This is a genomic window from Bacteroidota bacterium, from assembly GCA_013360915.1.
Taxonomy (GTDB): domain Bacteria; phylum Bacteroidota; class JABWAT01; order JABWAT01; family JABWAT01; genus JABWAT01.
Genome location: JABWAT010000002.1, coordinates 519,044 through 620,008, shown reverse-complemented (window position 1 = coordinate 620,008; position 100,965 = coordinate 519,044). Strand labels below are relative to the sequence as shown.

Annotated in this window: 71 protein-coding genes and 4 tRNA genes (1 of these 75 running past the window's edge); 25 read left to right on the top strand and 50 right to left on the bottom strand. The window is 49.2% G+C overall.

Translation table 11 applies throughout. The features are described from left to right. The 3 genes from HUU10_06310 to HUU10_06300 form a co-directional block, all read right to left on the bottom strand. A partial coding sequence (locus HUU10_06310) for a hypothetical protein (protein ID NUQ81206.1) occupies nt 1–11,448 on the bottom strand: 11,448 nt, incomplete at its 3' end. A 160-nt stretch (nt 11,449–11,608) separates the two neighbouring features. Further along, the gene (locus HUU10_06305; GenBank protein NUQ81205.1) at nt 11,609–19,645 is read right to left on the bottom strand and encodes a T9SS type A sorting domain-containing protein; all 8,037 of its coding nucleotides are present in this window, start codon (nt 19,643–19,645) and stop codon (nt 11,609–11,611) included. Further along, a complete protein-coding gene (locus tag HUU10_06300) occupies nt 19,642–20,640 on the bottom strand; it encodes a hypothetical protein (protein ID NUQ81204.1) in 999 nt (332 codons plus the stop codon). The genes HUU10_06305 and HUU10_06300 overlap by 4 nt, the downstream gene beginning before the upstream one ends. 188 nt (nt 20,641–20,828) lie before the next feature. Between HUU10_06300 and HUU10_06295 the strand changes: the two genes are divergently transcribed. After that, a complete protein-coding gene (locus HUU10_06295; GenBank protein ID NUQ81203.1) occupies nt 20,829–22,193 on the top strand; it encodes a M20/M25/M40 family metallo-hydrolase in 1,365 nt (454 codons plus the stop codon). A gap of 109 nt (nt 22,194–22,302) precedes the next feature. On the opposite strand, the gene lpdA is transcribed toward HUU10_06295, so the two are convergent. From lpdA to HUU10_06250, 9 genes are all read right to left on the bottom strand, one after another. Next, on the bottom strand, nt 22,303–23,724 hold the full coding sequence (gene lpdA, locus HUU10_06290; protein ID NUQ81202.1) for a dihydrolipoyl dehydrogenase: 1,422 nt from the start codon (nt 23,722–23,724) through the stop codon (nt 22,303–22,305). Nucleotides 23,725–23,762: 38 nt separating this feature from the next. Continuing rightward, a complete protein-coding gene (locus tag HUU10_06285) occupies nt 23,763–24,977 on the bottom strand; it encodes a 2-oxo acid dehydrogenase subunit E2 (GenBank protein NUQ81201.1) in 1,215 nt (404 codons plus the stop codon). A 9-nt stretch (nt 24,978–24,986) separates the two neighbouring features. Next, a complete protein-coding gene (locus HUU10_06280; GenBank protein NUQ81200.1) occupies nt 24,987–25,961 on the bottom strand; it encodes an alpha-ketoacid dehydrogenase subunit beta in 975 nt (324 codons plus the stop codon). A 1-nt stretch (nt 25,962) separates the two neighbouring features. Further along, nucleotides 25,963–27,069, bottom strand: coding sequence for a thiamine pyrophosphate-dependent dehydrogenase E1 component subunit alpha (locus HUU10_06275; protein ID NUQ81199.1), 1,107 nt, complete (start codon nt 27,067–27,069; stop codon nt 25,963–25,965). A gap of 106 nt (nt 27,070–27,175) precedes the next feature. After that, nucleotides 27,176–28,090, bottom strand: coding sequence for a lipoyl synthase (gene lipA, locus HUU10_06270; GenBank protein ID NUQ81198.1), 915 nt, complete (start codon nt 28,088–28,090; stop codon nt 27,176–27,178). After that, a complete protein-coding gene (locus HUU10_06265) occupies nt 28,071–28,640 on the bottom strand; it encodes an NUDIX hydrolase (GenBank protein NUQ81197.1) in 570 nt (189 codons plus the stop codon). Before HUU10_06265 ends, lipA begins: the two co-directional genes overlap by 20 nt. Further along, complete coding sequence (locus HUU10_06260) at nt 28,637–28,942, bottom strand: hypothetical protein (protein NUQ81196.1); 306 nt, start codon at nt 28,940–28,942, stop codon at nt 28,637–28,639. The genes HUU10_06265 and HUU10_06260 overlap by 4 nt, the downstream gene beginning before the upstream one ends. Before the next feature lie 14 nt (nt 28,943–28,956). Then, nucleotides 28,957–31,005, bottom strand: coding sequence for an ATP-dependent metallopeptidase FtsH/Yme1/Tma family protein (locus HUU10_06255; protein NUQ81195.1), 2,049 nt, complete (start codon nt 31,003–31,005; stop codon nt 28,957–28,959). A gap of 3 nt (nt 31,006–31,008) precedes the next feature. Next, nucleotides 31,009–31,881 carry a DMT family transporter gene (locus HUU10_06250; GenBank protein NUQ81194.1) on the bottom strand — a complete coding sequence of 291 codons (873 nt, stop codon included), beginning with the start codon at nt 31,879–31,881 and terminating at the stop codon, nt 31,009–31,011. Nucleotides 31,882–32,004: 123 nt separating this feature from the next. Here HUU10_06250 and HUU10_06245 point away from each other — a divergent pair, with 123 nt between their 5' ends. Next, entirely contained in the window at nt 32,005–36,018 is a 4,014-nt protein-coding gene (locus tag HUU10_06245) for a T9SS type A sorting domain-containing protein (protein NUQ81193.1), read from the top strand. A gap of 55 nt (nt 36,019–36,073) precedes the next feature. Here HUU10_06245 and HUU10_06240 read toward each other — a convergent pair whose 3' ends face one another. After that, on the bottom strand, nt 36,074–37,729 hold the full coding sequence (locus HUU10_06240; GenBank protein ID NUQ81192.1) for a T9SS type A sorting domain-containing protein: 1,656 nt from the start codon (nt 37,727–37,729) through the stop codon (nt 36,074–36,076). A gap of 211 nt (nt 37,730–37,940) precedes the next feature. Here HUU10_06240 and speA point away from each other — a divergent pair, with 211 nt between their 5' ends. From speA to HUU10_06210, 6 genes are all read left to right on the top strand, one after another. After that, nucleotides 37,941–39,866, top strand: coding sequence for a biosynthetic arginine decarboxylase (gene speA / locus HUU10_06235; protein NUQ81191.1), 1,926 nt, complete (start codon nt 37,941–37,943; stop codon nt 39,864–39,866). A gap of 230 nt (nt 39,867–40,096) precedes the next feature. After that, nucleotides 40,097–43,393, top strand: a complete 3,297-nt coding sequence (locus tag HUU10_06230; protein ID NUQ81190.1) for a TonB-dependent receptor — start codon at nt 40,097–40,099, stop codon at nt 43,391–43,393. An 80-nt stretch (nt 43,394–43,473) separates the two neighbouring features. Continuing rightward, complete coding sequence (locus HUU10_06225) at nt 43,474–44,859, top strand: M20/M25/M40 family metallo-hydrolase (GenBank protein NUQ81189.1); 1,386 nt, start codon at nt 43,474–43,476, stop codon at nt 44,857–44,859. Between the two features lie 131 nt (nt 44,860–44,990). Further along, the gene (gene ppc, locus HUU10_06220) at nt 44,991–47,798 is read left to right on the top strand and encodes a phosphoenolpyruvate carboxylase (GenBank protein ID NUQ81188.1); all 2,808 of its coding nucleotides are present in this window, start codon (nt 44,991–44,993) and stop codon (nt 47,796–47,798) included. Between the two features lie 128 nt (nt 47,799–47,926). Then, entirely contained in the window at nt 47,927–48,454 is a 528-nt protein-coding gene (locus HUU10_06215; GenBank protein ID NUQ81187.1) for a DUF2975 domain-containing protein, read from the top strand. A gap of 2 nt (nt 48,455–48,456) precedes the next feature. Beyond that, nucleotides 48,457–48,681: a helix-turn-helix transcriptional regulator gene (locus tag HUU10_06210; protein ID NUQ81186.1), complete on the top strand. Its 225-nt coding sequence runs from the start codon at nt 48,457–48,459 to the stop codon at nt 48,679–48,681. A 32-nt stretch (nt 48,682–48,713) separates the two neighbouring features. Here the strand turns inward: HUU10_06210 and uvrB are convergent, their stop codons facing one another. Beyond that, nucleotides 48,714–50,732 carry an excinuclease ABC subunit UvrB gene (uvrB, locus tag HUU10_06205; GenBank protein ID NUQ81185.1) on the bottom strand — a complete coding sequence of 673 codons (2,019 nt, stop codon included), beginning with the start codon at nt 50,730–50,732 and terminating at the stop codon, nt 48,714–48,716. Nucleotides 50,733–50,843: 111 nt separating this feature from the next. On the opposite strand from uvrB, the gene HUU10_06200 reads away from it, so the two are divergent. Next, nucleotides 50,844–51,248 carry a hypothetical protein gene (locus HUU10_06200; protein NUQ81184.1) on the top strand — a complete coding sequence of 135 codons (405 nt, stop codon included), beginning with the start codon at nt 50,844–50,846 and terminating at the stop codon, nt 51,246–51,248. A 9-nt stretch (nt 51,249–51,257) separates the two neighbouring features. On the opposite strand, the gene HUU10_06195 is transcribed toward HUU10_06200, so the two are convergent. From HUU10_06195 to HUU10_06180, 4 genes are all read right to left on the bottom strand, one after another. Then, nucleotides 51,258–51,755: an SPOR domain-containing protein gene (locus HUU10_06195; GenBank protein NUQ81183.1), complete on the bottom strand. Its 498-nt coding sequence runs from the start codon at nt 51,753–51,755 to the stop codon at nt 51,258–51,260. Then, on the bottom strand, nt 51,730–52,404 hold the full coding sequence (gene deoC / locus HUU10_06190) for a deoxyribose-phosphate aldolase (GenBank protein NUQ81182.1): 675 nt from the start codon (nt 52,402–52,404) through the stop codon (nt 51,730–51,732). The genes HUU10_06195 and deoC overlap by 26 nt, the downstream gene beginning before the upstream one ends. Nucleotides 52,405–52,621: 217 nt before the next feature. Then, nucleotides 52,622–53,344 carry an HAD-IA family hydrolase gene (locus HUU10_06185; protein NUQ81181.1) on the bottom strand — a complete coding sequence of 241 codons (723 nt, stop codon included), beginning with the start codon at nt 53,342–53,344 and terminating at the stop codon, nt 52,622–52,624. Nucleotides 53,345–53,353: 9 nt separating this feature from the next. After that, nucleotides 53,354–53,938, bottom strand: coding sequence for a hypothetical protein (locus HUU10_06180; GenBank protein NUQ81180.1), 585 nt, complete (start codon nt 53,936–53,938; stop codon nt 53,354–53,356). 103 nt (nt 53,939–54,041) lie between these two features. Between HUU10_06180 and rlmD the strand changes: the two genes are divergently transcribed. From rlmD to HUU10_06165, 3 genes are read left to right on the top strand one after another with little or no spacing between them, the layout of a single operon-like run. Then, a complete protein-coding gene (gene rlmD, locus HUU10_06175) occupies nt 54,042–55,478 on the top strand; it encodes a 23S rRNA (uracil(1939)-C(5))-methyltransferase RlmD (GenBank protein NUQ81179.1) in 1,437 nt (478 codons plus the stop codon). A 21-nt stretch (nt 55,479–55,499) separates the two neighbouring features. Beyond that, entirely contained in the window at nt 55,500–56,285 is a 786-nt protein-coding gene (locus HUU10_06170; GenBank protein ID NUQ81178.1) for a hypothetical protein, read from the top strand. Beyond that, entirely contained in the window at nt 56,282–56,620 is a 339-nt protein-coding gene (locus HUU10_06165; GenBank protein ID NUQ81177.1) for a lipoprotein, read from the top strand. The genes HUU10_06170 and HUU10_06165 overlap by 4 nt, the downstream gene beginning before the upstream one ends. Here the strand turns inward: HUU10_06165 and glgX are convergent. After that, complete coding sequence (gene glgX / locus HUU10_06160; protein NUQ81176.1) at nt 56,594–58,684, bottom strand: glycogen debranching protein GlgX; 2,091 nt, start codon at nt 58,682–58,684, stop codon at nt 56,594–56,596. The genes HUU10_06165 and glgX overlap by 27 nt on opposite strands. 125 nt (nt 58,685–58,809) lie before the next feature. Here glgX and HUU10_06155 point away from each other — a divergent pair, with 125 nt between their 5' ends. After that, nucleotides 58,810–60,195 carry a tryptophanase gene (locus HUU10_06155; GenBank protein ID NUQ81175.1) on the top strand — a complete coding sequence of 462 codons (1,386 nt, stop codon included), beginning with the start codon at nt 58,810–58,812 and terminating at the stop codon, nt 60,193–60,195. On the opposite strand, the gene pgeF is transcribed toward HUU10_06155, so the two are convergent. The 5 genes from pgeF to HUU10_06130 are packed head-to-tail and all read right to left on the bottom strand — an operon-like array spanning nt 60,185 to nt 65,168. Beyond that, the gene (gene pgeF / locus HUU10_06150) at nt 60,185–60,940 is read right to left on the bottom strand and encodes a peptidoglycan editing factor PgeF (protein ID NUQ81174.1); all 756 of its coding nucleotides are present in this window, start codon (nt 60,938–60,940) and stop codon (nt 60,185–60,187) included. The genes HUU10_06155 and pgeF overlap by 11 nt on opposite strands. Then, nucleotides 60,937–62,010, bottom strand: a complete 1,074-nt coding sequence (locus tag HUU10_06145; GenBank protein NUQ81173.1) for a hypothetical protein — start codon at nt 62,008–62,010, stop codon at nt 60,937–60,939. Before HUU10_06145 ends, pgeF begins: the two co-directional genes overlap by 4 nt. Then, nucleotides 62,007–62,849 (bottom strand): shikimate dehydrogenase, encoded by an 843-nt coding sequence (locus HUU10_06140; protein NUQ81172.1) that lies wholly within the window; start codon nt 62,847–62,849, stop codon nt 62,007–62,009. The genes HUU10_06145 and HUU10_06140 overlap by 4 nt, the downstream gene beginning before the upstream one ends. A gap of 2 nt (nt 62,850–62,851) precedes the next feature. Continuing rightward, the gene (locus tag HUU10_06135; protein NUQ81171.1) at nt 62,852–64,255 is read right to left on the bottom strand and encodes a tetratricopeptide repeat protein; all 1,404 of its coding nucleotides are present in this window, start codon (nt 64,253–64,255) and stop codon (nt 62,852–62,854) included. A 55-nt stretch (nt 64,256–64,310) separates the two neighbouring features. Continuing rightward, the gene (locus tag HUU10_06130; GenBank protein NUQ81170.1) at nt 64,311–65,168 is read right to left on the bottom strand and encodes a geranylgeranylglycerol-phosphate geranylgeranyltransferase; all 858 of its coding nucleotides are present in this window, start codon (nt 65,166–65,168) and stop codon (nt 64,311–64,313) included. Nucleotides 65,169–65,219: 51 nt separating this feature from the next. On the opposite strand from HUU10_06130, the gene HUU10_06125 reads away from it, so the two are divergent. The 5 genes from HUU10_06125 to HUU10_06105 all read left to right on the top strand — a co-directional run bounded on the left by HUU10_06125 (nt 65,220) and on the right by HUU10_06105 (nt 69,058). Continuing rightward, nucleotides 65,220–65,762: a DUF192 domain-containing protein gene (locus tag HUU10_06125; protein NUQ81169.1), complete on the top strand. Its 543-nt coding sequence runs from the start codon at nt 65,220–65,222 to the stop codon at nt 65,760–65,762. Between the two features lie 92 nt (nt 65,763–65,854). Continuing rightward, entirely contained in the window at nt 65,855–66,631 is a 777-nt protein-coding gene (locus HUU10_06120; protein ID NUQ81168.1) for a hypothetical protein, read from the top strand. Nucleotides 66,632–66,648: 17 nt separating this feature from the next. Then, nucleotides 66,649–67,425 carry a TIGR00282 family metallophosphoesterase gene (locus HUU10_06115; GenBank protein ID NUQ81167.1) on the top strand — a complete coding sequence of 259 codons (777 nt, stop codon included), beginning with the start codon at nt 66,649–66,651 and terminating at the stop codon, nt 67,423–67,425. Nucleotide 67,426: 1 nt separating this feature from the next. Further along, nucleotides 67,427–68,311 carry a bifunctional methylenetetrahydrofolate dehydrogenase/methenyltetrahydrofolate cyclohydrolase FolD gene (gene folD, locus HUU10_06110; GenBank protein NUQ81166.1) on the top strand — a complete coding sequence of 295 codons (885 nt, stop codon included), beginning with the start codon at nt 67,427–67,429 and terminating at the stop codon, nt 68,309–68,311. Between the two features lie 39 nt (nt 68,312–68,350). Further along, nucleotides 68,351–69,058, top strand: a complete 708-nt coding sequence (locus HUU10_06105; protein ID NUQ81165.1) for a tetratricopeptide repeat protein — start codon at nt 68,351–68,353, stop codon at nt 69,056–69,058. Nucleotides 69,059–69,110: 52 nt separating this feature from the next. Here HUU10_06105 and HUU10_06100 read toward each other — a convergent pair whose 3' ends face one another. Then, nucleotides 69,111–72,338 carry a hypothetical protein gene (locus HUU10_06100; protein NUQ81164.1) on the bottom strand — a complete coding sequence of 1,076 codons (3,228 nt, stop codon included), beginning with the start codon at nt 72,336–72,338 and terminating at the stop codon, nt 69,111–69,113. A gap of 55 nt (nt 72,339–72,393) precedes the next feature. Between HUU10_06100 and HUU10_06095 the strand changes: the two genes are divergently transcribed. Continuing rightward, nucleotides 72,394–73,623 carry a U32 family peptidase gene (locus HUU10_06095; GenBank protein ID NUQ81163.1) on the top strand — a complete coding sequence of 410 codons (1,230 nt, stop codon included), beginning with the start codon at nt 72,394–72,396 and terminating at the stop codon, nt 73,621–73,623. Then, nucleotides 73,620–74,516 (top strand): diacylglycerol kinase family lipid kinase, encoded by an 897-nt coding sequence (locus tag HUU10_06090; protein NUQ81162.1) that lies wholly within the window; start codon nt 73,620–73,622, stop codon nt 74,514–74,516. The genes HUU10_06095 and HUU10_06090 overlap by 4 nt, the downstream gene beginning before the upstream one ends. 264 nt (nt 74,517–74,780) lie before the next feature. Here HUU10_06090 and HUU10_06085 read toward each other — a convergent pair whose 3' ends face one another. From HUU10_06085 to HUU10_06010, 16 genes are all read right to left on the bottom strand, one after another. Next, a complete protein-coding gene (locus HUU10_06085; protein NUQ81161.1) occupies nt 74,781–75,059 on the bottom strand; it encodes a cell division protein ZapA in 279 nt (92 codons plus the stop codon). Between the two features lie 2 nt (nt 75,060–75,061). Beyond that, on the bottom strand, nt 75,062–75,328 hold the full coding sequence (locus HUU10_06080; protein NUQ81160.1) for a hypothetical protein: 267 nt from the start codon (nt 75,326–75,328) through the stop codon (nt 75,062–75,064). Beyond that, nucleotides 75,325–77,739, bottom strand: coding sequence for a phenylalanine--tRNA ligase subunit beta (locus HUU10_06075; GenBank protein NUQ81159.1), 2,415 nt, complete (start codon nt 77,737–77,739; stop codon nt 75,325–75,327). The genes HUU10_06080 and HUU10_06075 overlap by 4 nt, the downstream gene beginning before the upstream one ends. Before the next feature lies 1 nt (nt 77,740). Continuing rightward, a complete protein-coding gene (gene pheS, locus HUU10_06070; GenBank protein NUQ81158.1) occupies nt 77,741–78,748 on the bottom strand; it encodes a phenylalanine--tRNA ligase subunit alpha in 1,008 nt (335 codons plus the stop codon). Between the two features lie 69 nt (nt 78,749–78,817). After that, nucleotides 78,818–79,165 carry a 50S ribosomal protein L20 gene (gene rplT / locus HUU10_06065; protein NUQ81157.1) on the bottom strand — a complete coding sequence of 116 codons (348 nt, stop codon included), beginning with the start codon at nt 79,163–79,165 and terminating at the stop codon, nt 78,818–78,820. 16 nt (nt 79,166–79,181) lie between these two features. Then, on the bottom strand, nt 79,182–79,376 hold the full coding sequence (gene rpmI / locus HUU10_06060) for a 50S ribosomal protein L35 (GenBank protein ID NUQ81156.1): 195 nt from the start codon (nt 79,374–79,376) through the stop codon (nt 79,182–79,184). Nucleotides 79,377–79,395: 19 nt separating this feature from the next. Beyond that, the gene (locus HUU10_06055; protein NUQ81155.1) at nt 79,396–79,926 is read right to left on the bottom strand and encodes a translation initiation factor IF-3; all 531 of its coding nucleotides are present in this window, start codon (nt 79,924–79,926) and stop codon (nt 79,396–79,398) included. 20 nt (nt 79,927–79,946) lie between these two features. Next, nucleotides 79,947–81,884 carry a threonine--tRNA ligase gene (gene thrS / locus HUU10_06050; GenBank protein ID NUQ81154.1) on the bottom strand — a complete coding sequence of 646 codons (1,938 nt, stop codon included), beginning with the start codon at nt 81,882–81,884 and terminating at the stop codon, nt 79,947–79,949. 18 nt (nt 81,885–81,902) lie between these two features. Further along, nucleotides 81,903–81,976: transfer RNA gene (locus HUU10_06045), tRNA-Val, on the bottom strand. 113 nt (nt 81,977–82,089) lie between these two features. Next, a tRNA-Leu gene (locus tag HUU10_06040) sits at nt 82,090–82,175 on the bottom strand. A gap of 19 nt (nt 82,176–82,194) precedes the next feature. Then, nucleotides 82,195–82,267, bottom strand: a tRNA-Cys gene (locus HUU10_06035). 95 nt (nt 82,268–82,362) lie between these two features. After that, nucleotides 82,363–82,435, bottom strand: a tRNA-Gly gene (locus HUU10_06030). Between the two features lie 75 nt (nt 82,436–82,510). Then, nucleotides 82,511–83,461 carry a response regulator gene (locus HUU10_06025; protein NUQ81153.1) on the bottom strand — a complete coding sequence of 317 codons (951 nt, stop codon included), beginning with the start codon at nt 83,459–83,461 and terminating at the stop codon, nt 82,511–82,513. A 12-nt stretch (nt 83,462–83,473) separates the two neighbouring features. Next, nucleotides 83,474–84,832: a sigma-54-dependent Fis family transcriptional regulator gene (locus HUU10_06020; GenBank protein ID NUQ81152.1), complete on the bottom strand. Its 1,359-nt coding sequence runs from the start codon at nt 84,830–84,832 to the stop codon at nt 83,474–83,476. Next, on the bottom strand, nt 84,829–85,527 hold the full coding sequence (locus HUU10_06015; GenBank protein NUQ81151.1) for a ribulose-phosphate 3-epimerase: 699 nt from the start codon (nt 85,525–85,527) through the stop codon (nt 84,829–84,831). The genes HUU10_06020 and HUU10_06015 overlap by 4 nt, the downstream gene beginning before the upstream one ends. Continuing rightward, nucleotides 85,508–86,293 carry a PASTA domain-containing protein gene (locus HUU10_06010; GenBank protein ID NUQ81150.1) on the bottom strand — a complete coding sequence of 262 codons (786 nt, stop codon included), beginning with the start codon at nt 86,291–86,293 and terminating at the stop codon, nt 85,508–85,510. The genes HUU10_06015 and HUU10_06010 overlap by 20 nt, the downstream gene beginning before the upstream one ends. Before the next feature lie 172 nt (nt 86,294–86,465). Here HUU10_06010 and HUU10_06005 point away from each other — a divergent pair, with 172 nt between their 5' ends. From HUU10_06005 to rlmB, 4 genes are read left to right on the top strand one after another with little or no spacing between them, the layout of a single operon-like run. Next, the gene (locus tag HUU10_06005) at nt 86,466–86,936 is read left to right on the top strand and encodes a PTS sugar transporter subunit IIA (GenBank protein ID NUQ81149.1); all 471 of its coding nucleotides are present in this window, start codon (nt 86,466–86,468) and stop codon (nt 86,934–86,936) included. Next, nucleotides 86,936–88,201 carry a histidine--tRNA ligase gene (locus tag HUU10_06000; GenBank protein NUQ81148.1) on the top strand — a complete coding sequence of 422 codons (1,266 nt, stop codon included), beginning with the start codon at nt 86,936–86,938 and terminating at the stop codon, nt 88,199–88,201. The genes HUU10_06005 and HUU10_06000 overlap by 1 nt, the downstream gene beginning before the upstream one ends. After that, nucleotides 88,201–88,458: a glutaredoxin family protein gene (locus HUU10_05995; GenBank protein NUQ81147.1), complete on the top strand. Its 258-nt coding sequence runs from the start codon at nt 88,201–88,203 to the stop codon at nt 88,456–88,458. Before HUU10_06000 ends, HUU10_05995 begins: the two co-directional genes overlap by 1 nt. Continuing rightward, nucleotides 88,448–89,218 carry a 23S rRNA (guanosine(2251)-2'-O)-methyltransferase RlmB gene (rlmB, locus tag HUU10_05990; GenBank protein NUQ81146.1) on the top strand — a complete coding sequence of 257 codons (771 nt, stop codon included), beginning with the start codon at nt 88,448–88,450 and terminating at the stop codon, nt 89,216–89,218. The genes HUU10_05995 and rlmB overlap by 11 nt, the downstream gene beginning before the upstream one ends. Here the strand turns inward: rlmB and HUU10_05985 are convergent. The 3 genes from HUU10_05985 to HUU10_05975 are packed head-to-tail and all read right to left on the bottom strand — an operon-like array spanning nt 89,191 to nt 90,434. Continuing rightward, nucleotides 89,191–89,481: a YtxH domain-containing protein gene (locus HUU10_05985; protein ID NUQ81145.1), complete on the bottom strand. Its 291-nt coding sequence runs from the start codon at nt 89,479–89,481 to the stop codon at nt 89,191–89,193. The two genes, rlmB and HUU10_05985, sit on opposite strands and share 28 nt — an antisense overlap. A 12-nt stretch (nt 89,482–89,493) precedes the next feature. Beyond that, nucleotides 89,494–89,766, bottom strand: a complete 273-nt coding sequence (locus HUU10_05980; GenBank protein NUQ81144.1) for an acylphosphatase — start codon at nt 89,764–89,766, stop codon at nt 89,494–89,496. Next, nucleotides 89,763–90,434: a ribonuclease H-like domain-containing protein gene (locus HUU10_05975; GenBank protein NUQ81143.1), complete on the bottom strand. Its 672-nt coding sequence runs from the start codon at nt 90,432–90,434 to the stop codon at nt 89,763–89,765. The genes HUU10_05980 and HUU10_05975 overlap by 4 nt, the downstream gene beginning before the upstream one ends. A gap of 85 nt (nt 90,435–90,519) precedes the next feature. On the opposite strand from HUU10_05975, the gene HUU10_05970 reads away from it, so the two are divergent. Further along, the gene (locus HUU10_05970) at nt 90,520–90,864 is read left to right on the top strand and encodes a hypothetical protein (GenBank protein NUQ81142.1); all 345 of its coding nucleotides are present in this window, start codon (nt 90,520–90,522) and stop codon (nt 90,862–90,864) included. Here HUU10_05970 and HUU10_05965 read toward each other — a convergent pair. The 6 genes in view from HUU10_05965 to HUU10_05940 are tightly spaced (at most 23 nt apart) and all read right to left on the bottom strand, a layout consistent with a single transcriptional unit that may run on beyond the window. Beyond that, nucleotides 90,853–91,383 carry a hypothetical protein gene (locus tag HUU10_05965; protein ID NUQ81141.1) on the bottom strand — a complete coding sequence of 177 codons (531 nt, stop codon included), beginning with the start codon at nt 91,381–91,383 and terminating at the stop codon, nt 90,853–90,855. The two genes, HUU10_05970 and HUU10_05965, sit on opposite strands and share 12 nt — an antisense overlap. 23 nt (nt 91,384–91,406) lie before the next feature. After that, complete coding sequence (locus HUU10_05960; protein NUQ81140.1) at nt 91,407–92,867, bottom strand: HD domain-containing protein; 1,461 nt, start codon at nt 92,865–92,867, stop codon at nt 91,407–91,409. Then, nucleotides 92,860–96,318, bottom strand: coding sequence for a UvrD-helicase domain-containing protein (locus HUU10_05955; protein NUQ81139.1), 3,459 nt, complete (start codon nt 96,316–96,318; stop codon nt 92,860–92,862). Before HUU10_05955 ends, HUU10_05960 begins: the two co-directional genes overlap by 8 nt. After that, the gene (locus HUU10_05950) at nt 96,315–99,299 is read right to left on the bottom strand and encodes a PD-(D/E)XK nuclease family protein (GenBank protein NUQ81138.1); all 2,985 of its coding nucleotides are present in this window, start codon (nt 99,297–99,299) and stop codon (nt 96,315–96,317) included. The genes HUU10_05955 and HUU10_05950 overlap by 4 nt, the downstream gene beginning before the upstream one ends. Beyond that, complete coding sequence (locus HUU10_05945) at nt 99,296–100,150, bottom strand: universal stress protein (GenBank protein NUQ81137.1); 855 nt, start codon at nt 100,148–100,150, stop codon at nt 99,296–99,298. The genes HUU10_05950 and HUU10_05945 overlap by 4 nt, the downstream gene beginning before the upstream one ends. Nucleotides 100,151–100,158: 8 nt before the next feature. Further along, a protein-coding gene (locus HUU10_05940) for an SDR family oxidoreductase (protein NUQ81136.1) crosses the window boundary here: on the bottom strand, nt 100,159–100,965 show its 3' portion. It continues 285 nt past the right edge of the window; 807 of the gene's 1,092 nt are visible here — the last part of the coding sequence; its start codon lies beyond the right edge, outside the window; it ends in the stop codon at nt 100,159–100,161.

Sequence of the window (100,965 nt, the reverse complement as noted above, 5' to 3'; positions counted from 1 at the left end):
ATCCTGAGCGTTCGCGTGGGATGTACCGGTTGTCAGATTCAACTGATTGACAACCCGGATGTTAGTAGAAACCAGGTCAAGATCACCAGAAAGTTTTGAAACAGTCAGGTTGTAGAACCGTTGAGAACTGGTTAACCCACCTGCATTCAGATCCTGATCAATTGTTCCATTGAATACAAAGGTTCCTGAGCGTGCATTCAGTGTTCCGCCACTGTTGGTATAGTTACCACCGACACTCACCTGATAGTTTGAAGCCGTTACATCAAACGTACCGGATTGAAGAGTCAGGTTACCAGATACGGTGATGTTAGAGGATAACAGAACCGTTGTTCCTACTGCCCCGTTAATGGTCAGATTCCGGATGGAGGTGGCACCGTTTGCAAAGGTTTTTGTACCGCTAGAAGGATTCATAACGATAGTTGACAACCCTGCATTAAAGGTTCCCGTTCTGGTCCAGTTTCCAGCCACATTTATTGTAGAAGCACTTCCTGTTGATGTCAGAGTACCGGTGATTGTGACATCACGCTCTACGGTTAAGGTCTGTCCGGCAGCAAGGGTCAGTGTTGCTCCACTATTGATGGTCAGATCACGAACGGTGGCAGCGGTGGCGCTGATGGTTGGAGCATTCGGTGTACCGGATGGAATAATAACATTCACACCAGTACCAGGGACCACATTGGAATCCCAGTTAGCAGCAACTTCCCAAACTGTGCTGGAAGATCCATCCCATGTATAGGTTGAGAAGGTTGATGTCCAGTTAATCTGTGCACCCGGATCACTTTCATAGTCCTGTCCTGCCAGTGAGCCAGAAGCATCCTGGAAGGTGATCGTTCCGGTAAGACCATTGGGACGGGTGATGTTATTGGTAGGACCACTACCAAAGACCACGTTGGTGGCAGTAGGACCTGTCAGTGTATTCTGGAAGTTAACATACGTACCACCAGCTGCACCGTTAGCAAAGGAGCCCTCCTGGAAGAAGTTTGTTCCATTCAGATTGGATCCCGCGCTGAACACAATACCTGAGGCATTGAGATGCTCAATCAGATAATATCTGGCACCGAATGTTCCGCCACTGCTGATGGTCACTGCATAGGTTCCTACAGTTTGTCTGGTCATTGTGGCGATGTTCGCTGCATCAGGACCCACAACAGACATGATACCACCCGAGTTTACTGTCAGAGTTGAAGCATTGCCCATTCTGAGTGAAGCAAGACCATCTACCTCAAGAGTACCCGAAACAGACAGAGCGTCTGTACCAACTCCATCACCATGATTAAATGTCTGACCATTCAGATCAAGGGTACCAGAATTGATCGTGGTATTCGCTTTTGTCGAAAGGGTCCCACTCAGTTGAAGAATGGCACCGCCAGTCAGGGTAATGGTGACGTTGTTTAAGGAGGCACCACCTGAAGTCAGTGTTTTTGTACCACTGCTTGCATTAAACAGAATGGTAGCTGTTCTGGAATTGAATGTTCCCGCGTTTGTAAAATCACCACCGATTGTCAGGTTGTAATTGGTTCCGGTCACATCAAAACTTGACCCACTCAGGATCGACAGGTTATTACTGATAGTGGTGTTGGCACCAATCTGGTAGGCCGCTGTTCCACCGATTTCAAGGTTATAAAAAGCAGAAGAACCATTGTTAATCGTTTTGGTACCGCTCGTCCCATTGAAACGGACAGTAGAGCTTCCGTTATTGAAAGATCCGCCTGTGTTTCTTGTAAATCCGCCGGCGATGGCAATAATGTCATCGTTTGCGCTCACCACAATGCTACCACCGTTGATAACAAGGTCGGCAGCGATTGTAAGGTCATCTGCAGTACCATCATCAGTAGTGTTAATGGTTAAGGTTCCGCTGTTTACCGTCAGACTCTTTGCCAGCGCGCCAGAAGCAGTAATGCTCGGGGCATTGGTAGCGGTGACAATCACAACATCGGTTGTTGCATCCGGAATGATTTCTCCACCGCTGGAAGGTGTCCAGTTGGTGGCAGTGTACCAATCGGTAGAGGTTGAACCATCCCAGGTAAGTGTAATCGGCGTTGGCCATGACAACAGACTGGAAGGATCGTTATCAAACGATTCACCGGTAAAAGCACCAGTTGAAGGATCAAAGACGATCACGCCACTGGTTGCAATGGTACGCTGAACGTTAAAGGCTCCGCCACCCGGATTGGTTGGGAACGAAATATCAGAGATAGTGAAACCTGTAGTTGAATGTTCCAGACGAAGAAGCACACCACCAGCCGTACCATTGGTAAAGGTACAATTGCTGAAATTGTTGGTTGCATGAACCGAAGCACTTGTAGTAACATAAATACCATTGGCATTCATGTACTCAAAAGTGGTATACCTGGCTGCAATGGTTCCATTATTGACCTGGAAGCTGTAATTCCCTGCACCATTTCTGGATACAGTTGTCGGATTTCCAGCTGTTCCAACCAGATCCAAAGTGGCTCCGCTTCCAACAGAAAGGGTGGCTGCATTGCCAAGTAAGAGGATACCACCAGCACCAAGCGTAAAGTTCCCCTGAATATTGACCGTTTTTGCTCCGCCGCCAACACCACCAAGTGTAATGCTGTTACCGTTACCGTTAAACGTACCAGCAAGCAAATTGAAGTTATTTGCAATCGAAATATCATCCAGTACGTTATAAGTAGCACCTGAAGCATTAATTGTCAGGTTATTGATCAGAGAAGCAGGAACATTGGCAATGTTCATTGAGATGTCATAAGTACCTGCAGTACCATTAAGAGTAATCGTACTTGAGGAAGTAAATGACCCGGTTCCGGAAGCAGTAAGGCTACCTCCCACATTAATGGTTAAGCCGTTGGGGTTAAACCGTCCTGCTACCACATTAAGATTATTGGAAGTCACCAGACCAGATGTATTGTTAGGATAAATCTGATAATCCCCCGTGTTATTAACCGTTACTTTATAGAAGTTGTTATCGGAGGATATGGTTGTTCCGCTATTGATAACCTGATCAGCGGTTGAACCATTGAAAATGACCTCACCTGAGCGTTCTACAAAAATCCCGGTTGTATTGGTCCAGTTACCAGTCAGACTGATAGAGTGGTTACCGGCAGATACATCAAGAATACAACCACTGTTAATGGTTAGATTACCCGTCACATTGATCGGATTATCAAGTGTTTTAGTACGGCCACTACCAGTAAATTGGATGGGACCATAGTTGATATCACCACGGACTGTTTGGTCAAGGTTACCATCATATATGGTCTGTGCGTTGGAAGCGAATGTATAATTACTGAAACCGCTCGGAAAATTGTTGGTTCCGCGCACATAAAGAATCGGTGAATTGCTCACAAAAGGATCTCCGCCATCACCAGCAATGGTGAATGTCTGAAGGTTAACAGCCGTCAGAGTCGCATTCATGGTAAGAGAACCGGTCAGATCCAGGTTTCCTATCAGTGTCTTCGTTCCTGTACCAGCCATCACCAGATTGGCAAAGTCAGATGCGGAGATGTTAACGCCAGCACCATCCAGAGTGACGGTACCAGTTCCGGTATATCCCGAAGAGGCATTGTTATTGGTCCAGGCCCCGGCTACCGTATGACTGAATCCACCATCTGCGAAGGTTCCTGAAGCACCGATGGTTACCGCGCCATTGATGTCAAAATCGCCACCAGCACTAAGCGTGGAGTTTACAGTCAACGCGTTCGCAACTACCGTTGATGTGGTAGTGGATTTGGTACCACTTCCAGACACAGTCAGATTGTAGTAGTTACCATTTGAAATGGATTGGGCACCTGTGCCATCGAGGGTTACCGTTCCGACTACACCGGTAGAAGTTGGATTGAAGGTACCGTTGTTAACCAGGTTACCAGAATGAGTGAGATTATACCCGTTGGTCGTCATGGTTACGGTAGCAGTGGCATCAATAGTCAGTGTACCATTAATATCAATGGTACCGCCAGTGGCTCCAAGGTTGAAAGTTGAATTACCAGAGAAGGTAATATTGTCAAAAGAAGACGACCGGTTATCGATGGTTTTTGTACCGCTTGTTCCGGTAAAATCAACCGTTCCGCCACCAGGGATAAATACTCCAGTAGCGCCTCTGGTCCAGTTACCGCCTACACTGATTACGGTACCAGATGACCCGAAAGCATCGAGGGTACCGGCGCCTGTGGAGCCAATAATGACATCTTGTTCAACCGTAATGTCGTAACCTCCACCAATACTGAGGACACCATCAGAAATGGTCAGGGATTTTGCAGCCGCATCCGCACCGTTAATAACGGGATCGTTCGTCACATTCGGAATGGTAACGTCGGTTGTTGCATCCGGTACGGATCCAAGATTCCAATTCGATGCTGTAAACCAGTCGGTTGAGGTAGTACCTGTCCAGACAAGCGCTGTGGTAGCAGGCCATGACATGCTGTTGGAATTATCGTTTTCGTAGGTGGAGTTGGAAGTAACGTTCAATCCGGCCAGATTTCCATCAACAGTCCCCGTAAAGTTAACTGCATTTGTACTGCTGACTGCACGTGAAACGTTATAGATTCCACCCGGAGGAGTTCCAGCATAGTTAAATTGAATATTGTTGATGGTAATAGGACCACCATCATAATCCAATTGTAAGTATCTGGCTCCTGCGGTAGCAGAAATATTCGACCAGATACCATCAGAAAGGTTATTTGTCCCATCAATAGTTGATGTGGAATTTATAACAAGACCAGCGTCTGCAAGGTATTCAAAACTATACCATCTGGCTGCAATAGTGGCACCATTGGCAATATTAATTGCAGTACGATTGGTTCCTGCAGAACGGGAAATGCTGGCGCGATCATTGGTACCAGTACCAACCGCACGCAACGTTGCTCCGCTGTTTATATTCAGGGTACTGTTAGAAGCCGTGTTATTAAAACGAAGAATGGCATCTGCATCAATCTCAAGTACAGCGCCTGAAGCAAGACTGTTGGTCGTTCCGTTTCCTAACGTTGCTGTATAGCTATTCAGATCGATGGTTGCATTCTGACCAACGGTGAGTGCACCAGTTAAAGTCAGGTTAGAACCAAGCGTATAAGTACGTGTATTGGTTTGAACCTGATTAAAGGTAACCGCTGCAAAACTGGATGCACCGGCTGTAATGGACTTGCCTGTTCCGTTGTTGCTTTCAAAAGCAACGGTTGCACCTGCGGCAGTAAAGGTTGCGCTGTTTAACCAGTTACCAGTTACCGTCACTCCGAAACCACCAGTTGCAAATGCACCAGCACTGATTGTGACATCATCAACGTTCAATGCAGCAGAAAGAGTTTTGGTGCCACCGCCCGAAATTGTCAGATCCTGGATTGTGGTAAACACAGCAGGCAACGTATAAGTCGAAACTCCGTCCAGAATAAAACTGGCCGAGGACGTAGTCCAGGTTACACCAGGATCAATGGTAATCGGAGGTACACCAAGACCAGGAGAAACACCACTGATGGTATGAGTAAGTGTACCCATATCCAGTGTAAAGTTTCCGTTTGCATCATCCAGAAGAATCTGATCATTGATATCAAAACCGTTACCGGTGATGGTTTTGTTACTTTCGCCAATGAAAGTGACATCACCAAAGGTATTGGTTACACCAGGATTGATCGTTTGGGTTTCTGCGATCACATCCCTTGCAAATGTCACAAGAGCTGCATTCCCTGTAATGGTAAATGTACCTGAGTTGGTCCAGTTCAAACCATTAAATGTTATGGTACGAGCGTTCACCAATGAAACAATACCACCAGGAGAAACAGAAAAGTCTCCGTTAATGGTAAACGCATCTGCTCCACCGCTGATTCCAAGGCTGAGAGTTCCGGAATTCGAAACGGTCAGGTTATTTAGAGTAATTGCACCGGCATTGCCGCCAAACAAATTGAATGATTGAGCTGCTCCATCAAAAACCAGTGTCGAGGTACCTGCCACGAATCCACTGGCATCTGCCCAGTTGTACTCGAAATTACCAGCAATGTTGTGAGTGAAAGTACCTGCAATGAAAACTGCATCGTTTTGCATTGTAAATACCCCATCAATATTCAGGTTACCCTCAGCTGTTTTGGTAACAGCATTGGTCTGACCATTATCGAGAGTCAGGTTTCCATAGGTAACTCCGGATTCAATGGTTTGGTTGGCAATATTGGAGTTATAGTTAACAGTGGAGGTTGGAGCCAACGAATAGGTTCCGAAACCTTGAGGGAAGGAGTTTCCTGACACTGCCGTGTTCATGGTTGTACCGGCTCCAAGAGAAAATGATCCGGTACCGGTTCCTGAAATTGCCTCTGCAGCAAGTGTCAAAGTGGCACCCGAAGAAACTGTCAGATTGTTGGTAACTGCAAGCGTACCAAGGCCTGTTCCCAGTGTTTTGGTTGAAGCACCAGTGAAACTGATGTTTTCAACTGAAAGTAATTGAGCATCAACGGCCTGGGCAGCAGTACCATCGAAAGCGATGGTGCTATAGGTAGCCGGAGTTGCCAAATCAAATTCGATCTGCTGAGTTCCACCAATGGTCGGTGTTGCCACAGCCAATGCACCAGAAATGGTCAATGTGTAGTCCTGAATCAGCAATTTGGTGTTTGCATCGTTATCAAGGTCAAGTGTGCCGAGTACAGTGGTGTTCCCGAGCAGAACCTTATCAACATCATTACCAGGAGCCGCAGCCGGCTGGTCAATGGTCAGATTTCCGTAAGTAGTCGGGAAAATGTTCTGATTCGAGTTTGATTGATAGGTCACCGTACTGGATGAAGACAGGGTAAATGTTTCCAGTGAGGCAGGAAGATTGGTTACAGAAATGATCAGGTTACTGGTACCATTGATGGTCAGATCATTGGTTCCTGCAAAGTTGATACTTGCATTGGCCAGATTGACTGTGATGGGGCCAGAGTTGATTACCACGTTTCCATTTATCTGTGTGGCATTGGTTGCAGAAAACGTTGCTGTTGTACCTGTATTCAATGCGAAAGTGATATTGTTGAAGGTAGTCGGAGCTGTACCTGTATCAAAGGTCTTTGTCCCCCCATCAAAAATGACACGTTGCGCACCGGAAGAAAGGAAGCCACCAGAGGTTGCAGTGTTATCAATCCATACACTGGCTCCGCTTCCGATTGAACTTCCAACGTAGAGGTCATAAGTCTGACCATCCAGGAAAGTATTGTCGCCAATGGTGACCGCACCATTAACATCAAGGTTCGAAGCCAGTTGTTTGGTACTTCCGCCTCCCCCGCTAGTGGTGAGGTTATAGAACTGACCACCAGTAATCACCTGTGTACCAGATGAAGCATTGAAAGTGACTGTTCCAGCGCGTGAAACGAATGTGCCAGCAGTAACAGTCCAGTCACCGGTAACAGTAACTGCATAGTTAGAACCGGATACATCTAGAGACCCATCGCTGATCGTCAGATCATTGGCCACCGTAATGGCAGATGATAATGTATAAACTGAACTTGGAGCATTAATGGTCAGATTGTAGAAACTTTCACCAGCAGGAATACTGATGTTATCATTGAAGTTGCTTCCATCAAATGTGACTGTTGATCCACCATCATTGAATGTTGCACCCGTTGTCTGTCCCCAAGAACCACTGACAGTCAGCAAAGAAGTTGCATCAGTCATTGTGATTGTGGTGTTGGTACCAAAATCAAGATCACCATTGATATCCAGAGTGCGTCCGGAACCAACAGTCAGGGTGATATTATTAGAAGGACTTGAAATCGACATGTTGCCTGATGTGGCGTCGCTGCCCGTGATGGAAACCGAATAAGTTCCAACAACTGTGGAGTGATCAAGGATTACATAGTCGGTTGCACCGGGAACCGAGTTGGTAGACCAGTTATTGCTGTCATTCCAACTGGATCCATCACCAGGAGAACCATCGACATCCACATTACCAGTCCAGGTAACTCCACCCGGGAAGGACCAGTTTACCTGACCAGACCCGGTTTCAGTATCGAATGTTTCACCAGCAAATGCCCCGTTTGCATCAACAAAGGTCCAAACGTTGGCACCATTATCGGTACGGCGCACGTTAAAATTGGCGGCAGAAGTCGCGTTGGTAAAGGTAACTTCTGAAGAATTGACAGCCGCACCCGGGTCGGCAGTAATGGTCAGAAACGCATCGGTAGCAGTTGCACCTCGATGGTCAGAGAAGGAACCGTTATTGAACGAGTTAGTTGCATCAACCGAACCACCGTTGAAGTTGATACCCCCATTTGTTAACTGAGAAAACTGGAAGTAGGCTGCTTCAATGGTACCGCTGGTATTAATAATCTGGTAGCCATCCACTCCGCCACCCACAACATTTCCATTAACGGTTGCAGGAAATCCATCGGTACCGACCACACGGAAAGTACCACCCTGATTCACCACTTCGCCATCATCGGGCATGGTTAATATTCCATCTTCAGAAACATGGAAGACACCACCATTTAACACAATCGCGTTGGTTGCATCGGTCATTGTTACTGTGACACCATCAACAACAAATGTTCCGGAATTCAGAGTAAATCCATTGGAAGCAGCATTGTAAGTTGAATTCAGGGAACCTAATAAAGTATACGTTACACCAGGACCACCAACAACCAGGTTGGCTGTAAAAGCGGTGGTTCCGAAATTGACGTTGATCGAGCCGGCGGTGGCATCCAGGGTAACAGGTCCAGTTCCACCCGTAAAAATGATGGTTCCTCCGTTAGAGGTCTGAACATCAACGTCTCCAGCCACATTCAATGCATTGGTTTGAAGATCCAGATCACCGTTTTGGACGGTCAGGTCATTGTTAATATCCAACACACCTACGACATCGAGGTCAGATCCGGCAGTCATGTTGAGGGTCAGGTCCCACAAAGGAAGACCCTGTGTGACCATATTTTTTGCACCACCCGTGAAGGTAACCAGACCACTACGGGGTGTAAATCCAGAACCAGCTGCAAAACCCCACTCATTACCGCCAATCGAACCATTCAGGGCAATAGTATAATTAGAGGCAGAAACATCCAGGGTAACGCCAGAGTTAACTGTAAGAAGTCCATCAACGTCCAATTGGGAATTCAGCGTTTTGGTACCTGAACCGGAAAGTGTTACTGAATAAAACAGCCCACCCAATTCCTGATTCGTTCCATTGAATGTAACCGTAGACCCACCGGTAGTAAATGTACCGAAGTTGGTCCAATCGCCTGCGAGTGAAATTGAAACACCGTTTGCGTTATTCAGAATGGCTCCGCCTTCAATACTGATGTCATTATTCGCAACAATGGCGTTGGCGGCTGCCGGGCGTTTTTCGCCAGCATTTCTGAAAATGATGTTATTAAACGCAACACCACCAGAGGTAATGTCCTGCTGAGCTCCACCATCGAATACCACTGTTGAATTGGTTGTATTGATTGTGGCCCCTGTATTCCGTACCCAGTCATCACCGATATAAAAAGTTCTGTTGGAAATATCGAAAACAGCATTGGCAGCAAGGGTAAAATCCTGCTGAACCTCTGCATCTGACAGGAGAACAACACCACCAACTGTTGTGTTGGAGATGGTCAGGTTATTGAAGTAACCGTCAATATCAAATCCGGTGGAAGGCATATCGATGTTTTGCGTTCCGGTACCGGAAAAGTTTACTGTACCAGTTGAAGGTTGGAAGAGTCCATCCACATCCCAGTTGGTTCCTGTGAACAACAACGAAACGTTGGAGGTCATGGTAATGGTTGTACCAGACACTGCGACAAAGTCACCGGCAACCGTAAAGTTGGCACCAGCTACAATGTTCGTCGTTGTCGCACCAAGGAATTCGATATTCTGAATAGTTGGACTACCACTCAGGGTAAGAATTTGTGAAGAACCAGCAAGGCTAAGGGTGGCACCTGCTGTCATTGTCAGTATCGCATTGGCCTGTTTTGTGAAGTTACCACCGACAGTTACGTTAAAACCCTGAACATCAAAGGTTGTTTGGTTGGGTGCTCCTGCATTGCTCATTGCAATGGCACCATTCACAACCACATCACCATCAAGGGTCTTTACCGAGTTACCTCCATTACCACCATCACCAAGATAAATGGAACCATAGTTTCCATCAGCTAATACAGGAATGGTCTGAGCAGAGGTTGATTGAAAATAAATCCATGAAGAAGGACTGAAACTACCCGTGGTAAAACCATCTGAAAGTGCGCCAAAGGTATCAATGAAGGTAGAAATGTCTGCATTGGTGGTGGTCAGACGAACATATTCTGCCAAACCAAAGGTTCCGGTGCCATTTGAACTGGTAATGGTATTATTACCAAGGGCAATCAGAACAGAAACGGTTGGTGAACCTGCCGGATTGGATCCCAGAAAGTTCCCTGTTAACGTAAGCGATGAGCTGATGGTGTAAGTCCGGTTAGCTGTAATAGAAGGTGGCGCGATGGTCAGGTTATTAAGCGTGTAGACACCGGCATTCAGGTTTTGGTTAACATCGTTTCCATCAAGCGTAACAGTACCACCGGTTGCTGAAAGCGTTCCGGTCGTATTTAATGTAATAGAGGCGGCCACATTCAGATCGTTAGTCTGCAGATTAAATGTCTGACCGGCCTGCACGTTCAAGGCACCATTCACATCCACATTGCCAGTGGCCGTTTTCGTACCACCGTTGAGGGTGAGGTTAAAGTAGGACATTCCTGTCACGTTCTGACTGGTACCAGTATATGTAATGGTACCACCAGAAACGGTCACGGACTCAAATCCGATGTATTGTGTATCAAAGGCAAATGTATTGGTAACTGTCAAGCCACCCGTCGACATGGTAAAGGTATTGGTACCGACACCTGTTACGGTATTGCCATTCGGGTTGAAGGTAGAACCGGCAGCACTGTGAGTGAATGAACCACCATTGGCGATCGAAATGGGGCTGTTCAGCGTCACACCACCTGTCTCACTCGAAGCAATCGTCAGGTTGTAAAAGGTCGGACTTCCCGAAATGTCGTTTCCGGTTCCCCCGGTCAGATGAACGGTGGATGTACCTGCTGTAAAAGCAGAGACGGTCCAACTATCTGTTACATAAATATTTGCTGCTCCGGTGGCGGTCAGGGTTGAAACCGTTATATCACCATTCGCAGACGTCACATTACCTGTGGTAAGAGAACCAGTTGAAATGGTCAGTGTTCCCGTACCGGAAACACCATCTGACAAGGTTAATGAGTTGGCACCCATATCCAGCTGACCGGTAACCACCAGAGAAAGCATGGAATTTGCGGGGACCACATCAAGCGTAACCGTGTGACCAGTTTGAATGGTAACTGTATTGGTACCCGAGCTCTGTCCCGGGTATTCGGCTGTTGCCTGCCAGGATCCGGCAGTAAACCGCTGCCAACCACCAGCATTTGACCAGTTGAGCGTTGCTGAATTCGACCGGAAGTCGCCAGACGTCTGTGCCCAACCGGTAGCCGTCAGCAGGAGGATGCTCAGGAAGCCGACTAAAAATTTTAACCCTTTTTTCATCTTGATCACCTTGTCTTTAATTAATTTCTGTTATTAAACCTAACAACAGTCCATTACAGTAAAAATGGACATAAAAAATCAACTTTTCAAATGAAAATCTAAAAAACTCTTTATTTTCGAAAAAGTGCTCCGGATAAATGACCCGGAGCACATTCATGCCTTATTTAAGCAAAATCATGCGAATCATTGATCGTTTCTGACCGTCTGCCGAGAAAACGGCCCAATACATTCCTGAAGCCAAACCTGATGCATCAAAGGGAATATCTGTGATTCCAGGCATCATTTTATCGTCAATTAATGTACGGACTTCCTGTCCCAGCACATTCACCACGCTCAGACGAACACGGCCTTCTTCAGGCACAGATACACGAATCAATGTGGTAGGATTAAAGGGATTCGGATAGTTTCCAAGCACGGCAAACCGTGTGGCAAGGCCTTCGAACAACACTTCTTCCAGAATGGTTTCTGATCCATCCAGATCAACCTGACGCAGTCTGTACACCGCAGGTTTTGATGTTTCGCGGATAGCCCATTCATAGTCAGACGGTGAAGTGGTGGTTCCCTTTCCACTGACAAAATCGACCGATTTCCAAGCTCCGCGGCCTGATGCAGTCAGCACAGCCTGTTCAACATGGAATCCATAATTGTTGTTTTCTGTACGGGTTGACCATTTCAGCAAGGCAGAGTTACCGTCTTTGATCAATTCAAAGGAGGACAGTTCTACAGGGACCGTGCTTTCGTCATAGAAACCAATGGTGAATTCACCATACTGATTGATGTTTTCGGCTGTGATGAGGTATCCGTCAACTGACACCGTTCCGCTGGCAATCATCCAGGGTGATTCATTGTCGGTCCGAACCAACAGTACATAGTCTGACCGGTCCTCACTCAGGAAATAGTCCTGGATATTCTCTGTATCAACCGTCAGGGAAACTGAACCGGTTCCGTTCACGCCATCGGTATTGATGGTCCAGAATCCACCTGTATAATAATCAAGAATACCAAGCGGAAGTTCACCAACCACATCAGGGTCGGTGGGACGATAGTAAACATAAAACATTGTACCAGATTCAGGCACCCCGGAAACGGTTAGATTCACATCGAAAGAGGCCGTTTCGGATCCAACCGGGAACCGATAGGTGGCTTCGGATTGTACATGACGCAGAATCTCACCTGTAAACCAGCCGTTTCCATTTCCGATTGCCCAACTTTTATCGTTTACAATGCTGACAGACGATTCTGTATTATAGACAGCAGAACCTGTCAGGTTTAACTGCCTGGTTACGGTGACAGATGAACCTACTGTGCCAGACATGATGGTTAAAACAGGAATATCATCCTCAAGAGTGATGAATTCTTCAACAAATATGCCCGACTGACTGTTTTTGATAACCAGGTTAAAACCGGTTACCGATTCAAAATCAACGTTATTTTCATCGGTATCGACACCCTCAAACACCCGTTTCCATCCATCAACCAGTGTTCCTGAAGCCGGTTCGCCATCACCAAGGTTGTTTACTGCAACGCTTCCATAGGCGACCCCATCCAGTTTTACCAGATCGTTCGTGATAAGCGCAATCTGACCCGATTCGGGAACTTCAATGGAAATCACCTGATCAGCGTTAACCAGTCCTGATCGGTCATTTTCAATGGTTTCAGAGGATGAAATCAACCAGTAAGTATTGGGAGGAAGAATATCACCTACAGCTGCAGAATAAACCGTATTACCACTTCCATCCTGAATGACCAGGTTCACGTTGCGGAGATCCTGCCAGCCAGAACCCGGATTGGCCAGTTCAATAAAGGCGGTTCCCTGACCATCAACATCCTGGTGGAATTGACTGATCAGAACACTTCCTTCGGAAAGTCCGCCTGCTGTAAAGACTCTGAAAGCATCAGAGGAAACAGATGGATATTCACCTGCATTGAAAGTCAGGCTGGTTTCCAGGTTTTCCTGAGTGAGAACCAGACCTGTGAAAGTGGCAATACCATCATTAAAAGTTACCGTCTGCTGACTTTCGGCATCCAATGTGTTGTTATTCACCGTTACTGATATTTCCAGATCGGCCACATCGATATCCAGAACACCATTGGCGTCCACCGTTCGGATTAAAAGATCAGCAAGGCTTTCGCCCACCGGAACATCATCTGGCTGGCTGACCAACTGAAGAGAGGTAGCCATAACCGATACAACGTTTGTGCCTGTGGCAGATCCAGCAGCAAATGTTGTAAACCGGCTGGTTGCACTACCCGGTTCATCCTGAGTCACACCAGTTTCATCAATGGCAAATGAGAATTGCTGTCCATCTGTGATACCGGCTGGATTCAGTGACAGGACCAGATTCAAGGTTATATGACCGCCATCGGGTGCCACAACCGGTGTACCAAATGTGAATGACATGGAAGATTCACCTACTATCGCGTCGGCGACCTTTTCGGTACCAGCGAACAATGCAGCGGCCTGAATGGCTGCACTCCAGTCGGGGACGGTGTTGACTTCACCCGCCACGATATCCAGCCCAAGCACTTCTGTATCATATGAATCAAACTCGAAGGATTCTTCCCCGCCATCGCGGATTCTGAAGGACCAGACTTCTACGCCATCCGATTTTGCGTTAATGGTTTCTGCGTTTTCTATGGAAGAAATCCCAATGGTTTCTGATTCTGCAACTGCAACCACATCGCTCAGGGATGCATATGCGGTTTCCACTGTAGCCTGAGAACCGGATGAAGCCGATTGCAGATAGTTAGCTGTCTCGCCATTGCCATTAAAGCGGTAAGCTCTGAAATGGTAAATCTCCCCTTCAGTCAGACCGGTCACGTTTACAGAGGTATCGGAACCCGAATAAACCACAAATTCTGAAGGAGATATTTCATCGCCTTCACCAAACACGGAATTGGCGTTGTAAGCCAGTCCGTCAACTGGTAATCCGTTCCCTCCTAAACCAGATCTCATGGTAACCAGCACGCTGCCGGTACCCGGGTTGTTCCATTGCAGTCGGAAAAAGGTGTTCCCGACCTGATTGGCAACCAGTCCTGTAACAGATGAAACGGGTTCAACAGCACGTATCACAAAGACGTTGGTGGTATCATTCTGCAATGATCCAGAACTGGCAACCAGACGAACTGATGCACCAGGATTTTGGGCAACCAAACCCGAAAATTCTGCAAAACCATCCGTTGCTGTTACTGTGGCAGTTGAACCGCTCGTCAGGTTATTATTCAAAGATGAAACAAGAATATCTGAGCTATAATCAGTATCCAGGTTCAGATTGGCGTCGGTGGCTTCTACCCACAGAAAAGGCTTTAAAGTGTCGCCCGAAACAGTCAGGTCCGGAGACTGGGTTATATTGAGCTGCGATGCAATAACGTTTATCCGGTTCATATTGCTGGCAGAGTTAACCGGACTGAATGAAGCAAACCGGCTGGTTGAACTGCCGGGAGCTGCCTGAACCACCGAACTATCGGTAACCGCAAATCCGAGTGTCTGATTATCGGTCAGACCAGAGGGTTTCAGCGAAATCCGCAGACTGAGGGTTTTGTTTTGTCCATCAGGAACCGATACAGCAGATCCAAAAGAAAAGATCAGTGAGGTATCACCGATGATTGCATCAGCCAGATGGGTGGTACCATCAAACAGAGAAGCCGCATTGAGGACCGTTGTCCATGACCCGGTAGAATCGGCCGGACCACGGAAGATCTTCAATCCAAGCAATTCAGTAGGGAGATTATCAAATTCGAAGACTCCCCCGCCATCCCGGACAGATACAGCCCAAACGGACGCACCGTTTGAGGCACTCAGAGGAGCCGGTTGATTGACCAGAGAGGAAACCGAAATGGCTTCGGATTCTTCAACTGCTACCACGTCACTCAGAGAAGCATAGGCTGTTTCAACCGTGGTTTGAGAACCCGATGAGGCAGTTCCCAGATAGTTAGTGGTTGCGCCATCTCCATTAAACCGATAGGCATAGTAATAATAAGTAACACCTCCGGTCAGACCGGTAATCGTAACTGATGTATCGGAACCTGAATAAACCACATATTCGGATGGAGACATTTCATCTCCTGCTCCAAACTCAGAATTGGCATCGTAAACCTGTCCGTCAACAGGAAATCCGGTTTCTCCTGAACCAGACCTCATGGTAACCAGCACACTGCCGGAACCAGGGTTGTTCCACTGGAGTTGGAAGGACGTGTTTCCAACCTGAGTGGCGACCAGACCGGTTACCGGTGAAACTGGCTGAACCGCTCTTATCACAAAGGTTTTTGTGGTATCATTCTGAAGTCCGGATGCAGAGACGAACAAACGAACAGACGGATCAGGTCCGGATGCAACCAGGTTATCAAAAACTGCCGAGCCGGCTGTTGCAGAAACTGTGGTTTCAGAACCGATGGCCAGGTTTTCGTTCAGGGAGGATACAGAAACTTCTGAGGTAAAATCAGAGTCAGCATTCTGGTTGGCATCCACTGCTGCAACAGAAAGTGACGGCTTAAGAGTATCACCGGAAACCGTGTTTACCGGTTCCTGAGTAATCATCAGGCGGGTTGCCGTAACTGCAATCCGATTCAGACCCACGCCGGATTGAATTTCTGCGAAAGCGGCAAAGCGGGAAGTCGCACTTCCGGGTTCATCCTGCTGAATCATGGAAGGATCCAACCTGAAACCAAGTGTCTGATTATCGGTGAGTCCTGTCTCGTTGAGGGAAACCCGAAGACTGTAGGAACGGCTGGCCCCATCCGGTACAGACAGTGGTGAACCAAAAGTAAAGGTCAGAGTTGAATCGCCGATAACGGCATCAGCCACATGGGCAGTGCCATCCAGTAAGGAGGCGCCTTTCAGAACCGAGGACCAAGGTCCGGTGGTATTCCCTGTTCCCTTTTTAATCACCAGTGATAAGATCTGGGTCGGGTAGGCATCAAATTCAAATCCGGTTCCTCCATCGCGGATGGTAAATCCCCAAACCGGTGCACCGGTTGTGGAAGAAAGCGGTGAGGCCTGGTTAACAAGCGAAGAGATACTGATTGATTCAGATTCGCCCACCACAATGATGTCGCTTAGTTCGGCATAGGCCTGGTTGATGGTTGTTTCAGATGCGGTCAGTCCCGATGCCATATAATTAGCAGTGGTTCCTGATCCGTTAAACTCGACCACCGAAAAATGATAAGTGGATCCCTGTGAAAGACCAGAAACGGAAACGGATGATCCGGTTCCCGAATACACCACAAAGTTTCCGGTTCCGATCTGATCACCTTGTCCAAAAGTCGTATTGGCTGAATAGCCGGTTCCATCAACAGGCAACGCATCGACTGCACTACCCTCTTTGGCCAGCACCATCCGGGCACCACCATTTCCATTGGTCCAGGAAAGGGTCAGGAAAGAATTCCCCACTGAACTGGTAGTTGCTGACGAGGCCAGTACGGATGGCTGGGAAGCAAGGACCAGGGATCCGGTTAATCTGACATCATCGATCCGCCAGGTCTCATTTGTGAGAGTATGCCGCCAGCGCAAACGGAGGTTGGCAGTAACAGCAGCCTGAGGAAGGGCAAGATTCGATATATAATACCAATCATTAGAGGTTGGCAATGTGAATAGCCCGGGCACATTAATGGCCGTCCATGTGGTACCGTTGGTGGAATATTCAAGGAAGGTGTTAGATGAATTGAAAACGGTATATGTGGAAAACCTGAAACCAAAAGACAAGCGCAAATTGCTGTAGGCTGTAGTATTAATTCCCCCAAGGCTTAACCCTTGGTTAGGGGCCAGATTGACATAATAAGACCCGGAGGCGCCTGAATAATTTGTGGAAACGGGTGCTGTGGTAGCCAAAGTACCAGGCGTCAGGGTGGGGGAACCAGTCCCGCTGCTAAACGTCAGCGTTCCTGAGTTGTCAAAATCAATCCAGGTATTTGTGTTATATGGAGAAGAAGGTGTATTAAGAGAACCATCATACATATCCTCTACAAACAATTGCGATTGAGGATTGATGATGGAAACGGAATTCAAGGCAATTGTGCCGATGCCGGGGGCGCTCAGAGAAAGCGTCAGTGCTTCCACCGTATTATGGCTGAGAGCGGAAAAGGTGGCTACACCAGAGACCGGAGTCACGGTTGAATTGGACAGCAGGCCGCTTCCATTCTCCACAACTGAAACGGAGGCTGAGTAGTCGGTATCCAGATTGTTATTACCATCCACGAAAGAAGCCACAATGGAGGGAACCCAGACAGCTCCGACTTCGAAAGCGGACCCGGCAGAGGGCTGACTGGTCACAGCAGCGATGGTAGCTGATACCTCTATCCGGTTCACATTTCCGGCCAAAGAGGAGGACGGTGCACCACCATCAGGAGTCGAAAAGACTGAAGAGGTTCCGCTGATGCCTGTACCGGTAACCGAAAATCCGATTTGCTGATTATCCGTTACGGCGGAACGGAAGGACGCACGAAGGGTCAGGTTTTTCCCGGTGTTATCATCCGCGGTGACCGTGAATCCGGTGAAACTGACCGTTGAACCGGTTACTTCAACCTCGGCAAGTTCTGTGTTTCCATCGTACAGTCCGAGACGATTCAGACTGGTATGGTTGGTAATGCTGAGATCCAGTTGAGACAGAGTGGTCGGATGAACATCACTGTCGGTTTCATCCGCTCCGCCATCGCGCACTCTGATTCCCCAGAGCGCCACAGAATTGGAAACATTCAGATCTGAGGAAGAGAAAGTGATATAGGGAATATCTGAGTTGTAAGAAAAGCCGGGTGTTTCCACGATATCAGATTCAGCATCAACGCCAGGAGGCAGCAGCAGTAAGTTCGTGGCCGAAATGGTTCCATCCGTCTTATAGTTGTAAGTCCCCGGATTGACTCCATCATAACCAAAAGGAATCACCTTGAAGTGGTAATTGACATTGGTAGAAAGACCCGTGACCACAGCAGAGGTATCGGAGGAAAAAGAACCGACGTATGCAACAGTACTGTTTCCGATCACCTGCCCAACCGTTACGGCTGCTCCATCAGTAGGAAGTCCGGTCGGAGCAGAACCTGCCCTTCTGAGTACCACATATCCCGCTGCACCCGACACAAAATCCCAGTCGAGCGCGATGCTGGTCGGGGAGTTATACGATGCAAAAAAGGTCGAAGAATGCGAAGAGGGTTCATCAGAAAAGGTGTAGAAGGTCAGTTGAGATCCATAGGCGGTACCCGTCGCATTCACCGCATAGGGTCTGGCATAGATCAATTGTCCAGCAGGAAGCCCCGTCAGATTAGCGGAAAAGGCATTGGTTGCATCTGCAGAAACGGCCGCATTGGTTTCACGGGCAGGGGCCGGATTCACATCCCAGGCTACTCCCCGTTCTGAAATGGTACCAGCTGCACCACCTGAGGTCCAACCAAGGGAGGTTAAGGTTCCTGTTACAGTGGCTGTGGATTGAGAGATTGAAGAAACCGACCCAGAGGTAACGGCGGCAACACGGTTTGCCAGAATCGAAACAGCTTCAGCCCATGTGCGGGTGATACGGAGACCATCAAAGGTGCCAGGGACTCCACCATGAAGCTGGACTCTGCCAATGTTTGCATCTGTCTGATTGTTATCGGATGGAGTAATGGTTGCAGAAGGCTCGATACTTGGGATTTGTGTATCAGAATCAAATACAATTAGTGAGTGAGTGTCATTGGACGAACCTGCGTTAATGACAGTCTTCAGAACCACCATATAGGTAGTTGAAAAGTTGTACAATTGGGTCGAATAAGTGACCGTACCCGTTGTATTCTTTCTTATTCCGAATTGAAACTGACTACCTGATTTCCTTGCATAAAGCTGTACACCACGGAGGCCATCACTATATGCCAGGATTTGTTGGTCAGTGGCCTGAAGCGCTGAGTTCACATTCATCAGGAAGGAACTGTAGACCGTTCCTGATGAAATGGTGGTCAGGTTAAATTTGATTTGGTTATTATTACTTGGCGAAACTGTACTGATGGTGACACCATTAGCAATTCCAGAGCCGCTATAATTTCCAAATGTCAAGCCACCGGATACAGTGAATTTTGTGGAATCACCAGCTTGTCTTTTCCAAATTGTATTCGCAGGATCATCAACAAGTACATTCGCACTGGTATAGTTAAAATTTTCAGTTAAAACAACCTGACCAAAAACAGAAGACAAACCGGTCGTTAACAGAATTCCCAATACGATAATCAGTTTTTTCATGAGTTAACCTTAAATGGAAAATGTGAAAGTGTAGTAGAGGAGAGAAAAAAATCGGGGACAGCCTGAAGAAGTTGATTGTTCAGACGATCGTATAAATGCCCGATGCCTCCTGACCAGAACGGACTGATAGAAAAATCGTTAGAAACCAACCAAACAATCGTTTTGCCGGTTTCACTTGAAAAGAAAGGTTGAGATGAATGATTTTTTAAAACTTTACGGTTGTCATCCGGCTTCACAAGTCCGGTTAGTTGATAAGGAACCACTCTTTTTTCAGACAGGTCCACGGGTGTTTCTGCCGGAGCGTTCATCCATGCTTCACAGATCTGATAAGAATCGGGAGTCTGGATGAGATGAATCACCCAACCCGATTTAAACTGAATGACTACCGATGTTTGCTGACGATCAACTGACAGCACTTCGGACAGATCAAAATGAAAGGAACCAACCTGATTTTCGGTCTGACTCGTTTCGGTTACAAGAGACGTCGCAGGAGTTGAAACCACCTTTGGTTCAGCACTTCCCGATTTCAGCCGTTTGGCCATGATTTCCTGGTGTGTCTGGAATCCAAGTAAACGTTCATCCTTATACCGGATTCTTCCCTGTTCGGTTACCACGACGAGGACGCCGCTTTCGGGATTGGTCTTAAGACGTACCGGCTTACCCCAGTCATCACGCAGGTTCACTACTTTCCAGGGTTCCGACAGACCAGACCGTTTATACAACTGGTTACCGGAGATTCCCCACCAGGTTGATCCCATTTTGCGGGCAGGAGCATCAAAGGAAGGCTGGAAAGGTGCTTCAATTGTAAAGGATTGAACCGGGGCTGATTGAATAGAAGCAACGATGGATTGTTCAGCAATTACCAGGGATGGGTGTGCAACCGGACGAATCTGTATGGCAGGCAGTGTCAGTTCTGTCTGAGCATAGCCAGAAGCAGACCACCACAGTCCGGTACAGAGAGACAGACTTAAGAATAAAAGGGGTTTCCGGTTCATGGCTGTATCATTTGCACAGTAAAGTTAGGGGAACCGATTCTCAGAATCAATCTTGCATTGTGAAGGGGGTCACAGTAATTTACCCTTTTATACTGGCCGTCACATGACCATTGCACATAACATATTCAGGATCTTTGATCCGGCCACCTACAGCAGCACCCCAATTAAATGATACAGGAGAAATCGTCATGATCAGCAGGAAGGAATATATTGATCAGTCAAAGCAAGGTTTTATCAGTCATCTGAAACGATTTGTGGAAATCCCTTCGGTTTCCATGCTTCCGGAACATAAAAAGGATATCCGGGCGGCGGCCGTCTTTGCCGCTGATCTTCTGACCAGTTTTGGACTGAAAGCCGACGTCACAGAAACCAGCGGAAATCCGGTTGTGACTGCATCGGGACCCTTTCACCCGGATTGGCCTACCATCACCATCTATAATCATATAGATGTACAACCAGGTAATGAACCTGAATGGAAAACCGATCCGTTTGTTCTTTCTGTGGATGGTGACACCTTTACAGGGCGCGGGTCCACAGATGACAAAGGCCCGGCTCTGACAGCACTTTATGCAGCCAGATACGCCATCGAAAGCCGGATTCCAGTCAATCTTAAGTTTATCTGGGAACTGGAAGAAGAGATCGGGTCACCCAGTTTCGAGGAATTTCTGCTGAAAAAGAAAAAGGACCTCGTCACCGATTCGGTCCTTGTTTCTGATACCATCTGGCTGAACCGTCAGAAGCCATCTGTTCCCTACGGTTTGCGCGGCCTGCAGACTTACCGGTTGATTCTCGAAACCGGGGAGAAAGATTGCCATTCCGGATTGTGCGGTGGCGCAGCCCGGAATCCGATTGCGGAGATGGCTTTGTTGCTGAGTCAGCTGCACGATGCCCATACCGGTGATGTGCACATACCCGGCTTTTATGACGATGTGAGAAAACCCAAAAAACGGGAAATTGTCAATTTCATTGAATCAGGATTCGATCCTGAAAAGTTTAAAAAAGCACATGGCCTCAAATCATTGAGATATCCGAATCCGGGCATGATCACCACCCGGATCTGGGCACTTCCCACTTTCGAAGTCCATGGGATTGTGGGCGGATATACCGGCCCGGGTGTAAAAACGGCGATTCCACCGCGGGTGGAAGCCAAGATTTCAACCCGGTTGGTTCCGGATCAGACCCCAGATAAAATTACCCGATTACTGAAAAAGGCCGTTAAGGAACTGAATGATGAAGTCAAGGTGATTCCGGAAGGCGGGCTTGTTCCATATCTGGGTGATTTTGAGGGATTCTATGCTGAAGCAGCCGTCAAAGCCATTGAACATGCCTTCGGTACCACCCCTGCATTTACACGGGAGGGTGGCTCGATCGGAGCGGTGGTTACCATGCAAAAGCATCTGAAAGTACCGATTAATTTCCTTGGACTGTCTCTGCCCGAACATGGCTATCACGCTCCGAATGAAAACTATGACTGGCAACAAGCCTCCGGCGGGATGTCCATGTTCCTGAAATATTTTGATATTCTCGGAGAAGCAGGTAAAAAGAAAAAGTAAAGTACCAGCATCCATGATTTCGTAATTGTCAGACGGAAAGTTATCCGACAAAAGCATCATGGTTCAACTATCATCAAAAGAAAAAGGCCACTCAGGGTGGCCTTTTTCTTTACTTCTTCGGATTCAGGATATGAACCGCTTCACCTTTGGCAGCCTTCCCGGCTTCCATCATGATTTCTCCCAGTGTGGGGTGCGGGTGAACGGTCAGGTGGATGTCGTCGAGAGTGGCGCCCATTTCGATGGCAAGCGCTGCCTCTGAGATCATGTCACTGGCATTGGTACCAACAATTTCGACACCTAGAATTCGCTCAGTTTTGGCATCAGCGACAATTTTTGCGAACCCTTCTATATCTCCCGTTGATTTCGCACGTCCGAGAGCGGCGTAGGGGAACTTTCCAACTTTCACTTCTCTTCCCTTTTTGGCTGCTTCATCTTCAGTCATTCCGGCCAGGCCGATTTCAGGGTCGGTGAAAATCACGCCCGGGATAACATGGGTATCTTCAGTAGAGAATTTGTGTCCGGCAATGTTTTCGGCTGCAATTTCACCTTCCTTAGAGGCTTTGTGGGCGAGCATCGGATTTCCAACGACATCGCCAATGGCGTAAATGGTTGGCACCGAGGTCTGCAGTTTGTCATTAACTTCTATGAAACCCCGGTCATTGGTTTTCACCCCGATGGTTTCGGCACCGAAGCCCTTTGAATTGGGACGGCGACCCACTGCAACCGCAATCATCTGTGCAGTAACGGTCTGATCTTTTCCACCCACTTCAAAAGTCAGTTCTGCTCCCTGCGATGTTTCCTTCCAGGATTTTGCTTTGGCTGATGTATAAATGTCGGCTTTGTTCCGCTTCAGTTTACGTTCAATCAGCTGAGCCACATCTTTTGACGTTCCAGGCAGCACCTGATCCATCATTTCAACGACCGTCAGTTTTGTGCCGAGTTTGGCATATACGGTTCCCAGTTCCAGACCAATCACCCCACCACCAATCAGAATCAGGGATTCCGGTATTTCCTTCAGTTCAAGCAGATCGGTTGAATCGACGATCCGTTTGTGATCGAAAGTAAATCCGGGAATCTGAATCGGGGAGGATCCGGTGGCAATGATACAATTTTTAAAACGGATGGTATGTTTCTCTCCGGATTTTTCAACCAGATCGGCCGTGGTGGCTGAGGTAAGAGTGGCTGTCCCAAACCGATGCTCCACACCATTCCCTTTCAGCAATCCGGCAATTCCGCTTGTGAGGGAATCAATGATTCCGTTTTTCCATTCCTGAGTTTTGCCCCAGTCGATGGAAACCCCAGACGCTTTAATTCCCATTTTTTCGTTTCCGGAAACGGTCTTTTCATAGGTCTTGGCCATCTGGATCAGTGATTTGGAGGGGATACATCCCCAATTCAGACAGACACCACCCAGGGCTTTGTCTTTTTCAACGACCAGCGTTTTCACACCAAGCTGGCCCAGGCGTATTCCGGCCACATAGCCACCGGGACCTGCACCAATAACCAGACAATCCACATTCAATTCAGCCATTTATATACTCCATGATTACCGGTTTTTCCGGTTTACGTTTATCGAAGATGAATCAGTAACAATTCTGGGCGCGATAAGATTTCAGCAAATGTATTGCCACAACGAACGGCATCGGCCCCATCCACAATCCGGTGGTCACAACTCCAGGAATGATACATCATCCAGCGGACCTTCAGTTCTCCATCAACCACAACGGGGCGCTGCTGGATTTTTCCGGGGGCCATAATGGCCACTTCGGGGAAATTAATCACCGGTGTTGCCATCAGACCGCCTATGGCACCCACATTTGAAATGGTAAATGAACCCTCCTTTAACTCATCCGGACGGACCTGACCTTTTTTCGTCCGGGCCGCCAGGTCCTGAAGGACCGATGCTATATTATATATAGAAAGGTTTTTAACATCCCGGATGACAGGAACTATCAATCCGGTTGGGGTATCCATGCCAATCCCGATGTTAATCGACTTTTTCAACCGGATCACATTCTTCGACGTATCCAAGGTAGAGTTAAGAATCGGGTGTTTGGCCAGTGCAAGGCCAAGCGCTTTCAGAATAAAAGCCATGTAGGTCAGCTTAATGCCTTCCTGTTCTGCCTCTGATTTAAGCCGGTTCCGGATGGCGACCAGATCGGTTACATCCACTTCGTCCATGTAGGTGAAATGAGGAGCTGTGAATTTGGACTGCACCATCCGGTCTGCAATTTTCCTGCGGATACCGGTAAACGGGATTTCTTCATCGGCAACCGGTTCAACAGTGGGTAAAGCGGGTTTAGCCGGTTTGGAGGCAACACCACCAGAGGCAGCCTTGACATCCTCATCGGTGATACGGCCATTCTTACCGGATCCAGACAGCAGGGACAGATTGACTCCCAAAGAACGGGCCAGTTTACGGGTACCCGGTGTGGCCAGTACATCTCCTGAACCGGAAGGCTGCACAGGTTTTTCGGGGATGACCGGGTCCGGTTCCGTTTTTGAACCTGATTCAATCGGAGTGGATGGGAACACCGTCTCACCATCCAGAGCGATATCGACCATAGGTTGATGAACCGGCATGACATCCCCCTCACGACCATACAATTTCAGTATTTTTCCCACTTTGGGTGATGAAATCAGCACGGTGGCTTTATCGGTCATGACTTCAACCATGGGTTGATCTTCAATGACGGAATCGCCCTCTTTCACATGCCATTTGACGATTTCTCCTTCAGCCGTGCCTTCACCAATATCGGGAAGCAGAAATTGAAAGACTGACATGGTGACTCCTTAAAATTCCAGGGTCTGACGGATGGCCCACAAGACCCGTTTGGGGTTAGGATAGTATTCGTAGTCGAAGGAAAAGGGATAGTGCGTATCCCACCCGGTTAACCGCTGAACCGGTGCCTGAAGCCGTGTCATATTCCGTTCGTGAATACTGGCAGACAATTCGGCCCCGAAACCGCTGGTTCTGGGAGCTTCATGAACAACAACACACCGGCCGGTTTTCTGAACGGAGGCATCGACCGTTGTGGCATCCCAGGGAAGAATGGTTCTGAGATCGATCACCTCAACCGAAATTCCTTCTTTCTCGGCCAGTTTTGCAGCTTCCATGTTAATATGGTGAATGGCACCCCAGCCGATCACCGTTACATCGGTACCTTCTCTGGCCACTCGGGCTTTCCCAAGGGGAATTTCATAATAGTCGGCTGGAACTTCCCCTTTTGCAGACCGGTAGATTTTTTTTGGTTCGAAGAAAATGACCGGATTCTGGTCCTGAATGGATGCCAGCAGCAACCCCTTTGCTTCGTAAGGATCGGAAGGAACCACGATTTTCAGGCCGGGGGCATGGGAATAGAATGCTTCCGGTGACTGGCTGTGATAATGACCCCCGTTGATCCCGCCTCCATATGGTGTGCGGATAACCAGCGGACATGGGTACATGCCACCGGACCGGTATCTGGATTTGGCGATTTCATTGACAATCTGATCGAAGGCCGGATACATGTAATCGGCAAACTGTATTTCAGCGACGGGTTTGATACCATAGATAGAAAGGCCGAGAGCAAAGCCAGCGATTCCCTGTTCACAGATGGGTGTATCGAAGCAACGGTCGGCACCGAATCGTTCCTGAAGACCTTTCGTGGCACGGAAAACACCGCCATAAGCACCGGCATCTTCACCGAAAGCCACCACATCAGAGTCCCGCTCAAAGGCCAGATGCAAAGCGTTATTGATCGCTTCTATAATATTCATTACCGGCATATCAGCGTTTTCCTTCCATTTTAAGGAAAGACTGCATCATTTCTTTCTGTTCCTGCAGATGCCAGGGGATTTCATCGTAGATGTCATCAAACATGATGTCGGCATCGGGTTTTCCAATGGATTCTGCCTGTTTGATACATTCAATCAGTTCTTTTTCGCATTCCTGTTCCCATGCTTTTTCCTCGTCGGAAGTCCACAGACCTGCTTTCATCATGTAGTGACGCAGGCGCACGAGGGGTTCCCGGTCTTTCCACGGCCCATCATCCCGGTCCTCACTGCGGTAAGCGGAGGGATCGTCGGAGGTGGAGTGCGAACTGAGGCGGTAAGTCAGGGCTTCAATCAGGGTGGCTCCGCCTCCCGAAACAGCCCGTTCACGAGCCTGACGGGTTACTTCAATCACGGCAAAAATATCATTGCCATCGACCCGCACCCCTTCAATTCCATAGGCGAAGGATTTAACTGCAATGGATTCAGCAGCGGTTTGGCGGTTAAAAGGCGTTGAAATGGCCCATCCGTTGTTTCTGCAGAATAATACGGATGGGGTTTTGTACACACCGGCGAAATTACAGGCGGCATGAAAATCACCCTCACTGGTGGTGCCTTCCCCAAAAAATGCCAGGGTAACGGCATCCTGTTTTTTCAGCTTCATGGCATAGGCCGTTCCGACACTTTGCGGAATCTGGGTTCCCAATGTGGAAGAAATGGTTACCAGATTATGATCGCGGCTTCCCCAGTGCATGGGCATCTGGCGGCCCTTCTGAATGTCACCGGCATTGCCGAAAATCTGATTAACGAACAACTGAAGCGGGAATCCGCGTAAGAAAGCCGCGCCCTGTTCACGGTATTGCGGAAAAATCCAGTCCTGCGGTTTCAAGGCATAGGTGGCCCCGATGTGGGTGGCCTCTTCGCCATAGGTGGACATGTAGAAGGCGATCCGGCCCTGACGTTGCATTTTAAACATGCGGGCATCGATCACTCTTACACGGATCATGGTTTTCAGCAACAGAATCAGATCCTGATCAGGAACAGTTGGCAAGGATTTGCCCTTGAGCGGAACTCCTTTCTCATCGAGAAACTGAACCACAGGAAGTAAGGGCGGTTGGGGCATGCTGAGAGTCTCCGATTGGTGTTAAACCAGCACCCGTGCAGATATTTGAACTGTCCGGGCTTAAAAATCTGTTTGTGAAATTAATCCGACCCGCGGCTTTTTCCAATTAGCGGTGGGATACGGACACATGGGTCTGCATCCGCCGATCCTGAATCATTCCTTTCATGAACAATTCTCCTGCCCGGTAAGAAGTTCGTACCAAAGGACCGCTGGCCACGTACAGAAAACCCAGTTCCTTTCCAATGGTTTCATAGTCCCGGAACTGGTCAGGATGGATGTATTCTTTCACCTCGAGGTGCCAGGTTGTCGGCCGTAAATATTGGCCAATGGTCAGAATATCCACCTGATGTTTGCGCAAATCCTTCATGGATTCAATCATTTCGTCGCGGGTTTCGCCCAGCCCAACCATCAGTGAGGATTTGGTGTACTGGTGGGGATAGTTGTTTTTAACCCATTGAAGAATACTGAGGGACTGATCATAATCGCAGCGGCCATCACGAACGGTGGGAGATAACCGACGAACGGTTTCAATGTTGTGAGCATATACGTCGGGATTAGAGTCTGCCACCACTTTCACCTGGTCCAGGTTTCCCATAAAGTCCCCCGCCAGCATTTCAATCAGGGTGTTGGGGTCTTTTTCCCTGATCGCGCGAATGGTCGCGGCCACCTGACCAGCACCACCATCCGGCAGATCATCCCGATCCACCATGGTCAGTACCACATAGTCCAGACCCATGATGTGAGCTGACTCAGCAATTTTTGCGGGTTCCTGCAAATCGACCGGCTCACCGTTCTTTGCCGTGTTTACATGGCAAAATCGGCAGCCCCGGGTACAGGTTTTACCCAGAATCATAAAGGTGGCCGTTCCGCCACCCCAGCATTCTGACATGTTGGGGCATCTGGCTTCCTGGCAAACCGTCGACAGGTTGTTGCCGGTAACCAGCCCCTTGATTAACTGATAGCGCTCACCACCCGGTGGTGTGATTTTCAACCACTCAGGTTTAACCGATTTGTGTTCCATGGTTTCCGGATGTTGTTTGGTTTAGCCAGAGAAAAAGTCCGTTCATTACCAGCGCATGGCTGAACTCACCTGCGAGCAATCGTTCCCTGATTTCATGTATGGGCATCAGAACGATTTCAATTTCCTCGGCCGGGTCTGGATTAACCTGACCAGAGGGTAAGCAATCTTCTGCAAGGAGGTAGTAGCAGGTATTGGATTGAATGGCCGGATTCGGAAAGGATTTTCCGAGAAGACGAGCTGAACCTGAGCGGTAGCCTGTTTCTTCTTCCAGTTCCCTGAGTCCGCCGGCAACCGGATCTTCACCAGGGTGAATGGCACCACCGGGAAGCTCCAGAGTGAACTCTCCGACTCCGTGCCGGAACTGACGGACGAGGACCAGATGACCATCACTGGTCACCGGGATCACATTTACCCAATCATAGCCTTCAATGGTATAGAAGTCATGTTCGATGCCGCTGAGGGTGCTTTTCCGTCTGGAGCGGTGAACCGTAAAAATGCGGCAATCGGCATGAACTGCCGACGAGAGTACTTTCCAGGAACCCGGCTTCACTCCAGACACCGTCCGGTTTTACATTGATCACTGCCCACCGACTGGCTCATCAGATCGCTTACTGCCAGAAACCACTCTCTGGTGGTTCTTGCAAATCCTGCATGCACCGGCTGTATGTCGATTGACATGAAGGATGCATCAGGCGAAAAGAGAATCCAGCCAATCACATTCCCATCCTGCAAAAGGGTCCATTCACCAGGCTGACGCTGGCAGGCCACCTCACTTTCGACCTCTTCGGATGCCTCAATAAGGGCATCCATCAGGTTGATAGGAATGTAAAATTGAATGGATTCTTTATTCATTGAAAAGAAAGTGCTTATTGGTGAGGTTCTTCGGTTGGTTCCTGAGAGACCGGTGGTGCTACCGGTTCACCGTGTGAATCCATACCTGCCATGGCCTCATCCTGACGCTTGGCAATATCGGCTTCGTCTTCTGCCATTCCTGCCTTCGGACCGAGCATTTCAATCAGATCGGCTTTATCCAGAATTTCTTTTTCAAGTAACTTAGAGGCCATGGCTTCCAGAAGGTCTCTTTTTTCGATCAGAAGATTTCTAACCCGGATATGACAATCATGAATGATTTTTCTGACTTCCATGTCAATTTCATGGGCCACCTGATCACCATATTTCCGTTCATAGCCAATACCGGCAATGAAGTTCTGGCTTTTTGAGTCAGCAAAGGACATGTATCCGATTTTCTCTGACATTCCATAAATGGTGACCATCGAATAGGCCATATCTGTTACCCGTTCCAGATCATTCTGAGCGCCGGTCGAAATTTCTGCGAAAGTGATTTCTTCGGCCACGCGTCCACCCAGTAAGGCACACATTCTTTCAATGATTTCTGAACGCGTCATCAGATAACGGTCCTCCAGAGGTGTCTGAAGTGTGTAGCCCAGTGCACCAAATCCACGCGGCACAATAGAAACTTTCTGGACCGGGTCGGTCGATTCGAGGAACCAGCCAATGATGGCATGACCCGATTCATGATAGGCAATGACCTTCTTCTCCTTCGGATTGATCAGTTTATTCTTCTTTTCCAGTCCGGCGATGGATCGTTCGATGGCCATGTGGAAATCGGTCATTTCAATGGTATCACGGCCATTTCTTGCTGCAAGAAGTGCTGCCTCGTTACAGATATTTGCGATATCGGCACCAGCGAATCCTGGCGTATTGGCAGCAAGGGACCTAAGATCAACGTTTTCACCTAACGTGAGGTTTTTGGTATGGACTCTGAATATGGCAATGCGACCAATCAGGTCGGGTTTATCAATCAACACCTGGCGGTCAAACCGGCCCGGACGAAGCAAAGCCGGATCGAGAACATCGGGACGGTTGGTGGCACCCACCATAATCACTCCCTTTTCAGTGGAGAAGCCATCCATTTCGACCAGCAGTTGATTGAGGGTGTTTTCACGTTCATCATTGGCACCCATCATGGCACCACGTCCACGTGAACGGCCAATGGCATCCAGTTCATCAATGAAAATGATACAAGGAGCTTTTTCTTTGGCCTGTTTAAACAGGTCACGCACACGCGCTGCACCCACACCGACGAACATTTCAACGAAATCGGAACCACTCAGAGAAAAAAACGGAACGCCCGCCTCACCCGCCATGGCTTTTGCGATAAGGGTTTTACCGGTGCCCGGAGGTCCGACCAGCAGAACGCCTTTTGGGAGCTTTCCGCCCAGACGGGTGAATTTGCCCGGATCTTTCAGAAACTCAACTATTTCGCGTACTTCTTCCTTGGCTTCATCGAGACCGGCCACATCCTTGAAAGTCAGTTTATGGTCATCTTCAGAATACATGACCGCCTTGTTTTTACCAATATTCAGAACCTGGCTGCCCGGAGAGATGCGACGGAACAGAAAGATCCAGATACCGACCAGGATGGCGAAAGGCAGCAACATACTCAGCAGATCGGTAAACCAGTTTGATTCAATGATTCCCCAATATTCAACATTATTCGCAATCAGAAAGGGGATCAATTCCTTGTCATCAATGGCCACAACCCTGAACCGGGATTTGTCATCTCCACCCTGAAAGAGACCGGGTGAAGAAGTCTGAGGTGGAACGGCTTCAGGACGATAGCTGACATCGAGGTAGGTCTGACCAATGGCGACGCTTTTAATCTTCCCGTCGGTGACCAATTGTCTGAAGACGTGGTAGGGTACTTCCTTACGTGCGCCGCCCACAAAAAGCGATTGAATGGTCAGGGCAACAACAAGGATGATCAGAAAACCCCAAAGTCCGAACTTGGGTTTATTCCCGTTCTGATCCGGATTCTGGTCACGACGGGGATCTGACGTGCCTTTGGGTTTTCCATCCGGTCCGTTTGCTTTGTTAAAAAAATCGAAGGCCATGTTTTATTTTTTTCTTTCTTTCCACAATTCCGATATCAATAATCCGATAACAATAACTATGCCACCAAAGATTCCGGCCAAACCGATGCGTTCATCCAGCACCATGAATGCCAGAATTGCCGAGAATACCGGTTCCATGGTAAAAATCACAGCCGCTTTGGCAGGAGTGGTATCCTTCTGGTAGCGGGTCTGAATGAAGGTTGTCACAATGGTCGCCAGAATGGCCAGATAAACCACCGACACAATCAGCTCCTGATTCATAACCACGGTCGGTGCTTCAAACATCGGTGCCAGAAGCAGGGATCCGGCTGCTGTCACTGCAAACTGCATAAAGGTCAGCTGCCAGATGTTATCCTTCCGGGTGGCAATGTCCAGATAGACAATGTAAAGGGCGAATGAAATGGCACAAATAAAGGTCAGTACATTCCCGAACATCCGGTCGCCATCGAGCAACCGATCGGGACTGATCATCAGATACAGACCGATTGTCACCAGAACCACGCCGGTCCAGACTCCCTTTCCCGGCGCCTTCTTTTCGATAAATACTTGAAAAAGCGGCGTCAGAATGACCAGCAAACCGGTAATAAATCCGCTGTGGCTGGCCGTAGTATACTTCAGACCGGTAGTCTGAAAGGCAAAACCGGCCAGCAAAGTCAGAATGACCACCCATGAGGAACCGGAGAGCCTGAACGGACTGCTGAAAATCTGCCGGTGAAAGATCAACCCGAAGACCAGTGCTGCCAGGGAAAACCGGATACCGAGAAAAACCAGCGGAGAGGCATGATCCAGGGAGGATTTGGTAATAACAAACGTGCTGCCCCAGATAATGGTGATAAGAAGCAGTAACAATTCGGCTTTTTTATCGCGGGAGATCATGGACCTAAGATCAGCACCATCGCACAGACATGCAAAAAAGTGATAATGAACATTTAACGACCCGCAGGTTTCCTGTTAAACCAGCCGGGACTATCTTTGCCCGTTAAAATAACCGGGAGATATATGCGATTCGTTCTTGTTCTCCTGTCTGCCCTGATTCCGGCAGCGGGAATGACCCAGACCATAAAAAAAGTCCAAAACAACACCTACCAGGCCCTTCCTTTCTCACAAAACTGGAGTAATACCTCCCTTTTGTCGGCTGCTGATGACTGGAGCGGCGTTCCGGGAATCATGGGTTACCGGGGTGATAACCTGACCAGTGCAACCGGTGTGGACCCGCAAACCATTCTGACGGCAGAAACAACCCCTGTGGTGGATGTGAATGTGGATCAGACCGATCCCAACACCTACACGACTGGCGGTGCAACGGAGTTTCAGATTACCAATCCCGTTGTGGGCCTGTCCGGATCGGGTACCGCCGATGCACCCTACCTGGTATTCTATCTCAATACGACCGGAAAGGAAAATATTCAGGTCTCTTATTTACTGAGAGACATAGATGCTTCTGCCGATAATGCGGACCAGAAGGTTGCCCTTCATTACCGGGTTGGCGGAACCGGAAATTTTGTCAATATCGCTGCAGCTTATGTTGCAGATGCCTCCTCAGGACCCAGCCTGACCAAAGAAACCCCGGTTTCCGTCACTCTGCCAGAAGCCTGTAACGACCAATCTATGGTTGAATTGCGGATTATGACCACCAATGCAGCAGGTAATGATGAGTGGATTGGAGTGGATGATATTCTGATTGATGGCGATGACATCGGCGGAGCAAAACCTGTCATTACTCTTGCCGCCAATCAGACTTCCCTGTTGGAAGATGGATCTGATTCCATTGTGGTCACCATTACCACCAGTTTCCCGGTGGCTGATACTCAAACAGCTACCCTGAGTCTGACTGGTACAGCTTCCACCAGTGACCTGTCCCTTTCCGCCACCGACCTGACGTTTGAAGCAGGTGATGATGTAAAAACGGTCGTGATCAAAGGACTTGAAGACAGCGAGATTGAAGGAGATGAGACCTTTACCCTCACCCTGACCTCGATTTCCGAGGGACTTAAGGCCGGCAACCCCATCTCACTGAACCTGAAGGTCACCGATAACGATGCCATCACCATTGAACTGATGACACGGCTGAGCCAGTTGCAGGAAAATGCGGGGGGGTTCTATCTTATTGCCAAGGCCTCTCAGGCTGTTGATACCGACCAGACCATCAACCTGAGTTTCAGTGGTACTGCCACAGAAAACACCGATTATACCTCCGTTTCCGGCATTACGCTGACCACAGGCAAGACCACCGACTCTGTTCTCATTGCCATCCTGGATGAAACAGACTTCGAAACAAGTGAAACCGTTATCATCGGCATTGAAAGTATCACGGGCGGTGCCCTTAAAGGTACGATTTCATCGGTAACCGTAACCATTCTGAACGATGACGCACAACAGGTTGAAAGCATTGCCTCGGCACGAAGCAAAACACTTGGAACCAAGGTATTGGTTAAAGGAACCGTTACCGGTGCCTACAAAGGAAATGTTGGTACCACCATTTATTTTCAGGATGAAACCGGTGGAATCGGATTATACGACCGGAAAACCGATAATTATGCCCCCGGAGATTCCATCTACATCAGCGGCGTGACCTCTGACCGTTTTGGTGTGATCCAGATAATTAATGTGGACAGTGCGTACAAATTCCCTGTCAAAGGCACCTATTCACCCAAGGTGGTCACATCGGCAACTGCCAAGGAAGGATTTGAAAGTCAGTTTGTACTGATGAAAAACCTCAAATTCACCACCTCCGGTACGTTTGCCGGCGAAACGAACTATAAAGCCAATGACCGGGCTGGTGAAATGGAAATCAGAATCACTGGTCTGCTGAACACCCTGATTGACACAGCTATTCCCACCGACTCGGTCGACATGGTAGGTGTGCTCGGACAGTTTAATTCTTTCTATCAACTGATGCCCCGGAATCTGAATGATGTGGTTGCTTCCGGCGGAATCTATGATGTATCTCTGGTCCTCTCGTCTTCCTCTGCTGCAGAGGCCGATCTCACGCAGATAACGGTTAAAGCCAAAACACTCAGTCCGGTTAATACCGAGGCCACTGTGGACGTGGCTGTTTCCGGTACCGGAATCACCACCGATGATTATTCCCTTTCAGGAACCACCATCACCATTCCTGCCGGACAGACCGAAGGGTCGGTAACCTTATCCATCCTGAATGATCAGGTAAATGAAGGTACCGAGGTGCTGAACATTAACCTTACCAACCCTTCCTCCAATCTGGTGATTACATCGGGCAGCGGATCGGTTGTGATCACTGATAATGATGGAGATGTTAAAGACTACATTTCCATCGCGGAAGCACGGGTTCTGCCATTGGGTACCACCGTGACCGTGACCGGCCGGATCACCGTAGCCAACCAGTTTGGCGGTCCTGCGTATTTTCAGGATCAGACCGGAGGTATGGGAGTATTCGAAACCACTCTGCATTCAGCCGTTGCCATTGGCGATTCGGTAAAAATCACCGGACCGACCACCGAGTTTGCACAGAAAGGTGCTTCTTCCACGACATCCACTGATGGTGAGCTTGGAACCGGTTTATTCCAGATCAGCGGAACCGGCACGACCTATGAAGTATTCAAGGACAACCCTGCAATTCCTGAACCTTTCATCATCACACTGGCCGATGTTGGCGAAGTTCATGAAGGTAAACTGGTAAAAATCCTGAATGTGACCATCAGTCATACCGGAAATTTCCAGGCCAATACGAACTATACCATTTCTGATCCCTCTATGAGCCTGAATCTTGGAATGAGGATTGACAACAACACCAACCTGGTGGGTGCTGCTGCCCCATCCGGTGCAATCAACATGATCGGGGTGGTTTCCCAGGCTTTCGGAAACTATCAGATTCTGCCGAGAACCGTTGAAGACATTGGTGCAAAGGCACTGGTTATTCCCGGAGAATCGGTTTCGCGTGATCTTACTTTCGAAGCAGTAACCTGGAACATGAAATGGTTTGGGGAACCCGCCATGTCGGGTTTTGTTGATTCAACGCAGATTAAAAATGCTGCCCGTCTGATCAGAACCATGAATGCCGACCTGTACGCTTTGCAGGAAATCTCGAATACCACCGCCTGGAATACCCTGATGGATTCACTCCGCGTTGTCGGTTACCGTGGATTTGTGGCTCCCATTTCTCAACAGCAAAAAACGGCTTACATCTACAAGGATGCGACCATTGATTCGGTTCAGACTAAGTTTTCCTTCAACACCGGAGATTGGGCCAATGGCCGGTTCCCTTATGAGTTCACCTTCGATGCAACGGTAAATGGCAGGACCAAACGGATTACTGCCATCAACATTCATGCGAAAGCAACCACTTCCACTCCGCCCGAAGATGATGTAAACCGCCGGGAGATGGATGCTATTCAGTTAAAGAACTACATCGATTCAAGCCGTCCGTTCGATGCAGTCATGATTCTTGGTGATTACAACGATGATGTGACCAAATCAACAGTTGGTACCATGAACTCACCATACAACAACTTTGTAAGTGATCCGACCGGCTATCTGGTGGTTACCAAATGGTTGAGTGAACGGAAGCAAACCTCGTACAAATCGTTGAACATGCTCGATCATATCACCATTACCAATGAGCTGTTTACCTCACATTGGGACAGCACTCAGCGGGTAGAAAATCCGTTTTACATCGGAAGTTATCTTTCAACAACCAGTGATCACTTCCCTGTCTGGACCCGGTTTGATTTTGCCCGTGAAGTTGGGGTAGCTGATAACCAGACAGAGGTTCCGGCCGGACTTTCACTCGCAGGTAACTATCCGAATCCGTTCAATCCTTCTACCGCCATCCGGTATTATCTGCCGGCTGCAGGTAAAGTTAAACTGGAAGTGTATAACCTTCTGGGGAAACGACTTGATGTGGTGGAAGTCGTTTCTGGCTCGGGATGGCAGACTCTGTCCTGGTCTGCAGGTCAATGGCCAACAGGCACGTACTTCTACCGCCTGTCTGCCGGCAGCCAGTCTGTAACCGGAAAAATGATGCTGCTTAAATAAGCTTCCCGCTACGATTTTCTGATCCCCGGTTGTCTCAGGCAGCCGGGGATTTTTTTTATCTGATCAGTACCACGCGTTCAGTCTGCCGAATTCCCTTTCCTTCCAGTCTGGCCAGATAAACCCCGCTTGAAACCGGCATTCCATTCTGATTGGTTCCATTCCATCTGGCTATCAGCCCCTGTTCTCCTGGCTGAACCATCAGGATTTTAATCAACCGTCCCACCTGATCAAATACGGAAATCCGGCAAGACGGTTCAAAATCGGATGGAAGGAAAAAAACCGTTTCACTGTTGAACGGATTGGGGTATGCACCCATATTTCTACCGATTACAGCCATTTTTTCAAGAACAGGAACTTGTTTTTTCCTGATAACTTTAAATGAAACGGGAATCATCACTTGCGGACGAACCGGGTCATTGGACCGGATCCATACTTCCTCATCATAATCGCCCGGCTTTCCGCTCCCCGGCTTTAACTGGAGAGTCAGGTTGGTACTTTGTCCTGGAAGAACGTGACCGCTTTCCTGGTCCCAGGCCGCCAATGCAGGCAAATCATTGGCCACCCACCTGATCATTCTGGAAGCCAACCCTGTATTGCAATAAGCCGTTTGTTCGGGTATGTGAACGGAGAGAACCGCCACTCTTCCCCCATTTACCGAACTGATGGCCCCCAGACTGCGGCCATCCCTTGCTGAAATCAATGGTCTGGCAGAATTCAGACAGTCCAGGTATGTCAGAACATTGGTCACGGAAAAATCTTCAAGTTCGGCCGTGATCTGATTCCGCCGGATCGCTTTTACCTGGCCGGAATACACAACCGGATAAGGCCGGGCGATAATACCTGCAGGTTCCGTGAGCAGATTGATCCAACCTGGATAGCGGTCGGTCAGAATGACCATCGACAGAGTCCCGGCCTGTACCAGACCGATCAGATGGTTGATCACAACCGGATTGAGATCCCTGATACTTTCATCAATCAGCAGGACACCCGTTGAATCAAGATCGGCTGTGCTGACCTGGCCGGGAGTTTTCTGATTCGTAACCCACCAACAAGGCAATTGGAATACCTGAACGGTCCTTCCCGGCTGCAAAACAGCCAGCAGACTTCGGGGGTCGGTACCCGGAGTGTTTTGTAATACCGGATCGGACACCCATTCAAGCACACCCGTTCCGCTGTTGGTTAAGGTAACAGGCAGAACCCGCGTTTCTTCCTGGAACAGAGTGACCGTTGGAACCGGTTGCGGAATCGTCAGGGCTGACCAGTCGGTAAGATCGGCAAAAATTACCGGGGGAAGCTGCAACGGCCCCGTGGGTGTTTTCAACCACCTGCATGGGTCAACTTTTTTCTGAACCCAATCGGATTCCCAGCCATCAAACCGGAGGGGCCTGTTTTCTTCGCGGAAAACATAGAATTCATAGAAGAGGGTATCGAATTGGGATGGATATACTTCAATAACGGTTTGATAAACCTGAGTTTCCATCTTCCGGGTCAGTGGATGAGTCAGCTGAAAGTTATTAAAATTGCCCCTGATAAAAATCAGATCACCTTCTTCGGGTCTGAACAAGTACAATTGCCGGTAAACCGACAGATCGACCTGAATGGAGAGGCTGACAGACGGTTGACTCGTTGCAGCATTGGGCAGATATAAAACGGCTGACAGGAATAATGCAAATAACCGGTGGTTCCACCGGCAAGCAGAGGGCTGTTTCATGGGATTTGGTTACCTTATTTTCTCGGGATTTAAAAAGAGATAACAGTCCGAATATATGGAACCGATTTTACCAGATCAAGAAATTTTAACCTCTGAGTAAAAGATTAGATCCAAGTAGTTACATACAGGTCAAAAATGAAAGGGAGAGCTGCACACAATTTTTTGAATTTTATTGTACTTTTGCACCCTACTTTTTTTTCTGAGGAAAGACATGTCGGCGGTAACTGAAAGCTGGTCAGTGGAGAGTGCCCGTAAGCTGTACAATATAGATGGCTGGGGAATCGGGTATTTTCGTGTGGATGAGGAAGGTTATCTGGTTGCCTGTCCATCACAGGATCCTGCACAGACCATCCGTATCACCGACGTGATTGCGGCTGCAAAAGAAGAAGGTCTTTCCTTCCCCCTCCAGATCCGTTTTCAGGATTTGCTGCGACACCGGGTGGAATCGTTGAACGAAGCATTCACCACAGCGATCCGTGATCAGGGTTACAAAGGAAAGTACACCGGCGTATTCCCGATCAAAGTCAACCAGATGCGCGAAGTGGTCGAGGAAATACTGGATGCCGGAAAGCCCTACAACTACGGCGTCGAGGCAGGAAGCAAACCCGAACTCATTGCTGCCCTGTCGATGCATAAAAATTACGACAGTCTGATTGTCTGTAATGGTTACAAGGATACCCAATTTATCCGTTTTGCCCTGAACGGCAACCGGATTGGCAAAAAAGTCATCATGGTGGCCGAAAAACTGGAAGAAGTCAGGACCATCATTCAGGTTGCCCGGGAAATGAAAGTAAAACCCATGATCGGGGTCCGGGTTAAACTGGCGGCAAAAAGTACCGGAAAATGGGCCACGTCGAGCGGAGACAATGCCAAGTTCGGCCTGTCAACCGCCGATATTCTCGATGCAGTTGAGATGCTGAGGGAAGTCCAGATGGAAGATGCCCTCAAACTCATTCACTTTCACATCGGCAGTCAGATTCCGGATATACAGGTCATCACACGTGCGGTGCGTGAAGGCGCCCGTTTTTTTGCCAAACTGATCAAACATGGCTGTCAGTCCCTCGAATACATCGATGTGGGCGGTGGTCTCGGGGTGGATTATGATGGATCAAAGAGCGTTTTCTCCTCTTCCATCAACTATTCCATGCAGGAATATGCCAATGACATCGTATACGCCATACAGGATGTCTGCGATGAGGAAAAAGTCAGTCATCCGAATATCGTCAGTGAAAGTGGTCGTGCCATTGTTGCTCATCACTCCATGATTGTGGTGGAAGTGTTCGGAAAAATCGAGAAGCTCCGTCATTACTACGCGAGGAACGGAGAAGGTCGTCCGGTCCATAAACTGATTGATGCGTTGGTGGAAACCCGTGACCGGCTGACCAAAAACAATGTGATGGAATGCTACCACGACCTTTTGTACTATAAGGAACAATCCCAGTCCCTTTTTGATCTTGGCTATCTTGAATTGGATGACAAGGCCTCGATTGACACACTTTATTGGGAGATTGCAGCACGGATTGTTTTCATGTATGCCGATCAGGAATATATACCCGAAGAAATTCAGGAATTGAAAACCTCCCTGAGTGATCAGTATTTGTGTAATTTTTCGGTATTTCAATCGTTACCCGATTACTGGGCGCTGGGACAGTTGTTCCCCATTGTTCCCATTCACCGGCTTCAGGAACAGCCGGACCGGGTGACCACTCTGGCCGATATCACCTGTGACTCGGATGGCAAAGTCAACAAGTTCATTGACCTGCATGACGTGAAGGATACACTTCAGCTGCATGCCATCAACGGTGAGCCCTATTACCTTGGACTCTTTATGACCGGTGCCTATCAGGATGTGATGGGAGATCTTCATAACCTGTTCGGAAGGGTCAACGAGGTTCACCTGTTCCTCGATCCAGATGAAGATCTGGGTTGGTACATTGAGGAAACCATCGAAGGAAGCACCATCGGTGAGGTTTTGAGCATGAACCAGTATGTACCGAGTGACCTGGTCCGAAGCATGAAGAAACAGGTGGATCAGGCCATTAAACAGGATATTGTTAAGCCGAGCGAGGGAATCAAACTTTTACAGGAATATGAAAAGGCCCTTCTGGAATATACATATCTGAAGTCACTTCACTGATTTTCCTTCATCTTACAGGCCCATTTGCCGGGAATCTGACAGATAACTGGTAACTGGGCCGTTTTTCTTTCTCTCTTTTTGTTTTACCACAAGATTAAATTATCGGATTCTCACCTTTTCGGGTGATTTGCGTGGTAAAAATTGACCAACCGTTTGTAATTTTGCCTCGGATCACAAAATCGGATCCCCGGGTTCACCGGAATTCGTTATAACCAGCTCAAGAGGAAGTTATGAAAGTTGCCAACGCATCGAGTTCTTTTCTCCGGCGTCTGTCACTGACCCTGATGGTGGTGCTGTTTACTGCAGCCAACCTTTCAGCACAGGGACTGACCACTGCAGCGATGAATGGAATGGTTTCGTCCAACACAGGTGAAATCCTGATAGGTGCCACCGTTGTTGCCCGTCACCTCCCAACCAACACCATCTATGGAACCACCACCCGTGATGACGGACGGTTTAATCTGAATAATATGAAACCCGGCGGACCTTATTCCATTAAGGTCAGTTACGTCGGTTATCGTGCAGAGGAACTGCCTGACATTTTTATCGAACTCTCACAAAACCTCCGGATCGACTTTCAGTTGGTCAGCGAGGATCTGAGCACCGAAGAAATTGTGGTTACCGCAGAGCGGAATCCGCTCATTTCTGCTGCAAGGACCGGTGCTTCAACAACTGTTTCGGCCGAACAACTCTCTGCATTGCCAACCATTTCGCGTTCATTGCAGGATTTCACCCGTCTGACTCCTCAGGTAAGCGGGAACAGCATCGGCGGTAAAAACAACCGCTATAACAACATTCAGGTTGATGGTGCCGTTCTGAATGACGTATTCGGACTCTCCACAACCGGGACCCCCGGAGGACAAGCCGGAACACAACCGATTGCCATAGATGCCATTCAGGAAATCAAAGTCAATGTGGCTCCCTATGATGTACGTCAGGGTGGATTTACCGGTGGTCTGGTCAACGCCATCACCAAATCGGGAAGCAACAAATACTCGGGATCTGCCTATTATTTTTTCAGAAATCAGGATTGGGTCGCAGAAGGCCCATTGAAAACCGATTTTCCGGAATTCAATGAAAAAGTATATGGATTCAGCGTCGGTGGTCCGGTTGTTAAAGACCAACTTTTCTTTTTCGTCAATGGTGAACTGAGCCGGAAGGAAACACCTTCAACGATTCAACCTTCAACCACCCCTGGTGCCACCAGTTTTGGTATGGATCCTTCCACCATCAAAGCTTTCTCGGACACTTTGCGCAACCGTTACGGCTATGACCCGGGCAGCTACTCACTGTTTACCCGCAAAACCAACAGTGACAAAATTTTTATGCGCCTCGATTACAACCTGTTAGAGGATCATACCCTTACTCTGCGCTTCAACTATGTTGATGGATTTGACGATAACCTGACCCGGACTGGTACCGATTTTTCGCTCTCAAACCGGAACTACCTGTTTGCCAGCACTCAATATGCACCAGTCTTCCAGGTGAATTCCCGTCTTTCTAATAGTCTGACCAACGAATTCCGCGTTTCTTACACCGCCATCCGCGATGGACGGGATCCTGAGGGTAACCCATTTCCTTCCATCCGGATTAAACAGGGATCTCTGAACCTGTATGCCGGCCAGGAAAACTTCTCTGTTGCCAATACACTCGATCAGGACCTGATTGAAGTTACCAACAACCTGACCTGGTTTGCCGGTGATTTTTTTGGCGATCATATCCTGACCTTTGGAACCAACAACGAGTTTTTCAAATTCGACAACCTGTTTATAAGAAACCTGTATGGTCTCTATGAATTTGAAAATTTTGCCGATTTCTATGCAGGAAAGGCTTCCCGGTATGAGTATAGCTATTCAAATACAGGTAAACGCAAACCTGCTGCCCAGTTTGGAGCGGCCCGGTATGGCGTCTATATCCAGGATGAATACTCCCCGATGCCCAACCTTAAACTGACTGCAGGTGTCCGTCTTGATGTGCCGGTTTTACCCGATACACCTGCAAAGAATGATTCAGTTTCAAAATATTTTCCCGGATACCGCACCGATGAAATGCCTTCAGGCAACCTCCAGTGGTCACCCCGTCTGGGCGTGAACTGGGACGTGATGGATAATAAACTGGTACAGCTTCGCGGTGGAATCGGGATTTTCTCTGGCCGGACCCCGTTCGTCTGGATTTCCAACAATTATTCAAACACCGGGATCGAAATCAGCCGGATTCAATACTCCAGCACTTCTGCAAAAATTAACTTTATTGCAGACCCTGACAACCAGATGTTACCGGGTGACACCCGTGCCGGGGTAACCTTGTCACCGGTGGCTTCATCGGAAATCAACATTGTCGATCCGGATTATGTATTCCCGCAAGTGATGCGGTTAAATGCAGCAACCGATGTTCAGCTTCCGATGGGCTTTGTCGGATCCCTTGAGTTCATTTATTCAAAAAACCTGAATGATGCCAACTATTATGATCTGAACATTGGTGCCGTTCAAGGCAAACTGGCAGATGGACGCCCCCACTTCTGGACCAACTCAGGATTCACAAACAGAGCACGTGTCAATTCGAACAACTTCACCAACGTAATGTTGCTGAAAAACAGCAAGGAAGGTTACCAATGGAGTGTAACCCCTCAAATTCAGAAACCGATGTATGCAGGCGAAGGCATTCTTCAAAACTTTAGTTTTTCGGGTGCCTACACCTATTCCCGCTCCACCGATCTGAACAGTGTGCTTTCAAGTCAGGCCGTTTCCCAAGCCCGTTTTAACGGCGTTGTGGATCCGAATAACATCGATCTTGCAACTTCTGACTTCGAGCTCCGCCATCGCGTGATTGGTGCCATATCCTATGAATTCAAATGGGAAGACGTCAGTCCGATGTTCCCTGGCTTTGCCACCACCATTTCACTTTTCGGTGAAAACCGGTCAGGCGTGCCGTATACCTACACCTACAATGGGGACATTAACGGCGACAACTTCAATGAAAATGACCTGATGTATATTCCGAAAGACCGTAATGACATCTTTTTAGTGAAGTTGGATGGAAGTGGCAATCCTGTAAAATCAGGATCAAACTTTGTTGAAGCCGATGCCTCCACCTATGATGCCTTTTTCGGTTTTATTGATGCTGATCCGCTCGTGAAAGAGCAAAAAGGAAAAATCATGAAGCGGAATTCGGGTCGCCTTCCCTGGGTAACCATGCTCGATATGCGGATTGCCCAGGAAATTCCGATTCCAACCTTCCCCGGAATGGAAAACCACAAATTCGAAATCACGCTCGACATCCTGAATGTCCTGGATCTTCTTGGTGATGATTTCGGCGTGGTTAAACGGCTGGCCTATGAAACAGGTAATCCAAACTCCGGTCGTCCGCTCCGGTACCGCGGATTGCAACCCAATACCTCATCCATCAAACCAGGCATGCAGGTATTCAGTTTCGACCCGGTTGGCGGAAAAACGGTTTCCTATCCGTTTGTGGAAAGTGACAATGCCTCCCGTGCTTATTTTATGCTGGGAATCCGCTACACGTTCTGATCTGATAAAGCTGTGAATATCTGACCCCGTTCGGAACTCCGGACGGGGTTTTTTATTTTATATTAAAAAACGGAGAAACCATGAAACCTGCCATCTATGCCGACCAGCATTTTGACTCTTTTCTGAATGACCTTAAAACCCTTGCCCGTATTCCCTCCTGTTCCTGGGCCGGATTCGATCCGGTTCATTTGGAAACGTCAGCCAATGAAGTTGCTTCCCAAATGGGAAAGGCTGGACTGGAACACATTGAAATTTTACGGTTGCCTGGGGTCCATCCCTACATTTATGGCGACTGGCTTCATGCAGGAAGTGACAAACCGACCATTTTGCTGTATGCACACCACGACGTTCAGCCGCCCATGCGTGAAGAGCTTTGGAAAACACCGGTATATGAACCAACAGTGATTGGGGACCGGATCTATGCCCGTGGCATTGCCGATGACAAGGCCGGTGTCGTCCTTCATCTGGCCAGCATTGCTTCATGGCTGAGAACAACCGGATCACTCCCGGTTAATGTGAAAGTCATTATTGAAGGGGAGGAGGAAATCGGATCGGCTCATTTGCAGGACTTTCTGAAAGCATACCGGGACCGGTTGGCGGCCGATGTCATGGTTCTGGCCGATGTTGGAAATTATGACACCGGCATTCCATCCATGACTGTCAGCCTGCGAGGTCTGGTCACCCTGCAGGTTGAAGTCTCTTCACTCGACCATCCCCTGCATTCCGGTATTTACGGTGGGCCGGTTCCCGACCCGGTTATTGCCCTTTCTAAAATCATTGCAGGTCTGGTGAGTGAAGATGGCACTCTGGCCATCCCTGAACTGATCAGCAAAGTCAGACCCCTCAGTCAGACCGAACGTGACATGATCGGCAGCCTGAAGATGACACCCGACCTGTTCAGAGAACATGCACAGGTGCTGGAAGGAGTGGATGTGTTCGGAGGCGGTGATGAGATTCTTGAAAAACTCTGGCGGCAACCCTCACTTGTGGTTAACTCAATGGTAGCGGGCAGCCGGACTTCCGCCGGAAATGTGGTTCTCGAGAAAGCCTGGGCCAAACTGGGATTGCGGACCGTTCCGGATATCAGCCGGGAATTTGCTCTTGAAGCATTGAAAAAACGGATCACTGAACTGGCCCCATGGAATGTGAAGATCAGTTTCATTGAAGAAAAACGCGGAAATCACTGGAGCACCGACATTGCTCATCCCTATTTCGATGCCGCCAGAAGAGCTCTGAAATCCGGGTATGGCCGTGAGGCAGTTTATATCGGCTCGGGTGGAAGTATTCCCTTTGCAGGTCCGTTTTCAGAGGCCCTGGGTAACATTCCTGCTTTATTGACTGGAATTGAAGATCCTTACACCAATGCCCATTCAGAAAATGAGTCGCTTCATCTCGGCGATTTCCGAAAAGCCATCATCAGCCAGGTGCACCTGTTTGATGAAATCAGCCGGCTGGGCCGGGTCTGATACTTCCCTTCTGTGAACCTGATTTCTGAATGAAATCAGGTTCGCTTTTTCTCCTCTCTTTGCCCGCCTGTTTGGGAACCTACCCTTAATTAATTAACTTTAAACAAAATATACTTAAGAAATTACTCAGGATGACACACACCCAGTCCACTGTTTCCCAACCTACCGATCAGGGTCTCCGGCAGGATATTCAATTTTTAGGTTCTTTGCTTGGCGAGGTCATCAGGGAACAATGTGGAGAGGCCTTTTTCAATCTGGAAGAAGAGGTCAGGCTTAAATCGATTGAAGCTAACGAAAGCGGTGATCTTGGGACAGTCAAAGATATCAACCGACTGCTGGACCGGTGCAATCTTGAGCAATTATCACTGCTTACCCGGGCGTTCACCACGTATTTTCATCTGGTAAATCTGGCTGAGCATGTTCACCGGGCCAGACGTTCCCGTGCCTATGAAATGGATCCGGTAACGAATAAAAGCCGCGGTACCCTGCCCGATATCAAATCTGAACTGAACCTGAAACCACAGGCAGTAAATTCATTCATCGGATTCATCCAGAATGTGGAAATCGTGCCGACCTTTACCGCTCACCCCACCGAAGCCAAGCGGAAAACGATGCTTGAAAAATACCAGCGGTTGTATCAATTAATGACTGAAAAGGATCATCATCCGCTGACTCCTTCAGAAACACTTCAGACCCGACAGCAGATCAAATCGGAAATTATCAGCATCTGGCTGACTGATGAAGTCAGAACCCACCAGGTTGAAGTCATCGACGAAGTCAAGACCGGTTTGTTTTATCTCAATGAGGTACTGTACCCGGCCATTGGTGATTTATACGAAAAGTTCAGGTACACATTTAATGACTGGTTAGGTGAAAATACACCGGTTCCCCCGGTGGTTAAACCAGGTTCTTGGATCGGCGGCGATCGCGACGGCCATCCCTTTGTCACTGCTGCGGTGACCAGAGAAACTCTGGTCCTGCAACGTAAGGCCATTTTGGAACATTATGTCTCTGAATTGACCGATCTGATTTCGAAATTTTCGATCAGCCACCTCAGGAAACCCTACGAATCGGCCTATTGCGACCGCGTTGCCAGGGAAATACAGACTTACAGTCAGGATTTTCCTGGTGTCATTGCAGGCCAGGTCCGCAGTCCCCACGAATGGTTCCGAACCCATCTTGTGCTGATCAGAGAACGGATTATCCTTACCCGAGATCAATCAGGACAGGATACGCCTTTGCGACATTCCTATCAGACAGCCACTGCTTTGATTGACGATCTGACCATTATCCGGAATGAACTGATTCAGCAGAATGTCAGGCACCTGGTCACCGATGCCATCGACCCGTTTATTTATAAAATCAAGGTTTTCGGATTTCATTTTTCTTCCCTCGACATCCGGCAGAATTCTGAGGTGATCAGAAAAGGCGTTTCTGAACTGCTCCGGCAGAGCGGAGCCGAACCAACCTGGTCTTCACTTACCCTTGGTGAGCGTGTGGCTGTGCTGGAACGGGAAATCGGATCACCCAGACCGCTATTCTCACCTGAATTCAAGTTTTCAGATACGACTTCTGAGCTCATTTCCACTGTCAGAACCATTCGTTGGGCCAAAGCGGTTATTTCACCCGATTGTGTCGAGAATTTTATCATCTCGATGTGTGAAGATGAATCGGATGTATTGGCCCTTTTGCTGTTGTTCAAAGAATTTGGTTTGTTTCCCCTCACTGGTTCAGGTCGCCGGCAGCTGATGGTCAATATTGTACCTCTTTTCGAAACCATTTCTGATCTGAAAGCACTCCCATCCATCCTTGACCGGCTGTTCTCGGCAAAAAGTTACCGTGAGGCCATCAGAGACCGCGGACACTTTCAGGAAATCATGCTTGGCTATTCTGACTCTTCAAAAGACGGCGGCATCCTGGCCTCCAACTGGCAGCTCTATAATGCCCAACTGAACATCCGGACAGTCTGTGATCAACACGGGGTTACCTTCCGGTTGTTCCACGGACGAGGCGGCTCTATCGGCCGCGGAGGCGGATATTCGAGTGAAGCCATTCTCGCTCAGCCTTCTGGCACCGTTAACGGAAGAATCCGCATCACCGAACAGGGTGAAATGATATCCCAGAAATATGGATTCCGTGAAATTGCACTCAGAACCCTGGAGCAGGTTATCAACTCGGTCATCAAATCCAGTTTTTATCCTCCCGGAACCCCAGTGCCTCCTCCACCCGCCCCGGATTGGATCCGGCACATGGATCGCATCAGCGACCTGAGCATGGAGGCCTATCAGGATCTGATCAATGGCACGGATTTTATGAAGGTTTATCAGGTTTACACACCCATTGACCTGATTTCAACCTTGCAGATCGGAAGCCGGCCCACCCGCAGGAAGGCCGGAACCTCACTGAAAGACCTGCGTGCCATCCCATGGGTTTTTTCCTGGATGCAGACCCGACTGCTTATTCCTGGTTTTTACGGAGTCGGGACCGGCCTGTCACGTTGGATAAATGAAAACCCCGAGACCGGACTGCCCTTCCTTCAGAAATTATATCGGGAATGGAATTACTTTTCCACCTTTATCAAAAACATTGAAAATGCATTGGGTAAATCCAATACGCGCCTTGCCATGGAGTATCTGGATCTGTTTCCTGATAAAAAACAGGGAGAACAGTTTCTGTCCGGACTCCTGAACGAATTCAATCTGACGCGTGAGATGATCCTGATGATTACCGGCGAAAACCGGATTCTGGATCATCAGTCGACCCTGCAGAGAAGTATTCACCGCCGGAATCCGTATATCGATCCGATGAACCGGATTCAGATCAGATTGCTGAAGCAGCTCCGGACCCTTCAGGAAGACGATCCAGAGCGGGCTCAGATTCTTTTTGTTCTGCGCGAAACGGTAAATGGAATTGCGGCAGGAATGAAGAATACCGGATAACCGGATCTGCTGGGCGGCAGCGTTTTATCTGTTATACGATCATTAATTATTATATAGCAATATTTATTTATTGCTTTTCGATAATTCTTTGTTTACGTTTGTCCTGACACAAACAAGGAGTTACTCGCATGACCACTGCAAGCCAATGGGTTTTTAAAGCCCTTCACGTTCTTTCCTGGGTTATTTTCATCGGATTGTGTATCAAAACCGGAGCCATTCTGACTTCCTTCTCCATCAGTCTGTGGGTCAATCCGGTTGCTGCAAGCGATCTTTATGAAGGATTAAATCTGAAACCAATCGCCGATTATCATCTCTGGCTGTATATCTGTGTGGTTTCCTTTCTGGTTACCATTCATGCCCTTCAGGCCATGATTGCCTTTTTGCTCACCCGTGTATTCAACGTGCTGGACCTGAACCGACCGTTCAGCGAAACACTGACGCTCCTGTTTTCCAGAATCAGTTATTATGCGTTCGGGACCGGGATAGTCGCCATTCTGGCGAATCAGTTCCATGACTCCCTAAACAAAAAAGGGCTGACTGTTCCCCTATCATGGAATGCCTTTGAAATGCTGTTCTTTGCAGGTATAATCTATTTGCTTGCCATTATTTATCAGCGTGGAACCGACTTACAATCCGAAACAGATGCGACGGTGTGATCATGGCGATCATTGTAAATCTGGATGTTATGATGGCAAAAAGGAAAATGTCATTGAATGAATTGTCCACCCGGGTGGATATCACTCTGGCCAATTTATCCATTCTGAAAACCGGAAAGGCGAAAGCCATCCGGTTCAGCACTCTGGAAGCCATCTGCCGGGCACTGAACTGTCAGCCGGGGGATTTGCTGGAGTATGTGCCAGATGGAGATCAGGAAGGCCGGTAATCATTTCTGTGCAGGCAGAAAGAAAGCCGCCTCTATTTCTTCACTTTCTGGAGCCGGTCGATTTCATCACGGATCTCGGCTGCGCGCTCAAATTCAAGGTCCTTGGCGGCCTGTTTCATTTCGTTTCTGAGCCGGGAGATCAGTTTTTCCAGTTTATCAGGGGCCAGATAACTGACCAATGGATCTGCAGCAACCATGTTGACCGTGTCTTCGGTGTAAATCCGCTGTTCCTGTTTTGCCCGGATATCGGCGATGGCCGTGGACTGCAGAATCTGTTCCCTGCTTTTCAGTACCGTTTTAGGAACAATTCCGTTCGCCTGATTCCATTCTATCTGCATCTCACGACGTCTTCTGGTTTCAGCCATCATGCGTTCCATGGATCCGGTGATGGTATCTGCATAAAGGATCACTTTACCATTCTCATTCCGGGCCGCACGGCCTGCAACCTGAATCAGGGAGGTTTCAGACCGGAGAAATCCCTCCTTGTCAGCATCCAGAATGGCCACCAGTGACACTTCTGGCAAATCGAGACCTTCCCTGAGCAGATTTATTCCCACCAGAACATCAAATTCGGCCAGCCGGAGGCCACGCAAGATTTCCACCCGTTCAAGTGAATCAATATCGGAATGCAGATACCGCACTCTCACAGATAGGTTGGAAAGGTACTCGGTTAAATCTTCAGACATTCGCTTGGTCAGGGTGGTTACCAGAACCCGTTCTTCCCTTCTGACCCGTTCACGTATTTCAGCAAGAAGATCATCAATCTGGTTTTTCACAGGTCTCACATCAATTTCAGGATCCAGAAGTCCGGTCGGGCGTATAATCTGCTCAATCACCACACCCTGGCACTGTTCCAATTCCCAGGCGGCCGGAGTAGCCGATACAAAAAGCACCTGATTCAGCATGCCTCTGAATTCCTCGAAACGCATCGGACGGTTATCCAGCGCGGAAGGAAGGCGGAATCCATATTCAACCAGGTTCAGTTTTCTTGACCGATCCCCACCGTACATACCATGAATCTGTGGAATGGTCTGGTGGCTTTCGTCAATAATCAGCAGATAATCCTTGGGGAAATAATCGAGGAGGACCGAAGGTCTTTCCCCTTCCTTTCTTCTGGCCAGGTGTCTTGAATAGTTCTCGATACCGGAACAATAGCCGATTTCCCTGATCATTTCCATATCGAAACGGGTTCGCTCCTCGAGTCGTTTGGCTTCCAGGAACCGGCCTTCCGTTCGCAGAATATTCAGTCTCCAGGTCAATTCAGCTTCAATATCAAGCAGCGCCTCGTTCAGGGTTTCCCTGTCCGTCACAAAGTGTTTGGCGGGAAACAAAGCCACTTCATCAACTTTTCCGGTGACCTGATTCAGTAACGGATCCAGAATCTGAATTTTCTCGATTTCGTTGTCGAAAAAATGAATCCGGTAGGCAAATTCCTCATAGGCCGGGAATACATCGATCACCTCGCCCCTCACCCGGAAGGTACCCCGTTTAAAGTCGGCATCGTTTCTGACATAATGGATGTTTACCAGCGAATCAAGAAACGGTTTCCGGTACAGAGTCTGACCGGTTTTAATCTCGACCAATTGCTGCAGATAGGCATCAGGGGCACCGATACCATAGATACAGGACACTGACGAAACGATGATGACATCCTGCCGCCCGCTGAGTAAGGAACTGGTCGCTTTCAGCCGAAGACGGTCAATTTCATCATTGATGGACATGTCCTTTTCAATGTAGAGGTCCGTGGTCGGAATGTACGCTTCTGGTTGATAGTAGTCGTAATAGGAGATAAAAAACTCAACGGCATTTTCAGCAAAGAACTGTTTGAATTCACCATACAATTGTGCTGCAAGCGTTTTGTTATGGGTCAGAATAAGCGTGGGTTTACCAAGATTCCTGATGACATTGGCCATGGTGAAGGTTTTCCCGCTTCCGGTCACCCCCAGAAGCGTCTGAAATTTTTCCCCATTCCTGTATCCATTGGTTAATTCTTCAATGGCCCTGGGCTGGTCACCCGAGGGAATAAATTCGGTGGTCAGTTTATATTCCATTACAAACGATGACTTTATTTATTAATATATTATTGGATAATGCACTATATTTGTATTGTAATTATCGGCGATTGCAGTAATTATTTTTGTTTACCGAGTAAAAGGCCATCTATGAAAACTTACCTTATTCCAGTTATTATTTGCCTGACCTCACTTATCAGCTCTTCCCCGGTTTCGGGCCAATCCAAATGGTCCGGATGGCAGGTCGTACAGGGGCATTCTCAATTACAATACCGGTTATCAACGGCAAAACCATCGGAGGATGGAAAAAGAACCGGCTATTATGTTGAAGTGAAAAATGAATCCGGTCAACGGGTCTGGTTCACGTTATATCTGATTCCATCCGTACAATCAGACCGTCATCAGAGCCAGATTACACTGAAACCAGCCACCCGGTCGGTGGTTGGACTTTTCTGGGCCAGTTCCCTGCAAGAGGGTTTTCCTGATGTACAATTTGAGCAGATACGGTATGAACCTGCAGGGGACCTGATGAGTACGGTTGCGGGTCCTAAATAAACCTGAAACCTATTTTTCTATAAAATCCGGCACCACGGTGCCATTCGGGTATCGGTTTTCCAGTGATTCCAGACTGGCACGCGCACGGGCCTCATTGGGAAAATTCCCAATCCTGACGATATAATTAGGAGCCTGATAGGACAAATAAGCAGGTAACCCGGAAATCAGCCGGGCTTCCATCAGAACCTGTTCAGCCAATGCCCTGTCCGGTTTTGCAAAAACCTGAATTCTGAATCCCCTGCTGCCAAGGAGAGTCTCCTCACCGGCCGATTCTGTGGTATCCGTCTGAATTCTGAGCCATTCATCGGACAGGTTGGGTCCGATAATTTTCGGAGTCATTCTGGGTTCAAAAGGCGTTCGGGTCAGGTTCCAGCGTAAAGTATCGAGCGGGTTGGCTGCCGCAGTGACCTTTGCTCCTCCCGATGCTGGTCCGGTTCCCTGAGGGGTGCTACCGCAGGAAATGACTGCCGGAAGCAGCAGACTAATAAGTACTTTTACTGGTTTCATGTTTCACGATGGCTACAGAGGCACTTGCACCGATGCGGTTTGCACCGGAGGCGATCATCTTCTCGGCATCTTCCCAGGAGCGTACTCCGCCCGATGCTTTAACACCCATCATCGGACCCACAACCTGACGCATCAGGGCAATGTCCTGCACAGTTGCTCCGCCTTTGCTAAAACCGGTGGAGGTTTTCACAAAATGAGCTCCTGCATTTTTCGACAGAATACAGGCAATTACTTTTTCCTCGTCGGTCAGCAGACAGGTTTCCAGAATCACTTTGGTCAGCACGTGGTTACAGGCGGCCTGTTCAACAACCGCCCGTATATCATCCTCAACGGCATCGGTCAATCCTGATTTCAGCCAACCCACATTAATAACCATGTCCACTTCGGTGGCGCCTTCTTCGATGGCAATACGGGTCTCTTCACGTTTGGCTTTCGTGCTGGTAGCTCCCAATGGAAATCCGATCACTGTACACACATCCACCTTTGTATCACGCAACATGGAAGCAGCCAGCGGGATCCAACCGGGATTAATGCAGACTGATGCAAACTGATATTGTGCAGCCTCCTTGCACAACTGCCTTACGTCCTTTTCTGTGGCCTCCGGTTTAAGAAGGGTGTGATCTATCATCCGGGCTACAGCCGGGATCACATCACAGCTTCCGATGGAGTTGCCAACCCGGCATGCACCTGCCTCAATAATCCGGTTGACGGCCTGCGCCTTGTGCGATGGGCAATCCCAGCCATGTACACAGGTTCCATACAGGGTATCGTGACATTTAACAGGTTCCGATTTCTGGCGTGTATCCTCACGGACGACGGACAGAATGACCTTTTCGATCAGTTTTGATTGATTTTCCATGGGCAAATTATAGAGGTTGTAATTTTGCAATAAGCTGCCTGAAATCCTGAACCACTTCCACACCACGTGGAACGACCGGAATGCGGGTGTATCGGTTCAGCAGGATGGTACGGATTCCCATCTGAACCCCGCCCATCACATCTGTTTCAAGCGAATCAGCCACAAAAATAAGCTCTTCTGCCTTGAACTGCAGGGCTTCAAGAGCAAATTCGAAAATGGCAGGATCGGGTTTGGCGACTTCCAGATCCGAGCTGGTAATAATGGCCTCGAAAAACCGGCTGACGCCGGACTGAGTGAAGTGATCTGAATAAAAACGGGCAGGTATGATACTGTTCGCCACAATGGCCTGCACATAATTCCGACGGTACACTTCCTGAATGACCCGCATGGTCAGATCTGAAAAGGTAAAACCAGAGAACCGGTCAAGAATCCTCAACACTTTTTCTGGAAGATCATCCGGAACCGGTTTGTCTGAATGATGAGACAGGACATTCCTTATCAGTTTAAGTATATCTGGATATTCATTGCGGGGTTTCCCGGCCAGAACCTCGCTTTTTACACGCAGCCGGATGTCTTCAAGCACCCGGGTCCGCCACTTGTGCGGACCGATAAAGGCGCGCAGTTCAGGACATTCGCGTCGCCGGATTCGCACAGGAGTGTCAAGAAATTCCTCATCTTCATAGGACTCACCCATCAGGGCATTGAGACTGTATAAAACACCACGAATCATGTGAGACCTTTATATTGAGGTTGGTTGAATGAGATGCAGTGCCTTCATTTCAGAACCAATCTGTTTGGCGGCTTTTCTGAAAGCACCGGGATCACCCGGAATCCGGAGCCTGAATAACCGGCAGCCTTCTAACCCCTGATCAGGAATCGGGTACCGATTCTGCCTCAGTAATGAGGATAATTCGGTTACCGAGGCCCGAAGAATGGTGGGCTGTTTCAACCCGGTCCTTTCGAGCCAGAACAGATCGGTAATTTTCGCTGGAAGCCCGGTATCAGAACAATCCGGATTAACCAGGGTGATCAGTTTTCCGGATTCCTGATCAACAATTGATTCCGGTTCCCCATGAATCAGCCCCGGCAACATGGGCGGAAACCCGAAATGAAAGTGCGGGTTAAAGGGCGGATGAGCCATCAGTCCATCTGTCATTGTTACATGCAGACGACCGTCTGATACCAAAACACCGGTTTCCTGACACAACAGATACCCGAGAGTTGTTTTCCCAGTTCCGGGAAGTCCGGTTAAGGCCACCGATCCGGCAGAAAACCGGACCAGGGTACCAGGGATTCCGATTGGTTCCGGGTATATGTTTTGCAACGGTTGGTTTACTCTTTCGTGCCGCGTGACTACTTTTAAAAATGCTTATTTATGTTAAGCAAAATCAATTACTTAATTTAATTCAATCCGTTACAATTACCAAATGTCAAAGGAAACAGCCAGAGAATTGCCGGTCCGGCGTGGTGAAATGCTTCAGGTCACCATTGAGCGGACGGGTCTGGAAGGAAAAAGCATTGCCCGGTACAACGAGTTTGTCCTCTTTGTGAATGGTGGAATACCCGGTGACGTGGTTTCGATTCAGATACAAAAAGTAAAGGGAACCTATGCGGAAGCCAGATTGGTGGATGTGGTTTCTGCAGGCCCCGGAAGGACAGAGCCGGGTTGCCATCATTTTGGTACTTGCGGAGGCTGTAAATGGCAGCATTTCGGGTATTCACATCAGCTTGAAGCCAAACGCGAACACGTCATGGATGCCATGCAGCGTATCGGCGGTTTCAAAGATCTGACGGTTCTCCCAACTCTCGGTTCTCCGCGGGAAACGGGGTACCGTAATAAAATGGATTTCACTTTTTCTGATAACCGTTGGTTGCTTACCAGCGAAACAGCCGGACTGAGTGAAAAACCTTCGAATTTTGCCCTTGGACTTCATGTGCCCGGGCGATTTGATAAGATAGTGGATATTGATCATTGCCTGTTACAATCCCCCGTTGCCAACCGGCTGCTAGAAGAAATTAAAGCTTTTTCCCTGGACTCGGGTTTTCTGCCCTGGTCCATAAAATCGCATCACGGCTTCTGGAGATCCCTGATTATCAGACAGGCAGCACACACCGCCGATTTGATGGTCATTCTGGTCACAACGGTTGATGACAGGGCATTGCTGGATCGACTGGCTACCCGGTTAACCGCCCATTTTCCAGAAATTACCAGTCTGATTCAGATCACCCATTCCGGACCGGGGCCCGTTCCCCGGGGAGAAGGAACCCGGATTCTGGCAGGAAAAGATCATCTGGAAGAAATGCTGGGTGGAATCCGTTTCAGGATTCATCCGGAATCTTTTTTCCAGACAAACACGTATCAGGCTGAAAAATTGTTTGAAACCGCTTTCAGGATGGCCCAGCTAACCGGGAACGACCATTTGTATGACCTGTTTTGCGGGCCGGGCACCATTGGCCTGCTCGCTGCCCGTTCAGTCAGAAAGGTGGTTGGAATGGAGATCAGACCAGAAGCTGTTGAAAATGCGAAGGAAAATGCCCGGTTGAACGGGATCACCAACGCTGACTTTTTCTGTGGTGATTTGTCGAAGCAGTTTGACGAGTTGGATAGCTGGTCCGTTCAGTACGGGCAACCCGATATTGTAGTGGTCGATCCTCCGCGTGCCGGTCTTCCGGATGCACTGACACGGAAATTGCCCTCACTTGGAGCGGATCGGATTATATATATTTCATGTAATCCGGTGACACAGGCACGGGACATGTCCATCCTGAGAGAAGCCAGGTATCTGCCCGGACCTGTTCAACCGGTGGATATGTTTCCGCATACCTGGCATATAGAGTCAATCGTTGTTATGACCCGTTCCTGAGTACCTTGAAAGGATGAACTGATGATGTCTTTACATCGCTCCTTGTATTTTCTGGTGATTGCCCTTGTTTTACTGATGATTATTCCCCAACAGGCCGTTACACAGATCCAGAAGCGGACCATTCCGCTTGAATCAGGCCGGGATCTGCTGATCCAGATTGAGGGAGGGCTCGGCTACAGCCAGTATTCCTTCGGTCAGGATGACAAACTTCTGGAAACACTGGATAAACAGTACGATCTCGACGGATCAGATCTGTCTGCCGGACCATCGTTTCATTTTGGAACCTCCGTCTTTAACCGGGATACCGGTCTGCGTCTCCGGCTTTCCATCCGGTCAGAACTGATCAATTCAAAATCTTCCGGCATGGAAGGTTTCTTTAATTCATTCAATTTTTTCCAGGAAAGCGGAACGGGCGATTTTCTGATCGAACATCGCTTGCAAACCGTCAGTATCCATCTGGAACGACTCTTTTCGGTTTCAGTTAAAAATTCGGAGCTCAATTACGGTTTTGGAGGCTTTTTCGGATGGGTAAACGATACCCGCCGGGAGGCATTGAGTTACAAAACAAACGGTTCCGAGAAAATCATCAAGGATATACTGAACATTGAGGGCAGAGTGGCCGGCGTATCAGTCATGGTGGGCCGGTATTTTGAGAACAAAATCGGCTATTTCGAAGTCCGCCCCGGGTATCAGTTTCATATTTCCAGAGATATCAAAAAGAAGCCTGCCTCAGGCAAATCATCTGATGGATATCAGCCTTCATTTGAAATGTTATATGTTTCACTGGTTGTGGGACTCACGCTATGAAAAAGTTACTGACCACTTTTGTAGTTCTTCTTATTCTGACTGGTTGTCAAGAATCAGGTTCACTCAGCACCACCCTTGTTTTCAAACTTCCCCGTCCGACTTCATTAACCACCATCACCCGGGCAGAGATTTCCAATTCCTATCACACGCTCATCCGAACCGATACTCTTGAGAGGGGCATTCTGATTTATGAATGGGATAAGAAGGATGACAGAGGAAATCTGGTGGTTCCCGGTATTTATCTGGTTAGAGTCCTGGACCATTTAAACAATGAAATTGCCTCGGGAGCAGTGGTAGCCGGCAATGGCTCAGAGTCCGGTCAGGATCAGGACTGAACGCGGAGCCACCTCAATACGTTCCTGATTCTCAGCGGCTGTTTCCTTCCCATCCGAACAGATATCTGCAGGTGACTCATTGGCCGTGTTCACCTTTACATACCATGTTTTACCTACAAGTTTGGGTAAGGCAAAAGTATGCGGTTCCCAATGAGCATTGGCGATCAGCTGTATATGTTTGCAACCCTCGAGTTCAGGATATCTGGCACCCGAAAAATGAACCGAAATCCATCGGGCATCTTCTGACCAATCGGGTTCGTATAAATTAAAGCCATGCCAGATAATATCGTACTCATCGAAGCGTTCGCGCCGAAGGATGGGGTTGGCTTTCCGGAAGGCTATCAGAAGTTTAAAGAACCGGAACAGCCCGCTGTTTTCTGATTTTAGCCGCCAGTTAACCCAACTGATTTCGTTATCATGGCAATAGGCATTATTATTTCCCTGCTGAGTCCGGCCAAATTCATCGCCAGCGAGTAACATCGGGACCCCGTTTGAAGCCATCAGTAATGTGGCCAGGTTTTTGATCTGTCTGAACCGGAGTTCTCTTATGGGCTGATCCTCGGTAGGTCCTTCTTCCCCGCAATTCCAGCTGTGGTTGTCATTGGACCCATCCTGATTATTCTCTCCATTTGGTTCGTTGTATTTCCGGTTGTAGGAAACCAGATCTGCCATCGTGAAACCATCGTGGCTGGTAATAAAATTGATGCTATCGTAGGGTGCCCGACCCGATTTTTCATATAAATCGGCACTACCCGTCAGGCGGGCCGCAATTTCTCCTGCCAGTCCGGGATCTCCTTTCACAAACCGCCGGATGTCATCTCTGAATTTGCCGTTCCATTCGGCCCACCGGTGCCAGTGAGGGAAAGATCCAACCTGATACAGCCCGGCGGCATCCCATGCTTCGGCAATGATTTTGGTTTTAGACAGAACCGGGTCGGCGGCGATCCGTTCCAGTAACGGAGGGTTATTTAACACAGTCCCGTCGGTATCTCTCCCCAAAATACTGGCCAGATCAAACCGGAATCCATCAACCTTCATTTCGGTCACCCAATAACGGAGGCAATCCAGAATAAAGTCCCTGACAAAGGGATGGTTACAGTTCATGGTATTTCCACAACCTGAATAATTGTGGTATTTACCGGTTACCGGATCAATAATGTAATATGTGGCGTTATCAAGTCCCCTGAAGTTAAAGGTTGGACCGAGTTCATTGCCCTCTGCGGTGTGATTAAAAACGACATCCAGGAACACCTCAATTCCCGCTGCATGAAAGGCCTTTACCATGTCCTTGAATTCTCTCACCTGTCCCCGGGAAGCGCCGGTTGCTGCATAAGCGGCTTTGGGAGCAAAGAAAGAAATGGGGCTGTAACCCCAGAAATTCACCAACCGGCTTCCATTAACAGGATCATACCGCTCAAAATCGTCATTTTCTTCAAACTCGGTGACCGGCAATAATTCAACTGCTGTGATTCCAAGATCCTTCAGGTAGGGTATCTTCTCCTTTAATCCGGAAAAGGTACCCTTGTCCTTCACTTTTGAAGAAGGGTGAGCGGTAAAGCCTCTGACATGGAGTTCATAGATGATGGTATCTCTGAGAGGAATGTTCAGGGGACGGTCGGTTTTCCAGTCATACTCATCATTTGAGATTACCGAAAACCGGGATTTTTTGTGATGGGTATTCCAGACATGACCCCCGGCCAGTGCTCTGGCATACGGATCCTGCAAAACAAACTCTTCATTAAACCGGTGAATGTGCGGGTATCGGTTATGCTTCCGTTCCATCCGGAATCCGTACCCGATATTGACATCCAGGTCTTTGACAAACAAATGCCAGATATCACCGGTCCGGTTGTACTCCTCATTGAAAGGAAATTCATACTGAATCTCCTGAGTTTCCGGATTGATCACCACCAGAGTGACCTGTGTGGCATGTTTGGAGTAGACCGAAAAGTTGATACCTCCCCGCTGAATACTGGCACCCAGCGGAAGCGGATGCCCTCTTGAAATTTCAAAATCGGATCCGATATACTTCAATGGGTCGGTTTTTCTTTTCCGGGACTTCATAGGTTTTTTCTCAGGATATCAAGGTACAACCCTCATCCCAGTCCCGCAAGCGCATCAGTCGGGTACTTAACCAATTTGTCTTTTTTTTGATAACTTGCAACTGACCAACACAGAAAAGGACCCACATGAAATTTCCTGCCGAACCTTTCAAAATCAAGGTAGTGGAACCGATCCGGATGACCACCCGTGAAGAAAGAGATGAATTGCTTCTTACTGCCGGTAACAACCTGTTCTCAATCCCATCGGATTCCATCTTTATTGATCTGCTGACCGACAGCGGAACCAGTGCCATGAGTGACCGCCAGTGGGCAGGTCTCATGGTAGGAGATGAGGCCTATGCGGGAAGCCGCAGCTTCTTCCGGTTTGAATCGGTGGTGCGTTCTCTAACCGGTTTTACTCATATCATTCCCACCCATCAGGGCCGGGTTGCTGAGAACCTATTATTCTCAACACTATGCAATGAGACCAGCATCATTCCTTCGAACAGTCATTTCGATACCACACGGGCCAATATTGAAATTCACAAAGCCACTGCCCTCGATCTGGTCATCGATGAAGCGTATGAACCAGGTAATCTGCACCCATTTAAAGGAAACATGGATCTGGGAAAACTGGAATCCGCCCTTAAAAAATATGGTAAAGAACGGATTCCGGTCTGCATGCTCACCATCACCAACAACTCAGGCGGCGGACAACCCGTTTCCATGGAAAACATCCGCCAGGTGCGGGAGTTGCTGAACCGGTATGGAGTGCCCCTGATTCTGGATGCCTGCCGTTTTGCCGAGAATGCCTGGTTTATCAAGAAACGGGAACCCGGATATGCCAACCGGAGCATTGAATCGATCGCACAGGAAATGTTCTCTCATGCAGATGGATGCACCATGTCGGCTAAAAAGGACGGATTGGTCAACATGGGCGGATTTCTGGCTTTGAATGATACTCAACTGGCCCGCCAGATCACCAACCTACTGATCCTGATTGAAGGATTCCCCACCTATGGCGGTTTGGCCGGACGGGATCTTGAGGCCATAGCGATTGGATTGACCGAGGTACTGGATGAAAATTACCTTGCCTACCGGACCAGTCAGGTGGAATATCTGGCTGATCTGCTCACTCAGGCCGGAATTGCAGTTATTCAGCCAGCCGGTGGTCATGCCGTTTATGTGGATGCGAGGCATTTTTATCCGCACATTCCTCCGGTAAACTTTCCCGGTCAGGTTCTGGTCGTTGAGTTGTACCGGCAGTTCGGAATCAGAACGGTGGAAATCGGGACGCTAATGTTCGGGAAGAAAGACCCGGCTACCGGACAGGAATTGGTGCCCAGACTGGATCTGGTCCGATTGGCCATTCCCCGACGGGTCTATACCACCATGCACATGACCTACGTGGCCGAAGCCCTGATTTCGCTGTATCAGAACCGTGAGGCAGTACGGGGATTGCAATTGGAGTACGAAGCACCGGTTTTACGGCATTTCACTGCCCGTCTGCGTCCGTTGCAGACTAAGACCTGATCATAATCCCTGCCATCATCCGGCCGGTAACTCCCTTTTCCGCACGGAACGAGTAATACCGGTCGGTCATGCAGGCTGTGCATTCATTCAGATCCTCAATCTGGTGGTTCTGCAATCCGGCCTCGGTCAGTGATCGCCGGATGATAGATGGTAAATCCACCATCCAGGTGCCAGGTTCCGGCCCGGCAGTGACCGACCAAACCGGAAACTGATTAACAATATCCTCCCTTACCTGGAAATGACAGGACCGGATACCGGGGCCGATAATCACTTCAACAGCCGATAAATCAGAACCCATCTGCCGGAAACGGTTCAGCTGCTGAACCTGGATGCCGCCGACCGTTCCGCGCCATCCACAATGATTCACAGCCACAGAACCCGTGGAAGGATCATAAAACCAAACCGGAAAGCAGTCTGCCACAGAGACATTCAGAAGAACACCGGGTTGACGGGTCATAAAACCATCGGTATCTGGTATTTCCTGGCCGCAATCAGATTCTGCAATAGAGGTGCCATGACATTGGTAACCAAATACCATCTGCCGGGTATTCACCCCAAAAAAACCCGCATACAACTCACGGTTTTTACTGACCACACCAAGATCTTCTCCCGCCGACCTTCCCAGGTTAAATGAATGAAACGGAGGTTGACTGAACCCGCCCAAACGGGTCGAAATACCGGCCACAACCGAATGAAGGGATGAACGGAAATAAACAGGTCGTATACCGGGATGTGACAGATTCATAGGTAAGGTTGTGGTTTCAGTACATCAGGAGTCAGACCCCGGACAAGATCGGGGATTTCACCAAAAGGGGCATCGTAATAAGTCGGATCAAGATAGATATATGGTTGATTATCTATGAAATAGACATCTCCATTCCAGGTTTCTGGTGCACGGATCAATACACTCACATGGTCAGGAAAATCAGCCAGATAAACGGGCAGGTGTGTCAGATTCATCAGAAGCAATGCAAGAAGAATGGACCGGTCTTCGCAATCAGATCCTTCCGCAAAAAACAATTCCGGTGGCCAGGAAAGGTGTTCACGGCCATACAGGGACCGGTCATCCTGATAAGGAAATACCTGAAGAATCAGCTGTCTGAGGCTCTCGGCAATCTGGTATTCATCAAGCCCTTCCTTTTTAAACAGCTGGTGCAAATCGGCCAGCCATTGTCTTTCATCTCCGGCTGTAAACCTGAAATTCAACGCATACCGGAAATCCATCACCGGAAGGCTTCTGTAAAAACTGATCAGGTTCCGGTCCGAGCGAATGATTAACGAAAACGACTGACCGTTCCAGGACCATTCGGCCAACCGGCTAACCGGATCCGGAATCACAGCCGGGGGTTTTTCAAGCAATCGGAGCGGTCTGCCCGGATTCCGGTTCTCTTCCGATTCGCGGATGGTCACCGTTCTGCGTGCCAGTTTAAAAAAGTGACTTTGAATAAAGTCGTAGTACCGGTGGGAACCGATGCGGAAAAAGGATACACCAAACAAGGGTTCTTCGACGGGAACCAGCGGGACCGGGTATTCCTGCGGTGAGTCAACCCAAAGCACGGGAATTCCCTGCTTTTCCCATAACTGACCGGCCAGTGAATGAAGATGGGAGGTATCAGATCCTGCCACCATCGCGGCCACCGAAAATCCTATCCGGACTCGTTGCCAATCGGTCCAGTCGGCGGTGGTGTCAATGCCGGCAATGACCTGTTCAATCCAGACATTCTGACCCGCCTTGTCACTTGGAAACATCCCGAACCGGAGGGTATAGCCATCCAGAAAAACCTGCAATACAGCTGCCAGAATCAGTGTGATCATCCGTCGATCAGGTCCGAAATGGCCTGTTGACACACTTCCACGGAAGGTTGAATGCCAAACCAGTGGTAAAAAGCAGAGGCAGCCTGCCCGACAAGCATGGGGGCGCCATTCACTGTTTCAGATCCGACCGACCGGAAATGTTCCAGGAAGGGGGTCACAGCCGGACGGTAAATGAGATCATAAGCCAGAACCGGTTTGCCCAATGAGTATAGGAAATCCGGATTAAAGGTTGAACCGGTACCTGCCATGCCGACCGGAGTGGTATTCACAATCAGATCCGGAGTTGAAAACCCGATCATCGGAGACTCGTAGTCCGATTGAAGTACCGGTATCCCCGGAATCTGACAATCCCGGCGGGAAATGACAGTCACCTGACAGCCAACCGATTGCAAGGCATATACCACCGCGCGTGCCGAGCCCCCCCAGCCGAGAACGCAGGCCGTCCGGAGGGTCCTTCCTGAAAGCGGAGCCAGAAAACCCTGCCAATCGGTGTTGGTGGATTCCCAGCGGTTGTTTCTCTTCACCACCGTATTACCGGCCCCGATTCTGATGGTCAGAGAATCAGGATGGTACGAAAGCAAGACCTCTTTAAACGGGATGGTCAGGTTGAATCCCCTGCATCGGGAAACCGTTTGGGTAGCCTCGAGCAACCGATGAACCTCTGCCGGATCGGCAGCCTGAATGGCAACATAGTCCATGTTCAATTTGGCTTCACGGGCAAAAAGCGATTGGATACGGGGTGATCGGGTATGTGAGATGGGATTGCCGACCACTCCAAGGAGCATCGGACCTTGATCCGGTTCGCAGAGCGCGAGGAACTCCTGAACGGTAATGACCATACTCAGACTAATCTGGAACGGAAGTCATCACCAAACAAGCCGGGCAACTGGTCAATTAAGGACTGGATCCTGATCGGATCAATCCGGCCTGCCTGGCGGAGGTGTTCCCAGGCTTTTTCATTGTCATCCAGTGAAAAATAAATCTGAGCCGCAAGAATGCGGTAATTGTAATCTGAACTATTCTGGATGACGGCCATTTTTACGGCCTTCTCTGCTTCTCTGTTCAATTCCAGTTCAAAAGCTGTTTCAGCCAGGTCAAACCAGGCCTGATGGTTGGTGGAATCGACACTGACCACCCGTTTGTAAAATGGAAGTGACTCCTCCACCCGGCCGAGATTGTAAAGAGAGTCCGCAATGGCATAGATAAAATCGGGATTGGCAGGTTCCAGTCTGGAAGCCATCTGAAATGCATTCAAGGCTTCGATATATCGTTCCAGACCATCATGGGCGCATCCCAGTGCATAATAGGCATCGGCGTTATCCGGTTCTGCAGAAAGAACTTCTTTCAGCAGAGAGATTGCCCGGTTGTGTTTGCCTGTTTCCATCAGGGCACCTGCCAGGTTCTGCCGGGCAGCATGATCCTCCGGTTCCAGTTTCAGGTATTCATCATAGACTTCAACCGATTCGGCAAACTGACCGATTTTGACCAGCGTGTTGGCCTTGTTGAAAAGCGCGGGGGAAAAATCGTCATGGATGGCCAGCGACATGTCGAATGCATGGAGCGCCGACTCAAACTGCTCCTGCTTGCTGAAAGCAATACCGAGGTTATACCAGGCGTTGAAATTGTACGGATCGGTATCCAGTTGTTTTTCATAGTACTCGACTGAACGAGCACTCTCACCAATCATATCGTAACAATATCCGAGCTCGAAGGAGGCATCCCGATGAACCGGATTCAGTTCAAGGCATTGTTTAAAATACCCAACTGCTTTTTCCCAGGCCTCCATTTTTTCATGAATGATTCCGAGGTTGAAATAGACATCCGGATTTCCCGGATCCAGATCAAGGGCATGCATAAAGCAGGAAAGCGCCTCCTCATAACTTCCGAGGTTATCGAGGCAAATTCCCTTGTTAATAAGCAATTCAGGATCGGAAGGATTAAAAACCAGCGCAGAATTGAAGCACTCGAGTGCTTCTTCCCACTGTCCGGTGTCATTGAGCAACACACCACGGCGTGCGGTGAAATCTGAATTGCCGGGAGAGGTTTCCAGAACCTTGTTTACAATGTGAAGGGCTTCGATGAAATAGTCGTGCTCCATGTAAAACTCGAGCATTTCCTCGATCAGGTCCGGATCAAAGGTGAGCGCACCGTTCTCGAGAAGTCTGTCGAGATGACGGTCAAATTCTTTCTTCTGTGGCGGATCCTGCCGGCGTCGCCGCGAGGCATTCAAATCGTCTGAAGGCACAACGGGTTCCTGTTATTTTCTGCAAAGGTAACCTAAATCGGTTGTCCTTTCCACCTTACCATAGTTTCCCGGCGATCAAGGCAGCCAATGCAGGCACGATCACCACCTTTAACAGACTGGCAGGCAGGCGGAAATGGGACGGTAATGACGCCCGTCCAACAAGAATCAGAATGAAAATCATAACGGGGACCACCACCATCAGGTACAAGTACAGAAAGCCCGTTCCCCATGCACCTGACCAGACAGGGACCAGTCCGCTGAAAGCGGCTACCAATACTAACACGAATAGAATAATTCTGGTCAGCGGCAATCCCATCCGGACAGGAAACGTGCCAAAACCAGCCAATCGGTCACCTGGCTCATCACAGGCATCTTTGGCAAGTTCCCGGGGCAAAGAGAAACAAAAAACGACCAGAGCCGGATATAGCGTTTCCGTCCAGGCGCCGGCCACCAGCCCGGTAAAGAGAAAAACAGACGCCAGCAACCAGGAAACCACCAGATTTCCGATCAGCGGAGTTCCTTTCAGTCCGGATGAATACCAAATGAGAAGAAAGGCGTTCAGCAAGGCCAGCCCCGTGGCTTCTGCAGGAAGGAATACCGCTGAAACCACCAGACCAGCAGACATCATCAGTTTCCAGACCATGCTGACCAGGCCCAATGGCAGCCTGTTACTGACTAATGGGCGCCCCGGACGGTTGATACGGTCTGTTTCAATGTCCTTAACATCGTTCAGCATGTTTCCCGCCGCCGTTATCATCAGAACGGAAAAGGACGATGACCAGATAAGAAACAGGTCGTTCAGTCCCACCAACCAGCTTACCACAATCACAGACAGAAGCGCCAGAGATAGGTTCAGTGGTCGTGTCAGTGCCAGCCAGAGTGCTGCCTGTCTGAAAATGGAGGTTCTTTCCAACAGATGCCTTTCGTTATCTTTGCACAAGAAAGTCGAAACTGAAAGCATCGTATGCAAATATTCCGGAAAAAATGGATTCTGGCAGTCCTCATTCTGCTGGCTGTAGCCTCCCTGCTGCTATACATGAGCGGGAATTTTTCCTCCCGCATTTCAACACCACGCACCGAGGCAGTCAAAACCATCCCTTTCCGGCATGATGGCCAATTGGTCATCACTGATGAAACCGGTCGGGAACGGGCCCGACTCCAGATTGAAATCGCAGAAAATGATCAGTCCAGGGCACAGGGGTTGATGTACCGGGATCCGTTGCCCGATACCCAGGGTATGCTGTTCCTGTTTCCGTATGATATGATTCAGACGTTCTGGATGAAAAACACACCCTCAACCCTCGATATGATTTTCATAAACTCGGCTGGAAAAATTGTGACGATTCATTCTTACACACAGCCCTTTTCAACCGAACGATATTCCTCAGACCAGCCTGCCCGGCAGGTTCTGGAAGTCAGAGGCGGGTTCTGTGAAACGTATGAAATCACCACGGGTCAGACGGTTTCCTTCACACGGAATACCCCGGTCACCGGACCCACTCCCTGAAACCCTGATTTTTCTTTTCTGGCCTGCCGGCGGATCCTGATTTGATGATGTCCTGCCAGCTTGGTAATTTTAACATTTAAGGTAACCTCTTCATGATGCCCCGCCTGTTAACTCACCTTTCAACCATTCTCTGGGGAATCGGGGCCGTCGGTACCCTCGTCCTTCATTCAATGGGTCTGATTGAGGATGAAAACCTGGTGGGTGTGTTCTTTGTGATCATTTGCCTGTATATCTTCTACAGCGTGGTACAGAACTGGCAGCTTTCCTCCCGTCTGGACCGGATTGAGTCGGGATTGAATCAGAACCATGACATGATTAACCTGATTCACACCGAAACCAGAAACAATCTTTCCAGAATCAGACTGATCGACAACCCAAGGGATGAAATGGTCTGGACCGGATTCAACCGCGACTTTTTCATGTTCAATCCCCCGCTGACCCTGGCCAGTGATGAGCTACTCTCCCTGTTTTCTGACAACTTCAGGTCGGGTGGACTGAAACGGATCAGAATTTTATTGTTCGATGGAGTTACCCCAGCCGAACAGGAACGCCAGCGGAAACGGATGGAACGGTTGCATACGCTGATTAAGAAAGCAACAGCCGGCGGGATGGAAGCGGAGATTTATCAGAAACTTCAGGTCAGAATTGTACGTGACCATCACATTCCTGAATCTTCCTATTTTATCGGACACCGATTAAATGATCCGGTGGTGATTTTGTACGCATACCCTTTGGTGTATGGCGAGCAGCCCCATTCCGGATTCGAAATTCATGACACCAACACCATCGCCCTTCTGACTGCGGAATTCAATCAGAAGTGGAATCAGGGTACCATTTTACCGGTTTCCGGGGAAGGAACAACCAATTGAATACTGAAATTACGATCATGGTTATCGGCGATGTGATTGCCGAACAGGGATTGACCACGGTTGAAAGACTTCTTCCCGGCTTTGTTCAGCAACACCGTATCGATTTTGTGATCGCCAACGGCGAGAATCTCCATGAAGGACGCGGACTTAACGAAGAGATGATCTCCCGGTTGTATCAGGCAGGTGTACATGTCATTACCGGCGGCAACCATTCATTTGACAAGCACAAAATCTTCCCTTACTGGCAATCAGATAAACGCCTGTTGCGGCCGCTGAACTACCCGAAAGGAAATCCGGGTTACGGTTATGGAATCTATGACATTCCCAATGGGAAAGGAAAAATCGGCGTCCTGAATCTGCAGGGACGGACTTACATGTATCCCATCGACTGTCCGTTTAAAACCTCCGATTGGATCATTGACAAGATGAAGCAGGAAACCCGGCTGATCATTGTGGATTTTCATGCCGATGCCAGCGCGGAGAAAATTTCGATGGGTTGGTATCTGAATGGAAAGGTGGGTGCGGTTGTGGGCACACATACCCACACCCCAACGGCTGATAACCGGATTCTGCCGGAAGGAACAGCCTATATTTCAGATATCGGAATGACGGGGCCTTATGATTCAGTCATTGGCATGAAAAAGGAAGCGGCCTTACGCCGTTTTGTTCTGGGTTCGCCCTCCAAATATGAGCCGGCCACAGAGGATCTGCATTTCGCCTCGGTAATCATCAGGGCCGATGTCATGACCGGTAAGGCTTCAAAAATCGATCGTTTGTTTTTTCCGGAGTTTTAAAGTGACACAGGTGATTGACGGAAAACAGATTTCACAGGATATTAAACAGGAAGTTTCCCTTGGGATTGAAAGGCGGATGTCAGCGGGTCTTCGGGCACCCGGTCTTGCCGTCATTCTGGTTGGAGAAAACCCTGCCTCGAAGGCTTATGTGGGTTCAAAAATAAAAACCTGCGCCGAACTGGGCATTATCAGTTTCAGTGATCACCTTCCTGCGGAGGTTTCAGAAAAGGACTTGCTTGATCGCGTGCGGTTCTACAATCAGCACCCAGAGGTGGATGGCATTCTGGTTCAGATGCCGTTGCCAGCCCATATTAATCCGCAGAAGGTGATTGAAACCATCGATTACCGGAAGGATGTTGATGGATTTCACCCGATTAATGCCGGGAAATTGGTGACAGGAGATCCCTGCTTCGTTCCCTGCACGCCAGCTGGAATTCTTGAAATGCTCGACCGAAGCGGAAACCGGCCCGACGGGAAACATGCCGTGGTCATTGGCCGCAGCAACATTGTGGGCAAGCCCATGGCCAATCTGTTACTTCAAAAAAGCAAAAAAGGCAATGCAACCGTCACCATCTGCCACACCGGTACGAAGAACATGGGGCAATTTACCAGGCAGGCCGATATTCTGGTGGTTGCCGCCGGCGCCGTGAATGCAGTCACCCCCGACATGATCAAGCCGGGAGTGGTTATCATTGATGTCGGAATGAACCGCATTCCCGATCCCACAAAGGCATCAGGCTACCGGCTAACCGGTGATGTTGATTATGAAGGATGCTTCCCATTGGCCTCTGCGATAACGCCTGTTCCCGGTGGAGTCGGGCCCATGACCATTGCCATGCTGATGAAGAACACACTGGCAAGTGCAAACCATGAAATTTATTCGTAAATTGTAAGTCTGTTTTTTATCAGGAGTTATAGTTCGATTATGCTGAAAGCAAAGAAACCGGTCAAAGTTTCACAAAAAGAAATCCGGGAAGATAATCTGGTGACCGCCTATACACGGTTCATGGGCTGGTATTATAAAAATGAGCGGACCGTTCTGATTGCCGGAGCAGCACTTTTGCTGGTCATTATCGGAAGTATTTCCTGGGCCTTTTTAAAGAGCAGCCAGGAAGAAGAAGCAGCCGATCTGCTGGCTAAAGTGTATCCCATGGTTGCTACCCAGCAATGGGAAAAGGCATTAAATGGTGATTCCACCAATGCATCGGTTGGCTTAGCAGCCATTGCAGATGACTTTTCGGGTACTTCAAGCGGCTCCATTGCTGCGTTCTATGCCGGTAAGGCCAATATGGAACTTGGCAATTACGAGCAGGCATTTGAATACTTTGATATGGTCTCCTCAAAAAGCCCGCATCTGGAAGCAGCCGCTTTAGGTGGCATGGCTGCCGTCTATGAGCACCAGAAAGAACCTGCAAAAGCCTCTGATTTATACAGCAAGGCTGCTGAAAAGGCTGGAAATCCGCTTCTGACTCCCCGGTACCTGTATCTGGCCGCACTGACCGCGGCAGAGGCCGGCGAATACTCGAACGCCATCGATTTTCTGACCGATCTGAAAGAAAATTACAAGGACGCTGCCTACACACGGGATGCCGACAAATTGCTGGCCTTGTATCAGGCAAAATCACTTAACTGATCTGATTGACCTGTTGGTATTAAAGGGGATTCCTCGATGAGGGTCCCCTTTTTTATTGCATTCTGACCGGCAAAGTCACCGAAAAGCAACTTCCCTCACCCGGCGACGATTCCACCGAGATGGTACCATGGTGAGCATTGACAATACCGTAAACCACAAACAACCCCAATCCGCTTCCCTTGCCCACCTGACGGGTCGAGTAAAATGGTTCAAAAATCTTCTTAACCGATTCCTCAGGAATTCCCTCACCGGTATCGGCAACTGAAAATTGAACCGTGTTTTCATCCTTCGGAGAAATCGACAGTGTTAACAGACCTCCGTGGGGCATGGCGTCCTCAGCATTTGAAATCAGGTTGAAAATCACCTGATTGATCTGTCCGGGAAAGCAATCCACCAAAGGAACCGGCTTAAAATCCTTTACAATAAGGACAGAAGGCGATAATCTGCCCCCGATAACCGACAAAGTGGTTTCGAAACAATCTGCTATACTGGTCTTTTTGGGAGTATCTTCTTCCGGACGTGCAAATCGTCTGAATCCCGATACAATGGCTTCTGTTCTTTTAGCTCCATCCTGAATTCCCGACAAAAGGACAGGGATTTCTTTCAGGATTTCATCATAATCGTGAAGATGGAGTGCATCGGCCAGGCCCGGAATGGGCAGCTGACGCGCATCATTGACCAGACTGGTCAGCAGATCGAAATCCCGTTTCAGCGGAACCAGTGCAGACAGGATGTAATTCATCGGATTATTAAGTTCGTGGGCAAGACCAGCCGTCAATTGTCCCAGCGACGCCATTTTCTCATTTTGAATTAACTGAAACTGGGTTTGCTGCAATCGGGTCAGAGCAACTTGCAATGCATCCGATTTTTCACGGAGCGACTCCCGTGCTTCATCACTCCGCTGCTTTTCTGCCACAATATCACGTGTCCGCTCATTCACCAGCACCGCCAGCCGGCGCTCCGAATTTTTCAGGCTCGAAATCCGGTAAAAGTGCCCACCTGTCAGTAATAGTCCGAAAAATCCGACCAGAATGATCCAGAACCAACTTGTCTGGTAAAACAGAGGTTCCACATAGAGATCCACCGAAGCGCCATCATCATTCCAATACCCATCGTTATTGGCTGCAATCACCTGAAACCGGTAACGCCCGGGAGGCAGGTTGGTATAGGTGGCCTGTCTGAGGTTGCGGGCATCGATCCAATCATCGTCATAACCAAATAACCGGTACCGGCACTGAACCTTTTCCGGCTCGATAAAAGACAGCACTGCAAACTGAAATTCGAATCGCTTGATACCTGGTGATAGTTCAACCCGCTGACTGACCGCCATTGGCAGGTTATAGGACAGAATGGATTCGAGGACAACCGGCGGAGGTGTGGTGTTTATGGTTGGTTTTTCGGCCGGATTCAGGATGGCCATCCCCCGTGCGGTGGGAAACAGCAGTCTGCCATCACGGGTCCGCCAACCAGCCGGCTGGGAACTTCCGTTGCACTGGCTCGTTTTAAGACCATCGGTTTTTCCGTAGGCCTGTGATTCAACCGATTTGCGTCTTCCATCCACCAGATCGAGCAGCTGCTGTCTGGAAACCGAGTAGATTCCTTTGTTACAGGTCATCCATAAATTGCCCTGTGCATCATCCAGAATCTGAAACGCCACATCGTCGAAAAGTCCCTCCCGGGTCGTTATCCTGAACACCTTTTCCGCTTTTAATAGATACAAGCCGGCATCAGTCCCTATCCAGACCAGAGAATCAGCCTCGGGATAAATGGAGAAAACATTGCTCATCAATCCTCCCCCGGGTAACCTGATCATGTCGATCTGGCCATCCGGATTCAGTCTGTTCAGTCCATTGGATGTACCAACCAGAAGAGCTCCTGACGCTTCATAGGCCAATGAGAGAATAAAGTTGTTCGACGTTCCATTCCGGTTCGTAAACAAACTGACCTGACCATTCCGGTAATGATACAATCCGCGGGTTGAGCCAATCCACATACCTCCATTGGACGATGGCAACAATGCACGGATGACCGACCCATTCTGATCGGATGAATAAACAACCGGACTAAACACACCAGCCCGGCCTTTGTACAACCCTTTTCCGGCGGTTCCCACCCAAAGCTGACCCTGTTCATCAGAGGCCACTGATAAAACCTCTGTGACCGGTAATCCCTGAAACTGTTGCCTGATCTTGTTATCTGCTGGATTCCAGGCATTCAGACCGCTGCTGGTTCCGATCCAAACCCAACCATCCGGGGCCTCATAAACAGTCCGTGTGTAATCATCCGATAATCCTTTAGCCGAGGTTAACACGGTAAACCGACCTCGTCTAAGGGTATTCAACCCCACATTGGTACCCACCCACATCGTGCCTTCCCTGTCCTGAAACAGGGACCTGACCCGATTGGAAGACAAACCATCAGCCGTGGTAAAAGAAGACTGCAGACCCGCATTAAACCGGTAGACGCCTTCATCTGTTCCGATCCATAGGCCACCTTCGCGGTCGGACATGAGGGAGGTGATAACCGGGTTTTCTGGTGCCAGTCCGGGAGGTGCTTTTTCAATTTCACGATCGATGATCCTTGCCAATCCATTGCTCGTTCCCACCCAAACCGTCTGGTTCTGGTCGGTCACCAGTGATCGTATATAAAGAGATGGGAGTCCTTCGCGAAGTCCATAGGTAAAAAACTGTCCGTCAGAGAGCCGGATCAGGCCCAAAGGGGTCCCTATCCAGACAGAACCATCAGGGCCGGTTGTCAGTGCAGTAATGGTCTCGCTGATCAGGCCATCAGACAACCGGTACTCTTTCACATTGCCATTCCTGATCTGAAGCAGTCCATTATCGGTTCCCACCCACAACTCATTGTCCTGGCCCATTGCCAGGGACCTGATAAACCGGCCTTGTGTCCGTTGTGAAAAATCAGGAAGGCCGATTTCCTGATTTTTTAATGAGAAGAGTCCGGAACGTGTACCGATCCAGATGGTGGAATCGGTGGTTTCGAGAAGGGAGATAATGGCATGATTGGTAAGTGCGGGTGTATTTCTCGAATCGAAGACGGTAAAAGAGGTCCCGTTATACCGGACCAATCCTTCATACGTTCCCAGCCATATATAGCCAGAATGACTCTGTATAACACTGAGGATGGTGTTTTGGGGCAACCCATCATCGGTGGTCCATTCATCATGGGTATAGGAGTTGATTTCCTGAGACCAGGCTTCCGGACGTTGTATGAATCCGGTGGCAAGCGCCATCAGGAGAAGGGTCAGTATGGGTTTTATCATGGATGAATCTGGCTGTTTTTCAGAATGAACCAAAATAACAGTATGTTTGCCGGATATGAAATCGAAGTCATTTTCACCAGAACTGATGGCTCCTGCAGGAAACCTGATTCATCTGCAGACGGCCATTCATGCCGGAGCGGATGCCATCTATTTTGGTTCCTCCCAATTCAACATGCGGGCAAGAGCACGCAATTTCAGTCCTGATGATCTGGTTCCCATGGTCAATCGTTGCCATGAGGCTGGCGTCAAAGCCTATCTGACTGTCAACACCATCGTTTATGAAAATGAGCTGGATGATTTACGTCAGTTGCTCATACAGGCCGGAGAGGCAAAGACCGACATGGTGATTGCTTGGGACTGGGGAGTGATTGATTTGTGTCAGGAATTGGGTGTTCCCTTTGCCATTTCCACACAGGGTTCTGTTTCCAATTCAGCCGGAATCAGGCTGGCGGAAAAACTGGGAGCCAAACGGGTGGTACTCGCACGGGAGTGCTCTCTTGAAGACCTTCGGCAAATCCGTGAGAAAAGTTCACTCGAAATCGAAGTTTTTGTTCATGGGGCCATGTGTGTAGCCGTTTCGGGTCGCTGTTTTATGAGTCATGAGTTGTTTAATCACTCAGCCAATCGCGGTGATTGCATTCAGCCCTGCCGACGGACGTATGAAGTCACCGCTACTGATACCGAAACCGGAGACCAGCTCATCATCGGTGAAGACTCCATCATGTCACCCAGCGATTTATGTGCGCTTCCCTTTCTTGACCAACTGATTGCCTCAGGCGTTCACTCGCTTAAAATTGAAGGACGAAAACGAAGCCCTGAATACGTTCAGGTGGTCACCGGGGTGTACCGACAGGCCATTGATGCCGTCATGGAAGACCGCTTCACACCCGACCGCATCCAAAACTGGATGGAGCAACTGGGAACCGTGTTTAACCGGGGATTTTCATCCGGATTTTATCTGGACATTCCGGGAGAATCGGCCTGGTCAGCAGGTCCTTCAAATCAGTCAGCCTGGCACAAGGAATACATTGGAAAAATGGTGACTACCCCGGGAGTGCCCGGATCGGTTTCCTTGAAAATCGAAGCACGCAATGCCTTGCGGCATGAAAAAGTGGTACTGAACTCGGTTCATACCGGCGTGGCCTTTTTCGACCTGAACTGGAAAGAAGATCAGCAAGAAGCCATTCAGGGAACGCTGGTGACACCCGATGCCGGTCTGAATTTTCACCCGGGTGATCAGATCTATGCCTGGATCATGGATTCAAAGGGAGATAAATCGGAATGACGGGATCGAAACTTGCCTTTATCGTTAATCCCAATGCCGGTTCAGGAAAAGGGAAAGCCTACGGTCAGCTTCTTGAAGCAGATGCCCGTCAAAGAGGCCTGCAATCCACCTTTTTATATACGTCAGCAACCGGAGAAGCCACTCACCTGGCCAGGAAGGCCGCGGCTGAAGCAGAGGTTATCATTGCGGTTGGCGGTGATGGCACGGTGAATGAAGTATTAAATGGTATATGGGATCTGCCTGTCCGGTTCGGAGTCATTCCATGCGGAACCGGTAACGATTTTATTAAAATGCTCCGGATGGATCCGGCCAATCCGCTGACTGCGCTCGATCAGTTGTTCCGTTATGAAGTGAAGGCAGTCGATGTGGGGTTGGTAGAAACCAATTCTGCCAGGCGGTATTTCGTCAATAACATCGGAATCGGGTTTGATGCCCTGGTTGCAGCACGGGCAAACCGGATAAAATATCTCGGGAAATTTTCTTACGTGCTTTCCGTGATGACCACTCTGGTCACCTACCGGGAACCCACCATCCGGCTATCTGCCAGCGGTCAGGACATGCACTTTCCGTTGTTTCTGATGACGTTTGGAAACGGGACCCATGCAGGAGGCATTTTTCATCTCACACCGGGTGCCCTGATTGATGACGGACTTTTCCACACGACAATCATATCTGATGTCAGGAAAAACCGCGTTTTTAACATCTTTCCCAAAGTCATCAAGGGAACCCATCTGGGTGAACCGGAAGTGAAAAGATTGTTAACGGCTGATGGTAAAATCTGGAGTCCCGAGGATCTGACCATTCATGCAGATGGTGAAATTATCACAAGAAGCGCCAGAGAAATTTCGGTGGGTATTCTGGAAAAACATCTGAAGGTGATTTCGGGACATTAAAAAAGCGCCGCAACACTGCTATTGAGAGGAAATGAAGAATCTCATTTCATGACACGGTGGGATCGGCCTTTTCACTTCTTGCTTCCACTGTTCGTTTTTTGCCGCCGGTTCCAGCCACTTAAGGCATCCGGTGAAACGAAACCGTCAGACGGTTGAGGCCTGCATTACATGAACAGAACGGTGACCCCTGCAGACAATAAATTGTCAGATTCTTATTATCTCGTGGCCAATAGCAGGTGCGGACTTTTCTATTATCGTAAAAAATCAGGATTGTAACAACTTATCGGTAAAGTCAATCATCCGGGTTACTTCGCTCTGAGCAAATCCATCCGGATCTGCCGATTTCTTCCGTTCGGCTTCCAGTGACTCTGCCAGGTTGAGGGCCGTTAAAATCGCCAGAGCAAGAACCGGACGGTCACTTCTTCCCTTGTGAAGCTCATTCATCAACCGGTCAACCTGCTCGGCACACCGGTAAATCAACGCCGGATCATCCCCTTTCAGGGTATATTCCGTATCGAAAATTCTCACTTTCACCGTTTCCATCGTCATTTCTCTCCGGTAAGCTGATCGATTCGGTTGATCAGGGATTTCACCTGACTTTCAATTTCCTGCTTTTCGGTCTGAAAGCTTTGCTGACTCGACTCAAATAACATTCGGGCCTGGCTCAGATCGGATTCCTTGGCACGCAGTTTTTCTTCCAGCTGCATGTTCAGGTGGGTGAGCCGTTCAATTTCAGCCGATTTTTGCTGAAGCCGCTGCTCGATCTGATAGAGATGATCCCATAGTTTACGAAGGTTTTCCAGCTCAATCATACACCCCTCAGTTCGGCCTGATGTGCCGTTTCCATTCCCTTTTTAACCTTTTGGATCCAGGCGTTGATGTCTTCGTCGGTAAATGTCCGGTCCAGGTTCTGAAGTGTGATGCGGAAGGCAACCGACCGCCGGCCGGAATTTTCCCCTTTTGCTTCAAACACATCAAAAACCCTGACATCCTGAATCCAGTCTCGTTCACTTTCGCGGATTGTGGCGATCAGTTTGTCGGCCGGGACCGTTTTATCCACCCAGAAGGCCAGATCTTTTTCAACAGGAAGGAACCGGGGTAATTCACGGTATCGGGGTGTGAGTCGAGAAAGATCATCCAGCAGATCCAGATAGATTTCTGCCACATAAACCGGGTTCCGGCAGTCATAGAATCCGGTGAGTTCTGGTCGAAGCTCGCCCAACGATGCCACTCTTTTCCCATTGGCAAGTAAGACCATTCCATTCGAATAAACCGAATCGGCCTGTGGCTCAGCCTGAAGGGACTGTTGAAGGTGCCAAAGGCCGGTTACCGACATCACAACCGATTTCAGGTCAAAGAAGGATGATTTACGAACCGGTTGATTCCAGTTCTGTTCCAGAAAATCACCCGTCAGCGCAATGGCCAGAATGCGGTTTTCGGTATATCCGGGTAACCGTTTATAACGATCCGATTCTGTTTTCAGAAAAGTTCTGCCGAATTCGAACAGTCGAAGATTGGGTACGCCCATGTTCTGATTTCGCCGGATTACCTGAAGCAACCCCGGAATCATGGATGGTCTGAGGGTTTTCATATCCTCGCTTTGCGGGTTCAGGATTTCCACACTATCCGTGGTAATCAGGTCCGATTCGGGACGGGAAATCATCGAATTGCATATCACTTCCTGAAAGCCGGCCCCGCAAAGAATGAACTTAATCCGGTTATTCCGGTCGTGTTCCTTGGAGGTTTCACTGTTAAAGAAGGTGGTGACGGTCCCCGATTCGGGAATATGCTGAAAACCATGGATCCTGATGAGTTCCTCAATCACATCGATCTCCCGGGTAATGTCGGGGCGATGGGTGGGAATCCGGACCATCATCTGCGTAGCCGATTCACCAATGAGAACGAAACCAAGGTTTTCGAGAATACTGTGTATACGCTCTTTCGGGATTTCAATTCCCAGAATTCGTTTTACCTGCTGAAAACGGACCACCAGTTCATTCTGAACCGGAGGGTGGCTGGTGGCAACCACGGGTTTCAGGGCCAATTTGCCGCCGGTTACTTCGACCATCAGCTTGGCTGCACGCTTGGCAGCATATTCCTGAAGATGGGTATCAATGCCACGTTCGAAGCGGTAACTGCTATCGGTGGAAACCCCTAATCGTTTGGCGGTGCGCCTGATGCTTGCCGGATGAAACCACGCTGATTCAAGCAGGACGGTCCGGGTTGAATCGGTCACTTCCGAATTTTCACCTCCCATAATACCAGCCAGTGCAACGGCCCGGGAGTCATCACCAATCATCAAGGCCCGGTCCGGCAATTCCCTTTCCTTTGAATCAAGGGTGGTAAAACGGGTTTTCCCGGTTTCAAATACTTTGATTTTCCGGCTTTGGATCGTGGAGTAGTCGAAGGCATGAAGGGGCTGTCCACATTCCATCATCACATAATTGGTGGCATCCACCAGAATATTACGCGGTCTCAGTCCCATTAACTGCAGTCGGCGTTGCATCCAATCGGGTGAGGCCACCGGCCGGACCCCATCGAGATACCAGCCCACATAGACCGGGCAGGCAGCTGGTGCGGCCAGTTCTATGCTGATGTACGGATCTGAGGTTTCCTTCAGATAAAAGTCGGGGGAAATCTGGGTGTCCGGGATCCGGACCGGATTACCGGTCAGGGCCGATACTTCGCGTGCAATTCCCAGATGGCTCAGACAGTCGCCGCGGTTGGCGGTAATGGCCACTTCGAGCACATAGTCGGTTTTTAAACCCAGGAGGGTCACCAGATCGAGACCCGGTTTAGTGTTTTCCGGCAACACCCAGATTCCGGGTGATTTGCCTTCCTCAAGTCCGAGTTCTGAGCGGGAACAGATCATTCCCGAGGATTCCACTCCGCGGATGGTGGCTTTGCCGATGGACAGACCACCGGGAAGTTTTGAGCCGGGTACGGCAACGGGAACCATCTGACCGGCCTGTACATTCGGAGCACCGCAGACAATCCTGACGGGCAAGCCATCGCCGAGGTCCACGCTGCAGACACTCAGTTTATCGGCATTCGGGTGCTTATCGCGGTGAAGTACCTTACCGGTGATCACACCGGAAAAGCCGGGTGAATGGTTTTCAATTCCCTCTACTTCCAATCCGGCCAGTGTCAGCCTGGAAGCAAGTTCTTCAGGAGTCCAGTCAAATTCGACAAATTCCCTTAACCAGCTGTAGATTATTTTCATATCAGAATTGTTGTAAAAACCGAGTATTGTTATCGTATAATAAGCGGATATCATCGACACCGTAACGCATCATGGTGATTCGTTCAATGCCCATACCGAATGCATAACCGGTATAGTGCTCGGGATCGATTCCGCATGATTTGAACACATTCGGATCCACCATTCCGCAACCGAGAATTTCGAGCCATCCGGAATGCTTGCAAACCCGGCATCCTTTGCCGTGGCAAAGGTGACAGGAAACATCAACCTCGGCGGAGGGTTCTGTAAATGGAAAGAACGATGGTCTCAGTTTGATCTTCGTATTTGGTCCGAAAAATTCTCTGCTGAAAGCAAGAAGAATGGATTTCAGATCCACCATGGATACCTGTTCATCAACCAGTAAACCTTCCAGCTGATGAAAGACGCAATAGCTTCTGGCTGAAACCGCCTCATTGCGGTAGACCCTTCCGGGCATGATAGAACGGATGGGAGGTTTCTTTTTTTCCATCAGCCGTATCTGAACAGGAGACGTATGGGTGCGCAGAAGAACATCCTTGTCGATAAAAAAGGTATCCTGCATGTCCCGTGCTGGGTGATCTGCTTCGAAATTCAGAGCTTCAAAATTGTAAAAGTCATGTTCCAGTTCGGGTCCGTTTTCGACTGAAAACCCAAGGAAACGGAAAATATCAATCATTTCATTCATCACCACCGAAATCGGATGAAGCTTTCCGAAGGTGAGAGGAGTACCCGGCAGGGTTACATCATAGGCAGGCTGAGAGCCCGTTGTCTGTTTCAGGCGATCACTGGCCTGATCGAGCAATCGCTGGGCTTCATTTTTCAGTTGGTTGAGCTTTTTCCCGATGTTTCCCCGTTCTTCTTTGGGAACGTTGGGAAGCTGATCGAACAGCTCACTGATTTTTCCTTTCCGCCCGAGGAACTGAATCCGGAATGATTCGATGGCCTCCTGACTGGACAGGGCGGCGGCACCAGCGGTTACTTGTTTTTCAATATCGAGTATCTGGTCTTGCATAGGAATAAAAAAAGGGATTACCGGCCTGAAATCAAACCGACAATCCCCTTTCCAGGTTGAATTGATTGATCAGGCTAATGCTTCTTTTACGATGGCAGCAAAGGCTTCCGGATTGTTCACTGCCAGGTCGGCCAGTGATTTCCGGTTGATCGTGATATTCTTCTGAGTCATGGCATGAATAAGCCGGCTGTAAGAGGTGCCGTTCTGATGAGCAGCCGCATTGATACGGGTGATCCACAGATTACGGAAATCCCGTTTCCGGACCCGACGGTCCCGGAAAGCATAGGTAAGACCTTTTTCAACCGCATTTTTAGCGACCGTGTAAACGCTGTTCCGGCGTCCGAAATAACCGGAAGCCTGTTCTATAATCCGTTTCCGGCGACGATGCGAAGCAACTTTATTTTGTGAACGTGGCATGGGTAAACTCCTTCTCTTACATTCCTAACATGCGTTTTACGCGTGGCTGATCGACAGCAGCCATTACCACGACTTTACGCAGTGACCGTTTTCTTTTCCGTGATTTACTGGTGAGAATGTGACGGGCGAATGATTTTCCCCGGACCACTTCTCCGGTGCCGGTCAGTTTAAACCGCTTCTTGGCACTTTTATTTGTTTTGATCTTAGGCATACTTACCTCGTTGGTTTATTTATTTCTTTTTCTTTTCCGGTGAAATCATCACCGTCATTGACCGGCCTTCCATTTTTGGTTCCTGTTCGACTTTTCCGAAGTCGTCCAGTCTTGAAATGAAACGGTCCAGAATTTCACGGCCCTGATCCTGATACGTGATCTCACGGCCTTTAAAGTACACCGATCCTTTGACTTTGTTTCCTTCTTCAAGAAACCGGATGGCATGCTTCGTTTTGAAGTCAAAATCATGAACATCGGTGTTGATATGAAACCGAACCTCTTTGACCACCACGACTGCCTGTTTCTTCTTGGCAATCTTTTCCTTCTTCGTCAGTTCATACCGATACTTACCGAAGTCGGTTATTTTGCAGACTGGTGGTTCTGCATTGGGGGAGATTTCAACCAGATCCATCCCTTTGGATTCAGCCATGGCAATGGCTTCCCTGATCGGGTAGATTCCGTGTTGACCATCCGGATCGACGACCCGCACGGTCTTAGCGCGGATTTCTCCGTTCACACGGATTTTTTCAGCCTTTACTTGTCCGCTAATTGTTCATGTCCTTTCGATTATTACATTGCTTTTGAGGTAACTTCGGCCAGAAGGCTGGCAATCACCCCATCGACAGGCTGTGATCCCAGATCACCTTTCCCGTGGCGGCGTACCGACACCTGCCCGTCATCGGCTTCTTTCTGACCGCAAATCAGCATTACTGGCACTTTCTGAGTTTCCCAATCCCTGATTTTATACCCGATTTTCTCGTTACGGTGATCGGTTTTAACTCTGAGTCCGGCATTCCGTAACTGGTCAGCCACCGATTCAGCATAACCGGCCACCTGATCTGAGATCGGAAGTACGGCTACCTGCAGCGGAGCGAGCCACAAGGGGAAGTTCCCTGCAAAATGTTCAATCAGGATGCTCAGAAAGCGTTCCATGGAGCCAAACGGAGCACGGTGAATCACCACCGGACGGTCACGGGTGTTTTCAGAATTAACAAATTCGAGATCGAATCGCTCAGGCATGACATAGTCTACCTGAACCGTTCCCAACTGCCATTTTCTTCCGATTGCATCACGGACGATGAAATCGAATTTGGGTCCGTAGAAGGCGGCTTCGCCAATTCCGATGAAATAGTCGAGTCCCATGGTCTGGGCGACTTCCAGAATTTCCTTTTCGGCCTGATCCCACATTTCGGGAGAACCGGCATATTTGGTCTGATTAGCCGGATCGCGGAAAGACAGTCTGGTTTTAACCGGCATGTTGAATGTGTGGAAAACCAGCTGAGTCAATTCAATCGCATTGATCAGCTCCGCTTTCAGCTGATCATGGGTGCAGTAAATGTGCGCATCGTCCTGAGTGAATCCCCGTACACGGGAAAGTCCGTTCAACTCACCCGACTGTTCATACCGGTACACCGTTCCGAACTCGGCCAGACGAAGCGGAAGATCACGGTAGGACCGTGGCTGGCTGGAGTAGATCTGGTGGTGATGGGGGCAGTTCATGGGTTTCAGCAAATACTGCTCGTCTTCCACATCCATCGGTGCAAACTGGGAATCGGAATAGTACGGATAGTGCCCGCTGGTGCGGTACATGTCCAGGTTCCCGATATGGGGAGTAATAACTTCGACGTAGCCTCGTTTGAGCAATTCATCGCGCAGGAATGCTTCAAGAGTGCGGCGGACCAGCGTACCGTTCGGAAGCCACACCGGCAATCCGCGTCCCACCATCGGACTGAATAAAAACAACTGAAGCTGCTTACCAAGCTTTTTATGGTCCCGCTTTTTGGCTTCTTCAAGCTGATTCAGGTATTCATCCAGCTGAGTTTGTTTCGGGAAGGAAACCGCATAAATCCGCTGCATGACCTGACGACTGGCATCGCCGCGCCAGTAGGAGGAAGAAACAGACATCACCTTCACCGCCTTTAACCGGCTGGTGAATGGCAGGTGCGGACCTGTACATAAATCGGAAAAATCACCCTGATGATAAATGGAAACCACCGCATCATCGCTGATGGTGGATTCGAGAATCTCGACTTTGTACGGATCGGTCCGTTTGGACTTGAAATAACCGATTGCATCGGCCTTTGCCAGTTCCTGCCGTTGAATGGACAGGTTGCGGGCAGCAATTTCCTTCATCTTATTTTCGATAAGCGGGAAATCCTCGGGAGTAAACGCATGCGGAGAATCCACATCGTAATAAAACCCGTTTTCGATGGCCGGTCCTGCACCGAAACGGGTGCCCGGGTACAATTCCTCAATGGCCTGTGCCATGATGTGGCTGCTCGAATGCCAATACACATCGTGACCTTCATCGGAATCGAAGGTGATCAGTCGGATAGAAGCATCGGCATCAATAGGAAGGTTCAGATCCCTGATGGATCCGTTCACCTCGATGGCAAGCGCATCTTTCTCGAGACTGCGTGAAATGGATGCAGCAATCTCAAGACCGGTTGTGCCGGCTGCATACTCCCGGACCGATGAGTCTGGTAATGTTATACGGATGGTATTCATGGCAATAAAAAACAGCCGTGGGCGGTACAAGATTCGAACTAGTGACCTCTACGATGTCAACGTAGCGCTCTAACCAACTGAGCTAACCGCCCGACGACTGGTATAAACCTGTCAGAAATGAGTCCTGATTTCTTTGGATAATCTGCACAGCCAGGTGAATCAGACAAGCTTAAGAACCTGAACTGCTGTAAAAAATGTGTAAACGTGCCGGGAGCGGGAATCGAACCCGCACGACCTTTTAAGGTCAAGGGATTTTAAGTCCCTCTTGTCTACCAGTTCCAACATCCCGGCGAACCGAAACCCGACAAAGAGGCGACGGGCGGATTCGAACCGCCGAATGAAAGTTTTGCAGACTTCTCCCTTAGCCACTTGGGTACGTCGCCAGACGCCCTGTGTTATTGCATAAACGAAAAATCCCGCATTAATCGGGATTTTTCAATGCAGTCTGTTACCAGTTTTGCTTTAGAACACAGTGTTGAGCGGGAAACGAGACTTGAACTCGCGACATCAACCTTGGCAAGGTTGCGCTCTACCAACTGAGCTATTCCCGCTTATTTAAAAAGTGGATACAAAGATACAGTTAATTATTGTCCTGCGCAATAGTCCTTTTGCTAAAAATAGGCACTTCAGGGTTGCTTGCCGGCCATTTCGGCATTTTCAATCACCAATTGCTTATCAGCAATGAAACCCTGCATCAGACGAAGCACTTCCAGCACCCCATATTCGGTGTAATTGACCACTTTGTGCACCGTATGACACGTTTCGAGCAGTTTGGCCAGATTTGAATCTTTCAGGTCGGTCGAGGCAGCCAGCTGCATGATCAGTTCCGGATCCACGTATTTGATGCGGGTGGTGGAATAGTAACGGGGAAACAATTTGCTGGTGATTTCATTTACCTTTTCACCATAGGCATTCAGCAAGGCATAGGAATCCAGAACATTCCGGACCGGCAGCTTATCCCCTTCATCGAATTTGAACTTCCCTCCCTGGAGGCTGAACAGATAATAAATGGCTTGTTTTCCGATGCGGTTAATCGATTTGGAATAAACAATTTCGCCATCCTTGAATCCGACAAAAGAGGTTTCTCCGTTGTGTACAATCCGCAACAGACCACTTTGCCGTCGATTATGAATGGATTCAAATACCGACCGGAGCGGTTTCTGGCGCAACTCTCCCGAGTAGAGGTTGTCACCCGAAAAGTTCGGGTCCTTCCGCAGTTTGATCTGAAGATTGAGGCGGACGAGCATGTCCCTGAATTCGAAGGGCTTTGCAATGAACTCATCGGCCGTGGACTCGAACGCTTTAATCTTGGTATTGGTATCGGCCTGGTAACTGCAGAAAACGAAGGGAATTTTGATCAGTCTTTCAATTTTCCTGATGGATTCCAGAAACTGAAATCCGTTTACCTCGGGCATGTCCACCTCGGACATGATGACGTCGGGCATAAACCGTTCGGCTGCCTGCAAGGCATCGATGGCCTTTTCGAAAATCATCGTTTCGAAGCCCTCAGCCGTTAATTGCATGTTCAATTGCTTCAGAGCAACCGGATTCGGATCAACTATCAGTATGCGGTTCATCAGAGGGCCTTCTTATTCAAAATTGTATTTTTTGCGTTTTTCCCACAGATTCTTGGCTGAAATATTCAGAATCCGGGCTGCTTCCTGATAGGATTTGGCATGATATTCAAGAATATAGGAGATGTATTCCTTTTCCAGTTCCTCAAAACTCAGCAATTTGGAAACCGTAAAGGTGGCACCGGTTTTTCGTTTCTGAACCGGTCCGGCATCCATTCCCAGGTCGGCCGGTGTAATGGCGCTACCCGCGCTGAAAATAATGGCCCGTTCCAAAATGTTACGCAATTCCCTCACGTTACCCGGAAAATGATAGGCCTTCAGAGTGTCGGCGGCTTCATCGGTCAGGTGAAGACCAGGCTTTCCAAACCGCTGCCCAGCATCGCGCAGAATGTGTCTGGCAATCCGGGGGATGTCATCAGAAACCTCTCGGAGTGCAGGCATGCGAAGATTTATCACATTGATCCGGTAGTACAGGTCATCCCTGAACTCTCCGGCTTCGCATTTCTTCACGAGATCGGCATTGGTGGCAACGACCACACGGGTGGTAACCGATAAGTCTTTCAATCCGCCTACCCTGCGGGTTTTTTTGGTTTCCAGAAAGGACAATAGTTTCGACTGGACTCCAAGCGGCACGCTGTCGATTTCATCCAAAAACAGGGTACCGTCTTTTGCTTCTTCAATCAGACCGATCTTGTCACGGCGGGCATCGGTAAAGGCCCCTTTCATGTATCCGAACAATTCAGATTCGAACAGGGTCGAAGGAATCGCCCCTGCATTCACCTCGACAAAGTTGTTCCTGGCGGTATCTTCAGTAATGGTATGGAGAATCCGGGCCAGAAAACTTTTCCCGGTCCCTGTCTCACCTGTAATTAAGACAGGTGCTTCGGGAACACGTGCCAGTCTGGAGAGTTGCTGACGCAGTTTATCAAAGGCTGGTGACAGGCCAATGAGTGAATCCAGGCCGGGTTCATCCGGACTTGCCCGTTTCAGCCGGGCCACTTCCACTTTCAACTGCTGAACCTCAAGTGCCTGGTCGATGGTGCTGGATAGTTCTTCCCGGTTTATGGGTTTTCTGATATAATGAAAAGCACCTGCCCGCAGACTTTCAATTGCTGGTTCCAGTGTGGCATTGGCTGTAACCATGATCACCGGAATGGTGGGAAATTCAGCTTTGATTTCCCGCAGAATGGTAATTCCATCCTTCCCGGGCATGTTGATATCGAGACAAATCACATGCGGGTAAAATGCAGCCACTTCCTCACTGACCAGGGCCGGATCCTGTACCGTACGGGTCTGGTACCCGGTTTTGGTAAAGAAATGAGACAACAGGGTCAGTAAATTCGGGTCATCATCAATAAAAAGTATCTTTTTCACAGCAATGATGCCTTTCTTTCCTCGAGCGACTCTCTGAGCTTTCTGATTCCATCTGCCGGATCGGGATAGCGGAAAACGGCTGATCCTGCCACCAGAATATTGGCGCCGGACTTCACAATCGGCAAGGCAGTCTCCGGAGATACGCCTCCATCCACTTCGATCAGGAGTGCAGGATTCAGATGTTCTGCCATTTTCCTGAGCTTCTGAATTTTCTTCAGACTGGTATCGATGAATTTTTGACCCCCGAATCCCGGATTGACCGACATAATCAGAACCATATCGATGTAAGGAAGGATTTCCTCGAGCACCGACACTGGGGTAGCCGGATTAACGGAAACACCCGGATGGACTCCGAGTGAACGAATCAGTTGCACGGTCCGGTGCAGATGAGGCACTGTTTCCTGATGAACAGTGATCCAGGAGGCACCCGCTTTCACGAAATCAGGAATGTATAAATCGGGGTTTTCAATCATCAGATGGACATCCAATGGAAGGGAAACCGATTTTTTAGCCGCTTCAACAATAAAGGGGCCAAAGGTGATATTCGGGACAAAGTGCCCATCCATCACATCGCAATGAATCCAGTCGGCTCCTCCCTTTTCACAGGCCGTCAGCTGGTCTGCCAGTCTTCCGAAATCGGCGGACAGAATGCTTGGAGCAATCAATACCGGTTGTTCAATCCCGCTGAGAGCCATTCCTGGAATCCTCGTTTTTATTCCGGGTGGTGATCCATAAATCAACCGACCTTCCAACTGCTGCTTTTTCACCTTTTTTAGGAAACTGATCGATCACCGTACCCGGCAGCAACTCCTCATTGAACTGGTTAATCACCGTTCCAAGAGTCAATCCGTTCTTCACCAGGATTTTCTGTGCCTCGGTTAAGGACAGGGTGGTCAGATCGGGCATGTCAATAAAGGCTTTTACAGATCCACGCGATACGGTCAGAGTAATCAGGGTACCTTCGTTTACTTCCCTTCCAGCGGGTACGGACTGTCCGATCACGATGTTTTCAGGGACCTGATCACTGATCTGGTAAATGATCCCGCCTTTGCGGAGACGGTTTTTTTCGAGCAGAATGATGGCTTCTCTTTCCGATTTATCCCGCATGGCAGGTACCTGCACCTTTTTTGGTTCGGCTGCGGTAACGGTCAGGTAGATATTCCGACCATACTTGACTTCAGTGCCGGCAAGCGGATTCTGGAAATAAACCGTGTTCGGGTTCGCCTTCGGGTCAAACGGACCAACCGACACGACCGGAACCAACCCAAGGACTTCAAAATCACTCCGGACGGAGTCTATGGATTTACCCATCACATCGGGAACTTTTACAATGTCACGGCTATTCACATACAAGGGCATGATGACATAGTTTCCGGCAAGCAACAGGCTCCCGGCAATCAGGACCAACCATCCCAGCACGCGGCCCCATGAGAGGAGACGAACCTTTATAAATTTTTCCATGGAGCCTAAGATAGTTTTGTTACTTTTGGTAATCAACCCTTGTCAATAAAAATTCTGCACGAACTTAAGTTATTATTTTTCAACTATTTAGCACATATTTAATCTTCGTTGATTTTAATGCAAAAGCGGTCTATTTTTGCAGGTCCTTTTTTATGGTAAGCAGCGTCCCACTATGAAACTCACCAGCCTGCTCCAGGCTCACCACATTCTCCATCACCTTGATGTTACCGATAAAACCGATGCAATCAATGCATTGATTCAGGTTCTGGACGGGCATCCGGTTGTGACCGACATAGAAAAAGTCAGGCTCAGTGTATTTGAACGGGAAAAGCAGATGTCGACCGGTGTGGGAAAGGGTTTTGCAATTCCCCACGGGAAAAGTGACGGGGTCACCGACATTGCCATTTCACTTGCGCTGTTAAAAACCCCCATTGATTTTCAGTCGCTTGATGGTGAACCAGTCCGGCTGATCGTGTTGCTGGCCGCACGTGACACCATGGTAAACATGCACATTAAACTTCTTTCCCGAATCAGCCGGCTGATGAACAAAGATGAGTTCAGACACAAATTACAACTGTCTGAATCGGCTGATGATCTGTATAAGCTTCTCAGGGAAGAAGAAGACCAATATCCTGAAATCTGATGGAAATCATTCGTACCATTAAAGGCACCAATGATCTGCTTCCCGGTGAATCTTTTCGCTGGCAGTTTGCCGAAGCATTGATCAGGAGCCAATCTTCCCGATTCGGATTCAGGGAAATCCGTACCCCCATATTTGAATCAACCGCTTTGTTTTCCCGCGGCATCGGTGAACTGACCGATATCGTCAGCAAGGAAATGTACACTTTCCCGGACCGGGGCGGCAATTCGCTGACCCTTCGCCCTGAAATGACTGCCAGTGTCATGCGGTCCTTCATTCAACACCGGCTCGATCAGGATGGCGGTGTCCAGAAACTCTTCTATATTGGGCCGATGTTCCGAGCCGAAAATGTTCAGAAGGGACGCTTGCGGCAGTTTCATCAGTGGGGCGTGGAATGTGTGTCGGCTGAAGGTCCGGCCGCTGATGCTGAAGTAATTGCACTGATGATCAGAACGCTGGCTGCCTTCGGGCTCACCAATCTGACTTTGCGGATCAACAGTGTTGGTGATGAGCAATGCCGGCCTGTTTACCGTGAGGCCCTGCGAACATTTTTCACCCCGGTAAAGGACCAGTTGTGTCCCACTTGTCAGGGGCGTCTGGAAAATAATCCGATGCGGATTCTGGATTGTAAATCACAGGTTTGCCAGACCTTGGCCAAAGGGGCACCCAGCATTCTTGACTACCTGAATGAAGACTGCCGCACCCACTTTGAAACCCTTCAGTCCTTGTTAAACGCACTGAATATTGCGTATGTGATTGATGACCGGCTGGTTCGCGGACTGGATTATTATACAAAAACGGCATTCGAGGTTACCAGTAATGATCTCGGATCTCAGAATGCGGTAGGTGGCGGAGGCCGTTATGACCTGCTTGTGAGTCAATTGGGTGGTAAGCCAACTCCTTCGGTTGGATTCGCCATTGGTCTTGAGCGGTTGTTCATCATTCTGGAAGAACTGAAACTGAATCCGGGCTGGGTGGCTCCGGTCCCCGACCTGTATATCGCTTTGCTCGATCGGGAAGCCAGAATGGCGGCGGCATCTGTCATTGACACCTTGCGGACCGAAGGGCTGTCTGTGGAGTACGACCTGATGAACCGCAGCTTGAAAGCCCAGTTGCGGGAAGCGGACCGCCTTGGCAGCCGGTTTGTGGTTGTTATCGGAAGTCAGGAACTCTCCAGTGGCCAATTCAGGCTGAAGAACATGCAGACCGGCACTGAACAGGTTCTTCCCGTTCAGGAGTGGGTCCAGGCCATCCGGCGTGAGAAGTAATGCCTTCATCAACCCAGGTATTTATCCTTTACAGCACCTCCAATTGCAAGCTCTGCACCGAAGCGGTTCAGATGCTGAATTCCCTTCAGCGCTCGCACGGCTTTCTTCTGATTGAAACAAAACTCAAATCCGGGGATCCGCTTTACACCGAATTCAAGACTCAGTTCCCTGTTCTGCAACACAACGGGAAAACAGTTGCCTGGGGGCGGATGGATGAAATGGCAATTCTTACCATACTGAGGAATCATGGATCATAAACCACACGGCCACGATCCCGGACAGCTGATTTTCGGTAAAAATTCAATTCTGGAAGCATTGCGATCCGGTCGTGGTTTCGAAAAAATCTACTACCAGTCGGTTCATCCGCCCAGGTTCATGTCCGAAATCTTTCCGCTGGCGAAAAAAGCGAAAATCCCGGTGGTGCAAGCCACTCCGGATAAGTTCAAAAAAGCCGGTCTTGATCAGGTGGCCCATCAGGGGATTTTTGCCATTCTGTCACCGGTCCGCATTCTCTCTCTGGACGATTTTCTGGAAACCAATCCCCGTTCGGTCGCCATCCTGGATGAAATTGAAGATCCGCAGAATCTCGGAGCGATAATCCGGTCAGCAGAGGTATTTGGTATCGAAGGCATTATCATTCCAAGCCGGCATTCAGCCCCGCTGAGCGGTACCGCCGTCAAGGCAAGTGCGGGGGCTGTTTTTCATGTGCCGGTGATCAGGGTAACCAATCTGGTACAAACCATCGAATCATTGAAAACGGGCGGATTCTGGGTTTACGGATTGGAAGCCGATGGAACCATCCTTTCCCCGGCCACCCGGTTCAACAGTCCGGTGGCTCTGGTCATCGGCAGTGAGGGAAAAGGAATGAGACCGCTGGTGCGGACTCACTGCGACGATGTCATTGCCATTCCCCAATCAGGAAGGGTGAATTCACTGAATGCATCGGTTGCTGCAGGAATTCTGTTTTACGAAGTGTTCCGGCGGCAATCTCAGGATTTACGGTCCGGTTCGTTGTAAATCGTCGACTCATCGTCAAAGGCGGAAACTGGTTGCTGAGGAGTTCCGCTCATTTTATCCACCACGTGACTGAACTTTTCACCAGCCTTTTTTCCCAGTTCAGAGGCTGTTGCTCCCATTTTGCGGGCCTGATCTTTCACCCACTGACGGTTTTCTTTACCACTCTTGGGTGCAAACAGCATTCCGACTGCCACACCACCCAAAAAGGCCAGGGAGGCAATGATAATCTTATCTACCAGTTCGTTTCCATTATTCTGTGACATGTCTGATAATCCTTATCTGATAATTTCAAAAGTCTGAAAAGGTCCGGCGTAATCAGCCGGGTATTCTACCAGCCGATCCACACGGCAAAGGCCATTCCCTTTTTTTATGACGTCCCTGAACTGGTCCAGTTCCTCACGCAATCCCTGCACCACCACTTCAACCGAGCCATCCGGACAGTTACAAACTGTACCTGTCAGCCTGAATTTCCCAGCCCGGTCCCTGACAAAATACCGGAAACCGACGCCCTGAACACGACCGGTTATTTCCCATCTGACCGTGATCATAAATATACGGACTGTACCATCCGGAACAATTGCGCCGTGGCAATGACATCCTGTTTGTTATACCGTGCAATGCTCATCAGATCACCTGCAGCGAACAGCATGGGAACCTGTTCGCCGGAAACCGAGGTTTTCGGGCTGGGAATTCCCAATCGCCGGCAGTAAAAATCGAGGCTGAACCGCCTGGTGGATCCGAAAAAGGTCAGAATTTCCATGAGATCGAGATGATCCCTCAATTGAAATCGTGCAGGCATGAGATTCCGGCTAGGTTTCAATCCATGAACCATTGACCTGAACAGAAGAAATGGAATATCAAAATTCCTTCCGTTAAACGTGACCACCGTATCAAAGGAACGGACCAAAGTCCAGAACGAGGAAATCATGGACTTTTCATCATGTACGTGGTAGGTGAATCCATCGGAATCGGCTGAACTGATGGTTTCTGCATTTCCCGATTCAAGAACAAGAACCTGACCATGACCGGTATCGGGATTGTAGAGCGCCACCGAAACAACCTGCCCGGTCAGCGGATACAACCCGGTTTTATCCTTCTCTGCCTGTATTTCCTCTTCGGTTTTACAATTTTTAAGAAGGTAGGCCTGTTCCTCTTCTGACATCGACTCCCAGGGAACACCAGCGGTTTCAATATCAATGACAACCAAAGAGCTCATCATTCGGCCTTTACACTTTGAATTATTACACCAATGGGGTTATTTTTGCGGGCCTTTTACCGCTCTTCCACCATCGAATGAAACTATGAAAAAGATCAAACTTTCCAAATCCTCCCGCAAGCTACTGGTTAAATTACTGAAGGATGGCATCAGCCAGATGCCGAAGAGTCCTCAGGCCCGGCAGCAGAAAGCATTTCTTCAGACTTTGCTGAAAAAGGTGGAAGATGCCCCTAAAAAGGCCGATATCACCCTGAATCCGATGGAAACCAAATACCTCAGGGAAGTCATGATTCAGACGAAAAAGCATTTTGTGGCCACCATGGCCTCGGCTGGTTTCTTCAAAAAACTTCTTTACAAGCTCATGCTGGGAAGTTACAAGGAGTTGCTGGCTGAAATCGTCGGACCGGAAGCCGCGAAATTAAAGGGGTAAGCCCAGTCCGAAAGCAAAATCCTGATACCCGATACTGGATTGTGAAATCCAGAAATTAAACCGGTAACGGGCAAAAAACCGGGTATACTGAATCAGGTCATACCAGGCCGCATATTCGACTGACAAACCATAATCCCGGAAATCGGTAAACAACCCGATCCCGGGAGTAAACCCATACCGGTTGGTGAATATCAGACCTGGTTCAACGAATGTGACAATATCGGTCTGAATGCCTGCATGAAAGAGATGAGGAATAAATCGTTCAGGAACCCAGGTATACTCACCAAACACCTTGACGTTTCCGGTCTTTCCCACCATATAGGCCCACTGTGAAGAATAGCCGATCTGGTACACTCCCCCTTCATTGATCAGAGCAAAAGACGGATTCGCTGCGCGGATGGCCGACCAGGTGAATTGGGCGAGCCGGTGACTTTTCATTTCGATGATTTTTTCGGGCAGCGGGGCTGTTGCCGTATCCGGGTAAGGAAACTGTCCGTAAGCCGAGGTGGCCGCGAGCATAATCAGTCCTACCAGTCTACCTTTCACCTGAACAGTTCCTCCCTGAGAAAGGACCAGTTCTGGTTACGCAATCCGGCCAGACGGGGATGAACAAGAATCTGAATCTGGCGGGCTGATGTTTCCAGCCGTGAGATCCAATCCGGTTGAAAAACTGTCAATGGAGTACCAACAAAGGGATCAAAGACACCTGTCTGCGGATTCCAGATACGCAATTCATCCAGATCACGGTACTCAAAAATGGTATGAAACCCGGGCAGGTCCAGCAAAACCTCGAATGGTTCAACCTGCAAACCTGTTCTCTTCATGATCACACGGGCCAGATGAGCTTCCATTTCTTTACGGGCCACCGGATCCAGATTCAGGTTGTTCAGCCTCCTGATCACGGGGTCATCGGTTGCCGGCACCTTGCCAAAACGTTCGGACCGGTGATCCATCACGCCATCCGGCACGGCTATCTGATCTGCTTCATGAGTACCGCGGGAAAAGCCGATGGTCAGGAGTTTTTTGTATGGTCTCCGTTTTATGATCTGATCAAGAAGCGTCAGAAAACCAGCGGAAGAACCCGAGGTCAGTTGCTGGATGGATGACAGCACCTGCTCATCATTTGATTCATAAAAAATCTGCTTCAGATCACCGGGCTTCAGACTGCCCTCATCCAACAGATCCTGAATGAGTCGTTTGAGCATGGTTCCCATGGTTTTGACCGTATGATGCCAGTAAATGTGACGGGTCATCATGTATTTCGAAAACATGAGCGATTCAAAGCTGGCGATTCCCTTTGGGGATACCGATAACCGGTTCCGTTCGGAATCAAGCACAAAAGACTCGATCAGGCGCCAGATATCGACGCTGGCGTACGGCACAGCACAGTGATGGGCATCGCGGATGAGATAATCCATTTTATCGGGATCGAGAATTCCAGAGACAATTTTGCCAAGAGGTTCGGCCGATTTATCTCCGGTGATAATTGCAAAGACCCGTTCTGGATTTACCTGCCATTCATTGGTAAGAATGTCTTCAATGGATTCTCCATCGGTTTTTTCCTTCATAATGTCCCGTGCAAGTACCTGATGGTGCAGGAAGCCTTCCGGATCTGAAGGACTGAAGGATTGGCTTTCAAGTAAATGGGCATGCGGGTAGTGCCCGAGATCGTGCAACAAGGCAGCGGCCTGAAGGGTCCGGATATTCTCTGGGATTAAACAGGCCCGGGCAGCGTCTGAATTCTGATTCACCGGATTTTTCACCAGGTTCTGAAAAATCACCGTGGTCAGGTACCAGACCCCCAGTGAGTGCTCAAAACGTGAATGAGTGGCTCCGGGAAAGACATACTCAACAAAACTGAGCTGTTTGATTCCGCGTAACCTGAAAAAATGAGGATGACCAATCAGTTTTCTGACTTTTCTGTCGAGGGGAATATGTCCCCAGATGGGAATGCGGATATGTCCCTGGCTGCGGTCAAACAGAAAATCGAATGGATCAGTCATCGGTTAAAACCTGCATGGATTGAATGTCTTCTTTCTGGTAACACCATGAATGGAATGGGCAGGACGGACAGGATTCTGCCTCAATATCACGATAATCGCGGTCAAATTCTCCCTTTTCAATCCGGTGAATAAAGTGACTCAGATTTTGTCTGATTGACTCCACTTCCCGTCGTTGGACCATTTTACGGAAAGTCTGACCGGTTTTGGTAGAAAACAACACCTGTTCAAACTCTGTCAGATCCGGAAACAGCGAGGCGGCTGCCACTGTATAAACATCAAACTGCAGATCGTACTGTTTAAAAAGGTCCCCGATGGTGGTCCGTATCTGATTGCTTTTAAAATCAATGATCACTCCCCTGCTTCCATCCAGAACCAACCAGTCAACCGATCCCTGCAGATACCGCCCGCCCACTTCAATAAAAAAGGACAGTTCATGACGGTTTGATAAGGAGGACCAATGCAGGTACTCCGCACCAGACCGGATCCGTTCAGCCTCCGCCAGCACTTCCTTCCATTCTGATTCAGACAGTGAATCGGCCAGCACCCGTCGATCAGCCTCTTCCGGCCAATGGTCCATGGCCAGCAACTGGTGCAGCACCGTTCCGGTAACCGCCCCGCGTGAGGAACCCGACCGACGGTTGATGGCTATTTTTTTTAAGCGGGAGGCGGTTCCGCATTGATTAACTGCCATCAGACCAGTGGCGGTGAAGTTGGTGAACCACGAGTCGGATTGAAGAGGAGATGACTTCCATGATAACCGCAACTGTTCCCACTGCGAAGGACCCATTCCATCTGGTCGGCCGGGAAGAAAAGGGGTCCCCGGGAAAGATTCAGGACCTTGACCCGACTGCCGGATAAAGACGCCATCAGGGAGGCCGGACTCCTGGCAGACCGCCCACACAGCAGTCATCCGGTTTTTCTTTTCTGCTTCACCAATGACCATGAGATAATGCGTGGCCCGGGTCATGGCAACATAAAATACCCGGTTGGATTCGGCCTGATCATCCTGCTGCAACCGCTGACTGATCAGTTTGAAAAGCGGAAAACCCGATTCACGGCTTCCTTCCGAAGAAAGTCCCTTAAAGACGTATCCCAGTTCATCATGCCGAACCCATGATTGCCCTTTCCCCGAGGACTTTGCAGAAAAATCATCCAACACCAGAACGGAATGGTAAGTCAATCCTTTGGCTTTATGAACCGTAAGCAGGTCGATTCCGGGTTGACCGGGTTTCAGGTACCCGGCCTCGTTCATTCCTTCATCTTCCTCCTTCAGGGTCGACAGGCGGTCAGCCATCGAAGAAAGGGAGACGGTCTGACGGCTTTCAAGCGCACCCATTTCCCCCAGCATCCGCATGATGTTTCTGATCACCTCTTCACCCTGCGGCATGGCCGACCAGACGGTCCAGGCATCTGAATCTGTGCATATTTCCCAGACTATCTGTGAAGGAGTCAGGCTCTTCGCCCTTTCTATCCAGACTGGCAGCCTGGTTTGGTTCAGGTCCCACAAGCCCGATTCTGACCGTGATTTCAATTCATCGGGAAACCGGGTGCGGATAAAGGTCTGGTAAAACGAGTCAGGCGGATTTCCTGTTGCAGAATCGAAAAGGAGCAGCAACCATTCATCTGACAGCTGAACAAACGGACTTCTCCAGAGCGCAACAAACTGTTGGTTATCATCCGGATCGGAAAGCCAGTGAAGCAGGTTAACCAGATCGGTGCCTTCCTGTCGTTTCAGGATATTTTCTTCCCTGCTCCTTCTGAAAGCAACCCGGGAAGACCGGAGCGCCGCAGCCAGGTCATCAAGGGTCTTGTTCCGGTTGGCAATAACCGCCAGCCGGTCTTGTGAAGGATCAAATCCCGCCAGTTGACCTGCACTGGCTTTTTCAAGCCACTGAGTGATTTCAGAAACAGTCTGTGAGATCCGGTCGGCTGCAGGCGTTATAACCAAATGAACTTCACCTGCAAAAGAATCTGGCGTCAAACCGGCTTTCATGGGTTCAAAGGGCACCTGCCCCGGCAACGGTTCTCCGGCAGGATTTACCTGAAAAGTTCTTTCAAAAACCCGGTTAACCACATTCAGAATGACGGGCAATGAACGGTAATTGTCGGCCAGATGGAGTGATTTTCCCGGAAATTCCTGACCGACCACCCGTTGTGTCACCTCACTGAACATGGAAACCTGTGCACCGCGGAATCTGAAAATGGATTGTTTCGGATCACCCACAATAAACAGACCCTTTGGCTTCAGGTGACCGGTAACCGGATCGGAAATGAGGGGACGAAGGATTTCCCACTGATCAAAGTTGGTGTCCTGAAATTCATCGACCAGCACATGATCATACCAATCGGCCAGGGTATGTCTGATTTCAGTTTGCGGATTTTCCCCTTTCAGAAAATAAAACAAATCATGCTGGACATCCTGGAATTCGGTGACCCCTTTCTGATTCTTCATTTCCCTGAACCAGGTTTGGAGAATGGTCACCATGACCGATTGCTGATAAAAAAACTGACCAGCCGACCGGATCTCCGCTAAAACAGCCTCTGGTTCACCGATAAGGAGTCTTGCCAGAACCAGGACCGCCTCCCGGCTTTCTGCATCCAGCAACGGACTTTGGGATAAATGCCCCAGACCCGTCAGCGCCCTGTGCGTTCCGCGTATGAGATCGGCAGGAGACTCTGCTGAAAGATCAATCAAATAGTCATCACCCAGATACCGGCCAAGTGCCGGATTTACCATCCGGATTCCATTGGTAGCTGCTTCAGACAAATCACCCGAAGCCAACCGGTTTAGAAAATGGTAATAATCAACCGACCATCGGGAACCAAGCTGTGCGGCCAGTCCGAAAAGAAAGAAGTCACGATTCGACACCGGGTAAAAGGCCAGTTTTTCAGCTTCCTTCAGCTGATAGGAAAAGTCGGCCGAGTTCATCCAGTCTCTGATAATGGCCCGGCATTCCTCCACATTGATTCCTGAGACTGTTTCGGTCGTCCCGGACTGATTCACCCAGTTATAAAACCGGTTTTTCACATCCCGAATCAGACTGGTTTTTTCCCAGGCTTCGATAATCCGGATAGAGGGACTGGCACCTAACCGGGGTCCGATACCCGACAGAAGAGTCTGAAAAAGTGAATCAAACGTGATAATATCAGCCATGGCCACCGAGTCGAGCAGCCGCATGGGGAGCTCCCCCTCTGGCAACCGGGAAAGTCTTTGAAGCTCGGCAGCAATACGGGATTTCATTTCGGCGGCTGCGTTCCGGGTAAAGGTAACCGCGAGTATTCTGGCAGGCGGTACTTTTTCATTCAGAATCAGATGAAGATACCGGGAGGTGAGCACGCTGGTTTTTCCTGCGCCCGCCCCTGCAGTCACCACGAGATTCTGTTCGGTGGCTAATCCTGCTAACTGACTTTCAGAAGCCGATTGAAGCCACGGCCAGCTGTACTGGTTCATTCATCGCCCCCGGTCATTTCGGAGGAAAGCAGGGCGGTTCTGTCGGGATCCCGTCGGCACACCTGCCTGAAATCGCAATAATCGGGACACCCGGTTACACCAGTATGATGCGCCGTTTGATTCATAAGAAACTCACCACGTTCCAGCCGGGTTAATGTGTTGGTCAACCCCTCTGTCCATCGGTCGGTAAAAACAGACAGTCCTTCCTGATGAACCATTTTTGTGAGTTTTCCGCCCACCCTTGGGTTTCCGGTTATGGTTCTGAAATCAGTCAGTGAACCCAGCCAGGGTTGTAAGCGGGTTTGAAGATCGGCTGGCTTCCCTCCCAGCAGCAGGTTCGTCAGAAAACGTGGCTGTGGTACATGACCAGCTGATGCAAGGGTGTAAATCAGCAACTGAAACGCTCGGAATTCAGCGATCAAGTCACCGGTTTTATCTTTCGATGATGTTTTATAATCAACAATGCCGGTTGAATGTTCTTCATCCCCAATCTGATCAATCCGGTCTATACTCCCCGAAAAAACCCATTCACCCAGGGTAAGGGCTGGCCAAGAATCGGAAGAGGGTCTGCCAAAGGCCTGCTCTGTGTAAAGGGTCCTCATTTGTGGAAAGGCAGTTCTGAGGGCTTTTTCCAATTGCCAGTAATGAACAAGCGGCGAGGATGGACTGTTCAGAATATAATTTTTTTCGGATTCATGCATGAACTGCCCGGTCTGATAGCTTTTTTCGGATGACTCCAAAAAATGAGCCCTGAGTTCCAGCAACACCTCCTCATCGGGACGATACGGATCAGGGGCACCCTGATGGGAGGCCAGAAAACGCCTGAGGGTTTCATGAAGCACCTTGCCCCGTTCCGCTGCATTCATTACCGGATCATACCATTCCGGATTCTTTAAACGGAGCACATCCTCATACCAGAACCATTGACCGCAGTGACCAAAACGGTCCAGACGCGTAGCCGACATGCCAGCCTGCAGCCGGTTCAGAACGGGACGCCACCAGAAGGTAACAGCGTCGGAAAGCAACCCATCCCGTGACATCCAACTGCCTGCGAGAGTCTGATGCCTTGCGGCCGCCCGGCGGTCGCGGATGAAAACCGGCCAGTTTTCCTCGTCTGCAGCACCAATGAGAGTCTGCCTGATTCCCCGGATTCCAGGTGTGGTTTTCTCCCCCGGAAGAATTGGGATTCCCATTTTCTGAACATAAACCGAAGGAAAAAATTGTGTGTCGCCAGTGGCCACTGAACCCGTCAGATACACCTGATTCACCGGGTTTTTAAGCACCCGTTGAAAACTGACTTCCTCTCTTTTAAGAAACTGCCGGATGAAATATTCATCGGCGCCGGCAAGCATGCGGAAACTGATCAGGGTTCCGGTTGAGGCCCGTGAGGGAAAGAAATGATGATTCAGACCACAGAGATACAATTGTGAGAACCGGTACCCCTGAATTTCCATCGGACCCAAAATCTGAACCCCATCTCTGACCGGCGGACGGCTGGAAACAGTCATAAGCCGCTGCCTCAGACAAGGTGCAAAATCAGTTCGGTCGAGCAGCAAATCCCATCCGGGCTCGGCGGCAAGTTGATCAAGTGTTTTGAGAATCAGATTGAAGGCCTGCCAGCCTTCGAAAGGCATCAGATGGCGATCCGTTGCTTCCCTGAACCGGATCAGGGACGAAAGCCAATCGGCCAGTTGACGACACCAGTCCGCAAATTGAGTACACCTGCGCAAGTCCTCTGCATGTCCGGAAACCGATTTCCAGAAAGACTCATCCCTGCGGATTCCAGAGAATGATTCCGCAGACAACCATTCATCCAGATGGGTTGGTTCCGGTTGCAGCTCCATCACGCCATCAAGCCATCTGACCTGATCGGGCCGGTCAATGATCGGATTAAGCAGGAAGGCCTTCATTTCCTGGTAACCGGCCTCACCCACTGCCACCTGTAACCAATCGTGAACCAGACGTCCAACCGGGGTGGAGGAAACCCGGGTTCCAATCGACAGATTAAAGGGAATCCCCGCCTCTCTGAAAATCAAGGTAATCCAGGGATGGTAAGTAGCCGGATCGGGCACCACCACACAGCAATCGTGCAGACTCACTCCGGACTCACGAATGGAGGCAGCCATCCATTCAACCTCTTCTCTTGCAGTCCGGAACCCGGTTAATTCACGGGGAATAGCTTCCTGAGATGGAAAGGACTCATGCTGATGAGCCGGAAGAAAAATGGACCAATCGGGTTTCTGTTCAGGCAGATCATGACTGAGATCATCCATCCAGATAACCAGTGGTACTTCTGAGGTTAACTGAGTCAAATACTCCCAATGAGCCGGAATCCATTCATCCAGTCCACAGAACACCACAGCATCATACCGGCTGGACCAGGACCGGCCGGAAATGAAATAATCGCTCACCTGTTCACGGGAAACCAGGCTCAGACTGGTTTGAATGGACCGGAATTCACGGTAGACGGGCCATAACTTTCCCATCAGGTCCGAATCGCTGCCAAAAAGATCCCTGATCACCGGGTCTTCAAAATTCCTGTTCAACCCACCCGATGAAACGCTATCCAGCAACCGGAATGTCTTACTGACCGGTTCGGTCCAGCCTTCCGCCGGTGAGGTCCTGGTTAAATCCTTTCCAGCCGTGCGGATGGCTTTTCTGATCAGCCATGACCGCTGATCTGCGCTTTCAAGTTTTCTGTTATCCGGGTTCAGAACCTCATTCACCCAAACCTGATCGATGGTAAGAATGTCGGGCAACACCACACCGGGCTTGCCTGATAGCCGAAGCAATTCACGTTCCAGGAAAGTCCGGTACCGGTAGTTCGGAATGACGAAACATAAACGGTCTGCATCCGGCCAGCGGGTCAATGAGGCCACCCGTTGCCACAACGGATCACAGGACAGGCCGGTGAGTAGATACCGGCCGCGGACACTTTCCGGAGGAAATGTCTCAGGATTGGTAGGAATCGCCCGGGTCAACGCTTCACAATCCGTTGGGTGTAGACCGGTTTTTCAGAGTGTCTGATCAGATGTTCGGCTCGGGAACCAATCAGAACCGAGGTCAGATGGCCACTGCCCTGACTGGTCTGCATCCAAAGTCCGATGTCATTTTCTCTGCCATAAGCCAGAAGCAGGTCGGTCACCTTTTCCCCGTTGAGAATGACCTTTTTAAATGAAACCTCCTGAATAAGGGGATGCCGGAGGGCAAGGTCAGGGAAAAAATCACGGTCTGCATTCATGTATTTGCCCAGAACATCCACATGGATCAGTTCGAGCGTGGCTCCCCATTGCTTTGCCCAGGAAACGGCGGCTGGCAGTATCTGCAACGATTCTTCTGACATATCCAGAGGCAAACCAATTTTCCGGACCGACTCCAGCGCCGTTTCATCCTGACGGCTGACCGACAGCACCGGCGTTCCCGTTACACGAAGCAATCGTTCAGTGGTGCTTCCCAGAAGGATATAATGCAATTGAGTATGGCCGGTTTTCCCGATCATAATCAGATCGGACTGCAGGGATAACGAAGCGTCGGCAATCATCAGGTGAGCCCGTCCGACCGACATCCTCACCGAAACCTCAATACCGGATTTCCGGATCTGGCCGGCCATTTCATTTAACCGGTTCTGGTACTGGTCACCCAAAGCAGCCATCATTTCCTGATAGGCCAATGGCTCAAGTCCGGTAAAATCTGAACTGAGGGGTGCCAGAAACGCCTCAATCGAGTGAAAAAGAACCAATTCTGCGCCGGTTTTCCTTGACAGTTGGGTGGCGGCACGGACCACCTGATCGGATGTGACAGAAAAATCTACAGGTACCAGAATGGATTTCATAATGCCTCCTAGTATAATGCCTGACGGGTGGCAAACTCTTTTTTCTTTTCAAGAAAGTACCGGACAAGAACCGGTGAAACTTCCCGGAAAGAGGGACACCGGATTCCGGATCCTTCCAGACCGGCCAGTGTATTGGTGCAATCATACTGATGGGGATGGTCGAAGTAGTCAACCAGAACAGATGGAAGGCCTGCCAGCTGGGCAACAGGGCCGATACTCAGCACGCCTTTTGCCAGCCAGGAAGGAACGGATAAAAAATGCAGGTTTTTACCGAGAGCATCGCTGAAGGATTGCGCGATTTCAAGCTGGGTAAGGGGCGACGGGTCGGTTAGATGATAGACTTTTCCTGCTGAATCCGCATGGGTGGCCAGCCAGGCCATGGCTCCGATACAATAATCGACCGGTACAAGATTGACAGTATGATTCCCGCTGCCAAGCAGGGTCATCAGAAACCCCTTTGGCAACCGGTCCATAACCTGAATGACGTAATAAGGTCCGTCAAATTTCTGGGTTTCTCCGGTCTGGGAATGGCCAACAATAATACCCGGCCTGAAAATGGTTAATGGGAGATCGTGACGAAATTTTCTGATTTCGACTTCAGCCAGATACTTGGTCTCTTCATAATGATTCCTGAATGACTGACCCGCCGATAATTCCTCTTCGTAAATCGTCCCAGTGCGTTTTCCGCTGACGTAGGCTGTGGAAATATAAAACAGATGTTTCAGGTTTTTCATCCGGGAAGCCAGTCCGGCAATCAGGCCTGTACCCACGGTATTAACCAGATAAGCCGGTTCACGTGGAATGGCCAGATCATA

Bases quoted from the DNA above. Each gene is read 5' to 3' on its own strand.
- HUU10_06305 (NUQ81205.1), bottom strand. From the start codon at position 19,645: ATGAAAAAACTGATTATCGTATTGGGAATTCTGTTAACGACCGGTTTG.
- HUU10_06300 (NUQ81204.1), bottom strand. From the start codon at position 20,640: ATGAACCGGAAACCCCTTTTATTCTTAAGTCTGTCTCTCTGTACCGGA.
- HUU10_06295 (NUQ81203.1), top strand. From the start codon at position 20,829: ATGATCAGCAGGAAGGAATATATTGATCAGTCAAAGCAAGGTTTTATC.
- lpdA (NUQ81202.1), bottom strand. From the start codon at position 23,724: ATGGCTGAATTGAATGTGGATTGTCTGGTTATTGGTGCAGGTCCCGGT.
- HUU10_06285 (NUQ81201.1), bottom strand. From the start codon at position 24,977: ATGTCAGTCTTTCAATTTCTGCTTCCCGATATTGGTGAAGGCACGGCT.
- HUU10_06280 (NUQ81200.1), bottom strand. From the start codon at position 25,961: ATGCCGGTAATGAATATTATAGAAGCGATCAATAACGCTTTGCATCTG.
- HUU10_06275 (NUQ81199.1), bottom strand. From the start codon at position 27,069: ATGCCCCAACCGCCCTTACTTCCTGTGGTTCAGTTTCTCGATGAGAAA.
- lipA (NUQ81198.1), bottom strand. From the start codon at position 28,090: ATGGAACACAAATCGGTTAAACCTGAGTGGTTGAAAATCACACCACCG.
- HUU10_06260 (NUQ81196.1), bottom strand. From the start codon at position 28,942: ATGAATAAAGAATCCATTCAATTTTACATTCCTATCAACCTGATGGAT.
- HUU10_06255 (NUQ81195.1), bottom strand. From the start codon at position 31,005: ATGGCCTTCGATTTTTTTAACAAAGCAAACGGACCGGATGGAAAACCC.
- HUU10_06250 (NUQ81194.1), bottom strand. From the start codon at position 31,881: ATGATCTCCCGCGATAAAAAAGCCGAATTGTTACTGCTTCTTATCACC.
- HUU10_06245 (NUQ81193.1), top strand. From the start codon at position 32,005: ATGCGATTCGTTCTTGTTCTCCTGTCTGCCCTGATTCCGGCAGCGGGA.
- HUU10_06240 (NUQ81192.1), bottom strand. From the start codon at position 37,729: ATGAAACAGCCCTCTGCTTGCCGGTGGAACCACCGGTTATTTGCATTA.
- speA (NUQ81191.1), top strand. From the start codon at position 37,941: ATGTCGGCGGTAACTGAAAGCTGGTCAGTGGAGAGTGCCCGTAAGCTG.
- HUU10_06230 (NUQ81190.1), top strand. From the start codon at position 40,097: ATGAAAGTTGCCAACGCATCGAGTTCTTTTCTCCGGCGTCTGTCACTG.
- HUU10_06225 (NUQ81189.1), top strand. From the start codon at position 43,474: ATGAAACCTGCCATCTATGCCGACCAGCATTTTGACTCTTTTCTGAAT.
- ppc (NUQ81188.1), top strand. From the start codon at position 44,991: ATGACACACACCCAGTCCACTGTTTCCCAACCTACCGATCAGGGTCTC.
- HUU10_06215 (NUQ81187.1), top strand. From the start codon at position 47,927: ATGACCACTGCAAGCCAATGGGTTTTTAAAGCCCTTCACGTTCTTTCC.
- HUU10_06210 (NUQ81186.1), top strand. From the start codon at position 48,457: ATGGCGATCATTGTAAATCTGGATGTTATGATGGCAAAAAGGAAAATG.
- uvrB (NUQ81185.1), bottom strand. From the start codon at position 50,732: ATGGAATATAAACTGACCACCGAATTTATTCCCTCGGGTGACCAGCCC.
- HUU10_06200 (NUQ81184.1), top strand. From the start codon at position 50,844: ATGAAAACTTACCTTATTCCAGTTATTATTTGCCTGACCTCACTTATC.
- HUU10_06195 (NUQ81183.1), bottom strand. From the start codon at position 51,755: ATGAAACCAGTAAAAGTACTTATTAGTCTGCTGCTTCCGGCAGTCATT.
- HUU10_06185 (NUQ81181.1), bottom strand. From the start codon at position 53,344: ATGATTCGTGGTGTTTTATACAGTCTCAATGCCCTGATGGGTGAGTCC.
- rlmD (NUQ81179.1), top strand. From the start codon at position 54,042: ATGTCAAAGGAAACAGCCAGAGAATTGCCGGTCCGGCGTGGTGAAATG.
- HUU10_06170 (NUQ81178.1), top strand. From the start codon at position 55,500: ATGATGTCTTTACATCGCTCCTTGTATTTTCTGGTGATTGCCCTTGTT.
- HUU10_06165 (NUQ81177.1), top strand. From the start codon at position 56,282: ATGAAAAAGTTACTGACCACTTTTGTAGTTCTTCTTATTCTGACTGGT.
- glgX (NUQ81176.1), bottom strand. From the start codon at position 58,684: ATGAAGTCCCGGAAAAGAAAAACCGACCCATTGAAGTATATCGGATCC.
- HUU10_06155 (NUQ81175.1), top strand. From the start codon at position 58,810: ATGAAATTTCCTGCCGAACCTTTCAAAATCAAGGTAGTGGAACCGATC.
- pgeF (NUQ81174.1), bottom strand. From the start codon at position 60,940: ATGAATCTGTCACATCCCGGTATACGACCTGTTTATTTCCGTTCATCC.
- HUU10_06145 (NUQ81173.1), bottom strand. From the start codon at position 62,010: ATGATCACACTGATTCTGGCAGCTGTATTGCAGGTTTTTCTGGATGGC.
- HUU10_06140 (NUQ81172.1), bottom strand. From the start codon at position 62,849: ATGGTCATTACCGTTCAGGAGTTCCTCGCGCTCTGCGAACCGGATCAA.
- HUU10_06125 (NUQ81169.1), top strand. From the start codon at position 65,220: ATGCAAATATTCCGGAAAAAATGGATTCTGGCAGTCCTCATTCTGCTG.
- HUU10_06120 (NUQ81168.1), top strand. From the start codon at position 65,855: ATGATGCCCCGCCTGTTAACTCACCTTTCAACCATTCTCTGGGGAATC.
- HUU10_06115 (NUQ81167.1), top strand. From the start codon at position 66,649: ATGGTTATCGGCGATGTGATTGCCGAACAGGGATTGACCACGGTTGAA.
- HUU10_06105 (NUQ81165.1), top strand. From the start codon at position 68,351: ATGCTGAAAGCAAAGAAACCGGTCAAAGTTTCACAAAAAGAAATCCGG.
- HUU10_06100 (NUQ81164.1), bottom strand. From the start codon at position 72,338: ATGATAAAACCCATACTGACCCTTCTCCTGATGGCGCTTGCCACCGGA.
- HUU10_06095 (NUQ81163.1), top strand. From the start codon at position 72,394: ATGAAATCGAAGTCATTTTCACCAGAACTGATGGCTCCTGCAGGAAAC.
- HUU10_06090 (NUQ81162.1), top strand. From the start codon at position 73,620: ATGACGGGATCGAAACTTGCCTTTATCGTTAATCCCAATGCCGGTTCA.
- HUU10_06085 (NUQ81161.1), bottom strand. From the start codon at position 75,059: ATGGAAACGGTGAAAGTGAGAATTTTCGATACGGAATATACCCTGAAA.
- HUU10_06080 (NUQ81160.1), bottom strand. From the start codon at position 75,328: ATGATTGAGCTGGAAAACCTTCGTAAACTATGGGATCATCTCTATCAG.
- HUU10_06075 (NUQ81159.1), bottom strand. From the start codon at position 77,739: ATGAAAATAATCTACAGCTGGTTAAGGGAATTTGTCGAATTTGACTGG.
- pheS (NUQ81158.1), bottom strand. From the start codon at position 78,748: ATGCAAGACCAGATACTCGATATTGAAAAACAAGTAACCGCTGGTGCC.
- rplT (NUQ81157.1), bottom strand. From the start codon at position 79,165: ATGCCACGTTCACAAAATAAAGTTGCTTCGCATCGTCGCCGGAAACGG.
- rpmI (NUQ81156.1), bottom strand. From the start codon at position 79,376: ATGCCTAAGATCAAAACAAATAAAAGTGCCAAGAAGCGGTTTAAACTG.
- thrS (NUQ81154.1), bottom strand. From the start codon at position 81,884: ATGAATACCATCCGTATAACATTACCAGACTCATCGGTCCGGGAGTAT.
- HUU10_06025 (NUQ81153.1), bottom strand. From the start codon at position 83,461: ATGAACCGCATACTGATAGTTGATCCGAATCCGGTTGCTCTGAAGCAA.
- HUU10_06015 (NUQ81151.1), bottom strand. From the start codon at position 85,527: ATGGCTCTCAGCGGGATTGAACAACCGGTATTGATTGCTCCAAGCATT.
- HUU10_06010 (NUQ81150.1), bottom strand. From the start codon at position 86,293: ATGGAAAAATTTATAAAGGTTCGTCTCCTCTCATGGGGCCGCGTGCTG.
- HUU10_06005 (NUQ81149.1), top strand. From the start codon at position 86,466: ATGAAACTCACCAGCCTGCTCCAGGCTCACCACATTCTCCATCACCTT.
- HUU10_06000 (NUQ81148.1), top strand. From the start codon at position 86,936: ATGGAAATCATTCGTACCATTAAAGGCACCAATGATCTGCTTCCCGGT.
- HUU10_05995 (NUQ81147.1), top strand. From the start codon at position 88,201: ATGCCTTCATCAACCCAGGTATTTATCCTTTACAGCACCTCCAATTGC.
- rlmB (NUQ81146.1), top strand. From the start codon at position 88,448: ATGGATCATAAACCACACGGCCACGATCCCGGACAGCTGATTTTCGGT.
- HUU10_05985 (NUQ81145.1), bottom strand. From the start codon at position 89,481: ATGTCACAGAATAATGGAAACGAACTGGTAGATAAGATTATCATTGCC.
- HUU10_05980 (NUQ81144.1), bottom strand. From the start codon at position 89,766: ATGATCACGGTCAGATGGGAAATAACCGGTCGTGTTCAGGGCGTCGGT.
- HUU10_05975 (NUQ81143.1), bottom strand. From the start codon at position 90,434: ATGAGCTCTTTGGTTGTCATTGATATTGAAACCGCTGGTGTTCCCTGG.
- HUU10_05970 (NUQ81142.1), top strand. From the start codon at position 90,520: ATGAAAAAGATCAAACTTTCCAAATCCTCCCGCAAGCTACTGGTTAAA.
- HUU10_05965 (NUQ81141.1), bottom strand. From the start codon at position 91,383: ATGCTCGCGGCCACCTCGGCTTACGGACAGTTTCCTTACCCGGATACG.
- HUU10_05960 (NUQ81140.1), bottom strand. From the start codon at position 92,867: ATGACTGATCCATTCGATTTTCTGTTTGACCGCAGCCAGGGACATATC.
- HUU10_05955 (NUQ81139.1), bottom strand. From the start codon at position 96,318: ATGAACCAGTACAGCTGGCCGTGGCTTCAATCGGCTTCTGAAAGTCAG.
- HUU10_05945 (NUQ81137.1), bottom strand. From the start codon at position 100,150: ATGAAATCCATTCTGGTACCTGTAGATTTTTCTGTCACATCCGATCAG.